Source organism: Aeromonas sp. L_1B5_3, assembly GCF_963866575.1.
GTDB lineage: Bacteria > Pseudomonadota > Gammaproteobacteria > Enterobacterales > Aeromonadaceae > Aeromonas > Aeromonas jandaei.
This window is the reverse complement of record NZ_CAWMDN010000095.1, coordinates 1-113,618: the sequence shown is the minus strand read 5'-3', so window position 1 is coordinate 113,618 and position 113,618 is coordinate 1. Positions and strand designations below refer to the sequence as shown.

Here is a 113,618-nt window from a genome sequence, read left to right as displayed (position 1 = left end):
TGCGAGGCTATCAGCTTTCGGGATAGACCTTCTCTTTGTACTCGCACAAGTCCTCGATGATACAGGAACCACAGCGGGGCTTGCGAGCCAGACAGGTGTAACGTCCGTGCAGGATGAGCCAGTGGTGGACATCCAGCTTGAACTCGGCGGGCACCACTTTAAGCAGCTTCTCCTCCACCTGATCCACGTTCTTGCCCACTGCAAAGCCGGTGCGGTTGGATACCCGGAAGATATGGGTATCGACGGCGATGGTGGGCCAGCCAAAGGCAGTGTTGAGCACCACGTTGGCGGTCTTGCGGCCGACGCCCGGCAGGGCTTCCAGCGCTTCGCGATTCTCCGGCACCTCGCCGCCATGGCGCTCCAGCAGAATGGCGCAGGTCTTGATGACGTTCTCGGCCTTGGTGTTGAAGAGGCCAATGGTCTTGATGTAGCTCTTGAGCCCCTCCACCCCGAGGTCCAGCATTGCCTGCGGGGTGTTGGCCACCGGATAGAGCTTGTCGGTCGCCTTGTTGACGCTGACATCGGTTGCCTGCGCCGAGAGCAGCACGGCGATCAAGAGCTCGAACGGCGAGTTGAAGTTGAGCTCGGTGGTGGGGTGGGGATTGTGCTCCCGCAGTCGCTCCAGTATCTCTCTGCGTTTCTGGTTGTTCATGCAGCCTCGCGTGGTGTCATAGCTGGGTCGCCCGGGCACGGACGGGGGGCACATTGCAGTGAGCTACTGTGGTCGCCTGCTTGCGGTCACGCCACTCGTTGATGGCGTTCTTGGCGGCGATCAGCAGCCCCAGTCCGATAAAGCCGCCCGGCGGCAGAATGGCCAGCAGCAGGCTGGCATCAGCGTGGAACAGCTCGATGCGCAGGGATTTTGCCCACTCGCCCAGCAGCAGATCTGCACCATCAAACAGGGTGCCCATGCCGATGATTTCGCGCATGGTGCCAAGCACCAGCAGCACCAGAGTAAAGCCCAGCCCCATCATCAGACCGTCGAGGGCCGCCAGCAGCGGCGGGTTCTTGGAGGCATAGGCCTCGGCGCGGCCGATGATGATGCAGTTGGTGACGATCAGGGCGATAAAGATGCCGAGCGCCTGATAGAGGCCATAGGTGTAGGCGTTCATCAGCAGCTGCACGCTGGTCACCAGTGAGGCGATGATCATCACGTAGACCGGGATGCGGATATCCTTCGGCACCCAGTTGCGCACCAGCGAGATGGCGAGGTTGGAGCAGACCAGCACCGCCATGGTGGCAAGGCCGAGCCCCAGCGCATTGGTAAAGGTGGAGGAGACGGCGAGGGTAGGGCACAGACCCAGCACCTGTACCAGCGAGGGGTTGTTCTTCCACAGCCCCTGTACCATCAGCTCCTTGAGCTCGCCCTTGCGGCTTTCCAGCTCGGCGATCGGGGCGGTGCCCGTTTCAATCTGTTCCATCTGTGTCATGACGGGGTCGACTCCGGTTTATTGTGCGGCCGGACAAGCCGGGGCGTTGCTGAGTAGTTCCGGGTGCTCGTGCTGCAGTTTCAGCAGGTTTTTCACCGCCTTGACCACGGCACGGGGGGTGATGGTGGCACCGGTAAAGGCATCGAACTCGCCGCCATCCTTCTTCACTGCCCACTCGGATTCATTGTCGGCGGTCAGGGACTTTCCGGTAAAGCTGTTGATCCAGTTGGATTTTTTCAGCTCGATCTTGTCACCAAGGCCGGGGGTCTCTTTGTGAGCGAGCACTCGCACCGCACTGACGGTGCCCTTGGCATCAAAGCCCGCCACGATGCGGATGGCACCGCTGTAGCCATCCGGCGCGATCGCCTCCAGCGCATAGCCGGTCACCACGCCATTCTTGCTGGCGGTATAGAGGGCTTGCGGCTGATCGCTGCCCAGATACTTCCTGCTGGTCACCAGCTTGCAGCTGGTCACCAGATCGTTGTCATAGCTGCCGGCAGGCAGCAGCGCCTCCAGCGTCTGCAACTTCTCCAGCTGCTGCTGGTGGGCGATCTTGTCCTTGGTCAACTCGTTGGTCAGCACCACCAGTGCGGTGCAGCCCAGCGCGAACATGGCCAGGATCAGGCCGTTCTTGCGCATGCTCTTTAACATGTCCGGGCTCCGTCAGCTGTGATGGGGAAAGAGGGCAGAAACATCATTGGCGACGGGCTCCATACACTTTCGGGCGAGTCAGGCTGTCGATAAAGGGTACGCAAAGGTTGGCCAGCAGCACGGCGAAGGCGAAGGCATCCGGGTAGCCGCCAAAGCGGCGAATGATGTAGACCAGCACCCCGATCAGCACGCCATAGACCAGGCGGCCGCGTGGGGTGGTGCAGGCGCTGACCGGATCGGTGGCGATAAAGAAGGCCCCCAGCATGGTGGCGCCGCTAAAGAGATGGAACATCGGCGTAGCGGTCGCATCCGGGCTCATCAGGTAGCCGAGGGTCGCCGCCGCCAGCAGGGAGCCCAGAATAGCGGTCGGAATGCGCCAGTTGATCACCTTCTGTTGCAGCAGGAAGAGGCCGCCCAGCAGATAGCCGAGGTTGACCCAGCTCCAGCCGATGCCACCCCAACCCTCAAACAGCGGGCCGCTCAGGATCTCGCCGGTGGTGAGCCCCTGAGTCAGGCCGGTTTTCAGGGTATCAAGCGGGGTCGCCATGGTCAGCCCATCCACCCCCTGCTTGAGCTGGGCCATGCTGTAGCCGTCGAGGCTAAAGCCGGTGAAGATGACCGACGCGGCATCGCCAAAGCCGAGGCTGTAGGCGCGCACGCTCTCCGGCGGCAGCCAGCTGGTCATCTGCACCGGGAAGGAGACCAGCAGCAGCACGTAGGCCACCATGGCCGGGTTGAACAGGTTCTGACCCAGCCCGCCGTAGAGCTGCTTGGCGATGATGATGGCGAAGGCAGTGCCCACTACCATCATCCACCACGGCAGCAGCGGCGGCAGGGAGAGACCGATCAGCACGGCGGTGAGGGCGGCGCTGCCATCCATCAGGGCCGGTTTGACGGGGCGGCCCCGCAGCTTGAGCACCAGCGCCTCACTCACCAGCGCGGTCACCAGCGCAATCAGGATCTGGATAAAGGAGCCCCAGCCGAAGAACCAGGTCTGGGCCAGCAAGCCCGGCACACAGGCCAGGATCACCAGCAGCATCAGGGTTCGGGTCTGTTTGCGGTTATGGGCAAACGGCGCAGTCGCGATATTGAACATGGATTAGTGCATTACCTCGTTGTTTAACGATGGGCCAGCGAGCATCAGCGCGGCTCGGCGTCGGATGATGAGCCCTCATCCGGGGTGGCCCCACTGGCCCTGGCCGCTTCAGCAGCCAGTTTTTTCGCCTTGGCGCGGGCGACGGCAGCGGCGATGGCTGCCTTCTTCGGGTCAACGCTCGCCTCGGCAACGGCCTGTTCGGCCACGGCCTCGCTCACCGGCTCGGCGAGTGCTTGCTCACCGCGAGCCCCTTCTGCTGCCTGCATTGGCTCACCCTGTTCCGCTGCCTGCTGGGCCGCCTTTTTGGCCTTGGCTCGCGCAATGGCTGCGGCGATAGCGGCTTTCTTGGGGTCAACCACTTCGCTGGCCGCAGATGGCGCATCGCTTTGGGTTGCAGCCGTTTCGCTGGTGCCTTCGGTGGCAGTCAGAGAGTCCTCAGCGCTGTCGCTCTGCTGGGCTGCCTTTTTGGCCTTGGCGCGAGCAATGGCTGCGGCGATAGCGGCCTTTTTGGGATCGACCGCTTCGCTGGCCGCAGATGGTGCATCGCTTTGGGTTGCAGCCGTTTCGCTGGTGCCTTCGGTGGCTGTCACATCGCCCTCAGCGCTGTCACCCTGCTGGGCGGCCTTCTTGGCTTTGGCCCGGGCAATGGCGGCGGCAATAGCGGCTTTCTTGGGATCGACCGCTTCGCTGGCAGCAGATGGCGCATCGCCTTGCGTGCCTGCGTCGGTTGTCGCGCTGTTGGCTGTGCTTACCGGCTCGCCACTGGCTTCGGCCTTTTTGGCCTTGGCACGGGCGATGGCGGCGGCAATCGCTGCCTTTTTCGGGTCGGCGTCTGCTGCAGGCTGGCTCTCGGCCGCGCTATCTGTAGCAGGAGCATCGCCAGCCTGAGCCGCTTTCTTGGCTTTGGCACGAGCAAGGGCCGCGGCGATGGCTGCTTTCTTGGGATCGCTGGATGGGTCAACCGCCTCGGCGGATTGCGGCGCAGCGGCTGTTTCGCTGTTTGCGCTCTCCGCCAGCTTGGCAGCGCGGCGCGCTTCCGCTTCCCGTTTGCGCGCTTCGCGAGCGGCAATCACAGCGCTATTGTCGGGCACGCCTTCGCCGGTGGCCGCAATGGCGGTGATGGGCGCATCCTGCTTGGCCTTGATACGGGCCAGCGCCGCTGCCACCGGATCTTCTCCACCTGCGGCAGTCATCGCCTGCCGGCGCTGGGCGGCGGCTTCGGCGTGGCGCGCTTCGCGGGCCGCTTTCTCCCGCTCGAAACGGGCCTGCTTGGCTTCGAAACGCTGCTTGGCGCGCTCGGCTTTTTCGGCTTCGGCGCGGGCTTCGCGAATGTCATCCTTGGCGATCTTGTAGTACTGCACCAGCGGGATCTCGCTCGGGCAGACCCAGGCGCAGGCACCGCACTCGATGCAGTCCATCAGGTTGAGCTTCTCGGCCTTGTCATACTCTTTGGCCTTGCTGTACCAGTAGAGCTCTTGCGGCAGCAGGCTGGCCGGGCAGGCATCGGCACAGGCGCTGCAACGGATGCAGGCCTGCTCCGGGCCGGGAGCGGGTAGTTCTGCTTGCGTCGGCGCGAGCAGGCAGTTGGTCGCCTTGACCACCGGCACCATGGCGTGGGGCAGGGTAAAGCCCATCATGGGGCCTCCCATGATCACCCGCTGATCCGCTTCCGGTTGCAGCTCGAAACGCTGCAGCAGCCAGCGCACCGGCGTACCGAGGCGCACCCAGGCGTTGCCGGGCTTCTTGAAGCTGTCGCCGGTGAGGGTGACGATCCGCTCGATTAGCGGCTCGCCGTCGATAATGGCGCGCTTGATGGCAAACACGGTGGCGACGTTGAGCACCATGATGCCGATATCGACCGCGCGGCCGCCCTTGGGCACCTGACGGCCGGTGAGCAGCTCGATGGTCTGCTTGGCACCGCCCGAGGGGTACTTGGTCGGCACCGTCTTGACCAGCACATCTTCGTCGGTGGTGTGACGGGTCAGCTCGGTGATCGCCTCGGGCTTGTTGTCTTCCACCCCGATCAGGGTGAGTTTCGGTTTGAGCAGGTGCTTGAGCACCCGAATGCCATCCATGATCTCGTCGGCGTACTGCTGCATCAGCCGATCGTCGGTGGTGATGTAGGGTTCGCACTCCAGCCCGTTGACGATCAGGATCTCGGTGAGCTGGCCGCGGCCATCGAGCTTGCTGTGGGTGGGGAAGACGGCGCCGCCAAGACCGGCAATGCCCGCCTGCTGGATGCGCTCGAGCAGTTCGCCCCGCTCCAGATTCCAGTAATCGGGTTTGCCGTCGAGCTCGCCCCACTCATCTTCGCCATCGGGGGTGAGGATGACGCAGAGATCGTCAAGCCCCGAAGGGTGAGCGACCGTGTGGTTGGCAATCTCGGTGATGGTGCCCGAGGTGGAGGCGTGCACCGGCACCACCCGCCCTCTGGCATAACGGGTCAGCGGTTGACCCTTCTTGACCTTGTCACCCACCTGCACCAGCAGGTCACCGGCGGCGCCTGCGTGCTGGCGCACCGGAATGATGAGGCGCGGCGGCAGACCGGCCTGCTCGACCGGGCTCTGGCTCGATTGCAGTTTGTTGTCGGCGGGGTGAATACCACCGTGAAAGTCCCAGATATTCCCGGCTTTGATGCGTTCAAGTAAAGACTGCATGGTTACTCCACCAACCTGACCGGAATCTTGCCCGGAACCTGCACGTTATTGAGATCCCACTTCCAGTTATCGACCGTGGTGGGCACCGGGATCATCTCGATGCAGTCGGTCGGGCAGGGATCGACACAGAGATCGCAACCGGTGCACTCGCTGGCAATCACGGTATGCATCGCCTTGGTGGCGCCGACGATGGCGTCCACCGGGCAGGCCTGAATGCACTTGGTGCAGCCGATGCACTGATCTTCGTGGATAAAGGCGACTTTCTTGACCGGCACCGCGGCCTCGTCACTGCCGCCCAGCGGCTGGGGTTCGACCCCCATCAGGTCGGCAATCTTGCGCATGGTGGCTTCGCCACCGGGTACGCACTTGTTGATCTGATCGCCGTTGGCAACCGCCTCGGCGTAGGGTTTGCAGCCGGGATAGCCGCACTGGCCACACTGGGTCTGGGGCAGCAGGGCATCGAGCTGATCGACGATGGGGTCTGCTTCCACATGAAACTTGACGGCGGCAAAGCCCAGGATAATCCCGAACGCCAGCGCCAGCAGGGTCAGCACCAGAATGGCAAAAAGAATATGGATCATGGTTATATCTTGATGAGGCCGGTAAAGCCCATAAAGGCCAGAGACATCAGACCGGCAGTGATCATGGCAATGGAGACTCCGCGAAACGGGGCGGGCACATCGGCGGCGACCAGTCGCTCGCGCATGGCGGCAAACAGGATCAGCACCAGCGAGAAGCCGGTGGCAGCGCCAAAGCCGTAGATCACGCTCTGCACGAAGTCATGACGCTCGTTGATGCTCAGCAGCGCCACCCCGAGCACCGCGCAGTTGGTGGTGATGAGGGGCAGGAAGATCCCCAGCAGGCGGTAGAGGGTCGGGCTGCTTTTGCGCACCACCATCTCGGTAAACTGCACCACCACGGCGATCACCAGAATAAAGGCGAGGGTGCGCAGATAGGCGATCTCCAGCGGCACCAGAATGTAGTGCTCCACCAGATAGGAGCAGGCACTGGCCAGGGTCATCACGAAGGTGGTGGCGAGCCCCATGCCGATGGCGGTTTCCAGCTTGCCCGAGACCCCCATAAAGGGGCAGAGGCCGAGGAATTTCACCAGCACGAAGTTGTTAACCAGCACTGTGCCGATCAATAAAAGCAGGTATTCAGTCATCGAAGGTCGGGTATCCGGTTTGAAGGCCGCAACATTATCTGATGTTAGGGCACGTTAAACAACCGCAAGGCCGCATGGTTATTATGCAACTGGATAATTTCCCGGCCGTTTTGACCAAGTTAGCAACGGAGTTTTCGTCAAAGCACGAAGATAGAGGCTTATCTACCTAAAAGCGGGTAGCTATTCTCGAATAAGGCGAGAGAGCCGTTGATAGAGTCTCTCCTGCATGGCGGTTCTATGGCAGCCGTGATGGATCTCACGATGACAATTTGGGCATAGAGCGACCGTATTGTTAATCGTGTCTGAGCCACCTTCAGCTAATCCTTTCAGATGATGTACTTCTAAATAAACCTCACCGGAGTCAGTCACAAACGGTGCTGGATAGTTACACGCTTCACACCGCTGCGCTGCGTTTTTTAGCACCCACTCTCGTACTTGTGGATCTCGCCCATAGCTATTAGCCGCAGTTGAGCGAGCTTGTGGTTCTAATACTCCTTGGGGAACGCTGGATGTATCCGAGGACAGATAAGCGGCAGAGGTGCTTTCTTGTTGGCGAATAAGCTGCTCGATATGAGCAAAGGTGTGAGCGCCGACATGGGTCGCCGGTTTTAACCCTGAGACCCAGCTTCGTCCCATCTTGTGGTAGACGTGAGAGATGTTTTGCATCCGAAACTCAAAGGATTTTTCAGTTCGCCCGAATTGGCTGGCCAACGCTTGGTAATAGCGTTTTTTCACGAAGGGTTCGCCACGCTGCTCTTTGGTATACATATCCTGATAAGCCGCCACGGCAGCGCGCAACTCCTCTTCTGTCCAGTGATCGCTCAATGTTTGCTCCTACTCATGGGGAAAATGCACGACGCTGTGGCCAAGAGGGTATAGGGTGCCATCCGAGCGCGCTCATATCGCTGAGGATGTTAATTCAAACGACACCATTTTTCTTTGGGTATTTTGCGATAACGTGCGCATCATCCATAAATTTTCACAAATAAATCAGTAGGCTACTCTGCTTTAGTTCGGGCAAACAGTCATCAGGATGATGGCTGATTAACGCCACAGGGAGGTGGTGATGGATCCGGTTTCCTATCTTTTTTCGGCTTATCTCAATCTGGTTCAGCAGCAGATTTCAGATATCTATGGCACCGAGCTTAAAACGGTTGCGGTGCAGTATGAGGGGGAATCAGTACCCTTCTCGTTTCAGCTCTGGCAGATCCAGCAGCCGAGCGTTTGTCGTCCCTACCAGCAGGATGTGCGGCGCTTTAGCCAATGCACGGTCAAGGCGTCCGCCCTGTTTCACAAGCTGTGCGATGACCTGACCCGGCAGGATGACAGCAGTTGGCAACTGCCCAAATATCGCGCCATGTATTGTTCGGCCGCCGTCAGCTACAGGCCGATGATTGCCGAGATTGGGAATGCCAAACAGAGTCCGGCCAAGCTGGCAGAGCGGGCCTGCAATCAGGCGATTCTGGCGGCAATGGACAGTGACGATGAAGCCCTGCTGGCCCAGCAGGACAAGGCATGTGCCGCAGTGCGCTGATGGAGATTTATCGCGCCCGCCAAGTCGTCAGATCATCTTTGCGCGCCATACCACAGTCGCGGGTGCTTTGGCCCGGTATGATGGAGGGGCTAGCGGGGCGTTCCTGTATCTGTGATGTCTATGGCAAACGAGCGGAGATGCCGCTGGCAAGGCGGACAGCCGGGTTGGCTGGCTGCATGTTTATCACCACCGGCCGTGTTGCCGGCATCAGCACCAGGAGGGAATCATGATCAGCCATATCGACCATCTGGTATTGACGGTAAGTGATATCGAGCGCGCCGTGGCGTTTTACAGCTCGGTGCTCAATATGGAGGCCATCACCTTCGGTGCGGGGCGCCGGGCGGTGGGGTTTGGCAACCAGAAGATCAATCTGCAACTGCTTGGGCAGGAGCCGCGCAACCGGGCGCAGGTGGGGTCGGGGGACGTTTGCCTTATCACCCGCTGGCCACTGGAACAGGTGATGACTCAGCTGGCCTGCCACGGGGTAGAGATTGTCGAGGGGCCGGTGACCAAAAGCGGGGCTTGCGGGCCTATAGAGTCAATCTACTTCCTCGACCCGGATCAGAACCTGATCGAGATAAGTCGCTACCCCTGACTCCGCCGCGGCCGAGGGGAGTTGGGTTGGCGTATCAACTGCTGGCCCCGGCCGCTGGTCGGGGCGCAACCATTCCCTCGTTTGCCTCTTCCGGTACTCCCCTGTCTCGCCACTGCTGACTCTTTTATTGGCCATGAAATCGGGCAAACCCCGTTTGCCCCATAACCCCTGATGGGGGGCCTTGCGCTGTGAGCCGGCCCGCAATTGTGTCGCCGGTGCGCTGGAGTTGGCGATAATCCGGCGTGCAGTGGCGGGCGATGTGGTAATGTGTCGCACTTTTTTGCCGGATGGGCCGGCATTGGCCTCGTTGAAATTGGAGCCGTATGCAAAAAATCGACGTAGTGGAGAGGGTAATGCCGCAGATCATGTGTCCGGCATGGCCGACGCACGCAACCGTACAACAGGATGGGGTTCAGCCCCACTGGCAGGTGACTCATGCTGGCTAACGAATCCATGCGCCTGAACAAATACATCAGCGAGAGCGGCATCTGCTCGCGCCGCGAGGCCGACCGCTTTATCGAGCAGGGCCACGTCTTTATCAACGGCAAGCGCGCCGGGATTGGCGATCAGGTGCAGGTTGGCGATCTGGTGAAGGTGAACGGTCAGGTGATCGAGCCGCGCGAGGCGGACAGTCTGGTGCTGATCGCCCTCAACAAGCCGGTTGGCATCGTCAGTACCACAGAGGCGGGCGAGAAGGACAACATCGTCGATTTCGTCAACCACAGCACCCGGGTCTTCCCCATCGGGCGACTCGACAAGGATTCGCAGGGGCTGATTTTCCTCACCAACCACGGCGATCTGGTCAACAAGATCCTGCGGGCGGGCAACGATCACGAGAAAGAGTATCTGGTGACCGTCGACAAGCCGGTGACCGACGAGTTTGTGCGCGGCATGGCGGCCGGGGTGCCGATCCTCGGGACTGTGACCAAGAAGTGCAAGGTGAAGAAAGAGGCGCCGTTCGTCTTTCGTATCACCCTGGTGCAGGGGCTTAACCGCCAGATCCGCCGCATGTGCGAGCACTTCGGTTTTGAAGTGACCAAGCTCGAGCGCATTCGCATCATGAACGTCAGCCTCAAGGGGCTGCCGGTGGGGGAGTGGCGCGATCTGACCGACGATGAGCTGATCGATCTGTTCAAGCTGATTGAGGACTCCTCCTCCGAGGTGAAACCGGCCAAAGGCGACAAACCCAAGGCGGCCAAGACTCCTGCGGCGCCAAGCGCCAAGCCGGGGCAGGGCAAGAAGCCGCGCCGCGATGATGATCACGAGATTGGCGGGCGTCCCAATGTGCCGGGCCCGGAAGCTTTCGAGAAGAAGCTGCCGGTGGGCAAGGGTGGCGCGGGCAAAGGGGCTGCCAATAAAGGTGGTGCTGGCAAGGGCAGTGCAGGCAAAGGGGCACCCAAGGGTGGCAAACCGGCCGCAGGCAAGCCGCGCACCGCTAACAGCGGACGGCAGAAGAAGGGGCGCTGAGTTGCCCCTCTGAGTGGCATCAGCCTCGTGTTGTCACCCCCAACACTGTTATCTCCAACACACCGGCCTCAGGCCGGTGTGTTGCTTTGGGCCGCAGAGCTGGCCGGGAAGGGCGACGAAATGGTTGGCTCACTGGCGGTCGGTAACCCCATGACGCGAGGGTAGTGGCGCGGGTCGAGGCGCAGCACCAGCAGGCTCATCAGCAGCAATCCCCCCAGCTGCCACTGCCAGGCGGCGGCGAAGTCACCGAACAGGTGATAGAGGCGCGCCGCCACCCAGGGGCCGGTGGCAGCCAGCATAAAGCCGAAGCCCTGCATCAGGGCGCTCAGGGTGCCGGCGCGGCGCGGGTCAGGCAGGTGATCGAGCGCAATCACCATGATCAGGGAAAAACTGCCGCCCAGACCGGCGCCGCACAGCATGCACCAGAGAATGGGGGCACTGGCGGGCGCCAGCCAGAGGCCGCCGAATCCCGCCAGCTGCATGGCGATGGCAAGCCCCATCCATGGCCGCCGATCCAGACTGCGGGCTGCCAGCAGCGGCAAGCCGAGACCGCTGGCGGTCTGCGCCAGTGCCAGCCAGGCGACCAGCTCGCCCGCCTGCGCAGCGTTCCACCCATTCGCCATATAGGCGGGGGCCAGCCAGGCCACTACGATGCCGTAACCGCTGTTGATGATGCCAAAGCAGACGATCAGCAACCAGCTGCGGGGCAGGGTGATCAGCCGCTGCTCGCCGTGAGGAATAGCGACCGCCGCGGTACTTGGCAGACGCACTTTCCACCCTAGCCAAACGATGGCCAGCAGCAGCGGCAGACTCCAGAGCGCCAGTGCTTGCGACCAGTCGAGGCTCGCCGTCAACCGTGGCGTGAGGCTGGCGCCGAGCGCCCCGCCCCCCATCATGCAGGCAGAGAAGATCCCCATCACTTGCGGCACCTTGTGGGCAAAGTGCTGCTTGATAAGGGCGGGCAGCACCCCTTGCACCAGCGCCGAACCCAGGCCGCAGAGCGCAGCGGTGGCGATCAGCAGGGCGCCGCTCTGGGCATCAAAACGCAGGGCACTGCCCGCCGCGAGCAGCAGCAGGGCCAGCCCCAGCAAAGTGGTGGCACTGGCAAGGCTGCGCAGGCGCGGGGTGAGCAGCACGCCAATCCCGATCAGCCAAAGCGGCAGCAGGGTGAGCCAGGCCAGGGTATCCATCCCGAGCGACAGGGCGCGGCCAATCTCGCCGCTCAGCGGGCCGATGGCGGTAAGAAAGGGGCGCAGGTTAAGGCCAGTCAGGATCACCAGCACCAGCAGGGCAAGCTGCTGGCGGCGCCCCTCTGCCGGGCGTTCGCTTGTCCCCTTACTCATGATCAGGCGCTGCTTGTGTGGCTTGTTGTAACTGGGTGCCATAGAGATCTGTCGCCGTCAGGGTGACGGCCAGTTTGACCTGTGGCAGAGGTGGCGGTGCCAGCGGCAGCCCCAGCTTTTGATAGGCGGCAGTGCTGTCAAAGCCGAACGGCGCTGCATCGGCGTTATCAAAGGCGTAATAGACGGCGGCGATGCCGTTCATCACCAGCGCGGCGAGGCACATGGGGCAGGGGTGGCCGCTGGCATAGACAGTGGCGCCCGCGAGCGGCCCGCTCTGGCTTGCCTTGCGCAGCGCCTCCAGCTCGGCGTGACGGGTCGGGTCCCCATCCAGATGGATGCCGTTGACCGCGCTCGCCACCAGCTGGCCATCGCGTACCAGCAGGGCGGCGAAGGGGCGGCCCCCCTGCCGGTGATTTGCTCTGGCCAATTGCACCGCCTGCTCCAGCCAGCGCTGATGAGTCGGGAGAGTGGTTGATGAGGGGATCGGGCGGGCGTTGGCAGAGGCAACAAGGGGCGCAGACATGATGAAAAACCCTGATTTGACTAAACAAATGCCAGCCTAGCGGCGAAACAAACCATTTGGAAATTAAATGATAAAATGAGTTTCAGTGGTTTTATAAATGGAGAAACCCATGCTGGATCCCCTGTTACTGCGCAGTTTTGTCGCCATTATCGACACCGGCAGCTTCACCCGGGCCGGTGAACGGGTCCATCTGACCCAATCCACCATCAGCCAGCAGATGCGCAGGCTCGAACAGCAGATTGGCTGCCCGCTGCTGGATCGCTCCGGTCGGCAGGTGGTGGCGACGGCCGAGGGGGAGCAACTGCTGGGGCTGGCCCGCCGCATTCTGGCGCTGCTGGCGCAGGCCGAGGAGCAGGTGAGCGAGGGGAGCATATCCCTCAGCCTCGGGGTGCCGGAGGATTTCGCCGCCGGTGCCATCACCCCGGTGCTGGCCGCCTTTGCCCGCGACTACCCCGAGGTGCGGCTGGAGGTGGAGAGCGGCCTGAGCCATCACATCTGGCAGCGTTTCGCTGCGGGGGAGCTGGATCTGGCGCTGGTCAAGCAGGTGCGCGGACAGGGCTCGCCGCTCGCCAGCTGGCGTGAGCCGCTGGTGTGGGTCGATAGTCGCGACTGGCCGGCGAAGGGGCGTGATCCGCTGCCGCTGGTTGCCTTCCCGAGCGAAGGGCTCTATCGCCAGCAGATGACCGAGGCGCTCGATGGTCTGGGTCGGCGCTGGCGTATCGCCTATGTCAGCGCCAGTCTCGCCAGTTTGCAGGGGGCGGTGAGTGCAGGCATTGGCGTGAGCTTGCTGCCCAAACGGCTGATGCCTGCCGATCAGCTGGCCCTGACCCAGTGGCCCAAGGTGGCATCGGTGGAGCTGGCGCTCCATGCGGCAAAGGATGGGGGCGAACCGCTCAGCCGCTTGAGTTCGGCCCTGATCGCCCTCTGTGATGAGGTGATGGGGCCGCAGTGAGTGGCTATATGGGGAAAAACGTCTGTGGGGAAAAACTGACGTCGGCAAGATAAGGCGGAAAAAGTGCGGGGAGGGATCAGTGATCCTTCCCCTCCGCCAGCTTGCGCTCGTAGTCATTTTTGACGATGGCCAGCGCCGCCAGCACCAGCTCGGGGGCCAGCTCATTGGTTTCCAGCAGTTCGATCAGATCCACCGCGAGTTTCACCTCGGGCGGGGCAGTTTCCAGTGACATGGGCAGGGTTCCGGTTGCGGGAAGAGGGGGGATTATACAGGGGCGCCGCCGTTGGCCGAAAGCGCCCGCTCTGTCGGGTTGTGAGCCACGAAGGTCAGAGGTGCTGGCGCATCTCTTTGTCGATCTCCTCGCGCAGGGCGATGAGCTTTTTGGCGTACTGCTGCAACTGCAGATCGCTCTCGCTCAGTGGTTGCCACTGGGGCACCGGGGTCGGTTTGCCCTGCTCATCCATCGCCACGAAGATGATGATGCAGTGGGTGGTTTTGTGGCGCTCGGTCTCGGTGGGATGGCGGCTGTAGACATCCACCGCCAGATGCATGCTGGTGGTGCCGGTGTGGATCACCTGAGCGTGTACCTCCACCAGCTGGCCAATCTGGATGGGGCGCAAAAAGCGGATCCCCCCCACATAGACGGTCACCGCATAGCCGCCGCACCAGCCCGCGGCGCAGGCGTAGCCCGCCTGATCGATCCACTTCATCACCATGCCGCCATGCACCTTGCCGCCGAAATTGACGTCAGAGGGTTCGGCCAGAAATTGCAGGGTCAGTTCGCGATTGGGCACAGTCACATCCTTATTGCCTGAAGAGTTTCCCTGAGCTTTGCCCCATCGGCCTGCCCGGTCAAGGGTTCATCCCCGATTCAGGGGGGTGGGGTCACTATCTGGCTCTATTCATCCCGATTTCACTTTTTTGACCCGCAGGAGTGACACCATGAAACAGATGCTGGAACAGTTGCTGGGGGCTGGCAAAGGCTGGCTCAACGAAGGCGGAGAGAAGCGCAAGGGGCAGATGCAAGGAGCGCTGGCCGGCGGTGCGCTCGGTCTGCTGCTGGGCAACAAGAAGATGCGCAAATATGGTGGCAAGGCCGCTGCCGTGGGTGGCGCTGCAGCCCTCGGCGGGCTGGCCTACAAGCTCTATCAGGATTGGCAGGCCCAGCAGGCGGCGCCCGCCCAGCCGACCCATCCCGTCAGCACTCTGGAAGGAAATGCGCTGGACGCCCGCTCGGCTCTCTTGGTGCGCGCCATGGTGGCGGCAGCCCGGGCCGACGGCCATATCGACGGCGCCGAGCGCCAGAAAATTCAGGAGTACCTGACCGAACAGGGCCAGAGCGATGCCGCCCGCTGGATTGACGCCGAGCTGGCCCGCCCCCTCGACACCCACGCGCTGGCGCGGGAAGTGACCGACATGGAGCTGGCCACCGAGGTCTATCTCGCCTCCCTGCTCGCCATCGAGGTGGATCACTTTATGGAGCGCGGTTATCTCGATGAACTGGCGCGCGCCCTCAAACTCGATGACAACCTCAAAGGAAGCATCGAGCGGCAGGTAGCCCAGCTTAACGCCCCCGCCTGATACCCTCACCGCCATGGATTGCCGATAACGCCCCGCTCAAGGGGCGTTGTTGTTTCTGCGCTTTGGCGATCACCCCTCTGTTTCCAGCTGCCGGTTTATCAGGCCCGCAAGCAGGTGGAGTGCCTGCTCCAGCTGCTCGCTCCAGGGATGGGAGCTGTTGAGGCGCAGGCAGTGGTTGTGTTGCCCCTGACTGGAGAAGAGGGCGCCGGGGGCGATGGAGAAGCCGCAGTCGAGCGCCATGGCGTGGAGGGTGCGGCTGTCGAGGCGGGGCGGGAACTCCAGCCAGAGAAAGTAGCCGCCATCGGGGGAGGAGATCCGCACCTCGCCCGGCAACAGTCGCTGCAGCGCGGCCCGCATCTGCTGCTGGCGCTGGGCCAGGGTGTGGCGCAGACGGCGAAAGTGGGCATCGACCCCGCCCTGGCGCAGCATTTCGGCCAGCGCCAGCTGGCTCGGCACATTGGTGGAGAGGGTGGACATCAGTTGCAGCCGCTGGATCCGCTCGGCATGGGGCCCCGCCACCACCCAGCCGACCCGAAAGCCCGGCGCCAGACACTTGGAGAAGGAGCTGCAGAGCAGGCTGTCACCGCGCTGATCCCAGTGCTTGATGGGCTTGGGGCGCTCGCGGCCGAAGTAGACCTCCGCATAAACGTCATCCTCCACCAGCGGCACCTTGTGGGCATTGAGCAGTGCCATCAGCCCCTGTTTGTGCGCATCCGGCATGGTGTGGCCCAGCGGGTGCTGCACATTGCCCATCAGCCAGCACGCCTTGATCGGCATCTGGCTGAGGGCATCAGCCAACAGCGCCAGGTCGATGCCTACCCCCGGGATGACCGGGATCTCCACCGCCTTGAGCTTCAGCCGCTCGATGGCCTGCAGGGCGCCATAGAAGGTAGGGGACTCCACCACCACCCAGTCACCGGGCTCGGTCAGCACCTGCAGGCTGAGGGAGAGCGCCTCCATGGCGCCGGTGGTGATGATGATCTCCTGCGGGTTGATGGCGACCCCGTCGCTGGCGTAGCGCTGGGCGATGGCGCGGCGCAGCGCCTCGTTGCCGGGGGGCAGGTCGGCCACCGTGCTGAAGGGGTCGAGCCTGCGCATGCAGCTGGCCAGTGCCCGCCCGAGCTGGGGATGGGGGAACAGGGTCGGGTCGGCCACTGACATGCCAAGGGGCACCAGTGCCCGCGATTTGCTCGCCTGCAACACCTCGAACACCAGATCGTTGATATCCACCGAGCCGCTGTAGTGGGTCTGGCTCGGGGTGTGGCGCGCCACCTTTGGCGAGGCGGCCTTGACGTAGTAACCGGACTGGGGACGGGCGAGGATCCGCCCCTGACTCTCCAGCAACTGATAGGCCTGCAGCACCGTCATCGGGCTCAGGTTGTGGGTCTTGCAGCTCTGGCGGATGGAGGGGATGCGTTCCCCCGGTTGCCAGATGCCGTCATCGATCTCGCGGCTCAGGCGTTCGGCCAGTTGTTGGTAAAGAGGCATGATCTGGATCAACTGTTATAGGTGCTATTCACTATAACTGCATCTGTTATAGGTGTCATGACCCGTGGTGTACTTGTCCTGCATGAAACGTGCAAGGCAAATACAACAAAAGAGAGTGACACATGATCAATCCGGATGACGTGGTCAGCCTGTCGCGCCTGCAATTTGGCGCCACGGCCCTGTTCCACTTCCTGTTTGTCCCCCTCACCCTGGGGCTGTCCTGGATCCTGGTGATCGCCGAGTCGGCCTATGTGATGACCGGCAAGGTGATCTATCAGGACATCACCCGCTTCTGGGGCAAACTGTTTGGCATCAACTTCGTCATGGGGGTCACCACGGGGATCACCATGGAGTTCCAATTCGGCACCAACTGGGCCTATTACTCCCACTATGTGGGGGACATCTTCGGTACCCCGCTGGCCATCGAGGGGCTGATGGCCTTCTTCCTCGAATCGACCCTGGTGGGACTCTTCTTCTTTGGCTGGGACAAGCTCTCCCGCGGCAAGCACCTGCTGGTGACCATGCTGGTGGCGCTCGGCTCCAACCTCTCGGCGCTCTGGATCCTGATCGGCAACGGCTGGATGCAAAACCCGGTGGGGGCCGAGTTCAACCTGCTGACCCAGCGCATGGAGCTGGTGGATATCGCCGCCGTGCTGCTCAACCCGGTGGCGCAGGTGAAGTTTGTCCACACCGTCGCGGCGGGCTATGTGGCCGCCTCCATGTTCGTGATGGGGGTGAGCAGCTGGTATCTGCTGCGCAAGACCGAGGTGCAGTTCGCCCTGCGATCCTTCGCCATCGCCTCCGGCTTCGGGTTGGCCGCCATCCTCTCGGTTATCGTGCTCGGGGATGAGTCTGGCTATCGCACTGGCGAGGTGCAGAAGGTGAAGCTCGCCGCCATCGAGGCGGAGTGGCATACCGAGCCAGCACCTGCCTCCTTCACCCTGTTTGGCTTCCCGGATCAGGCTGCCGAGACCACCCACGCCGCCATCAAGATCCCGTATCTGATGGGGATCATCGCCACTCGCTCCCTCGATGAGGCGGTGACCGGTATCAAGGATCTCAAGGTGCAGCACGAGGCGCGTATTCGCAGTGGCATGGTGGCGTCCGGTGCCCTCGAACAGATCCGCGCCGGCAACGACACGGCCGAAAACCGGGCGCTGTTTGCTAAACACGGCAAGGATCTCGGCTACGGTCTGCTGCTCACCCCCTATGCCAGCAATATCGCCAAGGCTGGGGAGGCAGAGATTGCCAAGGCGGTGGAGGACTCCATCCCGCAGGTGGCGCCGCTCTTCTTCGGTTTCCGCCTGATGGTGGGGCTGGGCGTCGCTATGCTGGGGCTGATGGTGGTGAGCTTTGTCCAGCTCTGCCGCAACCGGCTGCAGAGCTCGCCGCGGCTGCTCAAGACCCTGCTCTGGAGCATTCCGCTGCCCTGGATCGCCATCGAGGCGGGCTGGTTTGTGGCCGAGTTCGGTCGCCAGCCCTGGACCATCAGCGACGTGCTGCCGGTGTCGGCCTCGGTCTCCCTGCTTACCCCGGGCCAGCTCTGGTTCAGTCTCATTGCCATCTGTTCCATCTACACCCTGCTGCTGGTGGTGGAGCTGTTCCTGCTGCGCCGGGTGATCCGCAAGGGGCCCGCCATTCTCCATACCGGCCGCTACAGCGGTGAACAACCCGAACTTGCGAGGATCGCCTGATGGATTACGCAACTCTGAAACTCATCTGGTGGGCGCTGCTGCTCTTCATGATGGTCGGCTTTATCGTGATGGATGGCTTCGATCTCGGCATCGCCATGCTGCTGCCGGTGGTCTCGCAGGATGACGACGACCGGCGGCTGGTGATCAACAGCGTGGGGCCGGTGTGGGAGGGCAATCAGGTGTGGCTCATCGCCGGTGCCGGCGCCCTGTTCGCCGCCTGGCCGCTGGTCTATGCCGCCGCCTTCTCGGTGCTCTATATCCCCATGGTGGTGCTGCTGCTCGGCCTCTTCCTGCGCCCGGTTGGCTTTGACTACCGCAGCAAGCTGACCGACCCGCTGTGGCGCCGCTGGTGGGATCGGGCGCTGGTGGCGGGGGGCCTGATACCGACCCTGATCCTCGGCGCCGCCATCGGTCTGGTGATGCAGGGCTTGCCGTTTCGCTTCGACACGGCGCTGCGCCTGCACTACGGCGTATTCGACTTCCACTGGGGCTGGCTGCTCTCGGTGCTGGCTACCGCCATCACCTTGCTGCTGCTGCACGGCGCCAGCTTTTTGCAAGCCAAGGTAACGGGAACGCCCGCGCTGCGCGCACGGGGCATCGCCATCCTGCTGGCCCCGCTGGTGACCTTTTTCTACCTGCTGGCCGGTTGGCATCTGGTGGATCTGCAGGGCTATCAGCTGAGCGGTCTGGCGGGTCAGCCCTTTGACGGCAATGCGGTGCTGAGCCCGCTGATGAAGGGGGTCACTCCCCATGTCGCCGGTTGGCTGCGCAACTACCACGAGCAACCGCTGCTCTGGCTGGTGCCGCTGATTGGCGCGCTGGCGCCGCTGGCGAGCGGCATTGCCGCCTGGCTGGAGCGCGGACGGCTGGCACTGGTGGCAAGCGCCGTGGCCTGCATCGCCATGCTCGGCTCGGTGGCCATCTCGCTCTTCCCCTTCGTGCTCCCTTCAACCCTTGATGCCGCGAGCAGCCTGACCCTGTGGGATGGCACCTCCAGCTACAAGACCCTGGCCATCATGTTCGGCATCGTGCTGGTGCTGATGCCGGTCAACCTCGGCTACACCGGCTGGGTCTATCGGGTGGTGCGCGGCAAGCTCGACCGTGCCCGCATCAAGCGCGACGGCCATCAACTCTACTGACCATAAGGAGGACGCCATGTGGTACTTCACCTGGATACTGGGGCTCGGCTTTGCCCTGTTGCTGGGGCTGTGCAATCTGCTCTGGCTGGAAGCGCGCTGGGAAGCGGCTGACCGCGACCAGAGCTGATCTGCGGGGTTGACCCGCATGCCCGGTTGGGCTGCCAGTGGCGCAGCCCGATCACCCACCCTGCCACTTCACTGACAGTCACGGACTGTCACTCAACCGACAGGTAATCAATATGAAACAGACATTGAAAGCGGTGGCGCTGGCCATCGGCTGCGCCCTTGCCGCCGCGCCGGCGGGTGCCGCCAGCCAGGGCGTACAACTGACGCCACTGGACAAGAACTTCACCCTGCAGGTGCTCGGCAGTGGCGGCCCCATCTCCGACGATCAACGCGCCTCCTCCAGCGAGGTGATCTGGTGGAAGGGGAAATCCCGCATCCTGATCGATGCCGGTGGCGGCGTCTACCTGCGCTTTGGTCAGGCGGGGGCCAAGCTCGAAGAGGTCGATTTTATCGGCATCACCCACTTTCACACCGACCATGTGACTGACCTGCCCGCCCTGCTCAAGGGGGCCTACTTCTTCGAGCGCAGCGATCCGCTGGATCTGGCGGGGCCCGAGGCGGGTTCGGCCTTCCCCAGCATGAGCGGCTACTTTGACGCCCTCTTCAACAAGGAGAAGGGGGCTTATGCCTACCTGAGCGGCTTCAAGGATGGCACCGATGGTCTCTTCCCCATCACCCTGATTGATGTCCCCTATCGGGGGCCAAAACCCCACACCGTCTATCAGCAGGATGGCTTGACCATCACCGCGCTCGGCATCCCCCACGGTGACGTGCCCTGTCTTGCCTACCGGATCCAGAGCGCCGAAGGGAGCATCGTTATCTCGGCGGATCAGAACGGTTCCAACCCCGCCTTCCTCGATTTTGCTCGCGGCGCCGACATTCTGGTGATGCCGCTTGCCATCCACGAGGGGGCCGACCCGGTTTCGGCTTCGCTTCATGCCAAACCATCTGTGGTAGCCAAAATTGCCACCGAGGTGAACCCCAAGCTGCTGGTGCTCAACCACTGGATGGGGGTCGGCCTCAATCACAAGAAAGAGGCGATCGACATCGTCAAGTCACAGTTCCGCGGTCAGGTTATTGCCGCCCGGGATCTCTCCAGCTACCCCGTTTCATCCGTCAAGGAGTCCGCTCATGAGTAACTCAAGCAGCAACAAAACCACCGGCAAACTGACCCTCTCCATCGCCATGACCAGCCTGATTGCCCTGACCCCGGGACTGGCGCTGGCGGCCACCCCGAGCGATGCGCCGGTCAAGGCCGCCCCCAGCGAACAGCACGGCGGCAAGTGTGCGGCGGGCAAGTGCGGCACCGAGAAGCGCTTTGAAAAGCAGGCCCTCGACAGCGATCCGCAAGGCCGGCTGGTGCGCGCCCGCGATGGCAAGTGCGGCGTGGCGGGCGAGGGGATTGATGACGACAGATCCGGTTCCAGCAACGGCAGCAAGATGACGGAGGGGGTATGCGGCCAATAAGCTCCCGCAGTCGGGGGATCGGGCTGCGGCAGGAGCATCTGGATGCGCTCTGCTCCGGCCCTATGTGCGCGCGCGGGTAATTTGATCACTGAAAGCTAGTGAAATGATCACTGCAAAGTGTGATCAATTCACTAGCAAAAAGGGGGTCATTACGGCATGAGGCTGGGGCCATTATCAACGCGAACTTGCATACCAGGGGCCACGTCTCGAACCCTAACCGTAGGAGGGCGATCATAGTGGACGGTAACATCAAGCGATGATCTTGATTGTGCCGGGTTGTTACCGCCACCAGAAAGTCCATGAGCTTCCTTTTGCAGCTCAGCTGCCAGCATGGCGTAAGGGTTCGTTGGAAGGCCAGAAGAGGCAGCGCTAAACCCAGATGCCATCATTGCATAAGCATCAGAGTTACTGAGCATCTTGGGCTGTGGCAGCGTAGCGTGAAGAGCCTGAGCAGTATCAGATTCAGCCTTCAGAGACTTTGCGGCTTCAGAGTCACTTGCTGCATAAAGGAGCGCAAGAGGAAGCTCTGGTGCGAGCATAGCAGCCGAAAAAAGTTTCTTGGGGCTAATTGATGGCTTATTAGGCTTTGGAAGTCCAATTGGCTTGGGGTTCTTTCCTTTCGGAAGGTCCATAGCCGGAGGAAGCCCTAGAGGCCCACCTGGCATGTTGACAACATAGACCGGCATGGCACCGCCATATAAGGTACTGGCCAGAGATTCAGCCATGCCATCCAACTCACCAATACCACCCCTGCGCCTTCCTCCTTTCCTGCCAGATATCTTGCCAGCGGCCCAAGAACCGGCAGTATATACTCCCTTGCCAACTGCAATAGCCCCTTTGGCCAATGGGGCAGCCATGCGGATACCCTTGTTGATGACGTAGATTGAAGCAAGGATCTTGGCAAGGTGCTCATAACCGCCAACCGCATCACTGATCGCCTTGGCACCACGCCCGATACCATCCAAGACGGGCAGCAGCTCACGGCCAACGTTCTTGACCTCTTTTGCTGCATCAGAAACCGCATGGAAGCTATCAACCAGATTGCCGCCGACCTCCTCAACCAGCTTGTCGTACTCACCGGTTTTTTTCATTTCATCCAGTTGGGAAAGCAGGCCACCCAGCTCGGACTTGAGGACGGAAAAGGCTCCGCTATCCATCACATCGCTCTTGAACAACGTCCAGTGATCACCCATGTTGGAGATCATGCCATTCCAGGTGTTCATCTGATCTCTGGCTGCACCCTTGGATGCCTTGCCCATCTGGTCAATAAGTGCCTGAATCGCTTTTCTGGTCAACTGGCCCTTGCTGGCCATATCTTGGATCTGCTGGGCGCTATAACCAAACCCGTTGTTCTGACCGAGTTCCTTGCTGGCCTTCACCAGGTAATCCCAGACAGGCACACCACGCTCAAGCAGCTGAAGGGCCTCTTCACCTTGCAACTTGCCCTTTGTCCATGCCTGGCCGAACGCCAGCGTGATCCCGTCAACTGTCTCAGCGGTGCCGCCCATCATGGCCGCTTGATCCGCGATCGCCTGCATCGTTCCATTCATCGGGTCGAGGCCAAATGCTTTCAGTTTGACGAAAGCACTGGTCACCTCATCCACGGCATATGGCGTATCCTGAGTGAACTGCTTGATCCACTCCATCGCCTTGGCGCCACCTTCTGGGCCACCCTGCAATTTGTTGAGCATGATCTGATAGCGCTCGAACTCAGCAGCTGTATCAACAAATGCTTTTTTGAAACCATAGGCAACAGCTGCACCGGCAATAATTGCGCGATTACCAAGCGAATCAATACCGGTGCTGGCTGCCATGGCTGTTTGGTTGAGCATTGCCATTGCACGCTGATTGCTTGTGGCAAATTGGCTCATTGATTGACCGTACAGTTTTGCTTTTTGGGCAAGGTTGCCAGCAAGGTCAATCGTAATTTCAGTTCGTAGCTGTTTAGCCATATATCCCCCAATTAAAAAGGCCAGCCGAGCGGCTGGCCTTTTTCACTCCATTACAGGTCTTGAGAGACCAGCAATTCAACCTCGTTGTAATGGGTATTATCCTCCCCATTATCCAAGGTCTTGCGCTTGAGCAGCTTCTCAGCAGCAGCCCGCAAGCTCACATCAACGACCATCAAGGTCGGGCGAATTTTCAGAGAGCTGCCATTGCTGTCTTTTTGCTTCATCATCAAGGCCACAGCAGCCTCAAAGTTTGCTTCATCCAAAGCGGCTTTACTTGCAACAGCCATTTGCCAGAAGGAATAACCAGCATTACCACGGGCGCGAGTACCGAAATAATACTTGTCCTTCATAAACACTTCGGAGTTGCTGTCTTCTGTCATTGCAGTAAAGACAGGAGCAATACGCTCTTGCCAAATAAGCGGCTTGAGCGGGCGGCTGGTATCCAGCAAGAACCAGGGCGCACCGGTAGCAGCCGGATCACCGACGATATTTGAAGCGGTAGAGGCCGGAGTGGTTTCCAGAGGATGATCTACATCAAAGAACGGTTGACCGTCATAGCACAGCTCGGTGAAACCATTCTTGAGCAGGTTGAATACATGTTCGTCAGGGTAAACCGCTGCGTCATAACCCATCTGCTCAAAGATGATCCCATAACGGCCATAGTCGTTATCTTCATAGTCAACGCGAGGAACACCGATAGAGGCTTCAAACAGCTTATTGGTGATCGTGTACTTGTGCTTCGCCAGCTCTTTCAACTGACGATCACCGATCCACTCCTTGAGGCGCGGGAAGTCACCCAGCCAACCATAACCGGTTGCACCGGCAGAGGATGGCAATACGGTTGCCACCTGCTGATAAGTGGGTTTGGCAGTCCCTACACCGGCATTAAAGCGAGCGGCAAAGGCGGTACTTGATTCAGTTACTACGGCATTGATATCAATCGGGGCAGGCATATTACTGATCCTTCTTCACGTTCAAGAATTGTTCTTCGCTCACGCCAACAGCGCGGCACACTGCGATTTGTGACTCGCTCAAGCGTGATTTACCATGGAGCGAGCCGAGCTTTATGGGCTTTCCAAGTGCGTCAAACGCACCATTCATGTCGGCGAACGCCTTGAAGGCATCCACCCCTTGAGCCCGGCAGGTAGCGATCAAGAAATCGCGTTGGGCTGGGCAGAAGCGGGCATCAGCAATCGCCTGATCAACCGCCTCCTCTGCTTGCCGGTTCAACGCCACATCTTCACGGCGATTCAGCGCGGCCATTACATCGCCTGGCGTCTTGACTTGCACACCAAGCGCAACAGACACCTCCTCCCACCCCTTGCCGCCCTGCTCACGACTGTTGAGAGCGGTCATGACCAGGTTTGGCTTATTGGTCAGGGCTACACTCGACAGGCTCAGGATCTCCATGCTGGCGTTATAGGCGAACGCCGGAGACAAGAAACGGTACTCGCGACTGTTGATCGCCTTGGCCGCTCGTTCCGTCCAACTGACCTTTGCCCACAACTCACCATCACGCAGTTCCAGATCTTCGATCCAGCCTGCTGCCGGAGCCTCTTCACCTTCCGGCGCTTTGAGCTCTTGGCCGTGTTCGTAATCGATCACAAGCGGCAATCCCATGTTCTTGAACATGTCGATCAGCTTCGCCGGATCCTTCATATTCCACTTGCGGCCATCGAGGCCTTTGATCTCTGGCCCACTGGGCATGATCTGCACCCATTCAGGTGCTGCCTGAGGCATTTCACTGCACAACGCTACAAAGGGCATGCTTAGCCACCTACAACCATGTTTAAAACCAATTTAAATCGCATCAGGTTGCATTAATGATGCACAACCGATACGCACCCATGCGCAACCTCGTCCAACGCCATAGAGGCCGCTACAACGCTCCACCAGTCCGCCGCCGTCATCGAACACACATCGTCCCAGGTGAAAGGGCCAGCCCGGTCACCAATAAAGGCGATGGACGCAACGGCGATCTCACGCAGATAGAAGAACGATTCCAGCGCTTTGGCGTGGTGGATACCAAGCGGCTTGATCTGACCAGCTCGGATCATCTGTCTCACGTTCTTGGAAACGTGTTGTTCAAGCTCCTCTTTCTGATCGGCTGTCAGCGGTCGCATAGTCAGCCGCTCGTAAAGCTCACCAGCGATGATCACGCCTGAATTAATATCCACATCAAGCACGGTTCACCCCCAAACGCTCAATACAATCTCTTGCAAGGCGGTTTTGCGTTCTCTGGCTTTCTAAAATATTTTGAATTTGACGAGCGCTCATTCCATATTTAACAGAAAGCATCTTTTGGTTTTTTCCATCAAACTCTTTGTAAATAGAGAACATGATAAGGCTTTTCTTTAAATACTCAGCATTTGGAAGGTATATTTGAGAACCGCCAATCGTTTCACATATAGCAATAAAAATTGACGCCCTTAGCTTCTCGTCAAAGCAATTTTGTTGCTCCAAGCCATTCTTAATGCTTTCATATAAAATAGTTAATGTCTCATTCCTCATAACTGCGCATGACTTTAAAAAAACATCAAACATCGATTTATCTGAAAGCAACTCAGCATAATCAATTCTCATGACCAACCCTTTTAATTGACTGCATTCTGCGCATAACACTCCTCACAGAAATCCCATATTTATAGGTAATGGCAACATAACTCATACCATTTTCCCTGTGGTGAGCAATGAGATTGCTAACAAGCGGAGAAACAAAGTAACGAACATTTGGGAGGTAAAAACCTTTATTCACCAATGAAAAGCTGATTTTTTTATCAGAAACCTCAAGAAATGAATTAACAATGCTTTCATGAACGCAAATTGAAGCTTGCTCATTTAAAACATCCACCAGATGAAGCATCAAGCCGATCTCAAAAGACCATGATGGAATTACGAAATCACTCTCACCATCTTCATCTATGACACTCATATTTGAATCACCACATGTAAAACCGATACACGAATTTTGTCACTACCTTCAAAATGGTGATACTGACGCTTTTCGCGCCAAAGCAGCAGGCATAAAAAAATCCCCCAGTCGTGAAACTGGGGGATCTTCCCTGCCCTTACCCGATGGCCCAATCACCGGAGAGGAGTCAACACATTAACCTTTTGCGGCACTGCTTTCAATATCAATCACAAATCTACTCATGGCGGTTCTTGATACTTTCATATCATCTCCAAGGCCGCGCTTCTCAATCTCTTCATTGATGTAGTTCATCATTTCAACCTGAGTATATTCACCGCTGCAAATCATATAGGCAAAGGTGGCCCGAATATCGGGCGGCCACTTCATATACTTTTGCACCGTGCGCCGTGGCTTGCTCACCATGGTGAATGGGGTGCTTTGCTGCTGGTGCGCCCGCAGCAACTCCAGCACCTGCTTAACCCCGATCTCATTCACCAGCACCGCCATTTCGTGGCTCTCTTCCGCAGTCAAACGCTTACTCCTCATCGCTTGGCACCTCCACGAACTCACCCACGATCACATCATCCAGGGTAGCCACATGCAGGCTTTCGGCCTTAACAAGGCGCTTGGCAGATCCCGCGCTACTCGCGATCACAGTCAGCGCCAGAGAGGCATCACTCAAGAACCACTCACCAGTAATGAGACCAGCATCGCAGCTATCAAGCATAGACTCAAGGGCCGCAAGGTTGCCCTTCATGCTCTCGATCTTCTTGCGCAGGGCCTTGCTGGCGCTGCTGACAAGAACCGGAGAAGGACGGGAGTTGGCGATCGCAGCGGAGCGGCGCACCGAAACGGCGGGAGTGTGGCGGGCCATCATGCTGCACCTCCCTCAGTCTTGCTCAAGGAGTTGCCAGCACGGATCAGGCCCTCGGCCAAGTCGAGCGCACGGCTCAGATCATCGCGCACGAAATCACCGTTGCTGGCGACAAGGCCATTCAGAAATGAAAGGAGAAATTGACCACATTCAGCCATCTCGGCAGAAGTTGAGAACAACTTCCAATTAGAATGAAAATTAATAGCTGTGAGCATATCCGCAGCGTCAACACTACTAATTATACTAGATGGTACTGGCAATGCCCTTTGAGCTCTAAAAGGCAGGAGATCAGCGCGATACAGCCTCATTCCAACAATTCTTTTTTGACCAGAACTTTCCTTGATAAGACTTGGCCTTTCCTCTCCAAGCTCATTCAAAAAAACGCGTAACGCCTCTCTACTCCTCGGCAATGAAGGAAGCTTAAGTTCAATTATTTCTGATAATGTTAGCCATAAACCTGATGCAAAAGGCGCTTGCTTAAGATCAAATCTATTTTTCAAATCGGTAGCTATTTCATCCGGAAGAAGCTCAACCCTGTACTCCAATGTTCTTCCAGCGCCACCGTGTTTTACACGGACAAGATCGCCACCAAGGTCGATGCCAGAGCTAGAATAAACTTGTGATGCAGACTCAAGATACAGCTTTAACCCGCTTTCAGATTTCGGGATGCCAGTAAAATTGAAACCAATTATTTCTTTGACAGTCAACCAGAGATGGTCAACAGAACGGAGTTCAGATGATGAACCGGCCATGACGGGCCTCCTTGGATAGTAGGACTATCACCGACAGGAGGGTAGTAATCTCGCTGGCGGTGAGCTGAACAGGGTTACTACCACCGCTCCAAGGATACGGCCCAGCTTGCGCCAGCCCCATCCAGCCCACCATAACAAGGCTAGATTTTCGCACAAAAAAACACGCTGGACGCGTGTTGTGCGTCTTGGATTATACGGGGGTAGTAGTCCCGACTCCAGTGTTTTTCTGGAGCATTTAAAGGCTATCCCGAGCTGATTCCCCTGTCAACAACAATGATCAAAACACTAGGATTTGATGAGCAAAAAACAAACAAGTAGACAGCCTATTTAGAAACAGCAGCAGATTTCAAGTTTCCAAATGCATTTCCAAAAAAAACCACGTAAACAACTGAATAATAAAGAAAACAACCGCTTATCTGCTTTGGGAAACCCGGTTTCCAAAAGTGATTTTTTTATGGAAACATAACTTAATTCAATTGAGCCCCGTACAAAGAGAACAAAGCAATCTATCGCCGTTCCTTTTCACATAACCAATCAAGAGCGAACGCAACCAATATAAGGCATTGATTTTAAAACAAATTCCATCAAAAGGAACAGGTATTGCAGGAAAAGGAACTGAGTTCCTTTTCCTGGTCGCCGCAAGCGAACAGAAAACGGGTCATCTCGGTGTGATAAAAATTCGCACAAGGCCCATCATGCGAATTTTTCCAGCTATAGGCAACAAAAGAATTAACTCATTTATATTCAATGACTTATAAGTAAAAATCCCTTGTTTTGCTGATTAATCCCTTGCGCATTTTTCTGCGCAGTCAATAATGCCACAAGCCTAGGCCACAGGCCGCCTTGCAGGCGTTCGCTGGGGGTCTTTCAAGGCCAGATAGCATCCGGCGTGGAGGCGGATTTGCAAGTGGCGTTTAAAGCCTGTTTAAAGGCCAATTTAAAAAATAGATAGTGATCAATACTCCAGTAATTTTCAGGCCTTTTTAGGAGCAGTGATCATTTCCGTGATTGCCAATATACGCTCCGCCTCGCTCGCCAAAATCTCACCCATCCCACACCGTCAATCGCCAGCAAACCCGCGCCAATCCTCAAAACACGATTCCACTTATGCCGCAGGAATTCCACTTATTACCGGGGTCTATGGTGGATCCTTAAGAATGATCAATCTACTAGGGCCTATACACCCTATCCGCCCCGGCATCGATTTTCTCGAGCTGGCGCCGGAGAACTGGATGGCCATCGGCGGCGCCAGGCGCGAGCAGCTGCATCAGCTGGCCGAGCGTTACCCGCTGGTGGCCCACGGCCTCAGCCTCTCCCTCGGCGATTGTCAGCCCCTCAACCGCACCCTGCTCAGCCAGATCCGCACCTTTCTGGATGAGTTCGGCATCGGGATCTACAGCGAGCACCTGAGCTTTTCCCGCGACCAGCAGGGTTATCTCTACGAGCTCTTACCGGTGCCGCGCCAGTGGGAGAACATCCCCTATCTGGCCGAGCGGATCGAGCAGGTGCAGGAGGCGCTGGCCCGCCCGCTGGTGCTGGAAAATATCTCCTACTACCACGGCTATGACCACGAGATGCCGGAGGAGGATTTTCTCGCCGAGCTGGTGGCGCGCAGCGGCTGCGAGCTGCTGCTCGATATCAACAACGTCTTTGTGAACAGCTGCAACCACGGTTACTGCCCCAAGCGGATGATCGCCGGGCTGCCGGGCAGTGCGATCAGCTATTTCCATATCGCCGGCCATCTGGAAGAGGCGGACGGCACCTTGCTGGATACCCATGGTCGTCCGGTATGTGAGGAGGTGGTGGCGCTGGCCCGTTATACGGTGCAGACCCACGGCCTGCGCCCCCTGCTGCTGGAGCGGGATCACCATCTGCCGCCGCTGGCCGAGCTGGAGGCCGAGCTGGCGCGGGTGCATGGCGCCTGTTGCGAGGCGCTCAACAGTCAGGTGCGGGAGGTGCGCTATGGATAGACGGTTATCACTGATCACATCGCCCAAAACGGCCCCGCAGCGGATGCAGCAGCAGACCGCCTGGCTGGCGAGCCGGGTGCGGTTGCCGCAGGATGGCATCGCCAGCCACTATGCCCGCAGCGTGCGCGCCAATGTGGAGTCGGTGCTGGAGAGCGCTTTTCCGCTCACTCACGCTCACTGGGCGCCGGTGGACAGAGGGCAGCTGGTGGAGGGCTTTGTTATCGCGCACGGCGCCGAGGCCCCCGAGTTTCACCATATCGCCACCGAGTTTGTCCGCTATGTGCAGCATCGCCACGGCGAGGGCTCCCTCAACTGGCCCAGGCAGCGGCTGGCGCTGCTGGAGTATGAGTGGGCCTGCCTCTGTGTCGAGATTGATGAAGGGGTGGTGCCGCAAGTTATATCGGGGGTTGAGGTGACGGCGGAGAGTCCGCTTGTGCTCAATCCCACCCTGCAACTGCTTGAGCTCCCCTTTGCTATTCGTCGCAGCGGGGTGGTGCCGACCCGGCAGGGTAACCACTTCTATGGCCTGTTTCGCAGCCCGGATCATCAGGTAGTGACCCAGCGGCTGCGCGAATGGGACGTGGCGCTGATCCAGCTGCTGCAACAGCAGCCGGGGATCACCCAAGCCACATTCAAGCAACAGGTGCAACAGGTTCGCAGCGACTTTGATCTTATCGACTGGGCGCGCCATTTTCACCGGCTGGGTCTGCTTACCCTGCCCGTCGGTGAGCGCCAGCCCAGCACTCCCTTGCCCTCATTTAGCAAACACCAAGGAGAATTCCCATGAACAACACCCTGATCCAGTGGTACGAGCGTGCGGTAGTCCAGTGCAAGCGGCTCGATTTTCTGGCCCTGCTGGCCATTCGTCTCTATCTCATTCCGGTCATCTATGTGGGGGCCCACTCCAAGGTGATGGGCTTTGCCGGCACCGTCGCCTGGTTTGGTGCGCCGGTCTCGGAAGGGGGACTCAACCTGCCGTTCCCGACCCTGCTCGCCTTTCTGGCGGCGGGCACCGAGGTGCTGGGCTGCATCTGCATCGCCCTTGGCCTCTTTACCCGCATCATGGCTATTCCCACCATCTTTCTAATGAGCGTGGCGAGTGCCATGGTGCACTGGAAGCACGGTTGGGATGCCATCGCTACCGGCAGCATGGAGGCTACCTTGCGCCTCAACGGCTTTATCGAGTGGCTGGCCGCCAACTTCCCCGGTCGCTACAACTACATCACCGAGCTTGGGGATCCCGTGATGCTCAACAACGGGATGGAGTTTGCCGCCACCTACTTTGTGATGCTGCTGGTGCTGCTGGTTTACGGCGGGGGCCGTTACGTCAGCCTCGACTACTGGCTCAAGCGTGCCGTGACCGGCAAAGCAGGCGTGTAACAGGCGGCATAAGGCTTGCCCACGGATAACAAAAACCATAACGACAGAGCGTGAAAAACAGCGAGCGGCCGGGGGCCGCTCGCTGTTTTTGTGCTGTGTGGGGGGGAGTGTCAGCTGCGTCAGCCGTTACTGGTAGCGGCCAACCGCGATGGGGGACTCCTGCTCAATCTGGCCAAGGCGCTCGGCCCACTGGGCGAGCCAGGCTTCCCGCTCTTCTTGCGAGACCCGCACCGGGGCATAGCAGATATGGGGGCGCAGCACGTCAAAGCCGACAAATTGCAGGATCCCGCGCTGGATGGGGCGCAGCACCCCGTCGATATCGCCGTTGAAGCCGTCGGGCAGATAGGTCTCGGCAGGGCCGCCGGTGGTCAGGCTCAGCAACGCCCGCTTGCCGCGAAACTTGCCGCTCTCGTAGATATGGCCCTGACCATAAACCCGCCCCATGGCAAATACCCGATCCACCCACCCCTTGAGAATGGCGGGCAGGCCAAACCACCAGAGCGGGAACTGGAAGATCAGCAGGTCGGCCGCCTCCAGCTTTTGCATCTCCTGCTCCAGCTGCGGGGCAAAGCTGCCCTGCTCGGTGGCAGCCAGCTCTTCAAGCTGCAGCTTGAGAAAATCGTGATCGCTGGCGGCGGTGAAGTTGCGCCGATCCGAGACGGGATCAAAGCCCATGGCATAGAGATCGCTGGTCATCACTGTGTGGCCCGCCTGCTCCAGCGCCCTGATGGCGTGGCAGAAGAGGGCACCGTTGAAACTTTTGGGTTCGGGATGGGCATAGACGATAAGCACCTTCATAACAGACTCCGTGGCAAATGATGCGAGGGTGACAGGCTTGGTTGCTGAAACAGTTGCTGAAATGGTTGCCGGGTTAACGCTGTGTCACAGCATAGAAGCCTGCCGCGCCGATTGCAGCAGGCGCCACGCTCTTGCGTGACGCCTGCTGGCGCAGCTTATGCCTGACAGGCGGCGAGCCGGACGGCTTCGCGGCGCTCGCTGACATGGGTTAGCCCGTAGGCCAGCAGCACGATAAGGGCGCCGATCCAGGGGGTGTGCATCAGGCCGAGGTGCTCTACCACCAAGCCACCGACGACGGAGCCCAGCGCGATGCCAACGTTGAAGGCCGCGATATTGAGGCCCGATGCCACATCCACCGCCTTGGGAGTGTGCAGTTCGGCCTGCTTCACCACCAGTACTTGCAGACCCGGCACGTTACCGAAGGCAAAGGCGCCCCACACCAGCACGGTGAGCACGGCCAGCACCGGATGGGGGGCGGTGAAGGTGAGGGCCAGCAGCACCAGCGCCAGACCGGCAAACAGCAGTTTCAGTGCGGGCAATGGACCTATCTTGTCGGCCAGCTTGCCACCCCAGATATTGCCGACGGCAACCGATACCCCGTACACCAGCAGGATCAGGCTCACCGCACCGGCGCTAAAGCCGCTCACCTGTTGCAGGATCGGGGCGAGGAAGGTAAAGGCCGTGAAGGCGCCGCCGTAACCGAGGGCGGTTTTGGCGTAGACCAGCAGCAGCGGCTTGTTGGTCAGTACCGAGAGTTGCTCGCGGATGGTCGAGGCCGCCCCCTTGGGCAGGTTGTTCGGGATCAGCAGCAGGCTGCCCACCATGGCGACGAGGCCGAGCAGGCTTACAATCAGAAAGGTTTCACGCCAGCCAAAGACCTGACCAATCCAGGTGCCGAGCGGTACGCCGGTCACCAGCGCTACGGTAAGGCCGCTGAACATGATGGCAATGGCGCTCGCCGCCTTCTCTTTGGCGACCAGGCCGGTGGCAATGGTGCTGCCCACCGAGAAGAAGACCCCGTGCGCCAATCCGGTGAGGATGCGGGCGACGATCAGGCTCTCGTAACCCGGTGCCTGCCAGGCCAGCAAGTTGCCGGCGGTAAAGAGTGCCATCAGTCCCACCAGCAGCCACTTGCGCGGCACCTTGCCGGTGAGCGCCGTGAGCACAGGGGCGCCGATGGCTACGCCAAGGGCATAGAGGCTGACCAACAGGCCCGCCGAGGGGAGCGAGACATTGAGCTGCTCGGCGATGGTGGGGATAAGCCCCACAATCACAAATTCGGTGGTGCCGATCGCAAAGGCACTCAGGGTAAGGGCAAATAACGCCAGTGGCATAACAACTCCTTGGTTTGGGACTCCCGATGGGAGAATGGCGCCAGTATGCCTAGGCGGTTTGTTGGCAAAAATGATGGTGACAGCAAATTACTTTTGCCAAATCAGCAGCAATGGCGATGAGTAGGAGGGGAATGGGAGAGACAAAAGTGGCCGCAAAGAGGGGGGAAGAGAGTGGAGTGCGAAGTGACTGGAGAGCAGAGATAAAGCGTGCTGAGCGAGTAGGGCACAAATAGGGAATGGTGGAGGAGCAATGGAAGGCGACAGGGTTGGCTGAACCTGCTGTGTGTGCGGGAGTGAGCAACGAGTGAGATTAAAGGGCAAAAAAACGGGAGGCATGATGCCTCCCGCTGGTGCTGAAGAATGTCGTTGAGCGTGATTTGCTCCCTTCTCCCCTTGCGGGAGAAGGGTTGGGGATGAGGGGGAGGTCGCTTGCCCTCGCCCTGACCCTCTCCCGTAGGGAGAGGGGATAGCTAGTGGTTGCAATAGGTTTGTGAGGGTTGCCGGTACCCGCCGTCGAAGCGAGAGAGCCTATGTATCTTTTCCTGTTTAATCCCAATCCGGCGCAAAGTCCGGGTTGGCGCAGCGCTCGCCCCGCTCCAGCGTGGCGATGGCAGCCATCTCCTCGGCTGTGAGTTTAACCTTGAGGGCTGCAAGGTTAGCGGCGAGATTCTCCCGCTTGGTGGAGCTCGGGATCACCGTCATCTCCTGCGCCAGCAGCCAGGCCAGCGACACCTGCGCCGCCGATACCCCGTGGCGCTGGCCAATCTCAATCAGCAGCGGCTCGGTGAGCACCTTGCCATAGGCGAGCGGCATATAGGCGGTGATGGCGATACCGTGAGCTTTGCAGAACTCGACCACCTTGCGGTTTTGCAGCAGGGGGTGGATCTCCACCTGCTGGTGAGCGATGGCGCTCGGTCCCAAAATTTCGATGGCCTGTTTGAGTTGGGCCACGGTGAAGTTGGAGACTCCGATCTCGCGGGTCAGGCCTTGTGCTTTGGCCTCGGCCAGCTGCTCCAGATAGACCGCCATCGGCACCTCATCCTTGGGGGAGGGCCAGTGGATCAGCGCCAGATCCAGATAGTCGGTGCCCAGTTTTTCAAGACTTACCTCAAGGCTCGGGATCACCTTGCCCGGGCCAAATTCGCTGGTCCACACCTTGGTGGTCAGATAGATATCCTGGCGGGGCACGCCGCTCTCGCTCATCAGCTGGCCCACTTCGGCTTCGTTGGCGTAGATCTGGGCGGTGTCGATATGGCGGTAGCCAAGTTCCAGCCCCAGCAACAGAGAGTCGCGCAGGGGTTGGCCGGTCAGGCGAAAGGTTCCAAGACCCAGGTTGGGCATCTTCATCATGCTACTCCTCGAACGGGTTGCAAAGGGCGCTCAGTGGCGCGGCAAATCAGGCGTCCAGCGGCTGATAGCGGCGAATGGTGCTGCCAGCAAACCAGGGCTCGGCCTTGGCGACAAATTCGGTAAAGTGGGGCTGGCCCTGATGGGCGGTGAGGGCCGCTTCGCTCTCCCACACCTCGTAGAGCATCCAGCTATTTGGATTGTCCAGATCCTGATGTAGCTGGTAGCGCTGGCAGCCAGCCTCCTGCAAGGTGGCCGCAATCAGCGGCTCAAGGGCGGCACGAAACTGGGCGGCGAATTCGGGTCTGGCTTCAAGCTGGGCAATCACAATCACGGGTGATGACATCTGAACCTCCTTGGCAAAAACGAAGGGTCAGTATGCCTGCAGTGACTTGCTGGAAACAGGGCGCTGGTCGCAAAACAGTATTGAGGGGAGTGCAGCAATGGGAACCGATAAATGACACCGACAAAGTCGGTGTCAAGTGATAACTAGATCTGTACAGGAATCGCCAAGATACAGCACTATTTTTCAGTTGTTTAGCTTGATATCTGATGCTGTCTCTCAAAAACAGAAGCATGGTGCTGATCTATCTTTTCATTGACATAGTTGTCGGTGGCCTTCACCAAGTCTTTTATAAATCTGATTACTTTTTCAAGTTCGTCACGTTTAATCAAATGAGCTGATGGAATTCCTGAGTTTATAGGTTTTGAGCGATGGGCAGCATCCCCACGCTTCTTAATCCATTGATTCAATGTTGATCTGGCTTTATCTGGCTCGTAATTTGACCACCGCCATCCTTCAGTGACATCAAACCCTAAATAGTCTTGAAAAATTCGTTTTGTTTTATCGGAGCTAGGGTTGTGGAATGTTTTCAAATCTGTATGAAGTTTTTTTAATATAAAATCACCAAGATAGCTACCTTGAACAATCGCAAGCTTTTTATGCATTTCTTCGACAACACGATCTTCTACATAGGTTTCCCATGCAGTGAGTGCCATTACAAGTCCTGCTCGTTTTAGTACTTCGCTGTTTGGTGGAGGTGGGTTTGCATTTACACTATCAAAATGGGCTAATAACTCTTCAGCATCCTTTATTGCGTATTCAAATCCTTGAATGGCTTTTGACATAATCCCTTCCAGATAAAACGGTATTTAAATATTTATGGTTGGTATTCAATGTATGGATATGAAAAACATATATACAAGAGCAGCATCATGCTAATAACAGAAATTAGCATTGAATGCCGATGATACTTCATTTTTTCCAAAAAATTGCATCGGCAAGATCACAAAACAAGTTATTAATTAGTATCTCTAGATATTTGTAAGAGATCACGGCTGATTATGGATATTGTTGGGGCGCATCGTGTGGATGCTTCTCCCACTAACCCATCACGCACAGGCCGGTTCAGCCCAGACTGCAAACTCATTGCCGCTGGGCTCGACTAAGTGGAAACGGCGGCCACCGGGGAAGTCGAATAGTGGGCGACTGATCGTGCCACCGTGTTGGCTCACCTTGGCTTGAGTCGCTTCAATATCGACGCTGTAGAAGACTAGCAGAGCGCCGCCCTGAGCTGTCAGGTTGCACTGATCTGCCCGATAGAAGCCGCCATCCAGCCCCTCATTGGCAAAGGCGCAGTAGTCGGGGCCATAATCGACAAACTGCCAGTCAAATACGGCCTGAAAGAAGGCCTTGGTCGCGGCGAGATCCCTAGCCGCAAACTCCACATAGTTCAATTTTTCATGGGCTTTCATTCAGTTCGTCTCCCTCATCATCAGTATCGCTGGGCTCAGCAAGTTGTTCCCACGGGGTCAGTTTAAGCTGCTTGCGCCGTAGCCAGAGCCATGATGCCATGGTCAGGCCGCAGAATCCCGCAAACAGGGCTGTTTGGCGCAGGGCAAATAGCAGATCCATTGCCATGGGTTGCCAGCTAAAAAACCACATCATCGTGCCCCATACCAGACCAACGCCGACCCCGAATACCAGAAAGTTGGTTAGCCAACCTTCATACTGAGGCGGTTTGACGGGATAACCAAATCTGCGCAGCAGCCTGCACAAAGGGGGATTGTAGTTGGACTGCCATACTCCTTTACTTGCCAGTTCCTGATGGGCAGCCGTCAGCCGCTCTTCAAATGTCATCGTGTTCTTCCTTGTGTCAATTCGGCTTCATACGAACCAATATGGTCCCATTCTACCGGCAAACACCGAGCAGAGTTTGAGCTGGCCATCACGTTATCTCTTTGCCGTGACGGTGAAGCCATATCAGGCAACGCTTGCCAATACAGAGCGGCTACGCCTATAAAGTCCCATTACTCTTGTCCGGATAACAGCAATGAAGACCCATTCTGATGAACTGACCCTGTTTGTGGCGGTGGTGGAGGCGGGCAGTTTTCGCCAGGCGGCGGAGAACCTCGGTATGGACAACTCGGTGGTGAGCCGCGGCATCAAAAGGCTGGAAGAGAAGCTCTCAACCGTGCTGCTCAATCGCACCACGAGGCGGGTCAGTCTGACCGAGGAGGGGAGCTGGTTCTATCAGCGGGCGGTGAAGATCCTGACCGAGATGAGCGAGGCGGAGGGGCTGCTGCTGATGCGCCGCGAACAGCCGGAGGGGATATTGCGGGTCGATGCGGCCACGCCTTTTATCCTCCATCGGCTGGTGCCCATTATCGGTGAGTTTCGTCGTCGTTATCCGGCCATCGAGCTGCAACTGCACAGCTCGGAGGGCTTTATCAATCTGATGGAGCGGCGGGTAGACATGGCCATCCGTATCGGCGAGCTGAGCGACTCCTCTTTGCGCGCGCTGCCCCTTGGCCGCTCTCGGCTGCGGCTGCTGGCCTCTCCCGCCTATCTGAGTGAGCGTGGTACGCCGCGCCAGCCGGCAGATCTGCTAAACGGCCACGAGCTGCTCGGCTTTTTGCATCCCGATCACCTCAACCACTGGCCGCTGCTCAGTGCCGAGCAGGGGGATCGCTTTCCCATCACTCCCAGCCTGCGTGCCAGCAGTGGGGAAACCTTGCGTCAGCTGGCGTTGGCGGGGCAGGGGATCGTCTGTCTGTCGGACTTTATGACCGGGCCGGATCGGGCGAGCGGGGCGCTGGTGGAGGTGCTGGCGCGCAGCAACAGCGGCGCCTCGCGTCCTATCAATGCCGTCTTTTACTCCGATGCCCAGCGCGATATCCGGCTGCGGGTCTGGCTCGATTTTCTCAAAGAGCAGCTGGGCAGCCATACCCTCTAGCCGATGAATGGCATTTATGGCCGGATAGAGAAACGGCCGACATAGGGTCGGCCGTTTTGCGGGAAGGCGGGTGTGCCGGTTTAGCGCGGCAGCTTGCCAAAGACCCGGCTAAGCAGGGCGCCGCCGATGACGGGGGGAACGGCCAGCAGCAGGGTCCACTGCCATGAGAGCCCGCCCAGGGTAGCGGCCAGAACGATGGTGGTCAGGACCACCAGTTGGGCGACCATCATCAGAAAGGTGCCTTCGCGGGGGGTCAGTGCATTCTCTTCTTGGGCGGTGCGGGTGCTGGTCGGTTTCATGATCTCATTCCTCTTATTGAGCCTGATATCACTAAGCAACCGCCGTTCCATCTTTTTTAATGTTAATAATCAATAGGTTGTGTTTTTTATCGTTATTCCTGTTATGAGAGCGCCAGCAAAATGATTCGCAAAATGAAAACGCCACCTTGCGGTGGCGTTTTCATTTGGATGAGAGGCTGGCAGGTCAACGAATGCGGTATTGACGGATCTGCTCGTCGATCGCTTTTGCCAGCTCGAACAGCTCGCGACTGGCGGCATTGCTCTCCTCTGCATGCTCGCGCTGATGCTCAGCCACCATGGCCAGTTCGTCGAGGGCGGCCTTGGCCTGCCCCATCTGCTGATGCTGGGATTGGGCCAACGCACTTATCTCGTTGATCTCGAGTGCCGCCTGATTGATCTGGCTGGTGGCATCGATCAGTACCTCCTTGGCCTGACTCATCCGGTTGTATCCCTCTTCGCTCAAGGTGCGCGAGTCGGTCATCGAGTTGCTGGCCTGGCGGGTACCCTCCTGCAGGCGCAGGATCAGATCCTGTACATCCTTGGTTGCGGTCTGGGTGCGCACTGCCAGCTGGCGCACCTCGTCGGCCACCACGGCAAAACCGCGTCCCATGTCGCCCGCTCGGGCCGCTTCGATGGCGGCGTTGAGGGCCAGCAGGTTGGTCTGGTTCGAGACGTCGCGAATGAGGTTCATGATCTGGGTAATGTCGTTGCTGTCTTTCACCACTTCATCGAGCAGGGTTGAGGAGGTGCCGATGCTGCTGCGCAGCGTCTCAAGCCGGTTGGCACTCTGGGTGACATCCTGCTCGATGGTGCGCATATGGCCGGCGATATGGTGGGTTACATCGTTGACGCCCATGGAGCGGCTGGCTATCTGTTCGGCATTATCCCCGATGAGAGCGACCACGTTGGTCAGCTCCTGAATGCTCTGTGCCTGCTGGCACGCTTCACCCGCCAGCGCTTGCGCCTGATGCAGTGACTGGGAGGATTGGGCCGACAGGGCACTGCCCGATTGCTGGAAGCGGTAGAAGCTCTGGTTCAGGCTCTGGATCAGCCGGTTGAAGCTCTGGGCCATCAACCCGAGCTCCGACTCGTCCGAGAAGTCGAGGCGGGTTGCCAGATCCCGGTCAGCAGTGATGTGGTGCATGCCATCGGCGGCTTGGCGAATGGGGCGGCTGATGGAGTGGGCGAGCCAGGCCGACGCCAGCATCGCCAGGGTGCCGATGGCGAGCGAGACCATGATGATGAGCTGACGGGATTCATGCAGTCCCTCCTCCAGTTCAGCACCATTGATCTCGCCGATCAGCACGCGGTTGAGTGCCGGTATGTAACGCACCGCGATAAGGTAGGTTTCACCATTCTGCGTAAGGGATTGGACGGCAACCTGTTCATGGGCGTTGGGAATGAGCTGTTTGACGGTGTCTAGAAACGCAGCCTGATGGTGGGCTGCATCCCCCTGCTCCTGATCAGGATGGATTTCGATGGAGCCGTTCATATCGGCCAGATAGACCTGACCGCTCTTGCCGATCCGGTAGCTGCTGATGAGCTTGCGCAGTGAATCCATATTGATGGAGGTGCCCGCCACTGCCAGCGTCTTGCCTTCGGACGTGACAGCCGTATTGATATAGAGCGAGGCGCGCTTGTCAAAGTCCGAGATATCGAGGTTCAGCTCGTAGGGGTGATTGCGTTTGAGAAAGCCGTAGAACCAGTCATCTTTCAGGTCTGACTCGTGCAGCTGTTTCTGGGCGGTGGGGCCGCCGCTGAAGTTGATCAGGGTATTGGTCTGGAGCGGCGCGATAAAGACATTGCCGCCAATGCGCTGCTGCAGTGCCTGAAAGTAGTGCTCCATCTTGGGCCACTCTGCTGCCGGCATGCCCTGAGCCAGCCAGTCGATGACGAAGCTGTTGCTGGCCAGTGCCTGTGCTTCGGTCAAGTGGTGGGTCAGCTCGGCAGTGAGCTGGTTGGCGATACGATCCACGCTGCTTGGCAGCTCATAGCGCTCGACCCGCTGCTGCGCTTGAGTGTGGGAGATCTGTTCCAGGATCATGGTGATACAACTGATGGCGATGACCATCAGTATGGCGACACCGGAGAGGATCCGGGTTCTGATCCCGAGTCCTGACCAGAGGAAGTTAAGTGAAAATCGGTTTATCGCTCTGTCCATAATCCCTAGCTCCTGTAAAAAACAGGTCGCAGATGCGACCCAGAAGCAAATTATAGATAAACAACTCAATTAAGTTGTGCCGAGTGCATAAGTGAATATCGACAGGGGATGGAGAGGGGAGATAGAGGTAAAAAGAGAGGCCGACATGAGTGTCGGCCTCTCTTGTTTTTCAGGTCAACGGGGAGCGGTTATCCGATCACTCCTCTTCAGCCCAGCGGCGTGAACGCTCGACCGCTTTCTTCCAACCGCTGTAGCGTTTGGCACGGTCGTCGCGGTCCATCTGCGGGATGAACTCACGGTCCACGCTGAACTTGTCTTCCAGCTCGTCCGAGCTTTTCCAGAAGCCGACGGCCAGACCTGCCAGGAAGGCGGCACCCATGGCGGTGGTCTCGATACGGGTCGGGCGCACCACCGGGGTGTGCATCATGTCGGACTGGAACTGCATCAGGAAGTCGTTGGCCACAGCGCCGCCGTCTACTTTCAGGGCTGCCAGCTTGATGCCGGAGTCCTGCTGCATCGCATCCAGCACATCGCGGCTCTGATAGGCGATGGATTCCAGCGCGGCACGGATGATGTGGTTGCGGTTGGCGCCGCGGGTCAGGCCGACCATAGTGCCGCGAGCATACGGATCCCAGTAGGGAGCTCCCAGACCGACGAAGGCCGGTACCAGATAGACGCCATTGGTATCGCCAACCTTGGAAGCGAAATAGTCGGTGTCGCGGGCATCGTGAATGATCTTGAGCTCATCACGCAGCCACTGGATGGTAGCGCCGCCCATAAACACCGCACCTTCCAGCGCGTAGTTCACTTCCCCTTTCGGGCCGATGGCGACCGTGGTCAGCAGGCCATTACTGGAGCGAACCGGCTCGGTACCTGTGTTCATCAGCATGAAGCAGCCGGTGCCGTAGGTGTTCTTGGCCATCCCTTTTTCGAAGCAGAGCTGACCGAACAGGGCAGACTGCTGGTCACCGGCGATACCGGCGATGGGGATGCGGGAGCCGCCGCCACGGGTGGTGTAGCCATACACCTCGGAAGAGGGTTTCACTTCCGGCAGCATGGACATGGGGATGCCCAGCTCGTCCAGCATGCGCTGATCCCACTTCAGGTCGCGGATGTTGTAGAGCATTGTACGGGAGGCGTTGGTCGGGTCGGTGACGTGCACTTCACCGTTGGTCATCTTCCATACCAGCCAGGTGTCAATGGTGCCGAACAGCAGCTCGCCGTTCATCGCCTTCTCGCGGGCACCTTCCACGTTGTCGAGGATCCACTTCACCTTGGTACCGGAGAAGTAGGCATCCAGCACCAGACCGGTGTTTTCACGTACGTACTCTTCCAGACCGCGTGCTTTCAGCTCTTCACAGATGGCTGCGGTGCGGCGGCACTGCCAGACGATGGCGTTGTAGATGGGTTTGCCGGTGGCCTTTTCCCACACGACAGTGGTTTCACGCTGGTTGGTGATACCGATGGCGGCGATCTCTTCGCTGCGAAGGCCGGTCTTGGCCAGCACTTCGGTGAAGACGGAGGATTGGGTTGCCCAGATCTCCATCGGGTCGTGCTCTACCCAGCCCGCTTTCGGGTAGTGCTGGGTGAATTCGCGCTGGGAGGTGCCAACGATATTGGCATCCTGATCAAAGACGATGGCGCGGGAAGAGGTAGTACCCTGGTCCAGAGCGACGACATATTTCTTTTCAGCAGACATGATGTTCTCCACGTTTTTATTTTCCACGTTTTTACACGTTGGGGAGGGGCGCTCTTAGGCGGCGGCCTCTTCTTTGGCGGTTTGGGCAGCTTGCTCGGTGGCGGCAACACGGTTGCCAGGTACACAGGGAGCCAGCACTTTGACATAGAGGGCAGTACCAATCTGGGCACCGACGATAGGGCCAAGGATGGGTACCCAGAAGTAGGGGTTATCACGGCCACCGGTCATGGCCACATCACCCCAGCCAGCCAGGAATGCGAACAGTTTGGGGCCAAAATCACGAGCCGGGTTCATGGCAAAACCGGTTAACGGGCCGAGGGAGGCACCGATCACGGCGATCAGAATACCGATCAGCAGGGCGGCGGCAAAGCCTTTGGGAGCGCCGTTGTTGTTGTCACCCAGCGCCATGATGCCCAGCATCAGCACGGCGGTGATCACCAGCTCGACGGTGAAGGCCTGCAGGTTGGAGATGGCGCCATTGGGATAGGTAGAGAAGATCCCGGCGGTGCCGAGGCTCTCGATGCTGCCGCGCACCACGTTGTGGGTCACTTCCCACTGGGTGAACAGGTTGCTATAGAGGAAGTAGACCAGCGCGGCGAAGCAGAAGGCGCCGGCGATCTGGGCGATGATGTAGGGCACCACTTTGCGCTTGTCAAAACCGGCGAAGGTCATCAACGCCAGGGTGACGGCCGGGTTGAGGTGGGCACCCGAAATACCGCCGGTCACATAGATGGCGATGGCAACGCCCAGACCCCAGGTAATGGAAATTTCCCACTGCCCGAAGTTGGCTCCCGCCAGCACCAGTGCGGCGACACATCCGACGCCGAAGAAGATCAGCAGGCCGGTTCCGATAAACTCGGCGATGCACTCGCCAAGCAGGGTATTGGGTCTTTGTATGCTCATAAGTATTCCTTAGGTATCCACCCGTAGAGGTTTGATGTTCCGTTTTATCTTTATTGTGGCTATCCATTGCGACCGAAAACGTTTCCTTGTTCTTTATTCTTCTTGCGCAAACGTTATGTTCGTTTTCGCTCGTTCTCGGACGTGAGAGAAAATAAACCTTCCCATAAATTTCACCATCCCCCCGCCATGGGAAATGTGGACAAGATCCCACTCATTGCTAAGAAAATGTGACGTAAAGCAATATGTAATCTCCATAATACCCCCTATGAGGTAGTCGCTAACCCTTGCTGTACAAGGGATGACGCTTGATGAGCGTTTTCTCATTTGGAGCTTTTTTTTGTAATAAAACTGCAATATTTGAGCATGCATCACAGAACTTATGAGCGCATATGAGCACAATGGGCTCGCTTACGAATCAATGGACTCACCTGATTCGTCTGACTGTTCAAGGGCACCCTCAACAGCCCATAACAACAATAAGGAAGCAGAACATGCTTAGTCTCTTCAGGCCTGCGGCGCACATCGACAGGCTCCCGGCCGACAAGGTCGACCCCTTCTACAAACGCATGCGTTGGCAAGTGTTCTTCGGGATCTTCTTCGGTTACGCCGGCTACTATCTGGTGCGGAAAAACTTCAGTCTGGCCATGCCCTACCTGGTCGAGCAGGGTTTTTCCCGCGGAGATCTCGGCTTTGCCCTCTCCGGGGTGTCCATCGCCTATGGTCTCTCCAAGTTCCTGATGGGGAACGTCTCTGACCGCTCCAACGCCCGTTACTTCCTCTCTGCCGGCCTGCTGCTGTCAGCTGCGCTGATGTTCATGATGGGTACCATGCACTGGGCTACCTCCAGCATCGGCATCATGTTCGTGCTCTTGTTCCTGAACGGCTGGGCACAGGGTATGGGCTGGCCGCCCTGCGGTCGCACCATGGTGCACTGGTGGTCGCAGAAAGAGCGGGGCGAAGTGGTCTCGGTCTGGAACGTGGCCCACAACGTGGGTGGCGGCATGATTGGTCCGCTGTTTATTCTGGGGATGGGCTGGTTCAACGACTGGCGCAGTGCCTTCTATGTCCCTGCAGCCGCTGCGGCGGCCATCGCGGTGATCGCCTTCTTCGTGATGCGCGATACCCCGCAATCGGTCGGCCTGCCTCCTATCGAAGAGTACAAGAACGATTTTCCCAAGGATTATAACGAGAGCCACGAGCAGGAGTTTTCCGCCAAGGAGATCTTCGTCAAGTACGTGCTGCACAACAAACTGCTGTGGTACATCGCCATTGCCAACGCCTTCGTTTACCTCATTCGTTACGGTGTACTGGACTGGGCGCCGACCTACCTGAAAGAGGCCAAGGATTTCAGCGTCGACAAATCCTCCTGGGCTTACTTCCTCTATGAGTGGGCCGGTATTCCGGGCACCCTGCTGTGCGGCTGGATCTCTGACAAGATGTTCCAGGGCCGCCGTGCGCCGGCCGGTATCCTGTTCATGGTGCTGGTAACCCTGTTCGTGCTGGTTTACTGGCTTAACCCGGCTGGCAACCCGACCGTCGACATGCTGGCACTGGTGGCCATCGGCTTCCTCATCTACGGCCCTGTCATGCTGATCGGTCTCTATGCGCTGGAGCTGGCACCGAAGAAGGCGGCCGGTACTGCAGCTGGTTTCACCGGTCTGTTTGGTTATCTGGGTGGTGCTGTGGCTGCCAACGCCATGCTGGGTTACACCGTTGACCACTTCGGCTGGGACGGCGGCTTCATGGTGCTGACCGTATCCTGCGTGCTCTCCATCATCCTGCTGGCGATGACTCTTAAGCACGAGAACCTTGCCGTGGCAGCCAGAGCCGAGGCTCATAAGGCATAAAACGTGATCCTCAGCTTATTGATCCCCAAGGGGATCGGGTAAACTGCCAAAAGGCCCCGCACCTGCCGGGGCCTTTTTTCGTCTCATCATCGGAGTGCAAGCGTGAAGCAAACCCAACGACATCTGGAGATCCTGGACGTCCTGACGCGGCAGGGATTTGTCTCGACCGACGATCTGGTGACCCATTTTGATGTCAGTCCCCAGACCATTCGCCGGGATCTGAACGATCTCGCCGAGCAGAACAAGATCCGGCGCCATCATGGCGGTGCCTCCCTGCATTCGAGTACCGTCAATACCGCCTACAGCGCCCGTAAAGTGATGCAGCTCAAGGAGAAAGAGCGTATCGCCCGCGAGGTCGCTGCCAATATTCCCGATGGCTCCTCCCTCTTTATCGATATCGGCACCACTACCGAAGCCATTGCCCGCGCCCTGCTCGATCACCGCGAGCTGCGCATTGTCACCAACAACCTTAACGTGGCCAGCATTCTGACGGCCAAGGATGACTTCACCGTCATCATCGCCGGTGGCGAGATCCGCAACCGGGATGGCGGCATCGTGGGGGAGGCAACCCGCGACTTTATCGGTCAGTTTCGCATGGACTATGGCGTCATCGGCATTTCGGGTATCGACAACGACGGCTCCCTGCTCGATTTCGACTATCACGAGGTGAAGATTGCCCAGGCCATCATCGCCCACTCCCGCCAGGTCTTTCTGGCCGCTGACCACACCAAGTTTGGTCGCAACGCCATGGTCAACCTCGGCAACATCAATCAGGTTCACGCGCTCTTTACCGATCAGGAGCCGCCCGAGAAGTTGACGAGGTTGATGGCCCAGCATCAGGTCGCCTGCCATATCTGCTGATATAGCGCCTGTGTTGTGGAGTTCAGGTCGCCCTGTCGGGCGGCCTCCCTTTCGTTATTATCCCCTTTTGGGGTATTGCCTTCCTGATCTTCCTCCCTTTGTTTTTTGAACGTCATTGCCATGGTATTGGCAACACCTCCTTTCATTGCCCAACGCGAAGTGCCAAGCCTGTTTGGCTGCACATTGTGATCACACTTTTACAACTAAATGTTCGTTTGATGTTTTTTTATGTTCTAAAATGAGCGAAATCAAACATTGCTGTTATAGCAATCATAAAAATGAAAGTAGGTGAACATGAGCGAACATTATGATCTGGTCGTCGTTGGTGGCGGCATCAACGGGGTAGGCATTGCAGCTGATGCGGCAGGACGGGGTTTGAAAGTAGCCCTGTTCGAGGCGCAGGATCTTGCCTCAGCCACCTCTTCCAACTCCAGCAAGCTGATCCACGGTGGTCTGCGCTATCTCGAACATTACGAATTCCGGCTGGTGAAAGAGGCGCTGGCGGAGCGGGAGGTGCTGCTCGGCATGGCGCCCCATATCGCCCGCCCGATGCGCTTTCGCTTGCCGCACCGCCCGCATCTGCGTCCGGCCTGGATGATCCGCGCCGGCCTCTTCCTTTATGACAATCTGGCCAAGCGCGACAAGCTCAAGGGCAGCTGTGGCGTGCGCTTCCTGCCGCAAGATGGCCTCACTTCCGGTATCAACAAGGGGTTCGAGTATTCAGACGCCTGGGTCGACGACGCCCGGCTGGTGGTGCTCAATGCCATGATGGCGCGCGACAAGGGGGCCGACGTGCAAACCCGCACCCGCTGCGTCAAGGCGGAGCGCGGCTCAAAGCACTGGACCCTGACGCTGGAGCGGGAAGGGGGCGAGCAGTTCAGCGTCACCTGCCGCGGTCTGGTCAATGCGGCCGGCCCCTGGGTCAAGACCTTCTATGACGAGAGCCTGCACGAGAAATCCCCGCGCGGCATTCGCCTTATTAAAGGCAGCCACATGATAGTGCCGCGCATCCATGAGCGCGAAGAGGCCTACATCCTGCAAAACGAGGACAACCGCATCGTCTTCGTTATCCCTTATCAGCAGGACTACTCCCTCATCGGCACTACGGATGTGGAGCACAAGGGCAGTCCGCGCGAGGCGAAGATCAGCGACGCCGAGATCAACTACCTGTGCAAGGTGGTCAACGCCCACTTCACCCGCCAGATCGCCCCCAAAGATGTGATCTGGACTTACGCCGGGGTGCGTCCGCTGTGCGATGATGAATCCGACTCGCCGCAGGCGGTGACCCGCGACTACACCCTCGAACTGTCTGGCGAATCCGACGGTGCGCCGCTGCTCTCGGTATTTGGTGGCAAGCTCACCACCTATCGCAAGCTGGCGCAGGCTGCCTGCAACAAGCTCAAACCCTGGTTCAGCCAGATGGGGGATGACTGGACCGCCAGCAGTCGGCTGCCCGGTGGCGAGTTCGACTGTTCGGTCCGCGAGCTGGCACGCGCCTTTGCGCTGGAGTTTGATTGGCTCGATGATCGCAGCGCTCTGCGCATCGCCGAAGCCTATGGCGCCCATGCCCGGCTCTGGCTCAAGGAGCCCCGTGGCCAGCACTTTGGTGCCGGACTATACGAATCTGAGGTTCGCTACCTTATCGAGCGGGAGTGGGCCTGTACTCAGGAGGATATCCTCTGGCGTCGCAGCAAGCTGGGGCTGCGCCTGTCCGATTCCGAGCAACAGCAACTAGGTGAGTGGCTGGTACACCATCACCACGGCCTGCGCAAAGCAAGCTGAATCCTCTGAAGGGCGGCCCTGCGTCGCCCTTTCTATAACTGCAATAAACCTCTGATATAACAACTACCTACACACAATAATAAAGAGTGTCACATATGAAAAAACTCACCGTTTCCCTCATTGCGCTAAGCCTTGGGGCATCCCTCTCATTACCTGTTCTGGCCGCCGATGAAGGCAAGATAGTGATTGCTCACCGGGGCGCCTCCGGCTACCTGCCCGAGCACACCCTGGAGTCCAAGGCATTGGCCTACGGCATGGGAGCTGACTATCTGGAGCAGGATCTGGTGATGACCAAGGATGACCAGCTGGTGGTGATGCACGATCACTTCCTCGACGGCATCACCGACGTGGCCGAGCGCTTCCCCGGCCGGGCCCGCCCGGATGGTCGCTACTATGTGGTGGATTTCACCCTGGATGAAGTGCGCTCCCTGCGCATGACCGAGCCGTTCCAGCTAGTGGACGGCAAGCAGGTGCCGGTCTATCCGGCGCGCTTCCCGTTGTGGAAGTCCAGCTTCAAGATCCACACCTTCCAGGAAGAGATCGAGATGATCCAGGGGCTCAACAAGAGCACCGGCAAGAACATCGGTATCTACCCGGAGATAAAAGCGCCCTGGCTGTTCCGCCACGAGGGCAAGGACATCTCCAAGGCGGTACTCAAGGTATTGAAGCAGTACGGCTACACCAGCAAGGATGACAAGGTCTATCTGCAGTGTTTCGATACCAACGAGCTCAAGCGCATCAACAGCGAGTTGATGCCAGCCATGGGCATGGATCTCAAACTGGTACAGCTGATGGCCGAGACCGACTGGAACGAGACCATGGTCTATGACGCCAAGGGCAAGGCAACCCCCTACAGCTATGACTGGATGTTCAAGCCGGGCGCCATGAAGGAGATCGCCAGCTACGCCGAGGGGATCGGCCCGTGGAAGCCGATGATAGTGCCGGAGCCGGGTACCCTGGGCAAACCGACCTTCACCGGCATGGTAAAAGAGGCCCACGCGGCCGGCCTCAAGGTGCATCCTTACACCTTCCGTCAGGATGAGGGACAGATCCCGGCCTACGCCAAGGACTTCACCGATCTCCTTAACATCTTCCTCTATCAGGCGGATGTGGACGGGGTGTTCAGCGACTTCCCCGACAAGGCGGTTGCCGTTATCCAAGCCCATGAAGGGACACGGAAATAGTTGGCAAAGTGCCATTTGAATTCAGAGCGGGGCCAGATGGCCTCGCTTTTTATTTAGCGAGAGCAGCAAGGGAGTGTGCGCGGTGTCAGAAAATAGCCAAATCACGTCATCGTGTGCCGGATCTGCATCATTTTACGTACTTTTTACGTTGCAGAGCGCTGGCATGAAATCGGCAGAGCGGTTAGTCTAGCGGCGTTGAACCAACCCCAAGAGGTACAGATGAAAACCGTATTGCGTTTTAGCCTGCTGGGCGCCTTGTTGCTGGGTGGCCATGCCTTCGCCGCCGAGCCGAAAAAATTTGATATCAGCATGTTCCCAGCCGCTGACGTGAATCAGGAACGTGTGGTGATCCGCCTGCCTGAAGTCGAGAACGAAGCCGACATGATGGTCGAGCTGCAGGTCGGCAAGAAGATGATGGTTGACTGCAACGTGCCGCGTTTTGCGGGCAACCTGGAACAGCACAGCGTCAAGGGCTGGGGCTACAACTATCTGCAACTGGGTCAGGTCTCCGACCCCATCAGCACCCTGATGGCTTGCCCGGATGGTCAGAAGAAAGAGACCTTCGTCCAGATCTATGGTCAGGGTTTCTTCGTGAACTACAACTCCAAGCTGCCGTTCGTGATCTATGTGCCGCAGGAGTACGAAGTACGCTACCGTTTGTGGCGTGCCGACAACCTGGCACAGCCGGCCATGATCGAGTAACGATCTTTGCACCAAAAGTTCAGCTGGTTCACCTGACGAAACAAATAAAGCGCCGTATGGCGCTTTATTTTTTGCCCAATTTATCTGAAAACAGCCCGGCAATGTTTACGAAATTTTACATAAGCCTGTTATTTATCAACGATTTTTGTGTGCTTACCCGCAAAATTGGTCCTGTCTGACGGATAATGCAGCTTCGATGAAAGATATTTATTAACATAGTAAGAAAATTGATTTTGCACTCGGCGATGGCCTGATGATACTTGCCCGCAAAGGTCAAACTAACCAGAAAAAAGAGCATTATGAGCTTCGAATCAGACAAGCGTTTCAACGACTTCAAACATTTTCCCCGTGGCCTGCGTCGCAGTGGCGAATTCACTGTGGCCGAAGCGGATAGTCTGGAAAAATACGGCACCGCCATGCTGTCACTCTATCAGGGCACCCTTGCCCCCCGTGACGATGTAGAGGCTGCCTTCATCGAGCAGGTTAAATCCGGTGCTGCCGGTGCCAACCCCCACGCCAAGGTATGGTTCAAGTACCTCAAGGTGATCGGGCCCAAGCGTGTTCACCGTCTCTGCACCGTCGTTGGCGGCGCCAGCGAGGAGAGCAGCGGTGGCGGCAGCTTTGATGTCGGCGGTGGCAGCGGCGGTGGCAGTGACGAGTCCATCGATTAATGGATACCGAGCTGCTTCGGACCTTTATCGAGGTGAGCAAGACCCGGCACTTTGGCCGGGCTGCTGAAAATCTCTATCTGACCCAGTCGGCGGTGAGTTTCAGGATCCGCCAGCTTGAACAGCAACTCGGTGTCAGTCTGTTTGCCCGTCATCGCAACAACATCCGTTTGACAGCCTCCGGTGAGCGTCTGCTGCCCTATGCAGACGCCATCCTCCATACCCTCGGTCGTGCCAAACAGGATGTGGCGCTCTCGCCCGGTTTCAGCCAGCAGCTGGCTATCGGTGCTCCCGCCGTCTTCTGGGAGCTCGATTTCAATGACTGGCTCAACCACATCTATGCACTGGCGCCCGGCTTGGCAGTGCGGCTGGAAACGGCTTCCCGCGAGCATCTCTGCCGTCAGTTGCTGGAACGCTCTCTCGATCTGGCTCTACTCTCCGAGCCGACCAAGATCGACGAGATTGCCCTGCATCCCATCGGGGAGCTGGTGTTCGAGCTGGTGAGCCGGGATCCGGCGGCCAATGCCGACAATCTGATGCAGATGCCCCACATCCATCTCGACTGGGGTACCAGCTTCGAGCCGCAGCCGAGCCGGTTGCAGAGCCTGCAAAAGACCCCGGTGCTGCACTCCAGCTCTGCCAGCATGGCGCTGCAATTCGTGCTGGCCAACGGCGGTGCAGCCTATCTGCCGCGGCGCATGGTCAGCCCCTTCCTCGAGAAAGGGGCGTTGCATCTGGTAGAAGGGGGGCAGCCGCTAAGCCGTCCGCTCTATCTCGCCTATCTGGAGAAATCAGATCGCCGCGAACTGATCGATCAGCTGCTGACGCTGCCGCTCGGTTGGCACGATGCCGAACTGCGGCTCGCCGCCGAATAGCTTCTGCTTTATCTTCCGTTACAGCCCACCTTCCGGTGGGCTGTCTATTTCTGGCGCAAAGGCGGGGGAGAGGTCACGTAATTGACGCAGAAGGGTTGGCGTCATCTGCCGGTAATTGTACCTTTTCAGGCTCTTTGTCTGTCAGCCAGTTACAGGGATGCGATTTACAGGGATGAAGTGCACATGATCGACTTTAGTCACCCCGAATGGCGGGCGTTGGCGCAACAGCTGCTCGAGTGTTCGCCAGCGGTGATCCGGGGCCGGCAATGGCAACCGCTGATTGGTCTGCTCAAAGATAACCAGCTGCTGCTTGCCCACGGCAACCACAGCTATGAATTGACCCCGGCCGGGCGCCGCTATCTGACTCGCGAGCTGATGCTGGCGGAGATCGCCACGGCGCCGCCTGCGCCGGAGGAGTGGCTGCACGGTCAGGGGTGGCAGCTGGGGGAGCTGGTCAATGAACGGGTGCTCGCCGCGCTCTATCGCAAGAGCGAGGTGAACTTCACCCCCAACGAACAGATCGACTTCGAAGACAAGGGGATCCGGCTCTGCGCCGATCAGTTGTTGCGCCTGCGCGCAGCCCAGCCGTTCAGCCTCTTTTTCAGCGGTGGCACCCTGCTCGATGCCGCTCCCTGGCTGCAGGTCCTCGGTGAGATAGCGCTCCCCGAGCGTACCCTGGCCAGCCTTGGCAAGATCCTGTGGGGGGAGGGGGAGCTGTTGCAGGTGATCACCACCGACAGCGTCGGTGCCTTTGCCGAGCTACAACTGCCTGCCGGTACTCTGCTGGTGTGCGCGCCCGCGACTGCCCAGCTGGCGCTGCAGCAGGTGATCGCTGCCCTGCCGCCCAATGTGCAGTGGAGCCACCTGACCTCGCTCGATCCCGCCGGGGTCGACAGGGTGGTGGCGCTGGCCCAGCGCTTGAGCCGTCCGCCGAGCTGGTGGCTGCCCAAAGTGCTTGCTCCTATCATCACCACCTACGCTACTACGCTCGGGGAAGCTCGCCGCTGGGAACCGAGCCGGATCCCCAAATCCTTGTTGGCAATTTGTAACGGTTTGGTTGAGTCCAATGGTGCATTGTCGGCCGAGGTGTGCGCCCTTGCACCCGAGTGGCATGCCGTTGGTTGAAATCCCCGCCAGAGCGGGCCAAAAAGCGGTTTTCCCCCACTGAACGCGATGATATAAAGAGTTGACGAAGCGCTCGCCGGATGAGCGCTTTTGTTTACCACGCCGCTTTGCCACCCAATGAACTCAACGGAATACAGGGAATACCATGTTTGAAAAGGTTGTTGCCGCCCCAGCGGATCCGATCCTGGGCCTGACCGAAGCCTTCCGCGCTGACTCTCGCAGCCACAAAATCAATCTGGGAGTCGGGATCTACAAGGATGAGACCGGTGCCACCCCCATTCTTCACTGCGTCAAGCAAGCCGAGCAGAAGCTTCTGACCGACGAGAAGACCAAGAATTACCTCGGTATTGAAGGCAATATCGAATATGGCCGCATCGTGCAGCAGCTGCTGTTCGGGCAGAACTCCGCGCTGGTCGCCAGCGGCCGCGCCAAGACCGCCCAAGCGCCGGGCGGTACCGGTGCCCTGCGTATCGCTGCCGAATTTGTGGTACGCAACGGGCTGGCCAAGACCATCTGGATCTCCGATCCCACCTGGGCCAACCACGTCAGCGTGTTCCAGGCTGCCGGTCTGACCGTCAAGTGGTACAAGTACTACGACGCCACCACCAAGGGGCTCGACTTTGCTGCCATGCAGGCCTCGCTGGCTGAAGTGCAGGCTGGCGATCTGGTGCTGCTGCACGGCTGCTGCCACAACCCGACCGGTATCGACCCCACTAGCGATCAGTGGCGCGCACTGGCCAAGCAGAGTGCTGCTGCCGGCTGGTTGCCGCTGTTTGACTTCGCCTATCAGGGCTTTGCCCGTGGTATCGAAGAGGATGCCGAAGGTCTGCGCATCTTCGCCGAGTGCCACGACGAGCTGCTGGTGGCGAGCTCCTTCTCCAAGAACTTTGGCCTCTATAACGAACGGGTCGGCGCCTTCACCCTGGTCAGTGCGACCAAGGAGATCGCCGATGTGGCTTTTACCCAGGTCAAGACCGTCATTCGTGCCAACTACTCCAACCCGCCGTCACACGGCGCCGCCGTCGTCACTGCCGTGGTGAGCGATCCGGCTCTCTATGCCGAGTGGGTGGAAGAGGTTGCGGCCATGCGGGTGCGTATTCGCGAAATGCGCGAGCTGCTGGTGGAGAAACTGGCTGCGCGCGGCGTGAACCAGGATTTCAGCTTTATCCGCGAGCAGAACGGCATGTTCTCCTTCTCCGGTCTCTCCAAGGATCAGGTGGAGCGCCTCAAGAGCGAGTTTGCTATCTATATCGTCGGCTCCGGTCGGATCAGCGTGGCCGGTATTACCCGTGCCAACATAGATCCGCTTTGCGATGCTATCGCCAAGGTGCTGTAACACCAGCCGTTAACCGCAATACTGAAAAAGCCCGTCACACCAGTGACGGGCTTTTTTGATCCAGCCGGGTGAGCTGCTCAGCGAGCGCTTTGCAACCAGCGGCGCAGCTGAAGCACCAGCAAGGTGAGGGCGCCACCCAGCAGTGCGGTGAGCACCGCCAGCAGCATGCTGCCGAGCAGGAAGGGGGGAACAAGAGTTGCCGCTTCCTGCTCCAGCCAGTGGAGCGTCCAGGTGAGATGGAAGGGCTCCGGCGTCTTGTGCAGCACCAGACAGCCGGTGCGATAGGCATAGAGGTACATGAAGGGGAGGGTGAGCGGGTTGTTGAACCAGACCGCCAGCAGCGCCAGCGGCAGGTTGAGGCTGAACGCCAGCGCCAGCCCGACCGCGATGAGCGAATGCATCGGGATGGGGAACCAGCAGGCGAAGATGCCGGCCGCCACGGCGCCGCTCAGGGCGCGAGTGCCCCCTTGCCAGAGGGCGGGAGCGAGCAGTCGCTCACCAAACAGGGCAAACCACTTCTGCTTGCGCAGGGTATCGGGATCGATTTTGAAACGGGAGAACCAGCGACTCAGCATGGGCGTGCCACCTTGCGTTTTTGCCACTGACGCACCGTGCTGATGCGCCAGAAGGTGCGGATCACGGCGTAACCGATGAGCGAGCTCAGCAGGGCCAGCACCAGCGAGCCCAGCAGGAGCGGCGGCGCGACGGTTTCAAATACCGATACCAGCCAGGCCCAGGTGAACTGGATGTCGACATGTTGCGAGGTTTGCCCCAGCAACTGGCAACCGACCAGATAGGCGCCATAGAACATGGGGGGAATGGTCAGTGGATTGGAGAGCCAGACCAGCGCCACTGCGAGGGGCAGATTGACCCGGCAGGCGATGGCGAGCCCGGCGGCCAGCAACATCTGGCAGGGGAGCGGCACCCAGGCCATGAACAAGCCTACGGCGAAGGCGCCCGCAGCCGAGCGCCGGTTGAGATGCCAGAGATTGGCATCGAGCAGCAGGCGACCAAAAAGGCGCAAGTGCTTGTGTTCTTTCAGGGTTTGCGGGTCGGGCATCCAGCGTTTGATGAGTCGTTTGGGCATATTGAAACCTTGCTAAATACTTGCACCATGGATCTGCGTCTGTTGTCGTTTACCCTCGGGGCAAGCTCCTCACTGCTCTGGCCATGGTTACCTTCACTTGCATGGGGGGGCCTGTTGCTGTCCCTGCTGGTTCCCCTTGCCTGTTGTCGCGCGTGGCGGCTGCTGTTTCTGCTGCTTGGCATCCTCTGGATGCAGGCCACTCTCTCGTATCATCTGGCCTGGCTGGAGCTGCTTGACAAAAAAACGAGCCATATCATAACCGCACAGCTGCAAAGTGCAGAGTCCGAAGGGGAGAAATTTGTCCGGCTGACCCTCAGCGTCCATGAACTGGATGGTCGGCAGCTCCGTCCGTCCCCCCTGATCCGGGTCAACGCCTATCAGTCGTTACCGCCCCTGACGGCGGGGAGTGAACTGACGCTGGTGACCACTATCAAGCCGGCCCACGGCCTTGCCAACGAGGCGGGGATGGATGGCCGCCGCCTGCTGCTTGGCAAGGGCATTACGGCTACCGGCAACCTGCGCCGGGTGATCCATATCGCGCCGGTGGCGCCCGGACTGCGCGAGCGCTGGCTGGCGGCGGCCAACGAGAGCTGGCGAACTCTTTCGCAGGCCCCCTTGCTGGCGGCGCTCACCTTCGGTGAACAGAGTGGCATCACGGATGAGCAGTGGAGCCTGTTTCGCGGCAGTGGGCTGACCCACATCATTGCCATCTCAGGCCAGCACATCGCGCTGGTGGCGGTGCTCGGCTGGTGGTTGGGCCGTTTGTTCGGGCTGCGCGGAGCGATCTGCGTGTCGCTGCTGTTTGCCGCTACTTACAGCTGGCTGGCGGGGTTTGCTGTGGCGACCGAGCGAGCCCTCATCATGGTTCTGGTCTGGAGTGTGCTGCGCTGGCGACGGCGGGAGTGGCCGGCCTACCGCATCTGGCTCTGGGCTTTTGTGGTGCTGACTCTCTGGGATCCCTTTGCCCTCTACTCGGCCGGCTTCTGGCTCTCGTTTCTGGCGGTCGCGATCTTGCTGCTGGTCGGTTACTTCCATGAAAAACCAACTCTCTGGCAGATCCAGCTCTGGATGCTGCTCGGTCTGCTGCCGCTGCAGTTGGCGCTATTTGAGGGGATTGCGCCGCTCGCCATGGTGATCAACCTGCTGGCGGTACCGCTTTTTTGCATCGTCATTATTCCGCTGGCGCTGATCGGCGTGCTGCTGGCGCCACTTTCCAGCTCGCTTGCCTACGGGTTGTTCTGGTTGGCAAATCTCGGTCTGGAGTGGGTGCTCACCCTGCTCGATATGCTCGCTTCCCGAGTCCAGCTCTGGTGGCCACTGCCGGGCTGGTGGCTGCCGGTGAGCACGCTCTTGCTGTTGCTCTGGCTCTGCTGGCAGTGGCGGGCGGCCCGCTGGCTCTTGCTGCCGGGGCTGCTGGCCATGACGCTCTTTCTCTGGCCGGTGGCGCCGCGCTGGCAGGTGCGGGTGCTCAATGTGGGGCAGGGGTTGGCAGTGCTCATCAGCAAGGGGGATCGCGCCATCCTCTATGACACCGGCGATCGCTATCCCGGCGGCTACAACATGGCGGATGCGGTGATCCTGCCCACCTTGAGCCACCTCGGCATCCGGGTCATCGATCGTCTCATCATCAGCCACAAGGATCGGGATCATGCGGGCAACCGCAAGCGGCTGCTCAGCGTCCTGACAGTGCGCAGCGAGCTATCCTCCTACCCTTTCACCCCGTCAACCACCCTCTGCCAGCGCGGTCAGGCATGGTCATGGCAAGGGTTGCAGTTTCGCGTGCTCTGGCCAGAACAGCCCGGGGCAGGGCACAACAACGATGGTTGCGTGGTACGCATCAGCGATGGCGAGCGCAGCGTGCTGCTGAGCGCTGACATCGAGCGGCAGGCGGAGCAGCGGCTGGTGGCGCTCGAGGGAGCCGGGCTTGCCAGCACCCTGCTGGTGAGCCCGCACCACGGCAGTCGCACCTCCTCCACCCCGCCTTTTGTCGCCGCCGTGGCGCCTCGTTATGTGGTGCACAGCGCCGGTTTCATGAACCAGTGGGGCTTTCCCCGTCCCGAGGTCGTCGCTCGTTATCAGGGAGCGATCCAGTGGGTGACCGGTCTGGGCGGGGAGGTAGTAATTGCGCCGGTCGCAGGTGGCCTGCAGGTTGAAGCCGAGCGGGATCATGGCCCCTGGTACCGGCAAGTTGGCAACTGGTGGCAGCCAAGAGTATGGGGAGATCGGCCAGGCCCATCACCTTGAGCGGAGCTGTTTCTGCCACCCGTTTTTCCCGCTGGCGCCCTCTTGCACCGACCATATTGTTGCAAATTTCTACGTTTTAAATGGGGTTCAGTCTTACTGGTGAAACAATCAAGGGGTGGCAAGTCGAGCCTTGTGGGCCAGAGTGACCAATACTGGGTGGCCGAATAGCCCCGTAGTGATATTGCTGGTCGGCCGCGGCCTGTATGGAGCCGGGATGCAGAGGCCGTGAGGATGCCGGGTTGGTGCAAGGGTAGCCCGCGTGCTCCATGGCACGGCCGGCCGTCTTATGAAAAGGCGAATATGCGGGATAATCGGGGCGTGATGAAGGCATCTCATCCCTGATTTGGGGGCCGAATCCCTGCTATCTGTATGGTGGCGCTTGGTGGATGTCTACTGTTTGGCTAGAATACCCCGTCATTTCCATTACCAACGGCTATTCATGCAACAAGAAACTTCACAAGGTAGCTGGCCAGTATTCAAGCGTCTGCTCGGTTATGTCCGTGACCGCAAGCTTGGCCTGATCGGCGGCATCATCGGCATGTTGGGTTATGCCGCTGTCGACACCACCTTCGTCTACTCCATCAAGCCGCTGATCGATCAGGGGATCAACGGCAACGATCCGACCGTGCTCAAGTGGATGCCCTTCTTCGTACTGGGCATCGTGGCCCTGCGCGGTGTCGCCAACTTCCTCTCCAACTACTGCATGGCCTGGGTCGGCAACCACGTGGTGATGCGTCTGCAACAGCAGGTGTTCAATCACATGGTGGCGATGCCGATGAGCTTCTTCGACCGCCAGAACACCGGCCACCTGCTCTCCAAGGTGACCTATGACGCAAGCCAGGTCTCCTCGGCGGCGAGCACCACCCTGGTGACCCTGGTACGGGAAGGGGCGACCGTGGTCGGCCTGCTTGGCCTGATGTTCTGGCACTCCTGGCAGTTGTCGGTGATCTTCCTGGTGGTGGGCCCGTTGGTGGGCATTATCATCGGACTTATCAGCCGTCGCTTCCGCCAGATCAGCCGCCATATCCAGCAGGCGGTGGGTGATATCACCACCTCCACCGAGCAGATGCTCAAGGGGCACAAAGAGGTGCTGATGTTTGGTGGCCAGAAGGTGGAAGAGAAACGCTTCTTCCAGGTCAGCAACAACATGCGCCAGCAGACCATGAAGATGGTCGCGGCTGATGCCATCGGCAGCCCGGTGGTGCAGATGGTGGCCTCCATCGCACTGGCGGCGTTCCTCTATGTGGCCACTGTCGACAGCGTGCGCAGCACCCTGACTGCCGGTACCTTCACCGTCATGATCACTTCCATGATGATGCTGCTCAAGCCGCTGAAAAGCCTGACCGACGTCAACAACCAGTTCCAGCGCGCCATCACCGCCTGCCATAGCCTGTTTGGCCTGCTCGACACCGAGCCGGAGCAGGATACCGGTACCCGCACTCTGGAGCGCGCCCGTGGCGAGATCGAGTTTCGCAATGTCACTTTCACCTACCCGACCAAGGACACCCCGGCGCTGCACAACGTCAGCTTCAAGGTGGAGGCGGGCAAGTCGGTGGCGCTGGTGGGCCGTTCCGGCTCAGGCAAGAGTACCATTGCCAGCCTGTTGACCCGTTTCTACGACATCGATCAGGGGGAGATCCTGCTCGATGGCGTCAACATCCGCGAATACAAGTTGAGCGAGCTGCGCAAGCAGTACGCGCTGGTCTCCCAGCATGTTCACCTGTTCAACGACTCGGTGGCCAACAACATCGCCTACGCCGCGGAAGAGAAATATAGCCTCGACGAGATCAAGCAGGCAGCCCGCATCGCCCATGCCGACGAATTCGTCAGCAAGATGAGCCACGGTTACGACACAGTGGTCGGCGAGAACGGTGCATCCCTCTCTGGTGGTCAGCGCCAGCGTGTGGCCATCGCCCGCGCCCTGCTGCGCGATGCGCCGGTGTTGCTGCTGGATGAGGCCACCTCGGCCCTCGATACCGAGTCCGAGCGCCACATTCAGGCGGCTATCGATGAGCTTTGCAAGGCGCGTACCTCGCTGGTGATCGCCCACCGCCTCTCCACCATCGAGAAGGCGGACGAGATCCTGGTGATCGACGAAGGCCATATCGTCGAGCGTGGCAACCACGCAGCACTGATGGAACAGCGCGGCACCTATGCCCAGCTGCGCGCCATTCAGTTTGGCAATGCAGGAAACAAGGCCTGATGCTGGAACGGCTCTGGTATCGCAAAAGCGGCTGGCGCTGGTTGCTGGCCCCTTTCGCCCTGCTGTTTGCCATCATCAGCGGCACCCGCCGCTACGCCTATCGCCACCGTTGGCTAAAGGGGGATCGCTCCTCCTTGCCGGTGATCGTGGTGGGCAATATCTCGGTGGGGGGCAACGGCAAGACCCCGGTAGTGGTCTGGCTGGTGGAGCAGTTGCAGGCACGCGGCTATCGCCCCGGGGTGGTGAGCCGTGGTTATGGCGGCAAGGCGCCCGATTATCCCTATCGGCTCGATGCCGCCAGCACCACGGCGCAGGCCGGTGATGAGCCGGTACTGATTGCCCGGCGCTGCGGCTGTCCGGTGGTGGTTGCCCCGAAACGGGCCGATGCGGTACGACTGCTGGAGCAGAGCGGCGAAGTGGATATCATCATCACCGATGACGGCCTGCAGCACTATGCGCTGGCCCGCGACATCGAGCTGGTGGTGGTGGACGGAGCGCGCCGTTTTGGCAACGCCTGCCTGTTGCCGATGGGGCCGCTGCGCGAGCCGGTCACCCGCCTCAAGCGGGTGGACGCCATCATCTGCAACGGCGGCGAGCCGGGCAAGGGGGAGTACCCCATGCAACTGGTTGCCGACGCGCCGCGTCGGGTATGCGATGATGCGCCGCTGGCGGCCCCTCTCGCAGGCCCGGTCGATGCGCTGGCGGGGATCGGTCATCCGCCCCGTTTCTTCGCCACCCTCGAGGGGCTCGGCTATCAGCTGGATCAGCAGGTTGCCTACGGCGATCATCACCCCTTCGATCGGGATGAGCTGGTGGGCCGCTTTGCCAGCAAGCCGCTGCTGATGACCGAGAAGGATGCGGTCAAGTGCCGCGAGTTTGCCCTCGATAACTGGTGGTATCTGCCGGTCAGCGCCGAGTTGCCCGCCTCCCTGCTCGATGCCCTGCTGCACAAGCTGGGGACCAAGGGGAAGGGCGCGGCCAGGGCGCAAGATTAATCTCTCTCGCCTCGGCGGGGGAGCAGGGGCTTGATATGCCCCGTATGGAATATCTGGTTGCTCGACATCCATCGCTGGCGTGATGAAGCCGCCAGCGCGACATCGTTGAAGGAGTATCGTTTTGGCTTTGGACATCAAGTTGCTCGACATCATCGCCTGCCCGGTCTGCAAGGGTAAGCTGCACTACAACAAGGCCGTGCATGAGCTGGTCTGCCGCTTTGACAAGCTGGCCTATCCGCTGGAGGAGGGGATCCCGGTGCTGCTGGAGAACCGCGCCCGTCCCCTCAATAGCGACGAGCTGCCGTCATGAGTTTCGTCGTCGTCATTCCGGCCCGCTATGCGTCAACCCGGCTGCCGGGCAAGCCGCTGGCTGACATCCATGGCAAGCCCATGGTGCAGCACGTGGTGGAAAAAGCGCTGCAATCCGGTGCCGATCGGGTGATTGTTGCCACTGACGATGCCCGGGTACAGCAGGCACTGCTGACCACCGGCGTCGAGGTGTGCATGACCTCACCGGATCACCAGTCCGGCACCGAGCGTCTGGCCGAGGTGTGCCGTCACTACGGCTTTGCCGCCGATACCATCATCGTCAATGTGCAGGGGGATGAGCCGCTCATTCCGCCTGCCATCATTCGTCAGGTGGCGGACAATCTGGCCGCCGCCACGGCGCCGATGGCGACTCTGTCGGTGCCGATCAGGGATGCCGAAGAGGCGTTCAATCCCAATGCGGTCAAGGTGGTGACTGATAAGGATGGCTACGCCCTCTACTTCAGTCGCGCCACCATCCCGTGGGATCGAGATCGCTTTGCCAACAGGCATGAGCAGATTGGCGACCACTATCAGCGCCATATCGGCATCTATGCCTATCGTGCCGGCTTTATCCAGCGTTATGTTGACTGGGCGCCGAGCGTGCTGGAGCAGGTCGAGGCGCTGGAGCAGCTGCGGGTGCTCTGGTACGGGGAGAAGATCCACGTGGCGCAGGCGCTCGAAGCGCCACCGGTGGGTGTCGATACCCAGGCCGATCTGGAGAAGGTGCGAGCCTTCCTGGCGGGCTGATCCGGCAGGCTGAAGATAAGAAAAACGGTGTCGCAAGACGCCGTTTTTTGTTTTGAGTATCTCGATAATTATCTGATTACAAACACTATAAATGCGCTTTATCAAACTTTTGGCGTGCATGGTTTGCCAAAGCGGCGAGTTTGGTTATGATGCAAGACGCCCTGTTAACCCTAACCGGGCGGCCAAAACGAGATAAAAAACGGGGTGTTTGGGTGATAAATGTATTCCTGGTCGATGACCATGAGCTGGTGCGTACAGGGATAAGACGCATTCTGGAAGATGTTCGCGGGATCAAGGTGGTAGGCGAAGCACAGAGTGGCGAAAATGCAGTTGCTTTCTGTCGTCAGCACCATCCGGACGTGATCCTGATGGACATGAACATGCCGGGTATTGGTGGTCTGGAAGCGACCCGCAAAATTCTGCGGATCCGCCCTGATGTGCGCATCATAGTGCTGACCATCCACTCAGAAAATCCCTTCCCGACCAAGGTGATGCAGGCCGGCGCCGCTGGTTACCTGACCAAGGGGGCCGGGCCGGACGAGATGATTCAGGCGATCCGGTTGGTGCACTCCGGTCAACGCTATATCTCCCCGGAGATTGCCCAGCAGATGGCCCTGAGCCAGTTTGCCTCGGCGGACGAGAACCCCTTCAAGTCCCTCTCCGAGCGCGAGCTGCAGATCATGATGATGATCACCAAGGGGCAGAAGGTGACCGATATCTCCGAGCAGCTCAACCTGAGCCCGAAAACGGTCAACAGCTACCGTTACCGCCTGTTCAGCAAGCTGGGGATCAACGGTGATGTGGAGCTGACCCATCTGGCCATTCGCTACGGCATGCTGGATGCCGACACCCTGTAACCAGGGTTGTGTGGTCACCAAGGCGGCATTTGCCGCCTTTTGCTTTTTAGCCCCCTTTTGCATTTTCATGAGTGGGCGCAGTATGCTCTCCCCGTCTTTTTGCCTTCATCCGTTGAGTCGAGTTGCCGATGACCCTCTCTCCCGAGCCCCTTTTTGACAGCAAAGCCTTTCTCGCCGCCGTAACGCACCAGAGCGGCGTCTACCGCATGTATGACAGCGGCGGCACCGTCATCTACGTGGGCAAGGCCAAGGATCTGAAAAAACGGCTCGCCTCCTACTTTCGGGCCAATGTCGACAGCATCAAGACCCGTACTCTGGTGCGCCAGATCGCCGATATCCAGGTCACTGTCACCCACACCGAGACCGAGGCGCTGATCCTCGAGCACAACCTGATCAAGCAGTACCAGCCCCGCTACAACGTGCTGCTGCGGGACGACAAATCCTACCCTTGGATCATCATTACCGCGCACCAGCATCCGCGCATCGGCGTGCATCGCGGTGCTCGCAAGATCAAGGGGGAGTACTTCGGCCCGTATCCTTCCGGTGGTGCCGTGCGCGAGAGTCTGCACCTGATGCAGAAGATCTTTCCGGTGCGCCAGTGCGAAGATGCGGTCTACGCCAACCGCACCCGTCCCTGCCTGCTCTATCAGCTCAAGCGCTGCGCCGGTCCTTGCGTGCCCGGACTGGTGAGCGAGGCCGAATATGCCCAGCAGGTGGAGCTGGCCAAGCTGTTTCTGGCGGGCAAGAACCAGCAGGTGATTGGTGAGCTGGTGGGCAAGATGGAGTCCGCCAGCGGTGATCTGCGCTTTGAAGAGGCGGCCCGCTACCGGGATCAGATCCTGGCGCTGCGCCGGGTCACCGAGCAGCAGTCGGTGAGCGGTAACGTACTGGACGAGCTTGACGTGGTGGGGGTCGCCTTCGAACAGGGGTCGGCCTGTATCCACGTGCTCTTTATCCGTCAGGGCAAGGTGCTCGGTTCGCGCAGCTACTTCCCGAAAGTGCCGGCCGATACCCAGCTCGACGAGGTGGTGCAATCCTTCCTGCTGCAGTTCTATCTGTCGGGGCAGGGGGGACGGCAGATCCCGAGCGAGGTGCTGCTCGATGTGGCGCTGGAGGACGAGAACGTCATCGCCGAGACCCTGAGTCAGACCGCCGGTTACAAGGTGCGGGTGGTGAGTCGTACCCGTGCCGAGCGGGCCCGCTTCATCAAGCTCGCCTCCATCAATGCCGAGACGGCGCTACGTTCGCGGCTTGCCCACAAGAGCACCATCACCGCCCGCTATGACCAGCTGGAAGAGCTGCTCGAGCTGGAGCGCCCTATCGCCCGCATGGAGTGTTTCGATATCTCCCATACCATGGGGGAGCGCACGGTGGCCTCCTGCGTGGTGTTCAACCGGGAGGGGCCGCTTAGCTCCGAATATCGCCGCTTCAATATCGACGGCATCACCGGCGGCGATGACTACGCGGCGATGGAGCAGGCGCTGGAGCGCCGTTTTGGCAAACAGCAGGAGCCGGACAAGGTGCCGGACGTGCTCTTTATCGACGGCGGCCTCGGCCAGCTGCGCCGCGCCGAGGAGATCCTGGCGCGCCAGCTGGAGTTTCTCGGTGGCAAATACCCGCTGCTGGTGGGCATTGCCAAGGGAGTCACCCGCAAGGCGGGGTTGGAAACGCTCATCATGGGGGAGAGCCACGAAGAGTTGCATTTGCCGGCAGATATGCCCGCTTTGCACCTTATTCAACATATTCGCGATGAATCCCACCGTTTTGCCATTACCGGCCACCGGGCACGGCGAGCCAAAGCCCGCACCAGCAGCACGCTGGAGGATATTCCGGGAGTGGGGCCGAAGCGGCGTCAGGCACTGCTCAAATATCTGGGCGGTTTGCAGGAGGTGAAAAAGGCGAGTGTGGATGAACTGGCCAAGGTGCCCGGCATCAGTCAGGAGCTGGCCCAAGCCATCCACGATGGTCTGCATTCAGCCTGAGTGTTGAATGACACTGTTTTTTTCATGTGATGATTAACCGGGAACATTCGCTAACTCCTTGATGCACAAGAGCCGTGACGCAGGGGGGCCGTAAATGCCATAATGGCGCGGTATTGCGAAAGGGTTGATGGATTAAAAAAGACCAAGACGGGCGTCAGTGCGGTTGCATCGCAAATCGGCTTTGGCGCACTATGTAGCGACGTACAAGAAGTGGCTGAAAATAATGACAAACATACCTAACATGCTGACGTTTTTCCGGATTTTGCTCATTCCCGTCTTCGTCATCCTGTTCTATCTGCCTTACCAGTGGTCCTATCTGGCCGCTGCCATCGTCTTTATTCTGGCCGCTGCCACCGACTGGTTTGATGGCTACCTTGCCCGCAAGCTCAATCAATCCACCGCCTTTGGTGCCTTCCTCGACCCGGTCGCCGACAAGATCATGGTAGCCACTGCACTGGTCATCATCGTCGAACACTACAACACCATCTGGGTCACCATTCCCGCCATGACCATGATTGGTCGCGAGATCATCATCTCCGCCCTGCGCGAGTGGATGGCTGAGCTCGGCAAGCGCTCCTCGGTGGCCGTGAGCTGGATTGGCAAGTGGAAGACCATGATCCAGATGGTGTCGCTGACCGGTCTTATCTGGCAATACAACGTCTGGATGGTGTGGCTGGCCTACGTGCTGCTCTATGTCGCTACCGTGCTCACCTTCTGGTCCATGTTCCATTACATGAAGGCGGCCTGGAGCGATCTGACCCATCACTCCAGCTTCTGAGTTATCAGGCAGTAACAGGCCGTTTCTCGCAATTTCAGACAAGAAACGGCAAAAGGCGCTAAAAGTGTGCAAAAAGGGCAAAAAACGCCCGAACGATCAGTTAATTAAATATTTCTGGTTGACTGGGCGGGGAACATCGCTAGAATGCGTCCTCGTAGTCAGGCAGTCAGCCAGATCAATGCGGGAATAGCTCAGTTGGTAGAGCACGACCTTGCCAAGGTCGGGGTCGCGAGTTCGAGTCTCGTTTCCCGCTCCAAATTCAGACAATAGAGAGCCAACTCTCTTTTGCATGGCGCGTTAGCAAAGCGGTTATGCAGCGGATTGCAAATCCGTTTAGTCCGGTTCGACTCCGGAACGTGCCTCCATATTGACAAGCCCGCGGCGCGAGCTTGATACCGATTACGGTGCCCGAGTGGTGAAATCGGTAGACACAAGGGATTTAAAATCCCTCGACGTTCGCGTCGTGCCGGTTCGATTCCGGCCTCGGGCACCATTAAAATCAAAGAGTTACGAAAGGCCGCTAGCAATAGCGGCCTTTTTGTTTTGTCCGAATGTCGCCAATGTGTCCACTGCGCTTTTCGGTTCGGCTGCTCTATTTTTGCCAACAGCAATCTGTGCATCCTTTTGCGTGACATCGTCCAGCCTGTTGACGGGCTTTATCTGGTAGCTTTCTTTGGTCATGACCTCTGGCACAACTTTGTGCTGTTAGATGAAATGAGAAGGGCCCCACATGGTGGGGCCCTTCTTGCTTGTGTGTGCAGAACATCCCGGTTGTCAGGAGCTTTGCTCTGCGCTGGTATCTGTGGCGGCCACGACTGGGTTGCGGCGGCGCAGCAGGCGAACCAGCGGGGGTAGGGCGATCACCACGATAGCTAGCACCAACAGAGTCTGGCTGATGCTGCTGCTCCAGAGGATGGCGGTGTCGCCATTGCTGATGGAGAGGGCGCGGCGCAGGTTCTGCTCCAGCATTTCACCCAGCACGAAGCCCAGAATGAGCGGTGACATGGGGAAGTGCATTTTGCGCAGCAGGTAGCCAAAGACCCCGAGGCCCACCATCAGCAGCAGGTCAAAGGTGGTGCTGTGCACCGCATAGACCCCCACCGCCGAGACGCTGGCGATGGCGGGCACCAGAAACCAGAGCGGGATGGAGAGCATGCGGGTGAAAATACCCACCATGGGGATGTTCATCACCAGCAGCATGACGTTGGCCAGCAAGAGGGCGGCGATCAATCCCCACACCACATCGGGCTGTTCGGTGAACATGGTGGGGCCCGGGGTGATGTTGTAGAGGGTCAGCGCCCCCATCATCACCGCCGTGGTGCCCGACCCCGGCACCCCCAGGGTGAGCATGGGGATAAAGGAGCCGCAGGCTGACGCGTTGTTGGCCGCCTCTGGCGCTGCCACGCCGCGAATATCCCCTTCGCCGAATTTGGCATTGGGCCCCGCCAGCCGCTTCTCGCTCATGTAGGTGATGGCGCTGGCGATGGTGGCGCCGGCGCCCGGCAGAATGCCGACGAAAAAGCCGATGGTGGAGGAGCGCAGCATGGTGCCGGTGCAATAGACCAGCTCCTTGAAGTTGAACAGCATCCGCCCGGTGGTGCGCACCAGCTTGCCGCCGCCGCTGGTGTGCTCCAGCATCAGCAGGATCTCGCTCACCGAGAAGAGGCCGATCACCACCACGATAAACTGCACCCCGTCCGAGAGGTGCACGCTGTCGAAGGTGAAGCGATAGATGCCGGTATTGGCATCCACCCCGACGGTGGCGAGCCCCAGCCCGATCAGCGCCGCCATAAAGGACTTGAGCGGGTTCTGGCTCATCATGCTGCCAAGGCAGGCGATGGCGAACACCATCAGGGCGAAATACTCCGCCGGCCCAAAGGCGAGCGACCAGCGTGCCAGTGCCGGGGCGAACAGAATGATCCCCCCGATGGCGAGCATGGAGCCGACAAAGGAGCTGACCGCCGAGATGGAGAGGGCAACTCCCGCCTTGCCCTGCTGGGCCATGGGGTAGCCATCCAGCGCGGTCATGATGGCGGCGGCATCTCCCGGTACGTTGAGCAGGATCGAGGAGATCCGCCCGCCATATTCGCAACCGATATAGACGGTGGCGAGCAGAATGAGCGCCGATTCGGGGGGGAGCTTGAGGGCAAAGGCCAGCGGCAACAGGATGGCGACGCCGTTGATGGGGCCAAGGCCCGGCAGCAGACCGACCACGGTGCCGACAAAGCAGCCGATGAGGGCAATCACCAGATTCTCCGGGGTGAGTGCCACCGCAAAGCCCTGGGATAGGTACATCCAGGTATCCATATTGACTCCTTAAGAGAACCAGACGCCGAGGGGCAGGGTGACATCCAGCAGCCTGTCAAAGGCGAAATAGAGCACCAGCCCGCCGACGCCGCCGGAGAGCAGGGCTGCCTTGGCCGAGGCGCCAAACAGGCGCCCCAGCACAAAGGTGAGCAGGGCGGTAGCCAGCGGAAAGCCCAGCCACTCGAAGCTGGCGCCGTAACCGGCCAGCGCTGCCACCATGATGGCGAGGTGGCGCAGGGTACGCAGCGGCGGCCAGCTGACGGTGTCCGGCTGGCGGCGCAGCAGGAGCAGGGCACAGAGAGCCATCAGGCCGAGGATCCCGAGCGGAAAGGGGCGTGGTCCCAGCGGCTCATAGCTGTATTCGCTCTGGTACTGCCAGGCGAGGGAGGCCCCCGCCAGACAGAGCAGCAGCCAGATGGCGGCGAAGATGCGATCGCTCATGGCTGCGACTCCTATTTGGCCAGACCGAAGGCCTTGGCCTGCTCGCGATATTGCGCCACCTGGGTCTTGACGTAGCTGTCGAGCGCATCTCCGGTCAGGTCAAACTCGAACAGGCCGCGCAGATCTCGCTGCGCCTTGAAGGTGTCGGTTTTCACCAGCTGATCGAAAGTCTGCTTCCACCACTGGTATTCGCTGTCGCTCACCTTGGGGCCGACATAGAAGCCGCGGATCACCGGCCACTCCAGGTCATAACCCTGCTCTTTGGCGGTAGGAATGGTGGCCAGCTTGCCGGGCAGCCGCTCTTTGGCGAACACCGCCAGCACCCGCAGCTTGTCGCCACCGATATAGGGCACCATCTCGCTCAGATCGCCGGAGACTGCCTGCACATGGTTGCCCAGCAGCGCGGTGACCGGCTCGCCGCCCCCTTCAAAGGCAACGTAGCGCATCTTGTGCGGATCAACCCCGGCCTGTTTGGCCAGCAGCGCCGTCTTCATCCAGTCCTGACTGCCGATGGAGGCTCCCGCCCCGATGACCACGCTGTTGGGGTCGTTTGCCATGGCATTCACCAGATCCTTGAGGCTCTGATAGGGGGCATCGTGGCGCACCGCGATCATGCCGTAATCGGTCCCCACCGCCGCCAGCCAGCGCACATCATCCACCCCGTAACGGCCAAATTTCCCCTGGGAGAGGTTGAGCAGGGAGCCGCCGGAGAAGGCGACCACAGTCCCCGCCTCGGCAGGGCGCTGCGCCACGATGGCGTTGTAGGCCACGGCACCGACCCCGCCCGGCATATAGGTGACCCGCATCGGTTTGTCGATGGTGCCGGTCTCCTGCAGGCTCACCTGCAGCAGCTTGCAGGTAAGGTCGAAACCACCGCCCGGTTTGGCCGGTGCGATGCATTCGGTACGGCTCGGGGCGGTGGCACTCTCGGCCGCCTGCAGCGGCAGGGCGCCGAGCAGGGTCAGTAAGGCGAGGGCATGACGTGTGCGTTGCTTCATGGTTGTGTGCTCCATCTTGTCGTTGTTTTTTCTCGGTGTGACTCCGTCGATGGACGAAGTGATGCGAAATTGTTAAAACAACAACCTTTCATTCACCTTTCAATCACTGACCAATTGGCGGGAGTGTGACCATGATCGCACCTTGTTCTGCTCAGGCAATGGTGAATGGATGCAGTTGCAGCACTGTGGTTGCACGCCGTCGTTAAGAACAAGGGGATAGGGATGCGCTTGCTGTTGGCAGAAGACAATCACGAACTGGCCCACTGGTTGTCGCGGGCGCTCACCAGCGCCGGTTTCGCGGTGGATTGGGTGGCTGATGGCGCCCGGGCCGATCACCTGCTGCGCCACGAAAAATACGCGCTGGCGGTGCTCGATATCGAGATGCCCAAGCTCGACGGGCTGGCGGTTCTCGGCCGGTTGCGCAGCCGGGGGCAGGGGTTGCCGGTGCTGCTGCTCACCGCCCGTGGCGCCGTGGAGGAGCGGATCTGCGGCCTCAATGCCGGTGCCGATGACTATCTGGCCAAGCCATTCGATCTGGGGGAGCTGGATGCCCGGCTGCGGGCCCTGCTGCGGCGCAGCGAAAGCGGTGGTGCCGAGCTGCGGCTGGGGCGCCTGACCCTGCATCCCGACGGCTATTTTCTGCTGGCCGATGCCCGGCTGGCCCTGACTCCCCGCGAACAGGCGCTGCTGACGGCGCTGATGTACCGCCACGGGCGCCCCGTTGCCAAGGGACAGCTGTTCGAGCAGGTGTTCAACCTCGATGACGAGGCGGGGCTCGACAGCATCGATCTCTATATCCACCGGCTGCGCAAAAAGCTGGTGGGCAGCGGGGTGGTGATCACCACTCTGCGCGGGCTGGGCTATCTGCTGGAAGCGGCGCCGGAGGCCTCCCATTAGTCGCTCCCTGCTCCATCAACTGCTGCTGTTTCTGGGCGGCCCCTTGCTGATCCTCTGGACCGCCTCGGCCTGGTACAGCTACTACGGCGCGCTGGCGGCGGCCACCTCGGCCTATGATCGCACCCTGCTCGCTTCGGCCCGTACCGTCGCCGAGCGGCTGACGGCAAGCGATGGCATCCTCAAGGTGGATGTGCCCTACGTGGTGCTCGACAGCTTCGAGCGCAACATGCGCGATCGCCTCTTCTATCAGGTGCGCGGCATCGACGATGGGGTCATCTCCGGCTTTGATGACCTGCCCCCCATGCCGGTTGGCACGCCCCTGACCGACCGCTATCCGGCGCTCGCTTACTTCTACGACGGCCTCTATCAGGAGGCGCCAATCCGCGCCGTGATGTTGCTGCAACCGGTAGGCGAGGGGGGCGTCACCGGTATGGCCCGCATCACGGTGGCGGAAACCCTGCTCGGCCGCCAGCAACTGGCACAGCAGCTGCTCTGGTCGGCCGTGCTGACCCAGGGGGCGCTGGTGGTGCTCACCCTGCTGCTCGCTTATCTGTTGCTCAAGCGGCTGCTCACCCCGATGCGCCGCCTGTCACGGGAGATCCTGCGCCGCGATGCCGCCACGCTTGCCCCCTTGCCGGATCTGCTTCCCTGGCAGGAGACCCGGCCGCTGGTGCAGGCGTTCAACCGCCAGCTGGCCCGATTGCGTCAGCTGGTGGCCCGGCAGGAGCGCTTCAGTGCCGATGCCGCCCACCAGCTGCGCACGCCGCTCACCATCCTGAAAACCCAGGTTGAGGTGGCGCGCGGCAGCGGCGATCCGGCCCTGATGAGCGAAAGCCTCGATGCCATGGCAGGGCGGCTCGATCACACTATCGCCCTGACCGAGCGGCTCCTGCTGCTGGCCCGGCTCAAATCGGACGAGTGCTCCGGGCTGCGCCAGCGTGAGCCCATGGAGTTGACGGCGCTGGTGCAGCAGGCCTGTCTGTCACGGCTGGCGCAGGCGCGCAGCAAGGGGATCGATCTCGGTTACGAAGGGGAGGAGTCTGCCATCATGGTAGCGGGGGAGCCGCTGCTGCTCGGGGAGCTGTGCGCCAACCTGCTCGACAATGCCATCAAATACACCCCGCCCCACGGCACCGTGACGGCGCGGGTGGTGCGAAGCAACGGGCAGATCTGGCTGGAGGTAGAGGATAACGGCCCCGGCATTGCCCCCGAGCAGGCAGAGCGGGTCTGGCAGCCGTTTCAGCGCCTCGAGCAGGGCAGCGAGCTGCCGGGGGCAGGGCTTGGTCTGGCGCTGGTGCGCGACATCGCCCACTACCATCACGGCGAGGTGGTACTGCTGCCTGCCACTCAGCTGGGGGGCTTGCTGGTGAGGCTGATCTTGCCGTTGGCAAAATCGTGAGGAGGATAAAAAAGAGAGGGCACCTCGCGGTGCCCTGTTTATCTACACATAAGATGGCGTTGGGTTGTCAGCTGCGGATCTTGTTGAAGACAAACAGGACGATAAGGGCACCCACGGTGGCGATGGCGATGCTCGAAATATTGAAGCCGGTCACCGAGCCCAGACCCAGCAAGGTGCCCACATAGCCGCCGACCATGGCGCCGACAATCCCCAGCAGGGCGGTCATGAAGAAGCCACCACCATCACGGCCCGGCATGATCCACTTGGCCAGCATGCCAACCAGCAATCCCAAAATAATCCAGGTGATGAAACCCATGTGTCACTCCTCTCTGTTTATGTAAGGGGCACATTATAGGGATGCGGCCGGCGATGCGAAGGGCTCCAACCCCTTGGCTGGTCACAAGCTGTCGGACTTGTTATGACGCAGAGGAGGTATGTCACTGAGCTTGCCCTCAGTTGGCAAAGCACTGACGCCGCTTTTGCAAATTGCATTGCATTATGGTGAACCCGGGAGTGACCGTCGGGGCTTATTTAGCGTTTTGACAATAAATAACCGAAACAAGCCCGAAAAATGGCTGGCATGATGTTTGCTCCTTGGAAAACAGGAGCTTGGCACTCTGCTACGGGTGTCATGCTGACAGGACTTCTTCCATTTGCCACCACATGAGGTGACGCCATGGCTATCGCACAAGGACTCTTGCACAACAACACCTTCGAGCTGAAAGAGGCTGCTATCGCCTCGCAAAAACCGGTGAGAAGGAGCTCCGTCAAGTGGATGATGATCAAGGGCGGCATACTGGTGGCGGTGCCGCTGCTGGTGGCCTCTGTGGTCTCCATCTGGAGTAGTCAAACCCAGCTGCGAGCACAGGAGAAGGTTGACCTCCTGGAGCGTGCTCAATCGACTTTCCAGGCAACCCGATTTGATCTGGTGCAGATCCAGCAGTTTCTGACCGATGCCTCGGTGACTGGCGATACCGAAGAGGGGATCGCCGAGGCAGCTACCTATCGTGATGATGCGTTGAAAAATCTCGATACACTGGCTCGTACCTTGCCGGATCTCACCGACGAGATCCTGCCAATGCAGGACGTGGTCAGGCAGCTGCAGGAGAGAGGGATCGTCATGGTCAACGCCTATGTCCAGAAGGGGCGGGAGGCAGGCAACGCCATCATGACCAGTCCGGACGGGTTTGATGCCATGGTCGAGAATGGCGCCGGGAAGCTCGATCGCATCTCCCACGAGCTTGACGGTCGTATAGCCAGCGCCATCGCCAGTCGGGACGAGGCCAAGGCCCTGTCACTCTGGATAAGCCTCGGGGCCGGGCTGGTCTCCCTGCTCTTTGTGGCAATGGCCTATCTGATCCAGTACCGCCATCTGATGCGCACTCTGGGGGGCGAGCCGGACTATGCCGCCCGGGTCGCTGCCGAGATCGCAGCCGGCAACCTGACCGTCAGGATCGAGACCCGCTTTGGTGGCAACAGCGTGCTGGGCACCATGCGCATGATGGCCGAGCAGCTTAGCGGTCATATGCGCCAGATTGACCTGCGCACCCGCCAGCTGGCCCAATCCTCTTATCAGATCTCCGATATCTCCAGAACCATCACGGATGCGGCCCAGACCGAGCAGCACCACTCCGGTGAGGTGAGCCGTGCCAGCAACGATCTCTCCTGCGCGGCCGAGGCGGTATCGGGTCTGGCCGCTCAGGTCGGGCAGCAGGCCGAACTGGCCTACCAGAGTGCCAACAACAGCACCCGGGTGATGAGCGAGAACATCGAGGAGATGCGCCGCGCCGTGACCGAAGCGCAGCAGGCCGAGCAGAAGACTCGCCAGCTGAGCGAGGCAAGCCAGAAGATCCAGGTGATCACCCAGTCCATCACTGCCATCACCGAGCAGACCAACCTGCTGGCCCTCAACGCCGCCATCGAAGCGGCCCGTGCCGGTGAACATGGTCGCGGTTTTGCCGTGGTGGCTGACGAGGTGCGCAAGCTGGCCAACCATGCCGGACAGGCGACCAAAGAGATCAACGGAATTGTCACCACCCTGAGCCAGCTTATCGGCGAGAACGAAACCACGGTGAAGAGCGTGATTGCCCGCACCCACCTCACCATGGACAAGGCCCACGAGGCGAGCCAGTCCATCAATGGCTTGATGGGCGAGATTGAGCGCAGCGTCGGGGCCGCCGACCAGATCCGCACCACCAGTGACGAGCAGATGCACAAGCTCGCCTCTCTCAATACCCATCTGCACGATCTGCTGCACGCCCTCTCCGAGAATACCGAGAAGGTGCAGACCACCGGGATCATCAGCCGCACCCTGTATGAAGAGTCGAGCCAGCTGCGCGATATCATGGAGCAGTTCCGCTTCGAGGCGGCCAGCAGCGTCGATCGCGCCGAACACGAGCTGCGCGGCGCCCCCCGTATGTATCAGCACATGATGGTGAAGGTCGAGGCCGCTGGCAGTTTCCATGAATCGATCACCGAGGACTTCAGCGTGACCGGTCTGCGCCTGCGTACAGTACAGTCCCTCGAATTGCCCAAAAAGGCGCAAGTCGAGCTCAAGATCTACACCCCCAAACCCTCCATCGACCTCTATCGCAACCAGACACCGCTGGCTGTGACCGCCAGAGTGATGTGGTCGAAACAGGAGGCGGAGGGCGAGGTCTACGGGCTGGAGTTCATCAACGTGACACCTGCCATTCGCAGCAATCTGGAAGCCTGCTTCAAGCACTATGCGCTGGAGCCCAACTTCAGCCGCTAACACCGCCTCGGCGTGCAGCGCTTCGGGGGGCACCGGTAGAGCTGCCGCAACAAAACAACAAGGGGCGCGTCACTGCTGACGCGCCCCTCTCTTTACGGATGCCTTGTGAACCTGTTGTCAGCGTGCGGCTGCCAGCGGCCTTGTCTCCAGCTGTTGCTCGCAGGGGCGGCAGACCAGCACCGAGCCCTGCTCGAACCAGTCACCCAGCACGATGCGCCGGGCAGGCGCGCCATCGAGCTGGAAGTGGTGGATGGCGGGTCTGTGGGTGTGGCCGTGGATCATCACCTTGCAGCCGTGCTGGCGCAGCATCTCGTCAACGGCGGCTGGCGTCACATCCATGATGCGCTGGCTCTTGTGGGCGTTCTCCATCTGGCTTTGGCCGCGCATCTTGCGGGCGATGGCCTGCCGGCGGGCGAGCGGCAGGCGCAGGAACAGCCAGCGCAGCCACTTGAGCTGGGTGATGCGACGAAACTTCTGATACCCCTCATCCAGGGTGCAGAGCAGATCGCCGTGGCTCAGCACTACCCGCTCGCCGTAGAGTTCGATCACGCACGGATCTCCCAGCAGGGTAATGCCGGCGCGTTTGGCAAACTCTTGGCCCAGCAGAAAGTCGCGGTTGCCGTGGATAAAGTAGATGGGCACATTCTGCTGGCTCAGGGCCAGAAAAGCGTCAGCCATCTCCTGATGGAGCGGGTTGGGATCATCATCGCCAATCCAGAACTCGAAGAGATCGCCAAGCACATAGAGGGCATCGGCGCCCACCGCCTCCTTGGCCAGAAAGTGCACCAGCGCGGCGGTCATATCGGGCCGATCGCTGCACAGGTGAATGTCGCTGATAAAGAGGGTGCGCATGGCTGAGCCGTTGCTGCTGGTCGCATCCGATTCGGGAGCCGCGATAGCGGCGGGCCACACCAGATGGGCCAAATCCTGCCCCTCCAGCGTCAGCAGCGCTTCATAAGGATCGCCCGCCAGCCCCAGCAACCGGCACATCGCCGCTTCCCCTTTCAGTCCCTCTTCAAGGCGCAGGCGCAGCACTTCGCGGTAGAAGTCATCGCCAAAGCGCTCGAGCAGGGCTGCCATCAGGGTGAGGTGGCGCCAGCCATTAAGCGTCTCGATGGGGGCGGTGGTGACATACAGCTCCAGCGGCCAGTTGGCCTCGCTCTTGTCGCTATCGCTATCGGCAATGTGCTGCTCGAGGCGGGGAAAGGTGCGCTCCAGCAGCCAGACATTGTCGTCTTTGGCGCTCGCCTGCCAACCTTGAGCTTCGAGCGTCGCGGCAAACGCCGCGGGATCTGGATGCTGGCAGAGGATATCGAGATCGCTGCCCGGCCGATCGAGGCCGATGGCCAGCGTGCTCACCAGCGCCAGATCGGTGCACTGCGCTGCCAGCTCATCCCACACACCGGCGGTGAGCAGGGCATGGGCCGAGCGCTGGCGCGGGTTGCCGTGGGCCAGATAGTCGAGGCGGCGCCAGTTTGGACTGGCAGTGGGGGAGGCAGATGGAAAAACTGCGGCCGGGGCCGCAGTTTTGTCAGTGCCGAGTCGGCAGAGATCAGTCAGCAAGGGTCACCTTGGTGATCACCACGTCTTCGGTCGGAACGTCCTGATGGATACGGCCGTAGTTGCCGGTCTTGACGCCCTTGATCTTGTTGACCACGTCCATGCCGGTGGTCACTTCACCGAATACGCAGTAGCCGAAGCCCTGGGTGGTAGCGGATTTGAAGTCGAGGAAGTCGTTGTTGTTCACGTTGATGAAGAACTGGGCGCTGGCAGAGTGCGGCTCCATGGTGCGAGCCATGGCGATGGTGCCGATCTTGTTGGAGAGGCCGTTGGCCGCTTCGTTCTTGATGGGGGCGCGGGTGTCTTTCTCTTCAAAGCCCGGGGCATAGCCGCCGCCCTGGATCATGAAGCCGTCGATAACGCGGTGGAAAATGGTGTTGTCGTAGTGACCGTCACGGCAGTATTGCAGGAAGTTGGCCACGGTTTCCGGGGCTTTTTCAGCATTCAGGGTGAGGGTGATGTCGCCGTGATTGGTGTGCAGAGTGACCATGATATGTCCTTTCATTTGATGCGGACGACGAAGTGCCCGCAGGTGTATGGCATAAAGTGGTGGCAATTCTAGCCCATCAGGGGCTGGCGGCATAGTCTCTCTGGCGCCGTAACCGTGCTGGCAGGCGGGATTGGCCACGTTTTCTGCCTCGTTTTCTGCCCCTGAACGGGGTATCATGACCAACCATTTTACTCACAGGCAGTGGTTAGAAGATGCTGAAGATATACAACACACTCACTCGTCAAAAAGAAGAATTCAAACCTATCCACCCGGGCAAGGTGGGCATGTATGTGTGTGGTGTCACCATCTACGATCACTGTCATATCGGCCACGGCCGCACCTTCGTCGCCTTTGATGTGGTCGCTCGCTACCTGCGTTACGCCGGTTATGACCTCACCTACGTGCGCAACATCACCGACGTGGATGACAAGATCATCAAGCGTGCCGCCGAGACCCAAGTGACCTGCGACGAGCTGACCGAGCGTCTGATTGGCGACATGCACGCCGACTTCGACGCCCTCGGCATGGTGCGCCCGGATATCGAACCGCGCGCCACCCAGCACATCGAAGAGATCATCGAGCTGGTGCAATCCCTGCTGGAAAAAGAGCACGCCTACGTGGCGGATAACGGCGATGTGATGTTTATCGTCGAATCCTACGCCGATTACGGCAAGCTCTCCGGGCAGGATCTGGAGCAGCTGCAAGCCGGTGCCCGCGTTGACGTGGTGGATGCCAAGCGCAACCCGCTCGACTTCGTGCTGTGGAAGATGTCCAAACCGGGCGAGCCGACCTGGGAAAGCCCCTGGGGCCCGGGCCGTCCTGGCTGGCACATCGAGTGCTCCGCCATGAACTCCAAGCACCTTGGCAACCACTTCGACATCCACGGCGGCGGCTCCGATCTGCAGTTCCCGCACCACGAGAACGAGATCGCCCAGTCCTGCTGCGCCCACGGTGGCGACTACGTCAACACCTGGATGCACAGCGGCATGGTGATGGTGGATAAAGAGAAGATGTCCAAATCCCTTGGCAACTTCTTCACCATCCGCGACGTGCTGGCTCACTACGACGCCGAAACCGTCCGTTACTTCCTGATGTCTGGCCACTACCGCAGCCAGCTCAACTACTCGGAAGATAACCTCAAGCAAGCCCGCGCCGCGCTGGAGCGCATGTACACCGCCCTGCGCGATCTGCCGGTGGCCGCTGCTGCCGGTGGCGACGAGCAGGTGGCTCGCTTCAAAGAGGCGATGGACGACGACTTCAACACCCCGGAAGCCTACTCCGCCCTGTTCGATCTGGTGCGCGAGATCAACCGCCAGAAGGGTGAAGACATGGCCGTTGCCGCCGCGCTGGGCGCCCGTCTGCGCGAGCTGGGCGCCGTGCTCGGCATCCTGCAGCAAGACCCCGAGGCTTTCCTCAAGGGTGACGAAGCGGACGAAGAGGTTGCCGAGATCGAGCGCCTGATCGCCGAGCGCAATCAGGCCCGTGCCGACAAGAACTGGGCTGCTGCCGATGCCGCCCGCAACCGTCTCACCGAGATGGGTATCGTGCTGGAAGACAGCGCCGGCAAGACCAGCTGGCGCCGTGCCTAAGGGCCGCCGGTTGACGATCTGACGCAGAGCGCAGCCCTTGGGCTGCGCTCTTTTTTTCAGGGCCCGGCGCTTTGTTCAAGGCGCGGCCCATGCAAGCGAACATAAGGAAGATGGCACCATGAAGATATCCAGCTGGCCCGTGCTGGCACTGGCCCTCTCTGCGGCGGCCCTGATCGCCCCGGCCCATGCGGGCACCACCACCAGCGGCAAACTCGATCCGGCCGCCAGTGCCCGCGCCAAGGCTAAAGTGGCGCAGTTTCTCGACTGGGAGCGCCAAGTCAAACCGAGTGGCCTCTATCAGAGCGATCTTGGCGGCGCGCTGCCCACTATCGTCTCCCCCGAGCTGCTCTGCCTGCTCAATGCCGCCTCAAAGGCGCGCGAAATAGCCACCCGCGAGGCCCCCGACGAGAAGCCCCCCTTTGTCGAGGGCAACCCCTTCCTGCCCAACGCCTGGGATAACCTGCTGGGCTCGGAGATCCTCTCCTCGCGCGCCATCGCTGGCAGCCGGGATCGCAGCGAGGTCAAGGTGCGCTTCACCTTTGGCGAGCCGGGCACCCCGCTCGACGCCCCCAGCGGCACCTACCGTTTTGTCAGCACCTATCTGGTACTGGACGGGCCGCAAGGCGCCCGCATCACCGATATCGACGCTGGCGGCAGCTGCGATTTCTGCCAATCCGGCAGCCTGCGCGCCGCCCTCTATGAGACGCTCACCGCTTATCCCGCCGCCGGGGGAGAGCAGTGCAAGGGGTTGGGGAAATAGTTTTTTAGCCTGAGTGAAAAAGTGTTTGGGGAATAGAAATAAAAACCGCAGCTCAAGGCTGCGGTTTTTATTTAGATAGGGGATGAATGTGGTTTTCTTTGTTGATTCCAAAAATATATCAACGTTATAGAAAATATCGTCCCAATAGGAATGCTAAACAGATTTAGTACTATATAAATCCAAAAAATGATTGCCATTCCAAAAGATTGTTGAATCAAGCCAAGATAGGCGCAGTAGTGAAATGCGATAACTAATGCTGCACCAATCAATGATATGGTAATGCCATTTACGCTAAAGCTATCAGAGAAAATGTATCCAAGAGCTGCGGAAACAACCAATCCACATAATGCGGAAATGATAAATAGTATTTTCGCTATCAAAAGATGTTTGCTTGTCATAAAACCTCGATATGTTGCCTGAACTTGTCATTTATGATTGGTGTGCTGTTTTTAGTTTTTAATGAGCTTGTTTTATGTGGTGACTCTATGTTTTTTGCGATCATCTAGCCCTATGATGTAAAACTCAGAACCTGATGATCTAATGGCATTTTCAGCACTAACTAGACCTGTACAGCTTGGCCTTGTTATGCCTTACCTACACCAAACCACGACTTGAGCTTTGAACCCCATTTTTTTTCGTAGAATGGTTTAACTTGATTTTTAAAGTATTGGCTAAGACCAGAATCACTTCCATTGACCTTGTACAGATCAACAGACTCGCCTTCTGGCACGGTATCGCCAGCAACGTTGCCAGCCTCCCTCATTACCTTTTCAATATCACCATCGGCTTCTATACCAACTATTAGATGTGGTTTCTCATCAACAGATGTGTCATGCATAAGTGCCAAATAAGCTTTTTTTACATTGGCATGTTTTGCCAATAGCTGAGTAAGTGAATCAACCATTTTTGATGGGTAATTAGACGGCTGCCCCAGTAGCACCTTAGTTTCTTTTTTCACCACTCTCTGGGATGGCTCCCGACTGATGCCTATAGATAACAAATGTGCTACTTCTTCAGGAACAAATTCTTTTCCATAGTCTGATTTTGGGTTCAGAAATAGCGTAGCTCCTTGTGTCATTTCAAACAAAGAACGTACTGGTAGGGCCAAATATGATTCTTCTCTATCGATAGATTTTTGTAATACTTCTAGCGATGAAAAGAAAGGGATTACAGGTGAGCCATCAGCCTTTTCCCAATGCTGTATTTGAATTTTACTTCCAGCTTCGAGATTCACTTGTCCGTCCGTACCTGGCACTCCAGTTGTACCAAGCAAAAAGACGTGCGAATTTAGTAGGACTTCACAGAATTGTGGTCGATGGGCGGGTTCGTTTGCAGCCAGCCTTAAAATCTCTTCAAGTTTATTTTCTTCGGTTATTTCCACGATTTTTCCTTTAGATATAACAGAGATTAGATAGAAGATGGCCCTAATTCGATAGCAGAGCTTTTCATATAACTCGGTTCTGTCCTGATAGTTGCCACGAAAAAGAATAAAATAAAAATATTACCTGTCTATCTGTGATGCTTGAATGTATTCGTTTGACCTCCTTTTTTACTCCACCATATATCACTGTATAAAAAGCTCAGGAGCCAGTTATGGAGAGTACCGTCAAACCCCGTCTACGTGAACAGGTCAGTATAGTGATGCGTTTGCATCGGGGCCGTAGGCTCGATTAGCGAAGCGTAATCGGACGTTCGAGAAATAAGGTGTTATTACGGTGAAATACTTACTATCGGGCCTTCAATATAAAACCACTGTTCGATAAGCGTGGGTACCGTTCGTCGTTGTATTCACCATGATTTTTTCACTTATGCAACGATGTCGATGACGCCTGTTTCACTCGTGCGACAATCTGCTCTTGCCATAGGGTGGGCGAGGGGGTGGCTCTGAGCTAACAACCCGCCCGATCTTTGCCCCGAATAGGCTGGGGCTGTTAGCGCGGTGCAATGCGCTGCGCTTGGTGCACCCTACGCCTGTTAACTGGCCTCGGGGCGGCGGGTTGGGTGTTGCCCCCTGTTGTTCGCCGGGGTGAGCCCGTTTGTCCCATACCGTAGGGTGCAATGAACGAAGTGAATTGCACCTCTATTCGACGCGGGGTTGCTTGCGGCAACAGGCTTGGCAGATTGCGCCATGGGCTTCACCTGCAAGGGGAGCGGTTAGCACGGACGATTACGCTACGCTAATCGACCCTACCGACCCTGCTGGCGAAGTCATGCCAACGGGGTTGATGATCCCTCACCCTCTCCCGCAGGGGGAGAGGGGACGGTTACCGTGGTGCAATGAGCTGCGCTTATTGCACCCTACGCTTCTCCCGCAAGGGGAGAGGGGACGGTTACCCTGGCGCAGGGACGGGAGACCGGCTGGTCTCCGCGAAAGACGCTACCGCCCCTGACTGTCGCTGCCACATTGCGCCGTTGACCTTGGTTTGGGAAAAGGGGCCAACAGGCGCCGCCAAATATCTTACGGATTCATTGAGCGCTTAACTATGGCGGCCATCACGCAACTATCAGAAACCAGAGGTTTTTTTGCGCTGGCACAAGCTTTTGTTAATTACAGATTGATTAATTGTGGGGTAAGCCTTGTGCGGTTGGTCGCCTTGGGCAATCCGTCGCTATCACCTTGATTCAAAACGGCGATCACAGACTTTTTGCGCCACTTGCCTAAACTGGGTTGGCCGCGGTCGCTGACCGCCGCCTCTGGATCAGCAGACAGGGTATAACTGAGCTGGCTCACCCCTATGTGTCACTGATGGAGGAGTCGGCCATGTCCGCTACCCGTATCTGGATCAAAAACCCCCTTGCCACCTTTACCCCCGAAGCGGTCGATGGCCGCGGCGGGCTGGTGATTGAAAACGGCCTGATAAGCGAGGTGCTGGCGGCAGGCCAGCAGCCTGCCCGACCGTGCGATCAGCTGTTCGATGCCCGCGACCATGTGGTGCTGCCGGGCCTTATCAATACCCACCACCACTTTTACCAGACCCTGACCCGTGCCTGGGGGCCGGTGGTCAATCAGCCGCTCTTCCCCTGGCTCAAGACCCTCTATCCGGTGTGGGCCAGATTGACGCCGGACGCGCTGGCGCTGGCGAGCAAGGTGGCGATGGCGGAGCTGCTGCTCTCGGGCTGCACCACGGCGGCCGATCACCACTACCTCTTCCCGCGCGGGATGGAGGAGTCCATCGATATTCAGGTGGCGGCGGTGCGTGAGCTGGGGATGCGCGCCATGCTGACCCGTGGCTCCATGAGCCTTGGCGAAGATGACGGGGGTTTGCCGCCACGCCACACGGTGCAGGGGCAGCAGCAGATCCTCGATGACAGCCTGCGGCTGGTGCGCCAGTACCACGAGCGCGGCGCCGGGGCGCAGATCCAGATTGCGCTGGCCCCATGCTCCCCCTTCTCGGTGACCGAGGAGATCATGGTGGAGAGCGCCAGACTCGCAGCCGAGCTCGATGTGCGGCTGCACACCCATCTGGCGGAGACGCTGGATGAGGAGGCGTTCTGCCTTGCACGCTTTGGCCTGCGTACCGTCGATTATCTGGAGAAGGTGGGCTGGCTTGGCGATCGCACCTGGCTGGCTCACGGCATCCACTTCAATCCGGACGAGATTGTGCGGCTGGGGGCGGCGGGCACCGGGGTGTGCCACTGTCCGGTCTCCAATATGCGGCTTGCCTCCGGCATCTGCCCGACCCTGGATCTGGAGGCGGCCGGTGCGCCGGTGGGGCTCGGGGTGGATGGCTCGGCCTCCAACGATGCCTCGAACCTGATGCAGGAGGCCCGTCAGGCGCTCTATCTGCAGCGGCTGCGCTACGGCGCCGAGCGGATTACCCCGCGCAAGGTGCTGGAGTGGGCGACCGTAGGCTCGGCCCGGCTGCTCGGGCGCGGCGATCTCGGCGAGCTGCTGCCCGGCAAGCAGGCAGATCTGGCGCTGTTCAAGCTCGACGATCTGCGCTTTAGCGGCAGTCACGATCCCGTCGCGGCGCTGATCTTGTGCGGCGCCGAGCGGGCCGATCGGGTGATGGTGGGCGGCAAGTGGCGGGTGGTCGATGGTGCCATCGAGGGACTGGATATCGAGGGGCTGATTGCCCGTCACAAGGTGGCCGCTGCGGCGCTGGTACGCGGCTAGGGGAGAGCAAACGGCAAAAAGAGAAGGGGCCCGCGGTGGGCCCCTTGTTGTTGGTTGGCGCGGCGGTGCTATTTGGCGGCGGGGGCAGGGAAGTATTTGTTGTGCAGCAGCGGGTATTCACTGCCCGCCAGCACCTGGGTCAAGCCGTTCTGAAACTCCTTGACCAGATCGTCGCTCACCGGATGGCTGAAGGCGTAGCAGAACTGCTCGGAACTCAGCTGCCACTGCTCCTTGAACTTGGCGGGGTCGAGTTTTTGTTCCTGAATTTGCTGCTCCATGGTGGTCTTGTTGGTGGAGACCATATCCACCCGGCCGGAGGTGAGCATCTTGAGCGCCTGGGAGAGGCGGTTGGCGGCGATGATTTTGGTCTCGTCAAAGCCGTTGTTGAGCAGCAGCTGTTCGCCCACATCAGCCCGCACCGCCCCGATATTGAACGCCTTGGCATCGTCGAGCTTGGTGATGTTGAGTTTGTGGTCGGCCAACCCGACCAGCACGATTTCGGCGTAACCGATGGGGCAGGCCCACTTGAACAGGGGGTCGCGCGCCTGGGTGCGGGCGGTGGAGAAGAGCACCGCATTGGGTTTTTGGGTCAGCAGGTAGTAGCCACGGGCCCAGGGCATGATGGTGACGGGCTGCTCCGGGGTGTTGGTCTTCTGCCATACCAGCTTGAGCAGCTCGACCGCAAAGCCGGTCGGATTGCCCGCTTCGTCGGCGTAGTTATAGGGTTTGTAATCTTCGGTCAGGTAGTGAAGCTTGGCCAGCTCGGGGCTGGCGTGGGCGAGGGAACTAACAAGCAGTGCGGCCAATCCAATCCATGGTTTCATTTTTTCCATCCTGCTCAAGGGAATATATATGCTCAATTGTGACCAAGCCGACCGGTTTCGCCAAGGTTGAGCGGTCAGGTTCTTCAATAATAGCGAGGGATGCCGTTGGCATCCCTCGTCTGTTTCTGGTCTTCGCTGCCCGTCAGCGAATGGGCAGGTATTTGGCCTGCAGCTTCAAAAATTCCTGCGAGGCGAGGGCGCGGGTGAGGCCGCTCTGGAACAGCTTGATCTCCTTGTCATCCACCTGACGGCTGAAGGCGTAGCAGAGCTGCTCGGCGCTCAGCACCATGGCGACGTTGAAGTCGTCGCTGTTGAGCTTCATCTCGCGCAGGGCGTCATAACCGGCCAGCTTGCTGGTGGCGAGCAGGTCGGCGCGGCCGGAGGTGAGCATCTTGACAGCCTGATTGAGGCGGTTGGCGGGGATGATGTTGTTGTCATCCATGCCGTTGTTGAGCAGCAGCTGCTCGGCGGCATCGGAGCGCACCGCGCTTATCCGGTACTTGCTCATCTCGTCGACGGAGGTGAGGGTGATGTTTTGCGCCTTGCGCCCCAGCAGAATGTACTCCGAGTAGCCGATGGGGCAGACCCACTTGAAGAGATCTTCCCGCGCCTGGGTGCGGGCGGTGGAGAAGAGCACCACGTTGGGTTTCTGGGTCAGCAGGTAGTAGCCGCGTGCCCACGGCAGGATGCGAATTGGCTGGGGGGCTACCCCGCTGTTTTTCCACACCATCTGCAGCAGTTCAACCGCAAGGCCGGTGGGCTGGCCCTGCTCATCGCTGAAGTTGTAGGGGGGGTACTCTTCGGTGAAATATTCGAGTTTGCCCAGATCGGCCCGGGCCATCGAGGCCCAGGGGAGCAATAGCAGCAAGCAGGTGAGCCAAATCCTCATGGGGAACATCCTCAGCGGTCAACCGTGCTTTGAGTGTGACCATGAACCGCTCAAATAGCCACTTTGCCCCGTTACCAGCGTGACCGGCTTCTCCCAATCGGCTGATAAGCCTCATCGCGCAGCCCCACCAGCAACGTCTTGCCATCAGGCTGCAGACGAAACTCGCCGTAACGGGCACGGCTCAAGGCCTCGCCATCCCCCTCTTCGAAGAAGAAAGCGTCGGGGCCGATCAGCCACTGGCGATCGCTGCGGTGCACCTGCAGTAGCCGCTCATCGCTGGCGAGCTGATCCGGCTTGCCATCGGCAACCCGGCTGGCCACCTGATGGGCATCGAGGCGGATCACCAGGGTGTCGCTCTGCTTGTCGCGGCCATCGCTGCTGGCCAGCTCGCGGGCGATCTCGTAGTTAAGGCGCATGTAATCCCCCTGCATCAGGGAGCGGGGATCGACCGGGGCGAGCCGCAGCAGCACCACCTCGCCACTGCTCATGGCGTGCTCAAAACGCCAGACGGTGAGGTTGATGCCCGCCAGAATGGCAAGGCCAGTGAGCAACAGGCCGAGTTGTCGGATCGCGGGTCTCATGAGTCGCTCCTTGCCGAGAGGGTCTTGAACAGCTGGCGGGCGCCCAGCAACAGGGCGCCCGAGCCCAGCAGCAGCCAGGATTTGGTCATCAGGGTGAGCCCCAGATCGTAGTAATAGAGAGCGCCATAACCAACCAGCAGCAGGGCGGCGAGGGTCATCAGGCCAAGGCTGCCGGCATAGAAGCCGAGGATCAGCACCAGTGCGCCAGCCCCCATCCCCGGAATGACGGCGCTGAGCAGCACCAGCGGCAGACCGTACCAGAGCGGCAGCTTCAGTTTCACCATCACCGCCAGCAGCAGGGCGGCGCAGAGCAGCGGATTGAGCCAGAGCGGCAGGCGCGACAGCCCCAGTTCATCGAGCACGCTGCTGCCACCTTCCCACAGCGGTTGGTGCAGGCGACCCAGTACCAGCAGGGAGAGGGCGAGCCCCAGGGTGATGGCGTGGTAGAGCTGGTGACGGGCGGGGTCGTGATCGGCGCGCAGCCAGCAGAAGGTGATGGCTGCCATCACCAGCGGCAGGGCCAGCAGTTGCAACCCGAGGCAGGCAAGAGCGAGGGTCAGCAGCAGAGCCGCCGCCACGCTGTGAAACAGCCGCACCAGCCAGTGATCGAACAGCACCGCGATGGCGAGCGACAGCAGGCAGAGGCCGAACCAGAGCAGGCTCTGGTGGCTGTCGGCCTGATCCAGCAGGCCGTAGAGCAGCCAGGCATCGGCCGCCAGCGCGAGCGCCAGAACGAACTGATCCCAGAGATCGCCGCTCTGGCTGCGGTTGATGGCGTAAGCCACCCCGAGCAGTACGGCGCCAAGCAGCAGGGCACTGTTGGCCTCGCGGGTCAGCTGCTCGAAGGTCATAAAGAGAAAGAAGAGCAGGAACAGGGCGGCGATCCACCCCACCAACCCGAGCAGAAAACGGCTCGACCAGTGCGGCTGGTTGTTGCGGGGCATCTCCCCTTCCACCAGATTGGCCTGTTGCAGGGTTTGCCAGAGCGTCAGATCACTCATGGGACCTCCGTTGTTGTTGCAGCCAGCGGCTGGCGGCGACCGAGAGGCCGATGGCGATGAGGCTGAGCAGCAGGAAACCGTCCACATCCGGCTTCATCCACTTGCCAAGGGCGGCGAGGATAACGGCAATGAGGCTGAGACACCCCATGGCGAGCCCGGCGATAAATCTGTGATGCCAGAGTGTGTAGGCTGCGGCGAGCCAGCCCAGCCAGAGCGGCCACACCAGTGGGGAGGCGGCATCGAAGAGCGCCAGCAGGGCGAGCAGGGTGGCGCCAAGCCCGGCGGCAAGACCCGCCAGCCAGCCCGGCATCAGGCGCCAGCGGGCAGGGGCGAGCAGCAGCAAGCCCCAGAGGGCGGCGTTGAGCAGGGTCAGACACCAGCCCAGCCCTTCTTCGTCAAAGGTGAAGAAGAAGCTGAAGAGACCGAGCCGCCAGTAGAGCACCAGCGCCAGCTGACCGAGCAGCCAGCCCAGGGTCCAGAGCAGGGGACTTTGGCCAAGGGCGGCCAGCGGCACCAGCATCAGCGCCCAGGTGGCGAACAGCTGCCAGGGATCGGCGCCGGTCTGGTAGGTTTGCCCGACCAGCGCCAGCAAAGCGCCGATATTGAGGGCCACGGCAAAGAGCAGCGCCTGACGCGGCGTATCGCCAAGGGGCTTGCGCCACAGCAGAAGCAGCATGGCGAGCAGCGGCGCCTCCAGCAGGGCGAGGCGGGGCAGTCGTCCCAGCGCCTGCCAGTTGAAGGCGACGAAGAAGATAAGGCCGGTCCCGATGCAGAGGGCGCCGAACCAGAGCAGCAGGCGATCAAACAGCCACTGCCAGCGGGAGCGGGCAGGGGGCAGGTCGGCGAGGGTGAGGGCGGCGGCCAGCTTCTCTGGCGCCAGTCGTCCCTGTTTCACCCATTCGAGTAGCGTCTCTCTTGATACGTTGTGCATGGGGTGCTCCACGAGGTTTGCCCCATTATGACATGGCAGCCCCACTCCCGTGCAGTGGCAGCTTGCGGCTGCGACAACGGCGGTTGCCGGAGTGATGGAGGCGGGAGCCAGAATGCAAAAAGCCCTCCGAAGAGGGCTGTGTAGAACCGGTGACCAGAGTGCCGCTAGACGAAGATAAGGGTGCTGACCCCGAGCCCGACAAACAGCAGGGCACAGGCGATGCGGATCGCCTTGAGTGGCAGCTTGTCCGCCCCCAGTTTGCCGATCAGCACCACAGGGACGTTGGCCAGCATCATGCCGAGGGTGGTACCGGTTACCACCTGAATGAGGGAGTCATATTTGGCGGCCAGCAGCACGGTGGCAATCTGGGTCTTGTCGCCAATCTCGGCAATAAAGAAGAGCACGAAGGTGGCCATGAAGGGGCCGTACTTGTCGAGGGAGCTCTCCTCGTCATCCATTTTGTCCGGCACCAGGATCCAGATCGCCATGGCGATAAAGGCGGCCGCGACCAGATAGGTCATCACCTTGGGGTCGAGCCAGCGACTGATAAACTCGCCAATCCAGGCAGCACCCGCATGGTTGAGCAGGGTCGCGGCCAGCATGCCGGCGATGATGGGCCAGGGTTTGCGAAAACGACAGATGAGCAACAATGCCAGCAGCTGGGTTTTATCGCCGATCTCGGCAATCGCAACGCTGAGGGTTGAAGTTAACAAGGCTTCCATAGATATGACCGGGGGACGGAATTGTTATAAACCAAAGACAAGCCGACGCCATCCGTCCCCGGTATTGGCGCTGGCCCGTCAAAGGTCTTGTCAAATCCACGGATAAACTGGATCACCCTGACCATGGTGAGTTGGCACCAAGTATGTTGATCAGGGTCGCAGGCCGGTGCGGATCCGGTATGCGAGACTACTCCCCCTCGATGGGAGCGGGCATTCTAGGGAAAAACCGCATGGGAGACAAGAGGATCAACCCCCCACCAGCTTGACGATGAAGCCGGCCTTCTCCAGCTCGGCCTTGATCAGCTCCCGTTTGTCCCCCTGGATCTCGATAACACCCTCCTTGAGCCCGCCACCGGTGCCGCACTTTTTCTTGAGCAAGGTGGCGATTGCCTTTTGCTGATCGGTGGGGACGCCGTGAATGGTGATGACCCCGGCGCCCTTGCGCCCCTTGGTCTCGCGGCGCATGCGCACCACGCCGTCGGTGGGGAAGGGGGAGGAGGATTGCGGAGCGTTCTGCTCCTTGATTTGACCGCCATCTGTGCTGTAAACAAGGCGGCTGTTGCTGTCGTGACTCATGAGGTTACTTTACGGGTTAGCTAAGCGGAGTTTGATTTTACTCAAATAAAAGTTGAAGACACAGATTATAATGCCCCAAGTAAAAGCGAATTATTATTGTTTAACTTCAGGAGTCAGTCATGGTACTCACGCAGTTGTCACCGGGACAGAGTGCTCGCATCAAGAATATGAATCAGTTGTCCCGGCCGTTGCGTCGCAAGCTGATGGTGATGGGCTTGTTGCCACAGACTGAAGTCATCTATCTGCGGTCCGCCCCGCTGGGGGACCCGCTCCAGATCCAGTGTCAGGGGATCTGTCTCTCCATGCAAAAGAGTCTGGCCCAGCAAATTGAGGTCGAACCGGTATGAGTTGCTTGTCCACCCGCAAGAGCCCGGTTCAGAAGAAAATAGAGGTAGCGCTGGTATGAATTATTCACTGGTTACGGTCGGCAACCCCAATAGCGGCAAGACCTCCCTGTTCAATGCCCTGACCGGCGCCCGCCAGCAGGTCGGCAACTGGAGCGGGGTTACCGTCGACAAGAAAATGGGCGAATTTTCCGCCGATGGTCACGATTACAAGCTGATGGATTTGCCGGGCATCTATAGCCTTGCCAATCAGGAGGCGAGCCTTGATGAGCAGATCGCCAGCCGCTATGTGCAGGGCCATCAGCCCGACCTGTTGCTCAACGTCATCGACGCCGCCAATCTGGAGCGCTCCCTCTACCTCACGCTGCAACTGCGCGAGCTGGGGCTGCCGATGGTCGTCGTGCTCAACAAGATGGATATCCTCAAAAAACGCCGCGTCACCATCAATGAAGGGTTGCTCAGTCAGGCGCTTGGTTGCCCGGTGGTGGCCCTCTCGGCCCACAATCGCCAGCAGGTTGCAGCCTTCAAGAGCCAGATCCACGGCCTTATCGGCAAGTCCCAGCAGGCACTGATGCTCGATTACGGCACTGATCTTGAGAAAGATCTGGCGGAGCTGGAGACCCTGCTCGCCCCGCACCACCTCACTACCCGTGGCCGCGCCCTGCGTCTGCTGGAGGAGGATGCCGCCATGCAGGAGACCCTGCTGCCCGGTCAGCAGGCTGCCGCGACCAATGTGGTGACCCGCGCCCATCAGGGGCAGGATATCGATCTGCAGCTGGCGGATATCCGCTATGGCCACATCCATCTGTGGGCCAGTCAGGCGTGCCAGCAGAAGGGCAAACTCACCGTGGCCCAGAGCGAGAAGCTCGATCGGGTGCTGCTCAACCGCTGGATCGGCATCCCCTTCTTCCTGTTCGTCATGTACCTGATGTTCATGTTCGCCATCAAGGTGGGCAGCGCCTTTATCGACTTCTTCGACATCATGGGCAACGCCCTGTTTGTGGAAGGCGTGCATCATCTGCTGGGGCTGGTCAACGCGCCCGACTGGCTTGGCGCCATTCTGGCCGATGGCTTCGGGGTCGGTTTGCAGACCGTCGCCACCTTTATCCCGGTGATTGGCTGCCTCTATATGTTCCTCGCGGTGCTGGAGAGCTCCGGCTATCTGGCCCGCGCCGCCTTCGTGGTGGATGCCCTGATGCGCCGTCTCGGCCTGCCGGGCAAGGCGTTCGTCCCCATGCTGATGGGCTTTGGCTGTACCGTGCCCTCGGTGATGGCGACCCGCACCCTCAACTCCGAGCGGGAGCGGTTGATGACCTCGGCCATGGCCCCCTTCATGTCCTGCGGTGCCCGTCTGCCGGTCTACGCCCTGTTTGCGGTGGCCTTCTTCCCCGAGTCTGGCCAGAACCTGGTGTTCGGTCTCTATCTCATCGGCATTCTGGTGGCGGTGCTCACCGGTCTGCTGCTGCGCAGCACCCTGCTGCCGGGCAAGAGCGACTCCATGGTGATGGAGATGCCGGACTACGAGTGGCCGCGTCCGGTCAACGTTGGCATCAAGACCTGGCAGAAGCTCAAATCCTTTGTCTTTGGCGCTGGTAAAACTATCGTGCTGGTGGTCGCCGTGCTGAGCGTGCTCAATTCGCTGGGCACCGATGGCAGCTTCGGCCATCAGGAGCAGGAGAGCTCGGTGCTGAGCAAGATCAGTCAGGCGGTGACCCCTGTGCTGCACCCCATCGGCGTGCGCGATGACAACTGGCAGGCCACGGTCGGCATCGTCACCGGCATCTTCGCCAAAGAGGCGGTAGTCGGTACCCTCAACAGCCTCTACGCCGGTGGTGGCGCAGAGGAAGAGAAGGGCGAGTTCTCCCTTGTCGCCAGCTTCCACGAAGCGGTGGATGCCGTAGCGACCAATCTGGCCGAGATCAACCCGACCGACCCGATGGGCCTTGCGGTTGGCAATCTCGATGACCAGAAGGCGGCTGCCGAGGAGCAGGAGGTGGATGTCTCTACCTACGGCAACATGCAGACCCACTTCGACGGTGCGGCTGGTGCGTTTGCTTACCTCCTGTTCGTGCTGCTCTACATGCCCTGTGCCGCCGCCATGGGTGCCCTGGTGCGCGAAACCGGCCGCCAGTGGGCGCTCTTTACCGCCGCCTGGTGCAACTACATGGCCTTTATGTGCGCCACCGTCTTCTATCAGCTGGCCACCTTCGCCGCTCACCCCGAGCAGAGCCTGTTCTGGGTAGCGAGCTATGGCCTCTCCCTGCTGCTGCTCTGGTGGGCCGGTCGCCGTCACGGTGACATCGTCGCCCGCAAAGTGGTGACATTATGATCCTGCGCGAGCTGGGGGATTACCTCGCCGCGCAGCAGAAGGTGAGCCGGCGCGAGCTGGCTCGCCACTTCCACACCTCGGAAGATGCGGTGGAGGCCATGCTCGGCGTCTGGATGCGCAAGGGGCGGGTCATCAAGCGCGAGAGCCGGGTCTGTGGCGGCAGCTGCTGCGGCAAGAGCGAGGAGGTGATGTTCGAGTGGTGTGCCCCGGGCCAGATTGGCATCAAGGTAAGTTAAACAGCAATCGAATATCATCTGGAAAAACTGAACAATAAAAAACGGCAGACCTTGCATTCAAGCAGGGGCTGCCGTTTTTTGGGGGCACAAACAGGCGGGATCAGGCGCTCTGGCGAGCTTCGCTCAGCAGCGCAAGGGCTGGCTGTTCGTTGCCCGGCATCAGCCGGTAGGCCTTGTGGTGCTTGATGAGGGTGGTTTTCTTGTTGCCCTGACTCAGCAGCAGCCCCTGTTTGCCGGCCGCACTGGCCAGCAGCTGCTCATCACCACGCACATAGAGGGTGAGGGGCTTGATAAGCTCGCCGCCTTCGATATGCCCTGCATATTCGTTGTGGCTTACCACCAGACTGGCCTGACCGCCCGATTGCAGGCGCAGCCTGGCGTTCACTTCGCTCTCGGTCAGTACCAGCCAGTCCGCCTGTTCCAGCTCAGCCAGCATGTTGGCCAGCTTGCTCCCCAGTTGCAGCGGATTTGCCATGGCGCTCTGGTACTGGCTGACGATGCGCTCCAGCAGCCCCTTGAGATCGGCGCCAGCCCCCAGGGTGCGGCCCAGCTGTACCCATCCCTTGAGATCCTCCATCACCAGCCGCGAGAAGCGCTTCTCCTTGAGGGAGTCGGCCATCCAGGTGCAGAGGAAGTGGCTCTCCTGCGCCGGGGTGCGCTTGCCAGCCTTTTGTTCGCCGGTGCGGGCCAGCTCGGCCAGACTCTGGGTGGCCATCTCGAGCAGGGCCTGATTGTAGGTTGATGGGGTCATGGTGCCTCCTCCGGTGGGGCGAGTCGTCATCACAGGGCAAGAGAAAGGCGCCGGTGGCGCCTTCATCTTATCGGTACAGCGAGTGGCTGCTTACTTGGGCTGGCGCGGCTTCTTCGCGGCGGCCAGACGCTTGAGGCGTTGCCCCTGTAGCTTGGCTTCGGCCATCGACTGAGCGGCAGCATTGTCGTCGCGACGGGCACGACCGCCAAAGCGGCGACGCTCTTCGAGCTGCTTGATCAGCATCTCGCGGCTGCTTACCTCGTATCCCGGCACCATGATGCGGCGCAGCTTCTGGCCGATCAGCTTCTCGATCTCGAGCAGGGTGCGCTCCTCCTCACGGCTGACGAAGGAGATGGCCTGACCGCGCTTGCCGGCACGACCGGTACGGCCGATACGATGGACATAATCCTCGGCGAGGAAGGGGAGGTCATAGTTGACCACGTACTCCAGATCCGGGATATCCAGACCGCGGGCGGCCACTTCGGTGGCGACCAGCACCCGAACCTTGCCCTCCATAAAGTCGCGCAGGGCGCGGCGACGGCTGCCCTGAGCCTTGTCACCATGCACCACGGCTGACTTGATGCCGTCGAGGTTGAGCTCTTCGACCAGCTCGTCGCAGCTCTCGCGGGTACTGGCAAAGACCAGCACCTGTTGCCAGTTCTGCTTGCCGATGAGCTCGGAGAGCAGCTCGCGCTTGCGCTTCTGCTCGACCGGATAGACCACCTGGCTGACGGTGTCGGCGGTGGTGTTCTGCTTGTTGACGCTCACCACTTGGGGCTTGTCGAGCATCACGTTGGCGAGCTTCTTCACCCCTTCGGAGAAGGTGGCGGAGAAGAGCAGGTTCTGGCGGCCCTTGTTGGCAGCTTGCAGGATCTGCTGCACATCGGCGCTAAAGCCCATGTCGAGCATGCGATCCGCTTCATCCAGCACCAGACACTCCACGGTGGATAGGCTGAGGTTGCAGGCGGTGAGGTGTTCGACCAGACGGCCCGGAGTGGCCACGATGATGTGAGCGCCCGCTTTGAGCTTCTTGGCCTGCACATCCTGCTTGCCGCCACCCACCAGAGTGATGACGCCAAGATCCAGATAGCGGGCAAACGCCTTGATGTTGTCGGCAATCTGGGCCGCCAACTCGCGGGTCGGGGTGAGGATCAGCACCCGGGTGCTGGAGGGCGCGGCTGCGGCAGGGGTATCGACCAGACGCTGCAGGATGGGCAGGGCGAATGCGGCGGTTTTGCCGGTGCCGGTCTGGGCGCTGGCCAGCACGTCGCGGCCACGGCGAATGGCCGGGATCGCCTGCTGCTGCACAGGGGTCATCTCCTGATAACCGCACTCCGAGACGGCGCGCAAAATCTCGGGGGCAAAATCGAATGCTTCAAATCTCATATCGGTTTCCTGTGATCCAGCTGGATTGTGTTCGGCTTGACAAGCCGGCATGGGCGAACGGTCGCGGATTGCCACTGGTGGCCGACCCTGATACAGCATCAGCGCAGCCTGAAAATGGCGGGCGCGAAGTGTAACAGATAGGCGCAGCAAATTCTGCCTCAATTGGCCAGAGTTTTTTATCGGTTTTTTTAACCGGCGCAAGGTTTTGGTCGCCGCCATTTGACTCCAAAAATGCCAGCCGTAAGGATAGTGGCTATTGATAGTCATGAAAGGAGAGGGTGATGACCGGATGCGAGAGCGGTTTGCCACAGCAGGCGGCGAGGGCTAATACCCCCCTTGAGCGTCTGAAGCAGGCGCTGGAGCAGTTTGGCGAGCAGCACGACCTGGCGCAGACGGATCGCGCCGACAAGATGCTCAACATTACCTGCGATACCGGCGAGCTGCTGGCGGTTCTGGTACAGACCCGCGGGGCGCAGGCGGTGCTGGAGGTCGGCACCTCCAACGGTTACTCCACCCTCTGGCTGGCCGAGGCGGTGGCCCGGCTCGATGGTCATGTCACGACCATCGAACGGGATGAAGCCAAGCGGGCGCTGGCGCAGGCCAATTTCGAGCAAGCCGGTCTTGCTGGGCGGATCACCCAGCTGGCCGGGGAGGCGGGAGCGCTGTTGCCCACCCTGCCATCGGCGGGCTTCCCGCTCATCTTTCTTGATTCCGATCGCCGGCAATACCGGGCGTGGTGGCCGCAGTTACAGCGTCTCTTGCCTCCGCGCGGCTTGCTGGTGGTCGATAATGCCATCTCTCATCGGGAGGAGCTGGCTGAATGGATGGCTGAAGTGGCGCAGGATCCCCGTTTTGTCACCTCGCTGGTGCCGGTGGGCAAGGGGGAGTGGCTGGTGGTGAGAGTGTGAGCAACCTGAACATGAAGAGGGAGGTGGCAGTGATGAAACCGGTGGCAGTGGTGGAAGCCTACTGGCAGGCGATGCAGAGCAATGATTTTGCCAAGGCGGCGCGATGGCTGGGAGATGAGTTTGTCTGTGACTGGCCGCAATCGGGGGAGAGGATCCTCGGGCGCTGCAACTTTGTCGAGATCAATCGCCGTTATCCGGCCGCCGGGCCGTGGAGTTTCACCATAGTCCGCCTGCTGGCACAAGGAGACGAGGTGGTGAGCGAAGTGCAGATCACCGATGGGGTCGTGCATGCCCGGGCCATCACCTTTCATCGGGTCGAGGGCGATCGCATTGTGCAGCAGACCGAATATTGGCCGGAACAGTATGAGGCCCCCGCCTGGCGCCGTCCCTGGGTGAGCAAGCTAACCCGCACGCCAGAACTCGTCTAAAAAGAGCGCCGCCGGTCACTCTGATGGCTGGCGGTGTTTGCCATGTTCAAGCCATCCCACCCTCGTTATCCATTATTTCGCTAAATATCACCATATTTCATGGTTTGGCCATGGGATATGGCGCGATATGTTTTTCCCAAGCCAGCTCGATATTTGCAAGGCATACATCTGAGTTTTTAGATATTTGCATCATCCATGCAAGAGACGGTTTCATTAATACGGTTGTCGTTGGCGACTCATGGGAAATATAACGAGGTAAATAATATGAACAAGTGGCACACTCTCTTTTTACTGGTATCCCTTCCGTTGACCCTGGTGACTTCTGCCGAGGCACAATCCTCCCTTGCGGCGATTCAGCATAGTGGCGTGATAAAGATTGGTACCGAAGGGGCTTATCCTCCTTTCACCTATCACGACAAGAGCGGCAAGCTGGTCGGCTTTGATGTGGAGATTGGCGAGCTGATTGCAAGCGGCCTCGGTGTGAAACCGGAGTTTGTCGAGGGCAAGTGGGATGGCCTCATCGCCGGGGTGGATGCCAAGCGCTACGATCTGGTGCTCAACGAGGTGGCCATCACCCCGGAGCGGCAGAAAAAGTATGATTTTTCAGATCCCTATATCACCTCCAAGGCGGTGGTGGTGGTGCACAGCGACAACCACAGCATCAACAGCTTTGCCGATCTGAAGGGCAAGAAATCATCCCAGTCCCTGACCAGCAACTTTGCCCAGCTGGCCAAAAAGTCGGGGGCCGAGGTGGTCGCCACCGAGGGCTTCAACCAGTCGCTGGCGCTGGTGCTGACCGGGCGGGTGGATGCCACCATCAACGACAGTCTCTCGTTCCTCGACTTCAAGAAACAGAAACCGGATGCCAAATTGAGGGTGGCGGCGACCGAGGCGAAGGGGGATCAATCGGCGGTGCTGCTCGCCAAGGGGCAGCCGGAATTGCTGGCCGCCATCAATCAGGCGCTGCGCACTGCCAAACAGGATGGCAACTATCAGAAAATATCTCATAAATATTTTGGTACTGATGTCTCGCAATAATATTGCCGGAAAATAATAACTAGCGAGGAAATTAACGTGCCAGCCTGGTTGCAGTTAATGATCGACTCTTTTTGGCCCCTGCTTAGCGCGGGGCTTATTTTTACCGTGCCACTGACCCTGATCACTTTTGTCTTGGGAATATTGCTCGGCTTGCTGGTGGCGCTGGCCAGATTATATGGCCCGACACCATTGGTGGCACTGGTTCGTTTTTATGTCTGGCTTATTCGCGGTACGCCGCTGCTGGTGCAGCTATTTCTGATTTTCTATGGCTTGCCGAGTGTCGGTATTGTGCTGGATGCCTTCACCGCCGCAGTGATCGGCTTCACCCTCAACATCGGCGCCTACAGCTCTGAGATCATCCGCGCCACTCTGGCGGCAATCCCGAAAGGGCAGTGGGAGGCGGCCTATTCGATTGGCATGAACTGGCCCCAGGTAATGTGGCGGGTGATCCTGCCGCAGGCGGCGCGTATCGCGGTGCCACCGCTCTCCAACACCTTTATTTCACTGGTCAAGGATACCTCGCTGGCGGCGGCAGTGACCGTGCCCGAGCTGTTTCAGGCGGCCCAGCGGCTCGCCTCTGTCACCTATGAGCCGCTCATTCTCTACAGCGAGACAGCCCTCATCTATCTGATGTTCAGCTCGGTGCTCTCCACCTTGCAAGACCGGCTGGAGCGCAAGTTGACCCACAAAGAGACCCGGGAGGTCGCCCTATGATCCGGTTGCGTGGTATCGAGAAGCAGTTTGGCGGGCAGCAGGTGCTCAAGGGAATTGATCTGGCCATGGTGGCGGGCAGTGTGACCGCCCTGATTGGCCCCTCCGGCAGTGGCAAGAGCACCCTGTTGCGCTGTGTCAATGTGCTGGAGCGGCCAGATGCGGGGCACCTGGTGCTGGGGGGGAGCGAACTCGATTTTTCTCACCATCTGCCTCGCCAGAGCGTGCAGGCATTGCGCCAGCAGACCGGCATGGTGTTCCAGAATTTCCAGCTGTTCCCGCACATGACGGTGCTGGAAAACGTCATTGAGGGATTGGTGACCGTGTTGAAGTGGCCAAGAGCGAAAGCGGAGGTGCGCGGCTTGCAACTGCTCGACAAGGTGGGGCTCAGGCACAAGGCCGAGGCGGTGCCTGCCACCCTCTCCGGTGGCCAGCAGCAGCGGGTTGCCATTGCGAGGGCGCTGGCGCCATCGCCCAAGGTACTGCTCTGTGATGAACCCACCTCGGCGCTGGATCCCGAGCTTGCCCAGGAGGTGGTGACCGTGCTGCGCCAGCTGGCCCGGGAGGGAACCACCATGCTGATTGCTACCCACGATCTGCGGCTGGCCGCCCAGATAGCGCAGCAGGTGATCTTTCTGGAGGCGGGTGAGGTGGTGGAAGCAGGCAGCGCACGCCAGATGTTCACCACCCCCAAGCGGGCGCGTACCTTCGAGTACATCTCCACCCTCACCGAGCGGTTGCCGGAGAGCTGGAGCATCTAGCCGCACCCCGGACGAGGTGGGGGGAGTGATAGGTGGCAAGCTGCCAGCGAGAACTCCGAGCCTTGAATCCCGAGCCTCAAAAGAAGAGCCCCGCACTGGCGGGGCTCTGTTTTGCGTTGACTGAGAAAGTGCAGGTTAGACCGCCAGATAGTCCATGATCCCTTCGGCTGCCTTGCGCCCTTCGTAGATGGCGGTGACCACCAGATCGGAGCCGCGTACCGCATCGCCACCGGCAAACACCTTGGGATTGCTGGTCTGGAAGGCATACTCCGCCTGCTCGCGGGCCTTGATGCGATCCCGATTGTCGAGCTCGATGCCGAACTCCGCCATCCAGGGTTGGGGGTTGGGTTGGAAGCCAAACGCCATCACCACCGCATCGGCGGCCAGCACCTGCTCGGAGCCCTCGATGACCACCGGATTGCGGCGGCCATTGGCATCGGGTTCACCCAGCTCGGTGCTCACTACTTTGATGCCGACGGTGCGACCGCTGGCATCCAGCTCGACCGCTACCGGTTGCAGGTTGAACATGAACTCAACCCCCTCCTCGCGGGCGTTTTTCACCTCCCGCTTGGAGCCCGGCATGTTCTCCTCGTCGCGGCGATAGGCGCAGATCACCTTGGCGGCTCCCTGACGGATGGCGGTACGCACGCAGTCCATGGCGGTATCGCCACCGCCCAGCACCACCACCTGCTTGCCGGCGAAGTCGATATAGTCGGCTTGCGCCTTCTCAAAGCCCAGCAAGCGGTTGGCGTTGGCGATGAGGTAGGGCAGGGCGTCATAGACGCCCGGCGCCTCTTCGTTGGCAAAGCCGCCCTTCATGTACTTGTAGGTGCCGACCCCGAGGAAGACCGCATCGAACTCGCCGAGCAGGTCGGCAAAGGTGATGTCCTTGCCCACTTCGGTCTCGAGACGAAACTCCACGCCCATCCCCTGGAAGATCTCGCGGCGACGCTGCATCACCTCTTTTTCCAGCTTGAAGGAGGGGATACCGAAGGTGAGCAGGCCACCGATCTCCGGATACTGGTCAAACACCACCGGGGTGACGCCATTGCGTGTCAGCACGTCGGCACAGGCGAGACCAGCCGGGCCGGCACCGATGACGGCGACCCGCTTGCCGGTCTTGACCACGTTCGAGAGGTCGGGCTTCCAGCCCATCTCGAACGCCTTGTCGGTGATGTACTTTTCGATATTGCCGATGGTCACCGCACCGAAGCGATCGTTGAGGGTGCAGGAGCCCTCGCAGAGGCGATCCTGCGGGCAGACCCGACCGCACACTTCCGGCAGGCTGTTGGTCTGGTGGGAGAGCTCCACCGCCTCAAGAATGCGCCCCTCTTTGGCCAGTTTCAGCCAGTTGGGGATGTAGTTGTGGACCGGACACTTCCACTCGCAGTAGGGGTTGCCGCACTCGAGGCAGCGATCCGCCTGCATCTGTACCTGCGGCTGATTGAAGGACTCGTAGATCTCCACAAACTGGATTTTGCGGATCTTGAGCGGCTTCTTGGGCGGGTCGACCCGCTGGACATCGATAAACTGAAATACGTTCTGGCTCATAGGGTTCCCTCCTTATTGCGCCTGGATTCTGAGTTCTGCACTGGAACGGCTGGTGTGACCCAGCAGCGATTTCACGTCGCTGGACTTGGGTTTGATCAGCCTGAACTTGGGCACATAAGAGTCGAAGTTGGCCAGGATCTCCTCGGCGCGCGAGCTGCCGGTCTCATTGAGGTGCGCCGTGATGATGCCGCGCAGGTGCTCCTGATGGATGGCGAGATCTGCCACGTCCAGCAGTTCCACCAGCTCGGGGTTGGTGCGCTTGGTGAAGTTACCGCACTCGTCGAGCACGTAGGCAAAGCCGCCGGTCATGCCCGCCGCGAAGTTGACGCCGGTCTGACCGAGCACGGTGACGATGCCGCCGGTCATGTATTCACAACCGTTGTCGCCAATCCCCTCGACCACCGCCAGGGCGCCGGAGTTGCGCACTGCGAAACGCTCGCCGGCAGTGCCCGCGGCGTAGAGCTTGCCGCCGGTGGCGCCGTAGAGGCAGGTGTTGCCGATGATGGCGGCTTCATGGGATTTGAACGCCACGCCGACATGGGGCTTGATCACCAGCTTGCCGCCGGTCATCCCCTTGCCCACGTAGTCGTTGGCATCACCGGTGAGGATCATCTCAAGGCCACCTGCATTCCAGACGCCGAAGCTCTGGCCAGCGGTGCCGTTGAAGTGCACCTTGACCGGATCCGCCGCCATACCTTGGTTGCCGTGCCGCTTGACGATTTCGCCGGAGAGGCGCGCACCCACCGAGCGGTCGGTGTTGCGAATGTCGTAGCGGAACTCGCCACCGCTTGAGGTTTCCACCGCTTCCAGCAGATCTTCCACCATCTTGAGGTTGAGCGGCCCCTTGTCGAAGGTGGGGTTGTGTTGCTGGCTGAACAGGCTGGAGCCTGCCGGAGCAACCGGACGGGCCAGAATGCCGGAGAGATCCAGCTTGGCCTGACGGGCGGTGAGGCCGGGCAGGGCTTCCAGCAGATCGGTGCGGCCAATCAGGTCGGTCAGCTGGGTGACACCGAGCTGGGCCATCAGCTCGCGGGTCTCCTCGGCGATGAACTTGAAGTAGTTCATCACCATCTCCGGCAGGCCGGTGAAGTGCTCGCGACGCAGCTTCTCATCCTGAGTGGCAACGCCGGTGGCGCAGTTGTTCAGGTGGCAGATCCGCAGGTATTTGCAACCGAGCGCCACCATGGGGCCGGTGCCAAAACCGAAGCTCTCGGCGCCGAGGATGGCCGCCTTGATGATGTCGAGACCGGTCTTGAGGCCGCCATCCACCTGCAGCCGCACCTTGTGGCGCAGGCCGTTGGCGACCAGCGCCTGCTGGGTTTCAGCCAGACCCAGCTCCCACGGGGAGCCGGCATATTTGACCGAGGTGAGGGGGCTCGCGCCAGTGCCGCCGTCATAACCGGAGATGGTGATGAAGTCGGCATAGGCCTTGGCCACGCCGCAGGCGATGGTGCCAACGCCGGGTTCGGAGACCAGTTTCACCGACACCAGACAGCTTGGGTTGATCTGCTTGATGTCGAAGATGAGCTGGGCCAGATCCTCGATGGAGTAGATGTCGTGGTGCGGCGGCGGTGAGATCAGGGTCACGCCGGGCACGGAATAGCGCAGCTGGGCGATCTGGGCAGTCACCTTGTCACCGGGCAGCTGGCCCCCTTCGCCGGGCTTGGCCCCCTGAGCCACCTTGATCTGCACTACATCGGCGTTCATCAGGTAGTGGGGGGTGACGCCAAAGCGGCCGGAAGCCACCTGCTTGATGCGGGAGTTCTTCTCGGTACCGAAGCGCTTGGGATCTTCGCCACCTTCGCCGGAGTTGCTCTGACCGCCGAGGCGGTTCATGGCAACAGCCAGTGCCTCGTGGGCCTCAGGGCCGAGGGCGCCGATGGACATGGCGGCGGAGTCGAAGCGGGGGAACAGCTTGTCGGCCGGCTCAACCTGATCCAGTGCGACCGGATTGTCGACCTTCTTCAGGGCCAACAGGTCACGCAAGGTGGAGACAGGGCGTTCGTTGACCAGACGGGCGTACTCCTTGTAATCGGCATAGTTGCCGGAGCGCACCGCGGTTTGCAGGGTCTGCACCACATCCGGGTTGTAGGTGTGGTACTCACCGCCGTGAACGAACTTGAGCAGGCCGCCGTGGGCAAGAGGCTTGCGGGCCAGCCAGGCCTGACGGGCCAGCTTGAGCTGATCCTGCTGGATGTCGGCAAAGTCGGCGCCCTGAATACGGCTCGATACGCCACGGAAACAGGTCTCGACCACGGCTTTGGCCAGACCCACCGCTTCAAACAGCTGGGAGCAGCGGTAGCTGGCGACCGTGCTGATGCCCATCTTGGACATCACCTTGTAGAGCCCCTTGTTGATGCCGTTGCGGTAGTTGACCATCGCCTGGCGCAGGGGCATGGCGAGCACACCCTCTTCAACCTGTTTGGCGAGGGTTTCGTAGGCCAGATAGGGGTAGATGGCTGTTGCGCCAAAGCCGAGCAGCACCGAGAAGTGGTGCGGATCGCGCACGCTCGCGGTCTCCACCAGAATGTTGGCGTCACAGCGCAGGTTGTTGTCCACCAGAGTACGCTGCACCGCACCCACCGCCATGGCGGCCGGGATGGGCAGGGTATCGATGCTGATGTCGCGATCCGACAACACCAGCAGCACGGTACCGCTCCTGGCGGCAGCCTTGGCCTCCTCGCAGATGCGCAGGATGGCGGCCTCCAGCCCCTCTTCGGGCTTGAAGTTGAGGCTGATCACCTTGTGCCGGTAGTACTCCCCCTCCAGTGCCAGCAGTTGGTGGAAGTCGGAGTAGAGCAGGATCGGTGACTGGAACAGCACCCGGTGGGCGTGGCCGAAGGTCTCGTTGAAGACGTTCTGCTCGCGACCGATACAGGTGGCGAGCGACATGACGTGGTTTTCCCGCAGCGGATCGATGGGCGGGTTGGTCACCTGCGCAAACATCTGGCGGAAGTAGTCATAAAGGGTGCGAGCGCTGGAAGAGAGTACCGCCATCGGGGTGTCATCCCCCATGGAGCCCACCGCTTCCTGACCGTTTTCACCGAGAACCCGGATGATCTGGTCCAGCTCCTCGAAGGAGTAGCCAAACAGCTTCTGATAGGTTTTCAGCTGCTCATCGGAGAACTCGCGGCTACCGGTCTGGCTGTCGTCCATCTGCTCGAAGGGGACCAGCCGGCGGCAATGTTTGTCCATCCACTGTTTGTAGGTGTGGCGGCTCTTGAGATCGTCATCGATCTCGAAGCTGGTCCACACCTTGCCGTTGCTGGTGTCGACCACGAACAGCTCGCCCGGGCCGACCCGGCCCTTCTCCAGCACTTCGTCCGGGGTGTAGTCCCAGGTGCCAACTTCGGAGGCCAAGGTTATGAACTTGTCCTTGGTGATGACGTAGCGGGCCGGACGCAGGCCGTTTCTGTCAAGGGCGCAGGTAGCGTAGCGGCCATCGGTCATGACGATACCGGCCGGGCCATCCCACGGCTCCATGTGCATGGAGTTGAAGTCGTAGAAGGCGCGCAGGTCGTCATCCATGTTCGGATGTTTTTGCCATGCAGGCGGGATCAACAGACGCATGGCGCGGAACAGGTCCATGCCACCGGCGAGGAAGAGATCCAGCATGTTGTCGAGGCTGGAGGAGTCCGACCCCGTGGTGTTGACGAAGGGGGCCGCTTCCTGCAGATCGGGAATGAGCGGGGTGGCAAACTTGTAGCTGCGCGCTTTGGCCCACTGGCGGTTGCCGGCGATGGTGTTGATCTCGCCGTTGTGGGCCAGATAGCGGAACGGCTGGGCCAGCGGCCAGCGCGGGCTGGTGTTGGTGGAGAAGCGCTGGTGGAAGACGCAGATGGCTGCCTGCATACGGATGTCGGCGAGATCCAGATAGAAGCGCGGCAAGTCCACCGGCATGCACAGCCCTTTATAGACGGTGACCAGGTTGGAGAGGCTGACCACATAGAAGTAGTCGTCGTTGACGCGCTTTTCGATGCGGCGACGCACGATATAGAGGCGGCGCTCGAGATCCTTGTCGACCCAGCCGGGCGGGGCGTTGACAAAGACCTGTTCAATACTGGGCAGGGAGGCTTTGGCGATAGTACCGAGTACGTTGGTATCGACAGGCACCTTGCGCCAGCCGACCAGACTCAGGGTCTCTTTTTCCAGCTCCTCGTCGATGATGTCGCGAGTTGCCTGGGCCAATACGGGGTCAGGGTTGAGAAACAGCATACCGACCGCATAGTTGCGGCCCAGGTGCCATCCCTTCTCCTCGGCGACAGCTCTGAAGAAGCTGTCCGGTTTTTGCAGCAACAGACCGCAGCCGTCGCCGGTCTTGCCATCGGCGGAGATCCCGCCGCGGTGCTGCATGCGAGCCAATGCTGACATCGCGAGACGGACAAGCTTGTGGCTGGCTTCCCCTTCCATGTGGGCCAACAGGCCGAAGCCACAGTTATCCCTCTCCAGCTTTGGATCATATAGTGACATTGCATATCTCCCTTGCTCGGCCTTGCATCGCACAGTCATCGTCTGACTGCATAAATTGCGACTGGCTCTTGTGGTTCCGTCTGCCTGACGTGGCGAATCTCCAAACTAATGGGATTTTTCAGCAAGGTCAATTGGACTTCCGGGCTCTTTGCAATGTTACATTCACATAACAAAATATGGATTTGCGGCGATGAATTACGCCTTGCTTTGTTTTTATTCTGATTAAAATATCTTTTTTGGATTAATAGTCTGCATATGCTCGTTTTGGTGGTTTACTCCATGGGTATCGAGAACTGTAGTAATTTTACCAAATCATGGATGCCAAGGACGAAGGTGATCACATTTCACAATCCTGTCTCTTGCATTTGCCCGCAAGCCGTACTCTTAAATTTTTTCATTGTTCAACAATAGTTTATATCCCATTGCGGATATGGTTGCTGGCTCTGCCCTGTGGCAGGCAAGGTCTCAAAAGCATCAATAATCGGCCGGTTTCATATATTTATCCGTAAAATTGTGAATATTTATATGATTTCTGACCCTTTCTTCCCTTGATCCAGCTCAGCGCCGTATTTGCGCAAGCTCGTACAATGACGCTCCTTTAGCGGAGGTGTCATGCAGTTACACGAACTCGTCAATACATTCGGTCAGGATCTCAAGCAGCGTCATGGCCAGAAGATCCACAAGCTCTCCATTCACGGCGCCTTCACCTGCCCAAACCGGGACGGTACCCTGGGGCGCGGCGGCTGCACCTTCTGCAATGTCTCTTCCTTCGCCGACGAATCGGCCCAGCAGCTTTCGGTGGTGCAGCAACTGCTGGCCCGTCGGGACGAGGTGACCCGTGCCAAGCGTTATCTTGCCTACTTTCAGGCCTATACCAGCACCTATGCTGAGGTTGAGTATCTGCAGCGGATGTATGAAGAGGCGCTGTCGGTGAGCGATATGGTGGGACTTTGTGTCGGCACTCGTCCTGATTGTGTACCGGATGCTGTATTGGATCTGCTGGCGGGCTATCAGGCCCGGGGTTACGAGGTGTGGCTGGAGCTCGGGCTGCAAAGCGCCAACGACAAGACTTTGCAACGGATCAACCGGGGTCACGGTTATGCCGCTTATGTGGATGCGGTGACGCGGGCCCATCAGCGCGGTATCAAGGTGTGTGCCCATCTGATCGTCGGTCTGCCGGGCGAAGTGCCGATGGATAGCCTCGATACCCTGCATCGCATCGTGGAAACCGGCGTGGAGGGGATCAAGCTCCATCCGCTTCATGTGGTCGAGGGCAGTACCCTTGGCAAGGCGTGGCAGGCGGGGCGCCTTGAGGTATTGACGCTGGAGCAGTATGTGGAAGCCGCTGTCGCCATGATCCAGCACACGCCACCCGAGGTGGTATATCACCGCATTTCGGCCTCAGCTCGTCGTCCGACTCTGCTGGCTCCGGTCTGGTGTGAAAATCGCTGGACGGCCATGAGCGAGATCGCCAAGGCCCTCGCAAGTCAGGGGCCACAAGGGTACGCACTGGGAAGACCCTTTATGCTTTCTGAGCTGTAGTTGAGCGGAGAGTTACTATTTTCCCATAAAACATAGGCTTATATAAAAAGCTTCATAGATTTAGCTATAGTCTTGGTGCGTACGGATTGATATAGTGATGCACCATAATAGATATCGCTATCAATTACGTTCAGCCACATTTAATGATGAGCTAAACGTCAGCAGAGTATTTCACTCGCTCTTTTATCGATAATGAGCCATGCCGCTGTTTAGAACGAACCGGGTTAACGACCCCGGATGCGCCGTTCCCCTCCGCGGTATTGCCAGTGGCGGCAGTTGTTCTTGATCTGGATTGGCAAGAACAGGTTCTGGTGGCAGCGGGGTTATCTCGACCTCATTCATGCAGTGACAGGATGCTATGCAAGCAGAAACAAGTCGTATTGATGAGTTATTGGAGTGTCTGGTCTTTCTGACCCGCTTTTACGGCGTGCCCAACAGTCAGGATGCCCTGACGACCGGTTTACCCTTGGTATCGGGGCGTCTGACCACGTCGCTTTTTGGTCGTGCTGCCGAGCGTGGAGGACTTTCTGCCCGTGAAGTCATTCAGCCGCTTGATGAGATCTCCCCACTGCTGCTGCCCTGCGTGCTGCAGATGCGCAATGGCGGCGCCTGCATTTTGCTGGAATGGAATGAAGATCGAAGCCAGGGAAAAGTGATTTTTCCGCAGGCCGGGGATGCAACCCAGTGGGTTGCGGTCGCCCAGCTGGGGGACGAATATATCGGGCGCCTCTTCTATGTGAAGAAACAGTTCAAGTTTGATGAACGCTCGCCCAAGGTGCTGGAAACCCGTGACGGTCACTGGTTCTGGAGTACATTGTTTGAATCCCGCGGAATTTATCGTGATGTATTGATCGCGTCCATTCTGATCAACCTGTTCGCAATAGCCAGCCCGCTATTTACCATGAACGTCTATGACAAGATTGTGCCCAATCTGGCGTTTGACTCACTCTGGGTGCTGGCTGTGGGTGCCATGGTTGTTTTTACCTTCGACTATGTGATGCGGCAGCTGCGCAGTTACTTCATCGATATTGCCGGCAAAAAGTCGGATGTACTGCTCTCTGCGAAGATTTTTGCCAAGGTGATGGGCATGCGGATGGAGTCTCGTCCTGCCTCAACCGGTGCTTTTGCCAAACATTTGCAGGAGTTTGAGTCGGTACGGGAATTTTTTACCTCAGCAACGGTATCTACGCTGATTGATCTCCCCTTCGCCATCTTCTTCCTCTTTATTATCTGGATCTTTGCCGGTGCCATGGTGGTGGTGCCCATTGTTGCCATGCTGATTTTGATCGCTTACAGCTTCTATATTCAGGAGCCGCTCAAGAAGTCGATTGAAGAGGGATCTCGGCTGGCTTCCCAGAAAAACGCCAACCTGATCGAAAGTATTTCGGGCCTTGAGACTGTGAAGATTTTTGGTGCCGAAAGCATGTTCCAGCATCGCTGGGAGCAGGCGGTATCCCATATCTCTACCTGGGGCGTACAGACCCGCCGCATCACCAACTCCATGTCGTCACTGGCGAGCTACATCCAGCAGGTGGTGACGGTCGGGTTGGTGATTGTCGGGGTTTACCAGATCTCCGAGGGCAATGTGACCATGGGGGGGATGATCGCGGCCGTGATGCTATCCAGCCGGGCTATCGCGCCAATGGTGCAGCTATCTGTGCTCTCGACCCGCTATAACCAGGCCAAGTCTGCGCTGGATATTCTGGAAAAGATCATGGTAACGCCGGGTGAGCAGGAGGAGGGGAAACAATATATCCATCATCCGGTTATCTCCGGCCGGATTGAGTTCGAGAATGTTTCCTTCAAATATCCAGGAATGGAGACCAGCACCCTGCACAATATCAATTTGCGCATCCAGCCGGGTGAGAAGGTGGCAATTATCGGCCGGATCGGTGCGGGTAAAACTACCCTCGAGAAGCTCTTGATGGGCCTCTATCGTCCGACTGATGGCTCGGTCAGAATCGATGGTTTTGAACTCGATCAGCTGCCCCCCTCGGTTATCCGCCGCAACATTGGCTGTGTGCCGCAGGATGTCGTGCTCTTTTTTGGCTCGGTGCGTGACAACATCATGCTGGGTAATCCGCTGGTGGACGATGTGCGGGTATTGCGCGCAGCCAAACGGGCCGGTGTGACCAACTTTACCAACCGGGATCCCAACGGTCTGGATCGGCAGATCGGTGAAGGTGGGCGCCAACTTTCGGGTGGCCAGCGTCAGGCCATCCTGTTGGCCCGAGCTCTGCTTAATGACCCGCCCATTCTGGTGATGGATGAACCGACCTCCAATATGGACAACCAGTCTGAAATGCTGGTGAAACAGGAGTTGGCCAGACTGGGCCCGGAAACGACCTTGATTCTCATCACCCACAAAACCTCCATGCTGGATGTCGCATCCCGAGTGATAGTGATCGAGCAGGGGCAAATCGTGGCTGATGGCCCGAAAGAGGCGGTGTTGCAACAGCTCAAAGAGGGCAAGGTACGGCTGCAGGAGGTATCCCATGGCTAAGCGGTTGTTAGGCTGGTTCAAGGGATTAAAAAAGCGCTCTTCCGATGACGTGTTGCCAGCCCCCGAGCATCTTGCCTTTGTCGATGATGGTGCCGCAGCCGTTTTGCTGACGACACCGACCCGGGCGCGCATTCTGCTTTGGTGCTGCTTCTTCTTCTTTATGAGCGCGATTGTGTGGGCCGCCTGGGCGCAGCTGGATGAAGTGACTGTTGGGCAGGGCAAAGTCATCCCTTCTCGCCAGTTGCAGGTGATCCAGAACCTGGAAGGGGGGATCGTCAAAGAGATCTTCGTCAAAGAAGGCGACATCGTCGAAAAAGGCCAACCACTGCTACGTATTGATGACACCCGTTTTCGTTCCGATTTTCGCGAGCGTGAGCAGGAGCTGGTGACTCTTAAAGGGGACATTGCGCGGCTACATGCAGAAATGGCTAGCGTCGAGGTGAAAAACGAGCCGAATCTGGGATGGCGTGAACAGGTTGTGGTGGGCGAAGCGCCCATTGAGTTTCCGGATGGCTATGAAACTGTCTTTGCCGAATATGCCAACCGTGAACGTTCAGTCCAGAAGGATCGTCTCAATAACCTGAAGAACCAGCTCTATATTCTAGGCCAGCAGATTGAGCAGAATGAGCAGGAGTTGATTGAGCTCAACGCCAAGATCCGCACCGTCAACCGGAGTGTGGAGCTGGCCAAGCAAGAGCTCAACATCAGTCGTCCGTTAGCAAAAGAGGGGATTGTGCCGCAAGTGGAGCTGATCAAGCTGGAGCGGCAGGTCAACGAAATGCAGGGGGAGCTTGAGAGCAACCATCTGCTGATCCCCAAGTTGAATGCGGTATTGCGTGAGACCATCTCCAAGCGCAACGACATTGCACTTAAGTTCAGGGCTGATTCGCAGACCGAGTTGAATGAAAAACAAGGCAGACTGGGGCAGTTGTCGGAAGGGCAGGTCGGATTGCGAGATCGGGTTGATCGCACCAGCGTGATTGCTCCGCTTAAAGGGACGATCAAAAAACTCAAGGTCAATACTCTGGGTGGTGTTGTCCAGCCCGGTATGGATTTGATGGAGATCGTTCCGCTGGAAGATACCCTGCTGGTGGAAGCCAAAGTATCTCCGAAAGATATAGCGTTCTTGCGGCCAGGGCTTGATGCTGTAGTCAAGATCACCGCCTACGACTTCACCATCTATGGAGGCTTGCATGGTAAGGTTGAACAGATAAGTGCGGACTCGATCCAGGATGAAGAGGGTAACTCCTTCTATCTGGTTCGGGTGCGTACCGAGAAAAGTTACTTGGGCGATGAGCTTAACGCACTTCCCATCATCCCCGGTATGTTAGCCAGTGCAGATATAATTACTGGTAAAAAAAGTGTCCTAGACTATTTGCTTAAGCCGATATTACGGGCAAAACAGTCGGCACTGAGAGAACGATAAGCCAACAATCTAAAAACAAGACATGACTGGAGATAACATGAAAAAAACGATTGTTGCCATGCTGGTCAGTGGCGTAACTATGTTGCCAGCATTGGTGCAGGCCCAGACTCTGGAAGAGTCGGTGGGGCAGGCACTTGCGACTCATCCCAAGATCAAAGAGGCGTTTGATCTTTATCAGGCTCGTCTTTATCAGCATGATGGCGCCAAAGGGGGTTACTATCCCACCATCGATTTACGCGGTGGTGTTGGCTACGAAAAGGTTGATAGCCCGACAACTCGTGGAGCTGGTTCCAACTCGACAACGATTGATGACTCCATGACTCGTAAAGAGGCTGGGATCAGTCTGCGTCAGATGTTGTTTGATGGTTTCAATGTCAGTAGCAATGTCTCCAGAACCGAGGCAGAGGCCAATGCACAGCGCCTTGCCATGATCTCGGAGGCAGAGAATACAGCACTACGGGTGGCTGAGGTTTATCTCAATATGCTGCGCCAGCAGGAGATCCTGGAACTCTCCAAGCAAAACCTCGAGACCCACGAGCAGATCCGAAGCGATATTCGCAAGCGTACTGACTCTGGCCTTGGTTCTACTGCTGACCAGACCCAGATCGATGGACGTGTGGCTCGGGCCTATTCCAACCAGGCTGCGGCAGAAAACAACTATCGTGATGCGGAAAGTGAATTTATCCGTGTCGTCAATGAGGTGCCAAAAGATCTGGTTCAACCGACACCGAATACAGAGTTGCTTCCGCCGTCACTCGAGAGTGCTTTGAAGACAGCTACCGAGGTTCACCCTACTCTGCTCTCCTCTTTGCAAGATATTGAAGCCGCCAAGTACCAGCATGAAGGTGCCAAGTCCGGTTTCTATCCTGATGTGACTTTTGAGGTAGATCAGAACTGGAACGAAGATATTAACGGGGTGAAAGGCCGTAACGACGATCTGACAGCTATGGTGCGGATGCGTTACAACCTGTTCCGTGGGGGCTCCGATGTGGCACAAAGCAATGCTACATCCGCGCTGTACTCTCAGGCAAAAGACATTCATATGAATGCTTTCCGTCAAGTTGAAGAGGGAACTCGTCTTGCGTGGAACGCCAAAGAGTCACTGGCCAAACAGAAAACCTTCTTGAAAGAGCACGTAGATGCAAGCTACGACACTGTTCAGGCATACAAGAAGCAATTTGGTTTGGGACAGCGAACCTTGCTGGACGTATTGAACACCGAGAACGAACTGTTTGAAGCGCGCCGCAGCTATATCACAGCAGAGTACGACTCATTGCTGGCCGACTATCGCATTTTGAATGCGACGGGTAGCCTGCTTAATGCGTTCAACTTCAAACAGCCTACCGAGTGGCAGGCCAAGCAGTAAGTTGGTATTCAGTTGCCCTTTCTTGGTTAGGGTAACTGCAGGCAGGATGGCGATACCGATAATGCCATCCTGTCTGGCTCAAACCGGGTGATTTGTGCAGGAGTGTTTCACCAACAATGCGGCAGGAAAATGATGTGACTTTCTGGTTGTCATCTGTTGGTATTTCTCATGCCCGGTTTGGCGCTAGTCGCAGCTTGATGCGAATGGTGCGTGCTTCTCTGTGGCTATTCCTACTCCCTCTCTCTTTATTGCTCTCCGCCAGCCAACCGTTGACTCAGGAAGATATGCAGTTGATCAAACGCGCTGAGCAGACCTACGGCATTCGGGCCGGGAAGAGAGTCACCACTTGGCGCACACTGGTGCAGCAAAACAAGGATGCTGGATTAAGTGAACGCCAGAAGCTGGAAAAGGTGAATCAGTTCTTTAATCAGATGCGTTTTATTGACGATATAAAGTTGTGGCGTAAAAAAGATTATTGGGCGACTCCATTGGAGTTTCTGGGGGCTTCCGGTGGTGATTGCGAAGATTTCAGTATTGCCAAGTATTCCACCTTGCTTGAACTCGGTATTCCGGATGAGAAAATGCGCATGGTATACGTCAAGGCCCTCGACTATAACCAGTTTCATATGGTCGTAGCCTATTATGAAACACCATCGTCAGTTCCGGTTATATTGGACAATTTAATAGGCTCAATTCGTCCTGCTACCCAGCGGCATGACCTTGTGCCTGTTTTCAGTTTTAACGGTAGTCACTTGTGGTTGATGAAAGCGCGAGGCCAAGGGGAACTGGCTGGTGATTCATCCCGCTTGGGGTTATGGAATGATTTACGCAATCGCATGACATCAGGGCGATTGGCTCGGCCTGTGGTGAATTTGGATGATTAACCTATGACGCTCTACAGACAGTTATTGGCCACCATGTTGCTGTTGTTTGGATTGTTGTTTGCAGCCACCTATTGGGTGCAATTCAATTCGACACGCTCCTATCTTGCACAGCAGCAGGAAACAACGGTGATTAACACCGCGACGTCACTGGGGCTGGCACTGACTCCCTATCTGGAAAACGGAGACAAAGTCGGTGCCGAGTCGGTGATCAAGGCGATATTTGACGGTGGTTATTATCGTATTGTGCGGCTTGACCTGCTTGCCTCGAAAGATGTGATTGAAGAGGAGAACAGCAGCCGTATTCAGGGTGTACCTGACTGGTTTATTAAATTGGGATTGTTTCCTGAAGTCTCCAACGAGTCGATTCTGACATCTGGTTGGCTCCAGCTAGGCAAATTGAAGGTGGTCGGTCATCCGGGCCAGGCTTATCACGAGCTGTGGGTGGGCATGAGCGAATTGGCAACCTGGTTCGTGATTGGCTTTCTCATTACCACTATTTTGTTGATGCGAGCGCTGAATTTCCTGTTAAAGCCGCTCAAACAGATTTGTGACCAGGCCGTCGAGATTGAGTTGCACCATTTTGGTCATACCATCCCCGAACCTCGGACTCATGAGCTGAAGCAAGTTGTTCAAGCCATCAATATTCTCTCCGGCAAGCTGGCTGTGCAGTTCAAAGAGCAGGCTGAAGAGGCAGAAAAACTGCGTGAGCGCGTCTATGTCGATGCGGTGTCCGGTTTGGGTAATCGAGCCTATTTTGTTGGCCAAGTAAATGCCTGGATTGCTGAAGCTGGTCAAGGCGGGGTTATGCTGGTTGCGGTGGATATGCTGGAAGATATCTACCGTGATGAAGGTTTCGCCGCTCGTGACAATATGGTCAAATCCATCGCCCAAGTGTTGCGGGAACAGCTTAAGGGATGGGATGGCGCCGCTGTTGCACGCATTTCGGCAACCGAGTATGCACTGTTATGCCCGACAGATGATTTTGAGCAGCTCAAAGAGCTGGCAGAGATTATTAACTCCCGTATTGCTGACCTGGTAGTTAATCCGATGGAGGAGGGCAACCCGCTCTCTGTTATCGGTATTGCGGGCCGTGATGGTAACGATGATCTCTCAGCTCTGTTGACCAAGGCAGATAATGCACTTGGTAAAGCCCGTAATGAGCGTCGTGGGGCTGTTGTAATTGAAGGCGGGGATAGCCAGGGCATGATGGGGCGTCTGGCATGGCGCGATCTGGTACAAGATGCGATTAACCGTCATCTATGGCGCTTCAAGGCACAACCCGCCTGCCGCTTTGATAATGGTTCGCGCATGCATGCCGAGTTGTTTGCCTCTATTTCGCGAGATGGAACGGATTACTTTGCAGGACAATTCTTGCCTGCTATTGAACAGTTCAAACTGGGGAGTGAATTTGACCAGGCTATCTTGGAGTCGAGTACCGGCTTGTTGCAACAAGATACCGAGTTGACGCTGGCCATCAATATTACCGCTGGTTCACTTTGCTCTGATGATTTCTTGGTGTGGTTGCCAGAATTTCTCTCGGAGCATGTAAATCTGCAGGGGCGTCTGCTGTTTGAAATTCCAGAGGCGGCGATTGTGAAACATCGGGAGCAAGTGACGGCACTGGTTCAGGTATTGCGTCAGCTTGGTTTCGAATGGGGTGTTGATCACTATGGTCGCCACTTCCAGTCTCTCGGTTATCTGGAAGAGTTGGCCCCTGCTTATGTGAAGGTGGATCATGGCTATACCAGCCAGGTGATGGAGCCGGGGGCAGATACCTCCTTCCTTGCCGCTGTTTGTCGTGCAGCCCACAATGCCGGTGTTCTGACCATTGCCACTCGGGTGGAAGACCAGCAGCAAGTGGAGCTACTCTCCAAATTGCATATCGATGGATACCAGGGATTTGTCCACCCGGCATTCCCCCTATCCTGAAACGATGTTTTCTGAATCAAAGCGGCCTTCAGGGCCGCTTTTTATATTGTTCATAAAATCAATTTGTCATTAGTGAATGAAAAAGTGAATAAGGCCTCAATAAGGTCTTTTTCTAGTATTTTGATATTAAAGGAAAAAACAGCTTCGTTCGATTTGGTTCATTCTTGAACATCCCTGTCCCGCCAATATGTTTATTTTTTGCAACGGTTAGAGTTGGCAAGTGCTTCTAAGGTGTATCCAGCGAGATCCGCCACCTTGGAGCAATGGATATGCGTACTCAAGTCATCGATAAAACCGTCGTTGTATCGGGTGTTGAAGGCAACGTAGAGATAGTGCTGGCTGATGGAACACAGCGCCCTTTGCAAAAAGGCGAAATTTTACAACCCGGTGCCAAATTGGTCATCGCCGATGATGCCAAGTTGGCCCTTTCGCCCTACGATGATTCCCCTGCAAAGAACCAGCCAACCGGTGCCGATGAGGCTCAACCCGATCAGCCGCAGGGTGGTACAAATGCCAATGGTGATGGAGCGCCTTCCGATATAGCGGCTTTGCAAAAATCAATCTTGCAGGGTGTTGACCCGACTCAAAACTTTGAAGCGTCAGCCGCAGGTGGTGCTCCTGCAGCCGGTGGTGGCGGTGGTGGGATTGGTGGGGTCGCTGGAACGAGTGGTAATGGTGGCTTTGTCACTATCGACCGTGTCGGAGACGCCACAATAGCTGCTGCCGGTTTTGATACAACCTACGATACGACACCTGTGCTCGATCAAGCTCAGGCTGCAGACCCGCTGTTGGTAAATGTACTGGCAGATCTGGATGAAACAGTGACTACCCAGGAGGATTCGCCTATCAGCGGCAATCTTCTGGATAACAGTACCAACCCTGACGGGCCGGCTACCGCCACGATCGTCTCTTATGACTGGGGGATCAATATCGGAGTTCCGGCTGGTGTTGCTGCAACAATTACCGGTGTTGGAACCCTGATCATCAATGCAGATGGTAGTTACACATTTACACCGGCAACCAACTATGACGGGGCAGTACCTGCTGTCACTTATCAAGTAACCGATGGACAGGACACCGTATCGTCAACTCTTGTTATTACTATTACTCCGGTCGATGAAGGGGTAAATCTGCAAGGGTTGGCAGTTGAAGGTGGGGAAGTGCAGGTGAGTGATGCCAATCTGGCAGATGGCTCTGCACCAGATGCCGCTAAATTGACTCAAAGCGGCACATTTACCTTCAATGCTCCTGATGGGGTTCAGCTACTGAGTGTGGGGGGACTTCAGCTGATCAGTAATGGTGCAGTCGTGACCTTGCCGCAGTCGGTTGATACCCCTTTGGGTAACACATTGCAAATTACGGCCATCACCTACGATCCGGTTACGGGTAATGGCACAGTAACTTACAGCTATACCCTTCTTGATAACGAAGCTCATCAAGAACCGGCCAACGACACTCAGTTGGGTGAAAACCTCGTAGTGACTCTGACGGACGATGATGGAGATACGACCAGCGCCACTCTGGATATTACAGTGCTGGATGATGTTCCAAGCCAGAGTGTGGGCGTGGCGGAAGAGGCTGATTTTGGCAGCCTGTCGGTGAACCTGGACGAGACTGTTGGCAAGGGAGACACCTACAACAGTAGCGATGTGGATGATGGTTACGTCAGTGACGATGTGAGCGGGGCACTGGCACAGGCCACCACTGCGATCGCTGGCGGTCTGTTGTCGCTCTTTACCAGCAGTGGCAGCTATGGTGCTGATGGCGCAGGCAGTACGACAGGTAGCTTCAGTTTTGTGGGCGTGGGCAGCGAGGGTGTCGAGACCAACCTGTCGGCGACCGATGGCGGTGCGATTACTCTCAATGCCGTGAGCGCGACCGAGTTGCAAGGGGTGGACGGTGACGGTGATGTGGTGTTCAGCATCAAGATAGTGACTGTGGATGGCGTTGCTCAGCTGCAGACCACCCAGTTTGAGGCACTGTCTCATGGTAACACCGGCCTGTTTGATGAGTCGCTGTCACTGTTGTTGAGCGGCCAGAACACTCTGGGTTTGCAATACAGCGTAACCCGGCTGGATGGCGATGGAGATAGCGTCACAGACAGCGCCACCATCAGCTTGGTAGATGGCGAGCGTTCGGTATTCAGCTTCGATGATGACGGCCCGCGTGCCG

At 58.9% G+C, this 113,618-nt stretch carries 107 protein-coding genes, 3 tRNA genes and 2 pseudogenes; 55 read left to right on the top strand and 57 right to left on the bottom strand.

Features of this window, described 5'->3' with window-relative positions; translation table 11 throughout:
* Positions 1–10 precede the first annotated feature (10 nt).
* The 8 genes from nth to AACR93_RS06145 form a co-directional block, all read right to left on the bottom strand.
* Positions 11–652 carry an endonuclease III gene (gene nth, locus AACR93_RS06180; RefSeq protein ID WP_033113577.1) on the bottom strand — a complete coding sequence of 214 codons (642 nt, stop codon included), beginning with the start codon at positions 650–652 and terminating at the stop codon, positions 11–13.
* Between the two features lie 16 nt (positions 653–668).
* Entirely contained in the window at positions 669–1,430 is a 762-nt protein-coding gene (locus AACR93_RS06175; RefSeq protein ID WP_372240870.1) for an electron transport complex subunit E, read from the bottom strand.
* A gap of 18 nt (positions 1,431–1,448) precedes the next feature.
* Positions 1,449–2,081, bottom strand: coding sequence for an electron transport complex subunit RsxG (gene rsxG / locus AACR93_RS06170; protein ID WP_033113576.1), 633 nt, complete (start codon positions 2,079–2,081; stop codon positions 1,449–1,451).
* Positions 2,082–2,124: 43 nt separating this feature from the next.
* Positions 2,125–3,177: an electron transport complex subunit RsxD gene (gene rsxD, locus AACR93_RS06165; RefSeq protein ID WP_041208552.1), complete on the bottom strand. Its 1,053-nt coding sequence runs from the start codon at positions 3,175–3,177 to the stop codon at positions 2,125–2,127.
* Positions 3,178–3,221: 44 nt separating this feature from the next.
* Positions 3,222–5,834 (bottom strand): electron transport complex subunit RsxC, encoded by a 2,613-nt coding sequence (rsxC, locus tag AACR93_RS06160; protein ID WP_043849484.1) that lies wholly within the window; start codon positions 5,832–5,834, stop codon positions 3,222–3,224.
* 2 nt (positions 5,835–5,836) lie between these two features.
* Positions 5,837–6,415 (bottom strand): electron transport complex subunit RsxB, encoded by a 579-nt coding sequence (gene rsxB / locus AACR93_RS06155; RefSeq protein WP_041208548.1) that lies wholly within the window; start codon positions 6,413–6,415, stop codon positions 5,837–5,839.
* 2 nt (positions 6,416–6,417) lie between these two features.
* Positions 6,418–6,999 (bottom strand): electron transport complex subunit RsxA, encoded by a 582-nt coding sequence (gene rsxA, locus AACR93_RS06150; RefSeq protein ID WP_042031202.1) that lies wholly within the window; start codon positions 6,997–6,999, stop codon positions 6,418–6,420.
* 180 nt (positions 7,000–7,179) lie between these two features.
* Positions 7,180–7,824 (bottom strand): HNH endonuclease, encoded by a 645-nt coding sequence (locus tag AACR93_RS06145; protein WP_082044031.1) that lies wholly within the window; start codon positions 7,822–7,824, stop codon positions 7,180–7,182.
* 241 nt (positions 7,825–8,065) lie between these two features.
* Between AACR93_RS06145 and AACR93_RS06140 the strand changes: the two genes are divergently transcribed.
* From AACR93_RS06140 to rluF, 3 genes are all read left to right on the top strand, one after another.
* Positions 8,066–8,533: a hypothetical protein gene (locus AACR93_RS06140; protein ID WP_043849483.1), complete on the top strand. Its 468-nt coding sequence runs from the start codon at positions 8,066–8,068 to the stop codon at positions 8,531–8,533.
* Positions 8,534–8,759: 226 nt separating this feature from the next.
* Complete coding sequence (locus AACR93_RS06135; protein WP_040067818.1) at positions 8,760–9,128, top strand: VOC family protein; 369 nt, start codon at positions 8,760–8,762, stop codon at positions 9,126–9,128.
* A gap of 435 nt (positions 9,129–9,563) precedes the next feature.
* Positions 9,564–10,595, top strand: a complete 1,032-nt coding sequence (gene rluF / locus AACR93_RS06130) for a 23S rRNA pseudouridine(2604) synthase RluF (protein WP_043849482.1) — start codon at positions 9,564–9,566, stop codon at positions 10,593–10,595.
* Between the two features lie 68 nt (positions 10,596–10,663).
* Here the strand turns inward: rluF and AACR93_RS06125 are convergent, their stop codons facing one another.
* Together AACR93_RS06125 and AACR93_RS06120 are read right to left on the bottom strand one after the other, a co-directional pair.
* Complete coding sequence (locus AACR93_RS06125) at positions 10,664–11,938, bottom strand: MFS transporter (RefSeq protein WP_043849481.1); 1,275 nt, start codon at positions 11,936–11,938, stop codon at positions 10,664–10,666.
* On the bottom strand, positions 11,931–12,461 hold the full coding sequence (locus AACR93_RS06120) for a nucleoside deaminase (protein ID WP_043849480.1): 531 nt from the start codon (positions 12,459–12,461) through the stop codon (positions 11,931–11,933). Before AACR93_RS06120 ends, AACR93_RS06125 begins: the two co-directional genes overlap by 8 nt.
* Before the next feature lie 109 nt (positions 12,462–12,570).
* Between AACR93_RS06120 and AACR93_RS06115 the strand changes: the two genes are divergently transcribed.
* Positions 12,571–13,413 carry a LysR family transcriptional regulator gene (locus AACR93_RS06115; RefSeq protein WP_041208542.1) on the top strand — a complete coding sequence of 281 codons (843 nt, stop codon included), beginning with the start codon at positions 12,571–12,573 and terminating at the stop codon, positions 13,411–13,413.
* 76 nt (positions 13,414–13,489) lie between these two features.
* Here the strand turns inward: AACR93_RS06115 and rsmS are convergent, their stop codons facing one another.
* Both rsmS and AACR93_RS06105 read right to left on the bottom strand, forming a co-directional pair.
* Positions 13,490–13,645 (bottom strand): pleiotropic regulatory protein RsmS, encoded by a 156-nt coding sequence (rsmS, locus tag AACR93_RS06110; RefSeq protein WP_005337582.1) that lies wholly within the window; start codon positions 13,643–13,645, stop codon positions 13,490–13,492.
* A 94-nt stretch (positions 13,646–13,739) separates the two neighbouring features.
* Positions 13,740–14,207 (bottom strand): acyl-CoA thioesterase, encoded by a 468-nt coding sequence (locus tag AACR93_RS06105; RefSeq protein WP_041208541.1) that lies wholly within the window; start codon positions 14,205–14,207, stop codon positions 13,740–13,742.
* Positions 14,208–14,355: 148 nt separating this feature from the next.
* Between AACR93_RS06105 and AACR93_RS06100 the strand changes: the two genes are divergently transcribed.
* On the top strand, positions 14,356–14,994 hold the full coding sequence (locus AACR93_RS06100; protein WP_043849479.1) for a tellurite resistance TerB family protein: 639 nt from the start codon (positions 14,356–14,358) through the stop codon (positions 14,992–14,994).
* Positions 14,995–15,063: 69 nt separating this feature from the next.
* On the opposite strand, the gene AACR93_RS06095 is transcribed toward AACR93_RS06100, so the two are convergent.
* Positions 15,064–16,482 (bottom strand): aminotransferase-like domain-containing protein, encoded by a 1,419-nt coding sequence (locus tag AACR93_RS06095; RefSeq protein WP_043849563.1) that lies wholly within the window; start codon positions 16,480–16,482, stop codon positions 15,064–15,066.
* Positions 16,483–16,604: 122 nt separating this feature from the next.
* Between AACR93_RS06095 and AACR93_RS06090 the strand changes: the two genes are divergently transcribed.
* The 5 genes from AACR93_RS06090 (at position 16,605) to AACR93_RS06070 (ending at position 20,848) form a co-directional block, all read left to right on the top strand.
* Positions 16,605–18,176: a cytochrome ubiquinol oxidase subunit I gene (locus tag AACR93_RS06090; protein WP_043849478.1), complete on the top strand. Its 1,572-nt coding sequence runs from the start codon at positions 16,605–16,607 to the stop codon at positions 18,174–18,176.
* Entirely contained in the window at positions 18,176–19,315 is a 1,140-nt protein-coding gene (cydB, locus tag AACR93_RS06085; RefSeq protein WP_043849477.1) for a cytochrome d ubiquinol oxidase subunit II, read from the top strand. The genes AACR93_RS06090 and cydB overlap by 1 nt, the downstream gene beginning before the upstream one ends.
* Positions 19,316–19,331: 16 nt before the next feature.
* Positions 19,332–19,442 (top strand): cytochrome bd-I oxidase subunit CydX, encoded by a 111-nt coding sequence (cydX, locus tag AACR93_RS06080; protein ID WP_043849476.1) that lies wholly within the window; start codon positions 19,332–19,334, stop codon positions 19,440–19,442.
* 112 nt (positions 19,443–19,554) lie between these two features.
* Positions 19,555–20,520, top strand: a complete 966-nt coding sequence (locus tag AACR93_RS06075) for an MBL fold metallo-hydrolase (RefSeq protein ID WP_043849475.1) — start codon at positions 19,555–19,557, stop codon at positions 20,518–20,520.
* Entirely contained in the window at positions 20,513–20,848 is a 336-nt protein-coding gene (locus AACR93_RS06070) for a hypothetical protein (protein WP_043849474.1), read from the top strand. Before AACR93_RS06075 ends, AACR93_RS06070 begins: the two co-directional genes overlap by 8 nt.
* 149 nt (positions 20,849–20,997) lie before the next feature.
* On the opposite strand, the gene AACR93_RS06065 is transcribed toward AACR93_RS06070, so the two are convergent.
* From AACR93_RS06065 to AACR93_RS06025, 9 genes are all read right to left on the bottom strand, one after another.
* Positions 20,998–22,800, bottom strand: a complete 1,803-nt coding sequence (locus AACR93_RS06065; protein WP_156152845.1) for a tape measure protein — start codon at positions 22,798–22,800, stop codon at positions 20,998–21,000.
* 50 nt (positions 22,801–22,850) lie between these two features.
* Positions 22,851–23,753, bottom strand: coding sequence for a Mu-like prophage major head subunit gpT family protein (locus AACR93_RS06060; RefSeq protein WP_043849473.1), 903 nt, complete (start codon positions 23,751–23,753; stop codon positions 22,851–22,853).
* A 1-nt stretch (position 23,754) separates the two neighbouring features.
* A complete protein-coding gene (locus AACR93_RS06055; RefSeq protein WP_043849472.1) occupies positions 23,755–24,567 on the bottom strand; it encodes a phage protease in 813 nt (270 codons plus the stop codon).
* A gap of 53 nt (positions 24,568–24,620) precedes the next feature.
* Complete coding sequence (locus AACR93_RS06050) at positions 24,621–24,986, bottom strand: hypothetical protein (RefSeq protein WP_043849471.1); 366 nt, start codon at positions 24,984–24,986, stop codon at positions 24,621–24,623.
* The gene (locus tag AACR93_RS06045; protein WP_052497038.1) at positions 24,979–25,383 is read right to left on the bottom strand and encodes a Mor transcription activator family protein; all 405 of its coding nucleotides are present in this window, start codon (positions 25,381–25,383) and stop codon (positions 24,979–24,981) included. The genes AACR93_RS06050 and AACR93_RS06045 overlap by 8 nt, the downstream gene beginning before the upstream one ends.
* The gene (locus AACR93_RS06040) at positions 25,373–25,732 is read right to left on the bottom strand and encodes a hypothetical protein (protein WP_156152844.1); all 360 of its coding nucleotides are present in this window, start codon (positions 25,730–25,732) and stop codon (positions 25,373–25,375) included. Before AACR93_RS06040 ends, AACR93_RS06045 begins: the two co-directional genes overlap by 11 nt.
* A 174-nt stretch (positions 25,733–25,906) precedes the next feature.
* Positions 25,907–26,242: a DUF3486 family protein gene (locus tag AACR93_RS06035; protein ID WP_043849470.1), complete on the bottom strand. Its 336-nt coding sequence runs from the start codon at positions 26,240–26,242 to the stop codon at positions 25,907–25,909.
* A 4-nt stretch (positions 26,243–26,246) separates the two neighbouring features.
* Positions 26,247–26,588 (bottom strand): hypothetical protein, encoded by a 342-nt coding sequence (locus AACR93_RS06030; RefSeq protein WP_043849469.1) that lies wholly within the window; start codon positions 26,586–26,588, stop codon positions 26,247–26,249.
* Positions 26,585–27,337, bottom strand: coding sequence for a hypothetical protein (locus AACR93_RS06025; RefSeq protein WP_043849468.1), 753 nt, complete (start codon positions 27,335–27,337; stop codon positions 26,585–26,587). Before AACR93_RS06025 ends, AACR93_RS06030 begins: the two co-directional genes overlap by 4 nt.
* 1,157 nt (positions 27,338–28,494) lie before the next feature.
* Here AACR93_RS06025 and AACR93_RS06020 point away from each other — a divergent pair.
* The 3 genes from AACR93_RS06020 to AACR93_RS06010 are packed head-to-tail and all read left to right on the top strand — an operon-like array spanning position 28,495 to position 30,687.
* Positions 28,495–29,307: a DUF692 domain-containing protein gene (locus tag AACR93_RS06020; RefSeq protein ID WP_043849467.1), complete on the top strand. Its 813-nt coding sequence runs from the start codon at positions 28,495–28,497 to the stop codon at positions 29,305–29,307.
* Positions 29,300–30,094 (top strand): HvfC/BufC family peptide modification chaperone, encoded by a 795-nt coding sequence (locus AACR93_RS06015; protein WP_043849466.1) that lies wholly within the window; start codon positions 29,300–29,302, stop codon positions 30,092–30,094. Before AACR93_RS06020 ends, AACR93_RS06015 begins: the two co-directional genes overlap by 8 nt.
* The gene (locus AACR93_RS06010; protein WP_043849465.1) at positions 30,091–30,687 is read left to right on the top strand and encodes an HvfX family Cu-binding RiPP maturation protein; all 597 of its coding nucleotides are present in this window, start codon (positions 30,091–30,093) and stop codon (positions 30,685–30,687) included. Before AACR93_RS06015 ends, AACR93_RS06010 begins: the two co-directional genes overlap by 4 nt.
* Positions 30,688–30,813: 126 nt before the next feature.
* Here AACR93_RS06010 and AACR93_RS06005 read toward each other — a convergent pair whose 3' ends face one another.
* The 7 genes from AACR93_RS06005 to AACR93_RS05975 all read right to left on the bottom strand — a co-directional run bounded on the left by AACR93_RS06005 (position 30,814) and on the right by AACR93_RS05975 (position 36,306).
* On the bottom strand, positions 30,814–31,485 hold the full coding sequence (locus tag AACR93_RS06005) for an NAD(P)H-dependent oxidoreductase (RefSeq protein ID WP_043849464.1): 672 nt from the start codon (positions 31,483–31,485) through the stop codon (positions 30,814–30,816).
* 155 nt (positions 31,486–31,640) lie between these two features.
* Positions 31,641–32,819, bottom strand: a complete 1,179-nt coding sequence (locus AACR93_RS06000; RefSeq protein ID WP_043849463.1) for an MFS transporter — start codon at positions 32,817–32,819, stop codon at positions 31,641–31,643.
* Positions 32,820–33,365: 546 nt separating this feature from the next.
* Positions 33,366–34,169 (bottom strand): 2,5-didehydrogluconate reductase DkgB, encoded by an 804-nt coding sequence (dkgB, locus tag AACR93_RS05995; RefSeq protein ID WP_043849462.1) that lies wholly within the window; start codon positions 34,167–34,169, stop codon positions 33,366–33,368.
* Positions 34,170–34,215: 46 nt separating this feature from the next.
* A complete protein-coding gene (locus AACR93_RS05990; RefSeq protein WP_043849461.1) occupies positions 34,216–34,512 on the bottom strand; it encodes a putative quinol monooxygenase in 297 nt (98 codons plus the stop codon).
* Between the two features lie 191 nt (positions 34,513–34,703).
* A complete protein-coding gene (locus AACR93_RS05985) occupies positions 34,704–35,294 on the bottom strand; it encodes a HEPN domain-containing protein (protein WP_082044030.1) in 591 nt (196 codons plus the stop codon).
* Between the two features lie 264 nt (positions 35,295–35,558).
* The gene (locus AACR93_RS05980; RefSeq protein WP_043849460.1) at positions 35,559–35,921 is read right to left on the bottom strand and encodes a VOC family protein; all 363 of its coding nucleotides are present in this window, start codon (positions 35,919–35,921) and stop codon (positions 35,559–35,561) included.
* Complete coding sequence (locus tag AACR93_RS05975) at positions 35,908–36,306, bottom strand: DUF6404 family protein (protein ID WP_043849459.1); 399 nt, start codon at positions 36,304–36,306, stop codon at positions 35,908–35,910. The genes AACR93_RS05980 and AACR93_RS05975 overlap by 14 nt, the downstream gene beginning before the upstream one ends.
* A 193-nt stretch (positions 36,307–36,499) precedes the next feature.
* Between AACR93_RS05975 and AACR93_RS05970 the strand changes: the two genes are divergently transcribed.
* A complete protein-coding gene (locus tag AACR93_RS05970) occupies positions 36,500–37,402 on the top strand; it encodes a LysR substrate-binding domain-containing protein (RefSeq protein WP_043849458.1) in 903 nt (300 codons plus the stop codon).
* 80 nt (positions 37,403–37,482) lie between these two features.
* Here the strand turns inward: AACR93_RS05970 and AACR93_RS05965 are convergent, their stop codons facing one another.
* The 4 genes from AACR93_RS05965 to AACR93_RS05950 form a co-directional block, all read right to left on the bottom strand.
* Positions 37,483–37,701: a hypothetical protein gene (locus AACR93_RS05965; protein WP_043849457.1), complete on the bottom strand. Its 219-nt coding sequence runs from the start codon at positions 37,699–37,701 to the stop codon at positions 37,483–37,485.
* Positions 37,702–37,885: 184 nt separating this feature from the next.
* A complete protein-coding gene (locus tag AACR93_RS05960; RefSeq protein WP_043849456.1) occupies positions 37,886–39,862 on the bottom strand; it encodes a methyl-accepting chemotaxis protein in 1,977 nt (658 codons plus the stop codon).
* Positions 39,863–40,058: 196 nt separating this feature from the next.
* Positions 40,059–41,561 (bottom strand): glycerol kinase GlpK, encoded by a 1,503-nt coding sequence (gene glpK, locus AACR93_RS05955; RefSeq protein ID WP_033112913.1) that lies wholly within the window; start codon positions 41,559–41,561, stop codon positions 40,059–40,061.
* A 54-nt stretch (positions 41,562–41,615) separates the two neighbouring features.
* Positions 41,616–42,464 (bottom strand): MIP/aquaporin family protein, encoded by an 849-nt coding sequence (locus AACR93_RS05950; protein WP_043849455.1) that lies wholly within the window; start codon positions 42,462–42,464, stop codon positions 41,616–41,618.
* Positions 42,465–42,955: 491 nt separating this feature from the next.
* Here AACR93_RS05950 and glpT point away from each other — a divergent pair, with 491 nt between their 5' ends.
* The 9 genes from glpT to AACR93_RS05905 all read left to right on the top strand — a co-directional run bounded on the left by glpT (position 42,956) and on the right by AACR93_RS05905 (position 52,844).
* A complete protein-coding gene (gene glpT, locus AACR93_RS05945; protein ID WP_033112911.1) occupies positions 42,956–44,311 on the top strand; it encodes a glycerol-3-phosphate transporter in 1,356 nt (451 codons plus the stop codon).
* A gap of 102 nt (positions 44,312–44,413) precedes the next feature.
* On the top strand, positions 44,414–45,172 hold the full coding sequence (locus AACR93_RS05940; protein WP_033112910.1) for a DeoR/GlpR family transcriptional regulator: 759 nt from the start codon (positions 44,414–44,416) through the stop codon (positions 45,170–45,172).
* A gap of 294 nt (positions 45,173–45,466) precedes the next feature.
* The gene (gene glpD / locus AACR93_RS05935; RefSeq protein WP_043849454.1) at positions 45,467–46,954 is read left to right on the top strand and encodes a glycerol-3-phosphate dehydrogenase; all 1,488 of its coding nucleotides are present in this window, start codon (positions 45,467–45,469) and stop codon (positions 46,952–46,954) included.
* A 95-nt stretch (positions 46,955–47,049) separates the two neighbouring features.
* Positions 47,050–48,138 carry a glycerophosphodiester phosphodiesterase gene (gene glpQ / locus AACR93_RS05930; protein ID WP_043849453.1) on the top strand — a complete coding sequence of 363 codons (1,089 nt, stop codon included), beginning with the start codon at positions 47,050–47,052 and terminating at the stop codon, positions 48,136–48,138.
* A gap of 219 nt (positions 48,139–48,357) precedes the next feature.
* Positions 48,358–48,840: a serine protease inhibitor ecotin gene (gene eco / locus AACR93_RS05925; RefSeq protein WP_033112907.1), complete on the top strand. Its 483-nt coding sequence runs from the start codon at positions 48,358–48,360 to the stop codon at positions 48,838–48,840.
* 299 nt (positions 48,841–49,139) lie between these two features.
* Entirely contained in the window at positions 49,140–49,511 is a 372-nt protein-coding gene (maoP, locus tag AACR93_RS05920; RefSeq protein WP_033112906.1) for a DUF413 domain-containing protein, read from the top strand.
* Complete coding sequence (gene hdfR / locus AACR93_RS05915; protein WP_041208513.1) at positions 49,511–50,383, top strand: HTH-type transcriptional regulator HdfR; 873 nt, start codon at positions 49,511–49,513, stop codon at positions 50,381–50,383. Before maoP ends, hdfR begins: the two co-directional genes overlap by 1 nt.
* 183 nt (positions 50,384–50,566) lie before the next feature.
* Positions 50,567–51,508, top strand: coding sequence for a hypothetical protein (locus AACR93_RS05910; RefSeq protein WP_043849452.1), 942 nt, complete (start codon positions 50,567–50,569; stop codon positions 51,506–51,508).
* Positions 51,509–51,653: 145 nt separating this feature from the next.
* Positions 51,654–52,844, top strand: coding sequence for an amino acid aminotransferase (locus tag AACR93_RS05905; protein ID WP_043849451.1), 1,191 nt, complete (start codon positions 51,654–51,656; stop codon positions 52,842–52,844).
* Positions 52,845–52,921: 77 nt separating this feature from the next.
* Here the strand turns inward: AACR93_RS05905 and AACR93_RS05900 are convergent, their stop codons facing one another.
* Both AACR93_RS05900 and AACR93_RS05895 read right to left on the bottom strand, forming a co-directional pair.
* Entirely contained in the window at positions 52,922–53,419 is a 498-nt protein-coding gene (locus AACR93_RS05900) for a DUF2062 domain-containing protein (protein ID WP_043849450.1), read from the bottom strand.
* Positions 53,413–53,931 (bottom strand): DUF2062 domain-containing protein, encoded by a 519-nt coding sequence (locus AACR93_RS05895; protein ID WP_042031164.1) that lies wholly within the window; start codon positions 53,929–53,931, stop codon positions 53,413–53,415. Before AACR93_RS05895 ends, AACR93_RS05900 begins: the two co-directional genes overlap by 7 nt.
* 27 nt (positions 53,932–53,958) lie before the next feature.
* Here AACR93_RS05895 and AACR93_RS05890 point away from each other — a divergent pair, with 27 nt between their 5' ends.
* The 11 genes from AACR93_RS05890 to AACR93_RS05840 all read left to right on the top strand — a co-directional run bounded on the left by AACR93_RS05890 (position 53,959) and on the right by AACR93_RS05840 (position 64,539).
* Entirely contained in the window at positions 53,959–56,175 is a 2,217-nt protein-coding gene (locus AACR93_RS05890) for a DNA internalization-related competence protein ComEC/Rec2 (protein WP_043849449.1), read from the top strand.
* Positions 56,176–56,614: 439 nt separating this feature from the next.
* A complete protein-coding gene (gene msbA, locus AACR93_RS05885) occupies positions 56,615–58,378 on the top strand; it encodes a lipid A ABC transporter ATP-binding protein/permease MsbA (RefSeq protein WP_043849448.1) in 1,764 nt (587 codons plus the stop codon).
* On the top strand, positions 58,378–59,373 hold the full coding sequence (lpxK, locus tag AACR93_RS05880; RefSeq protein ID WP_043849447.1) for a tetraacyldisaccharide 4'-kinase: 996 nt from the start codon (positions 58,378–58,380) through the stop codon (positions 59,371–59,373). Before msbA ends, lpxK begins: the two co-directional genes overlap by 1 nt.
* A gap of 121 nt (positions 59,374–59,494) precedes the next feature.
* Positions 59,495–59,683, top strand: coding sequence for a Trm112 family protein (locus AACR93_RS05875; protein ID WP_005347033.1), 189 nt, complete (start codon positions 59,495–59,497; stop codon positions 59,681–59,683).
* Positions 59,680–60,429 carry a 3-deoxy-manno-octulosonate cytidylyltransferase gene (gene kdsB / locus AACR93_RS05870; protein WP_043849446.1) on the top strand — a complete coding sequence of 250 codons (750 nt, stop codon included), beginning with the start codon at positions 59,680–59,682 and terminating at the stop codon, positions 60,427–60,429. The genes AACR93_RS05875 and kdsB overlap by 4 nt, the downstream gene beginning before the upstream one ends.
* 212 nt (positions 60,430–60,641) lie before the next feature.
* Complete coding sequence (uvrY, locus tag AACR93_RS05865) at positions 60,642–61,286, top strand: UvrY/SirA/GacA family response regulator transcription factor (protein WP_033112896.1); 645 nt, start codon at positions 60,642–60,644, stop codon at positions 61,284–61,286.
* A gap of 128 nt (positions 61,287–61,414) precedes the next feature.
* The gene (uvrC, locus tag AACR93_RS05860; protein WP_043849445.1) at positions 61,415–63,268 is read left to right on the top strand and encodes an excinuclease ABC subunit UvrC; all 1,854 of its coding nucleotides are present in this window, start codon (positions 61,415–61,417) and stop codon (positions 63,266–63,268) included.
* Positions 63,269–63,491: 223 nt separating this feature from the next.
* On the top strand, positions 63,492–64,046 hold the full coding sequence (gene pgsA, locus AACR93_RS05855) for a CDP-diacylglycerol--glycerol-3-phosphate 3-phosphatidyltransferase (protein ID WP_043849444.1): 555 nt from the start codon (positions 63,492–63,494) through the stop codon (positions 64,044–64,046).
* A 180-nt stretch (positions 64,047–64,226) separates the two neighbouring features.
* Positions 64,227–64,302 (top strand) — tRNA-Gly (locus AACR93_RS05850).
* A gap of 35 nt (positions 64,303–64,337) precedes the next feature.
* Positions 64,338–64,411, top strand: a tRNA-Cys gene (locus AACR93_RS05845).
* A 41-nt stretch (positions 64,412–64,452) separates the two neighbouring features.
* Positions 64,453–64,539, top strand: a tRNA-Leu gene (locus AACR93_RS05840).
* A gap of 14 nt (positions 64,540–64,553) precedes the next feature.
* Here the strand turns inward: AACR93_RS05840 and AACR93_RS05835 are convergent.
* From AACR93_RS05835 to AACR93_RS05820, 4 genes are all read right to left on the bottom strand, one after another.
* Positions 64,554–64,727: a hypothetical protein gene (locus AACR93_RS05835; RefSeq protein WP_156152843.1), complete on the bottom strand. Its 174-nt coding sequence runs from the start codon at positions 64,725–64,727 to the stop codon at positions 64,554–64,556.
* 93 nt (positions 64,728–64,820) lie between these two features.
* Entirely contained in the window at positions 64,821–66,353 is a 1,533-nt protein-coding gene (locus AACR93_RS05830; RefSeq protein WP_043849443.1) for a tripartite tricarboxylate transporter permease, read from the bottom strand.
* A gap of 9 nt (positions 66,354–66,362) precedes the next feature.
* Positions 66,363–66,794, bottom strand: a complete 432-nt coding sequence (locus AACR93_RS05825) for a tripartite tricarboxylate transporter TctB family protein (RefSeq protein ID WP_043849442.1) — start codon at positions 66,792–66,794, stop codon at positions 66,363–66,365.
* 11 nt (positions 66,795–66,805) lie between these two features.
* Positions 66,806–67,792, bottom strand: a complete 987-nt coding sequence (locus AACR93_RS05820) for a Bug family tripartite tricarboxylate transporter substrate binding protein (protein WP_043849441.1) — start codon at positions 67,790–67,792, stop codon at positions 66,806–66,808.
* A 165-nt stretch (positions 67,793–67,957) separates the two neighbouring features.
* Between AACR93_RS05820 and tctD the strand changes: the two genes are divergently transcribed.
* Both tctD and AACR93_RS05810 read left to right on the top strand, forming a co-directional pair.
* Positions 67,958–68,689: a transcriptional regulator TctD gene (gene tctD, locus AACR93_RS05815; RefSeq protein ID WP_225628375.1), complete on the top strand. Its 732-nt coding sequence runs from the start codon at positions 67,958–67,960 to the stop codon at positions 68,687–68,689.
* A 43-nt stretch (positions 68,690–68,732) separates the two neighbouring features.
* Positions 68,733–70,088, top strand: coding sequence for a sensor histidine kinase (locus tag AACR93_RS05810; protein WP_082044029.1), 1,356 nt, complete (start codon positions 68,733–68,735; stop codon positions 70,086–70,088).
* 67 nt (positions 70,089–70,155) lie between these two features.
* On the opposite strand, the gene AACR93_RS05805 is transcribed toward AACR93_RS05810, so the two are convergent.
* Complete coding sequence (locus AACR93_RS05805) at positions 70,156–70,404, bottom strand: GlsB/YeaQ/YmgE family stress response membrane protein (RefSeq protein ID WP_042031142.1); 249 nt, start codon at positions 70,402–70,404, stop codon at positions 70,156–70,158.
* A gap of 360 nt (positions 70,405–70,764) precedes the next feature.
* Between AACR93_RS05805 and AACR93_RS05800 the strand changes: the two genes are divergently transcribed.
* Positions 70,765–72,843 carry a methyl-accepting chemotaxis protein gene (locus AACR93_RS05800; protein ID WP_156152842.1) on the top strand — a complete coding sequence of 693 codons (2,079 nt, stop codon included), beginning with the start codon at positions 70,765–70,767 and terminating at the stop codon, positions 72,841–72,843.
* A 117-nt stretch (positions 72,844–72,960) separates the two neighbouring features.
* Here the strand turns inward: AACR93_RS05800 and lpxH are convergent, their stop codons facing one another.
* From lpxH to AACR93_RS05785, 3 genes and pseudogenes are all read right to left on the bottom strand, one after another.
* Entirely contained in the window at positions 72,961–73,695 is a 735-nt protein-coding gene (gene lpxH, locus AACR93_RS05795) for a UDP-2,3-diacylglucosamine diphosphatase (protein ID WP_043849559.1), read from the bottom strand.
* Positions 73,687–74,406: pseudogene (locus AACR93_RS05790) on the bottom strand (DUF4269 domain-containing protein); the annotation flags it as partial. The gene lpxH and the pseudogene AACR93_RS05790, both read right to left, overlap by 9 nt.
* Positions 74,396–74,893, bottom strand: a complete 498-nt coding sequence (locus tag AACR93_RS05785; protein WP_043849558.1) for a peptidylprolyl isomerase — start codon at positions 74,891–74,893, stop codon at positions 74,396–74,398. The gene AACR93_RS05785 and the pseudogene AACR93_RS05790, both read right to left, overlap by 11 nt.
* A gap of 212 nt (positions 74,894–75,105) precedes the next feature.
* Here AACR93_RS05785 and cysS point away from each other — a divergent pair, with 212 nt between their 5' ends.
* Complete coding sequence (cysS, locus tag AACR93_RS05780) at positions 75,106–76,482, top strand: cysteine--tRNA ligase (protein WP_041208491.1); 1,377 nt, start codon at positions 75,106–75,108, stop codon at positions 76,480–76,482.
* Between the two features lie 118 nt (positions 76,483–76,600).
* Positions 76,601–77,242, top strand: coding sequence for a hypothetical protein (locus AACR93_RS05775; RefSeq protein ID WP_043849439.1), 642 nt, complete (start codon positions 76,601–76,603; stop codon positions 77,240–77,242).
* A 71-nt stretch (positions 77,243–77,313) separates the two neighbouring features.
* On the opposite strand, the gene AACR93_RS05770 is transcribed toward AACR93_RS05775, so the two are convergent.
* The 3 genes from AACR93_RS05770 to AACR93_RS05760 all read right to left on the bottom strand — a co-directional run bounded on the left by AACR93_RS05770 (position 77,314) and on the right by AACR93_RS05760 (position 79,973).
* Positions 77,314–77,640 carry a hypothetical protein gene (locus tag AACR93_RS05770; RefSeq protein WP_133164074.1) on the bottom strand — a complete coding sequence of 109 codons (327 nt, stop codon included), beginning with the start codon at positions 77,638–77,640 and terminating at the stop codon, positions 77,314–77,316.
* A 185-nt stretch (positions 77,641–77,825) separates the two neighbouring features.
* Complete coding sequence (sseB, locus tag AACR93_RS05765) at positions 77,826–78,623, bottom strand: enhanced serine sensitivity protein SseB (RefSeq protein ID WP_043849438.1); 798 nt, start codon at positions 78,621–78,623, stop codon at positions 77,826–77,828.
* Positions 78,624–79,790: 1,167 nt separating this feature from the next.
* Positions 79,791–79,973 carry a hypothetical protein gene (locus tag AACR93_RS05760; RefSeq protein WP_156152841.1) on the bottom strand — a complete coding sequence of 61 codons (183 nt, stop codon included), beginning with the start codon at positions 79,971–79,973 and terminating at the stop codon, positions 79,791–79,793.
* A gap of 30 nt (positions 79,974–80,003) precedes the next feature.
* Between AACR93_RS05760 and AACR93_RS05755 the strand changes: the two genes are divergently transcribed.
* Positions 80,004–81,359, top strand: coding sequence for an 8-oxoguanine deaminase (locus tag AACR93_RS05755; RefSeq protein ID WP_043849437.1), 1,356 nt, complete (start codon positions 80,004–80,006; stop codon positions 81,357–81,359).
* Positions 81,360–81,427: 68 nt separating this feature from the next.
* Here the strand turns inward: AACR93_RS05755 and AACR93_RS05750 are convergent, their stop codons facing one another.
* From AACR93_RS05750 to AACR93_RS05720, 7 genes and pseudogenes are all read right to left on the bottom strand, one after another.
* Positions 81,428–82,183: a substrate-binding periplasmic protein gene (locus tag AACR93_RS05750; RefSeq protein ID WP_043849436.1), complete on the bottom strand. Its 756-nt coding sequence runs from the start codon at positions 82,181–82,183 to the stop codon at positions 81,428–81,430.
* A 142-nt stretch (positions 82,184–82,325) separates the two neighbouring features.
* Entirely contained in the window at positions 82,326–83,072 is a 747-nt protein-coding gene (locus AACR93_RS05745; protein ID WP_033113705.1) for a substrate-binding periplasmic protein, read from the bottom strand.
* A gap of 71 nt (positions 83,073–83,143) precedes the next feature.
* Positions 83,144–83,641 carry a GDYXXLXY domain-containing protein gene (locus tag AACR93_RS05740; protein WP_043849557.1) on the bottom strand — a complete coding sequence of 166 codons (498 nt, stop codon included), beginning with the start codon at positions 83,639–83,641 and terminating at the stop codon, positions 83,144–83,146.
* Between the two features lie 8 nt (positions 83,642–83,649).
* Positions 83,650–84,654 carry a DUF4401 domain-containing protein gene (locus tag AACR93_RS05735; RefSeq protein WP_043849435.1) on the bottom strand — a complete coding sequence of 335 codons (1,005 nt, stop codon included), beginning with the start codon at positions 84,652–84,654 and terminating at the stop codon, positions 83,650–83,652.
* A 487-nt stretch (positions 84,655–85,141) separates the two neighbouring features.
* Positions 85,142–85,585: pseudogene (locus AACR93_RS23145) on the bottom strand (DUF2157 domain-containing protein); the annotation flags it as partial.
* Between the two features lie 164 nt (positions 85,586–85,749).
* Positions 85,750–86,307 (bottom strand): TMEM165/GDT1 family protein, encoded by a 558-nt coding sequence (locus AACR93_RS05725; RefSeq protein ID WP_033113701.1) that lies wholly within the window; start codon positions 86,305–86,307, stop codon positions 85,750–85,752.
* Positions 86,308–86,553: 246 nt separating this feature from the next.
* The gene (locus AACR93_RS05720; RefSeq protein WP_043849433.1) at positions 86,554–86,883 is read right to left on the bottom strand and encodes a translation initiation factor; all 330 of its coding nucleotides are present in this window, start codon (positions 86,881–86,883) and stop codon (positions 86,554–86,556) included.
* Positions 86,884–87,002: 119 nt separating this feature from the next.
* Between AACR93_RS05720 and AACR93_RS05715 the strand changes: the two genes are divergently transcribed.
* The 3 genes from AACR93_RS05715 to AACR93_RS05705 are packed head-to-tail and all read left to right on the top strand — an operon-like array spanning position 87,003 to position 89,792.
* Positions 87,003–87,230 (top strand): FeoA family protein, encoded by a 228-nt coding sequence (locus AACR93_RS05715; protein WP_033113699.1) that lies wholly within the window; start codon positions 87,003–87,005, stop codon positions 87,228–87,230.
* Positions 87,231–87,285: 55 nt separating this feature from the next.
* The gene (gene feoB / locus AACR93_RS05710) at positions 87,286–89,556 is read left to right on the top strand and encodes a Fe(2+) transporter permease subunit FeoB (RefSeq protein ID WP_043849432.1); all 2,271 of its coding nucleotides are present in this window, start codon (positions 87,286–87,288) and stop codon (positions 89,554–89,556) included.
* Positions 89,553–89,792 carry a FeoC-like transcriptional regulator gene (locus AACR93_RS05705; RefSeq protein WP_041208478.1) on the top strand — a complete coding sequence of 80 codons (240 nt, stop codon included), beginning with the start codon at positions 89,553–89,555 and terminating at the stop codon, positions 89,790–89,792. The genes feoB and AACR93_RS05705 overlap by 4 nt, the downstream gene beginning before the upstream one ends.
* Positions 89,793–89,892: 100 nt before the next feature.
* Here AACR93_RS05705 and AACR93_RS05700 read toward each other — a convergent pair whose 3' ends face one another.
* Both AACR93_RS05700 and AACR93_RS05695 read right to left on the bottom strand, forming a co-directional pair.
* On the bottom strand, positions 89,893–90,543 hold the full coding sequence (locus AACR93_RS05700) for a DUF2913 family protein (protein WP_043849431.1): 651 nt from the start codon (positions 90,541–90,543) through the stop codon (positions 89,893–89,895).
* A 90-nt stretch (positions 90,544–90,633) separates the two neighbouring features.
* On the bottom strand, positions 90,634–91,929 hold the full coding sequence (locus tag AACR93_RS05695; protein WP_041208476.1) for a DEAD/DEAH box helicase: 1,296 nt from the start codon (positions 91,927–91,929) through the stop codon (positions 90,634–90,636).
* Positions 91,930–92,210: 281 nt separating this feature from the next.
* Between AACR93_RS05695 and AACR93_RS05690 the strand changes: the two genes are divergently transcribed.
* The 5 genes from AACR93_RS05690 to AACR93_RS05670 all read left to right on the top strand — a co-directional run bounded on the left by AACR93_RS05690 (position 92,211) and on the right by AACR93_RS05670 (position 95,775).
* The gene (locus AACR93_RS05690; RefSeq protein ID WP_043849430.1) at positions 92,211–92,837 is read left to right on the top strand and encodes an O-methyltransferase; all 627 of its coding nucleotides are present in this window, start codon (positions 92,211–92,213) and stop codon (positions 92,835–92,837) included.
* A gap of 32 nt (positions 92,838–92,869) precedes the next feature.
* The gene (locus AACR93_RS05685) at positions 92,870–93,265 is read left to right on the top strand and encodes a nuclear transport factor 2 family protein (protein WP_043849556.1); all 396 of its coding nucleotides are present in this window, start codon (positions 92,870–92,872) and stop codon (positions 93,263–93,265) included.
* A gap of 264 nt (positions 93,266–93,529) precedes the next feature.
* Positions 93,530–94,303, top strand: coding sequence for an amino acid ABC transporter substrate-binding protein (locus tag AACR93_RS05680; RefSeq protein WP_043849429.1), 774 nt, complete (start codon positions 93,530–93,532; stop codon positions 94,301–94,303).
* Positions 94,304–94,360: 57 nt separating this feature from the next.
* Entirely contained in the window at positions 94,361–95,017 is a 657-nt protein-coding gene (locus tag AACR93_RS05675; RefSeq protein WP_269429832.1) for an amino acid ABC transporter permease, read from the top strand.
* Entirely contained in the window at positions 95,014–95,775 is a 762-nt protein-coding gene (locus AACR93_RS05670; RefSeq protein ID WP_043849427.1) for an amino acid ABC transporter ATP-binding protein, read from the top strand. The genes AACR93_RS05675 and AACR93_RS05670 overlap by 4 nt, the downstream gene beginning before the upstream one ends.
* A gap of 135 nt (positions 95,776–95,910) precedes the next feature.
* Here the strand turns inward: AACR93_RS05670 and AACR93_RS05665 are convergent, their stop codons facing one another.
* Complete coding sequence (locus AACR93_RS05665) at positions 95,911–97,326, bottom strand: FAD-dependent oxidoreductase (RefSeq protein WP_043849426.1); 1,416 nt, start codon at positions 97,324–97,326, stop codon at positions 95,911–95,913.
* Between the two features lie 12 nt (positions 97,327–97,338).
* Positions 97,339–101,796 (bottom strand): glutamate synthase large subunit, encoded by a 4,458-nt coding sequence (gene gltB, locus AACR93_RS05660; RefSeq protein ID WP_043849425.1) that lies wholly within the window; start codon positions 101,794–101,796, stop codon positions 97,339–97,341.
* Between the two features lie 612 nt (positions 101,797–102,408).
* Between gltB and AACR93_RS05655 the strand changes: the two genes are divergently transcribed.
* The 7 genes from AACR93_RS05655 to AACR93_RS05625 form a co-directional block, all read left to right on the top strand.
* Entirely contained in the window at positions 102,409–103,338 is a 930-nt protein-coding gene (locus tag AACR93_RS05655) for a TIGR01212 family radical SAM protein (RefSeq protein WP_041208468.1), read from the top strand.
* Positions 103,339–103,696: 358 nt separating this feature from the next.
* Positions 103,697–105,841, top strand: coding sequence for a type I secretion system permease/ATPase (locus tag AACR93_RS05650; RefSeq protein WP_042033157.1), 2,145 nt, complete (start codon positions 103,697–103,699; stop codon positions 105,839–105,841).
* Positions 105,834–107,267, top strand: a complete 1,434-nt coding sequence (locus AACR93_RS05645; RefSeq protein ID WP_043849424.1) for an HlyD family type I secretion periplasmic adaptor subunit — start codon at positions 105,834–105,836, stop codon at positions 107,265–107,267. Before AACR93_RS05650 ends, AACR93_RS05645 begins: the two co-directional genes overlap by 8 nt.
* Positions 107,268–107,304: 37 nt before the next feature.
* Positions 107,305–108,633 (top strand): TolC family outer membrane protein, encoded by a 1,329-nt coding sequence (locus AACR93_RS05640; RefSeq protein WP_043849423.1) that lies wholly within the window; start codon positions 107,305–107,307, stop codon positions 108,631–108,633.
* A gap of 197 nt (positions 108,634–108,830) precedes the next feature.
* On the top strand, positions 108,831–109,517 hold the full coding sequence (locus tag AACR93_RS05635; protein ID WP_165791334.1) for a transglutaminase-like cysteine peptidase: 687 nt from the start codon (positions 108,831–108,833) through the stop codon (positions 109,515–109,517).
* 3 nt (positions 109,518–109,520) lie between these two features.
* The gene (locus AACR93_RS05630) at positions 109,521–111,446 is read left to right on the top strand and encodes an EAL domain-containing protein (RefSeq protein WP_043849422.1); all 1,926 of its coding nucleotides are present in this window, start codon (positions 109,521–109,523) and stop codon (positions 111,444–111,446) included.
* A 269-nt stretch (positions 111,447–111,715) separates the two neighbouring features.
* Positions 111,716–113,618: retention module-containing protein (locus tag AACR93_RS05625; protein ID WP_231556865.1), on the top strand; the 1,903-nt coding region annotated here is incomplete at its 3' end.

Bases quoted from the DNA above. Each gene is read 5' to 3' on its own strand.
- AACR93_RS05680 (WP_043849429.1), top strand. From the start codon at position 93,530: ATGAACAAGTGGCACACTCTCTTTTTACTGGTATCCCTTCCGTTGACC.
- AACR93_RS06175 (WP_372240870.1), bottom strand. From the start codon at position 1,430: ATGACACAGATGGAACAGATTGAAACGGGCACCGCCCCGATCGCCGAG.
- rsxC (WP_043849484.1), bottom strand. From the start codon at position 5,834: ATGCAGTCTTTACTTGAACGCATCAAAGCCGGGAATATCTGGGACTTT.
- AACR93_RS05650 (WP_042033157.1), top strand. From the start codon at position 103,697: ATGCAAGCAGAAACAAGTCGTATTGATGAGTTATTGGAGTGTCTGGTC.
- eco (WP_033112907.1), top strand. From the start codon at position 48,358: ATGAAAACCGTATTGCGTTTTAGCCTGCTGGGCGCCTTGTTGCTGGGT.
- nth (WP_033113577.1), bottom strand. From the start codon at position 652: ATGAACAACCAGAAACGCAGAGAGATACTGGAGCGACTGCGGGAGCAC.
- AACR93_RS06030 (WP_043849469.1), bottom strand. From the start codon at position 26,588: ATGATGGCCCGCCACACTCCCGCCGTTTCGGTGCGCCGCTCCGCTGCG.
- rluF (WP_043849482.1), top strand. From the start codon at position 9,564: ATGCTGGCTAACGAATCCATGCGCCTGAACAAATACATCAGCGAGAGC.
- cysS (WP_041208491.1), top strand. From the start codon at position 75,106: ATGCTGAAGATATACAACACACTCACTCGTCAAAAAGAAGAATTCAAA.
- AACR93_RS06075 (WP_043849475.1), top strand. From the start codon at position 19,555: ATGAAACAGACATTGAAAGCGGTGGCGCTGGCCATCGGCTGCGCCCTT.
- AACR93_RS05985 (WP_082044030.1), bottom strand. From the start codon at position 35,294: ATGTCAAAAGCCATTCAAGGATTTGAATACGCAATAAAGGATGCTGAA.
- msbA (WP_043849448.1), top strand. From the start codon at position 56,615: ATGCAACAAGAAACTTCACAAGGTAGCTGGCCAGTATTCAAGCGTCTG.
- AACR93_RS06040 (WP_156152844.1), bottom strand. From the start codon at position 25,732: ATGAGTGTCATAGATGAAGATGGTGAGAGTGATTTCGTAATTCCATCA.
- AACR93_RS05675 (WP_269429832.1), top strand. From the start codon at position 94,361: ATGATCGACTCTTTTTGGCCCCTGCTTAGCGCGGGGCTTATTTTTACC.
- AACR93_RS06005 (WP_043849464.1), bottom strand. From the start codon at position 31,485: ATGAAGGTGCTTATCGTCTATGCCCATCCCGAACCCAAAAGTTTCAAC.
- hdfR (WP_041208513.1), top strand. From the start codon at position 49,511: ATGGATACCGAGCTGCTTCGGACCTTTATCGAGGTGAGCAAGACCCGG.
- AACR93_RS05725 (WP_033113701.1), bottom strand. From the start codon at position 86,307: ATGGAAGCCTTGTTAACTTCAACCCTCAGCGTTGCGATTGCCGAGATC.
- tctD (WP_225628375.1), top strand. From the start codon at position 67,958: ATGGATGCAGTTGCAGCACTGTGGTTGCACGCCGTCGTTAAGAACAAG.
- AACR93_RS05890 (WP_043849449.1), top strand. From the start codon at position 53,959: ATGGATCTGCGTCTGTTGTCGTTTACCCTCGGGGCAAGCTCCTCACTG.
- AACR93_RS05910 (WP_043849452.1), top strand. From the start codon at position 50,567: ATGATCGACTTTAGTCACCCCGAATGGCGGGCGTTGGCGCAACAGCTG.
- AACR93_RS05745 (WP_033113705.1), bottom strand. From the start codon at position 83,072: ATGAGGATTTGGCTCACCTGCTTGCTGCTATTGCTCCCCTGGGCCTCG.
- rsxB (WP_041208548.1), bottom strand. From the start codon at position 6,415: ATGATCCATATTCTTTTTGCCATTCTGGTGCTGACCCTGCTGGCGCTG.
- AACR93_RS05770 (WP_133164074.1), bottom strand. From the start codon at position 77,640: ATGACAAGCAAACATCTTTTGATAGCGAAAATACTATTTATCATTTCC.
- AACR93_RS06010 (WP_043849465.1), top strand. From the start codon at position 30,091: ATGAACAACACCCTGATCCAGTGGTACGAGCGTGCGGTAGTCCAGTGC.
- AACR93_RS05785 (WP_043849558.1), bottom strand. From the start codon at position 74,893: ATGGTCACTCTGCACACCAATCACGGCGACATCACCCTCACCCTGAAT.
- glpK (WP_033112913.1), bottom strand. From the start codon at position 41,561: ATGTCTGCTGAAAAGAAATATGTCGTCGCTCTGGACCAGGGTACTACC.
- glpD (WP_043849454.1), top strand. From the start codon at position 45,467: ATGAGCGAACATTATGATCTGGTCGTCGTTGGTGGCGGCATCAACGGG.
- AACR93_RS05705 (WP_041208478.1), top strand. From the start codon at position 89,553: ATGATCCTGCGCGAGCTGGGGGATTACCTCGCCGCGCAGCAGAAGGTG.
- AACR93_RS05700 (WP_043849431.1), bottom strand. From the start codon at position 90,543: ATGACCCCATCAACCTACAATCAGGCCCTGCTCGAGATGGCCACCCAG.
- cydB (WP_043849477.1), top strand. From the start codon at position 18,176: ATGGATTACGCAACTCTGAAACTCATCTGGTGGGCGCTGCTGCTCTTC.
- rsxA (WP_042031202.1), bottom strand. From the start codon at position 6,999: ATGACTGAATACCTGCTTTTATTGATCGGCACAGTGCTGGTTAACAAC.
- gltB (WP_043849425.1), bottom strand. From the start codon at position 101,796: ATGTCACTATATGATCCAAAGCTGGAGAGGGATAACTGTGGCTTCGGC.
- AACR93_RS05835 (WP_156152843.1), bottom strand. From the start codon at position 64,727: ATGACCAAAGAAAGCTACCAGATAAAGCCCGTCAACAGGCTGGACGAT.
- AACR93_RS06015 (WP_043849466.1), top strand. From the start codon at position 29,300: ATGGATAGACGGTTATCACTGATCACATCGCCCAAAACGGCCCCGCAG.
- AACR93_RS05900 (WP_043849450.1), bottom strand. From the start codon at position 53,419: ATGCTGAGTCGCTGGTTCTCCCGTTTCAAAATCGATCCCGATACCCTG.
- rsxD (WP_041208552.1), bottom strand. From the start codon at position 3,177: ATGTTCAATATCGCGACTGCGCCGTTTGCCCATAACCGCAAACAGACC.
- AACR93_RS05655 (WP_041208468.1), top strand. From the start codon at position 102,409: ATGCAGTTACACGAACTCGTCAATACATTCGGTCAGGATCTCAAGCAG.
- dkgB (WP_043849462.1), bottom strand. From the start codon at position 34,169: ATGATGAAGATGCCCAACCTGGGTCTTGGAACCTTTCGCCTGACCGGC.
- AACR93_RS05750 (WP_043849436.1), bottom strand. From the start codon at position 82,183: ATGAAACCATGGATTGGATTGGCCGCACTGCTTGTTAGTTCCCTCGCC.
- AACR93_RS05895 (WP_042031164.1), bottom strand. From the start codon at position 53,931: ATGCCCAAACGACTCATCAAACGCTGGATGCCCGACCCGCAAACCCTG.
- AACR93_RS06090 (WP_043849478.1), top strand. From the start codon at position 16,605: ATGATCAATCCGGATGACGTGGTCAGCCTGTCGCGCCTGCAATTTGGC.
- AACR93_RS05630 (WP_043849422.1), top strand. From the start codon at position 109,521: ATGACGCTCTACAGACAGTTATTGGCCACCATGTTGCTGTTGTTTGGA.
- feoB (WP_043849432.1), top strand. From the start codon at position 87,286: ATGAATTATTCACTGGTTACGGTCGGCAACCCCAATAGCGGCAAGACC.
- AACR93_RS05960 (WP_043849456.1), bottom strand. From the start codon at position 39,862: ATGGACAGAGCGATAAACCGATTTTCACTTAACTTCCTCTGGTCAGGA.
- AACR93_RS06095 (WP_043849563.1), bottom strand. From the start codon at position 16,482: ATGCCTCTTTACCAACAACTGGCCGAACGCCTGAGCCGCGAGATCGAT.
- AACR93_RS06140 (WP_043849483.1), top strand. From the start codon at position 8,066: ATGGATCCGGTTTCCTATCTTTTTTCGGCTTATCTCAATCTGGTTCAG.
- lpxH (WP_043849559.1), bottom strand. From the start codon at position 73,695: ATGCGCACCCTCTTTATCAGCGACATTCACCTGTGCAGCGATCGGCCC.
- rsxG (WP_033113576.1), bottom strand. From the start codon at position 2,081: ATGTTAAAGAGCATGCGCAAGAACGGCCTGATCCTGGCCATGTTCGCG.
- AACR93_RS05715 (WP_033113699.1), top strand. From the start codon at position 87,003: ATGGTACTCACGCAGTTGTCACCGGGACAGAGTGCTCGCATCAAGAAT.
- kdsB (WP_043849446.1), top strand. From the start codon at position 59,680: ATGAGTTTCGTCGTCGTCATTCCGGCCCGCTATGCGTCAACCCGGCTG.
- rsmS (WP_005337582.1), bottom strand. From the start codon at position 13,645: ATGTCACTGGAAACTGCCCCGCCCGAGGTGAAACTCGCGGTGGATCTG.
- AACR93_RS06120 (WP_043849480.1), bottom strand. From the start codon at position 12,461: ATGTCTGCGCCCCTTGTTGCCTCTGCCAACGCCCGCCCGATCCCCTCA.
- AACR93_RS06055 (WP_043849472.1), bottom strand. From the start codon at position 24,567: ATGCCCTTTGTAGCGTTGTGCAGTGAAATGCCTCAGGCAGCACCTGAA.
- lpxK (WP_043849447.1), top strand. From the start codon at position 58,378: ATGCTGGAACGGCTCTGGTATCGCAAAAGCGGCTGGCGCTGGTTGCTG.
- AACR93_RS05695 (WP_041208476.1), bottom strand. From the start codon at position 91,929: ATGAGATTTGAAGCATTCGATTTTGCCCCCGAGATTTTGCGCGCCGTC.
- pgsA (WP_043849444.1), top strand. From the start codon at position 63,492: ATGACAAACATACCTAACATGCTGACGTTTTTCCGGATTTTGCTCATT.
- AACR93_RS05645 (WP_043849424.1), top strand. From the start codon at position 105,834: ATGGCTAAGCGGTTGTTAGGCTGGTTCAAGGGATTAAAAAAGCGCTCT.
- maoP (WP_033112906.1), top strand. From the start codon at position 49,140: ATGAGCTTCGAATCAGACAAGCGTTTCAACGACTTCAAACATTTTCCC.
- AACR93_RS05775 (WP_043849439.1), top strand. From the start codon at position 76,601: ATGAAGATATCCAGCTGGCCCGTGCTGGCACTGGCCCTCTCTGCGGCG.
- AACR93_RS06020 (WP_043849467.1), top strand. From the start codon at position 28,495: ATGATCAATCTACTAGGGCCTATACACCCTATCCGCCCCGGCATCGAT.
- AACR93_RS05690 (WP_043849430.1), top strand. From the start codon at position 92,211: ATGACCGGATGCGAGAGCGGTTTGCCACAGCAGGCGGCGAGGGCTAAT.
- cydX (WP_043849476.1), top strand. From the start codon at position 19,332: ATGTGGTACTTCACCTGGATACTGGGGCTCGGCTTTGCCCTGTTGCTG.
- AACR93_RS05665 (WP_043849426.1), bottom strand. From the start codon at position 97,326: ATGAGCCAGAACGTATTTCAGTTTATCGATGTCCAGCGGGTCGACCCG.
- AACR93_RS06045 (WP_052497038.1), bottom strand. From the start codon at position 25,383: ATGAGAATTGATTATGCTGAGTTGCTTTCAGATAAATCGATGTTTGAT.
- AACR93_RS06115 (WP_041208542.1), top strand. From the start codon at position 12,571: ATGCTGGATCCCCTGTTACTGCGCAGTTTTGTCGCCATTATCGACACC.
- AACR93_RS05975 (WP_043849459.1), bottom strand. From the start codon at position 36,306: ATGACATTTGAAGAGCGGCTGACGGCTGCCCATCAGGAACTGGCAAGT.
- glpQ (WP_043849453.1), top strand. From the start codon at position 47,050: ATGAAAAAACTCACCGTTTCCCTCATTGCGCTAAGCCTTGGGGCATCC.
- uvrC (WP_043849445.1), top strand. From the start codon at position 61,415: ATGACCCTCTCTCCCGAGCCCCTTTTTGACAGCAAAGCCTTTCTCGCC.
- AACR93_RS06135 (WP_040067818.1), top strand. From the start codon at position 8,760: ATGATCAGCCATATCGACCATCTGGTATTGACGGTAAGTGATATCGAG.
- AACR93_RS05670 (WP_043849427.1), top strand. From the start codon at position 95,014: ATGATCCGGTTGCGTGGTATCGAGAAGCAGTTTGGCGGGCAGCAGGTG.
- AACR93_RS06000 (WP_043849463.1), bottom strand. From the start codon at position 32,819: ATGCCACTGGCGTTATTTGCCCTTACCCTGAGTGCCTTTGCGATCGGC.
- AACR93_RS05980 (WP_043849460.1), bottom strand. From the start codon at position 35,921: ATGAAAGCCCATGAAAAATTGAACTATGTGGAGTTTGCGGCTAGGGAT.
- AACR93_RS05755 (WP_043849437.1), top strand. From the start codon at position 80,004: ATGTCCGCTACCCGTATCTGGATCAAAAACCCCCTTGCCACCTTTACC.
- AACR93_RS05965 (WP_043849457.1), bottom strand. From the start codon at position 37,701: ATGAAACCGACCAGCACCCGCACCGCCCAAGAAGAGAATGCACTGACC.
- AACR93_RS06025 (WP_043849468.1), bottom strand. From the start codon at position 27,337: ATGGCCGGTTCATCATCTGAACTCCGTTCTGTTGACCATCTCTGGTTG.
- AACR93_RS05640 (WP_043849423.1), top strand. From the start codon at position 107,305: ATGAAAAAAACGATTGTTGCCATGCTGGTCAGTGGCGTAACTATGTTG.
- AACR93_RS05720 (WP_043849433.1), bottom strand. From the start codon at position 86,883: ATGAGTCACGACAGCAACAGCCGCCTTGTTTACAGCACAGATGGCGGT.
- AACR93_RS06125 (WP_043849481.1), bottom strand. From the start codon at position 11,938: ATGAGTAAGGGGACAAGCGAACGCCCGGCAGAGGGGCGCCGCCAGCAG.
- AACR93_RS05905 (WP_043849451.1), top strand. From the start codon at position 51,654: ATGTTTGAAAAGGTTGTTGCCGCCCCAGCGGATCCGATCCTGGGCCTG.
- AACR93_RS06065 (WP_156152845.1), bottom strand. From the start codon at position 22,800: ATGGCTAAACAGCTACGAACTGAAATTACGATTGACCTTGCTGGCAAC.
- glpT (WP_033112911.1), top strand. From the start codon at position 42,956: ATGCTTAGTCTCTTCAGGCCTGCGGCGCACATCGACAGGCTCCCGGCC.
- AACR93_RS05970 (WP_043849458.1), top strand. From the start codon at position 36,500: ATGAAGACCCATTCTGATGAACTGACCCTGTTTGTGGCGGTGGTGGAG.
- AACR93_RS06060 (WP_043849473.1), bottom strand. From the start codon at position 23,753: ATGCCTGCCCCGATTGATATCAATGCCGTAGTAACTGAATCAAGTACC.
- AACR93_RS06070 (WP_043849474.1), top strand. From the start codon at position 20,513: ATGAGTAACTCAAGCAGCAACAAAACCACCGGCAAACTGACCCTCTCC.
- AACR93_RS05685 (WP_043849556.1), top strand. From the start codon at position 92,870: ATGAAACCGGTGGCAGTGGTGGAAGCCTACTGGCAGGCGATGCAGAGC.
- AACR93_RS05950 (WP_043849455.1), bottom strand. From the start codon at position 42,464: ATGAGCATACAAAGACCCAATACCCTGCTTGGCGAGTGCATCGCCGAG.
- AACR93_RS05830 (WP_043849443.1), bottom strand. From the start codon at position 66,353: ATGGATACCTGGATGTACCTATCCCAGGGCTTTGCGGTGGCACTCACC.
- AACR93_RS06100 (WP_043849479.1), top strand. From the start codon at position 14,356: ATGAAACAGATGCTGGAACAGTTGCTGGGGGCTGGCAAAGGCTGGCTC.
- AACR93_RS05635 (WP_165791334.1), top strand. From the start codon at position 108,831: ATGCGAATGGTGCGTGCTTCTCTGTGGCTATTCCTACTCCCTCTCTCT.
- AACR93_RS05820 (WP_043849441.1), bottom strand. From the start codon at position 67,792: ATGAAGCAACGCACACGTCATGCCCTCGCCTTACTGACCCTGCTCGGC.
- AACR93_RS05805 (WP_042031142.1), bottom strand. From the start codon at position 70,404: ATGGGTTTCATCACCTGGATTATTTTGGGATTGCTGGTTGGCATGCTG.
- AACR93_RS05735 (WP_043849435.1), bottom strand. From the start codon at position 84,654: ATGAGTGATCTGACGCTCTGGCAAACCCTGCAACAGGCCAATCTGGTG.
- AACR93_RS05825 (WP_043849442.1), bottom strand. From the start codon at position 66,794: ATGAGCGATCGCATCTTCGCCGCCATCTGGCTGCTGCTCTGTCTGGCG.
- AACR93_RS05990 (WP_043849461.1), bottom strand. From the start codon at position 34,512: ATGTCATCACCCGTGATTGTGATTGCCCAGCTTGAAGCCAGACCCGAA.
- AACR93_RS05800 (WP_156152842.1), top strand. From the start codon at position 70,765: ATGGCTATCGCACAAGGACTCTTGCACAACAACACCTTCGAGCTGAAA.